At 67.3% G+C, this 95046-nt stretch carries 84 protein-coding genes, 3 tRNA genes and 1 pseudogene; 35 read left to right on the forward strand and 53 right to left on the reverse strand.

Annotated elements, in window-relative coordinates:
* Together GOAMR_RS11315 and GOAMR_RS11320 are read right to left on the reverse strand one after the other, a co-directional pair.
* Positions 1–684: FAD-dependent oxidoreductase (locus GOAMR_RS11315; protein WP_005187329.1), on the reverse strand; the 684-nt coding region annotated here is incomplete at its 3' end.
* 41 nt (positions 685–725) lie between these two features.
* Entirely contained in the window at positions 726–4715 is a 3990-nt protein-coding gene (locus tag GOAMR_RS11320; RefSeq protein WP_138943684.1) for an nSTAND1 domain-containing NTPase, read from the reverse strand.
* A 405-nt stretch (positions 4716–5120) separates the two neighbouring features.
* Here GOAMR_RS11320 and GOAMR_RS11325 point away from each other — a divergent pair, with 405 nt between their 5' ends.
* A complete protein-coding gene (locus tag GOAMR_RS11325; RefSeq protein ID WP_040515036.1) occupies positions 5121–5870 on the forward strand; it encodes an ABC transporter permease subunit in 750 nt (249 codons plus the stop codon).
* Complete coding sequence (locus GOAMR_RS11330; protein ID WP_005187339.1) at positions 5867–8254, forward strand: ABC transporter ATP-binding protein; 2388 nt, start codon at positions 5867–5869, stop codon at positions 8252–8254. Before GOAMR_RS11325 ends, GOAMR_RS11330 begins: the two co-directional genes overlap by 4 nt.
* On the opposite strand, the gene GOAMR_RS11335 is transcribed toward GOAMR_RS11330, so the two are convergent.
* The 8 genes from GOAMR_RS11335 to GOAMR_RS11370 form a co-directional block, all read right to left on the reverse strand.
* Positions 8251–8547, reverse strand: a complete 297-nt coding sequence (locus tag GOAMR_RS11335) for a hypothetical protein (RefSeq protein ID WP_005187340.1) — start codon at positions 8545–8547, stop codon at positions 8251–8253. The two genes, GOAMR_RS11330 and GOAMR_RS11335, sit on opposite strands and share 4 nt — an antisense overlap.
* 36 nt (positions 8548–8583) lie before the next feature.
* The gene (locus GOAMR_RS11340) at positions 8584–9264 is read right to left on the reverse strand and encodes a lysophospholipid acyltransferase family protein (RefSeq protein ID WP_005187341.1); all 681 of its coding nucleotides are present in this window, start codon (positions 9262–9264) and stop codon (positions 8584–8586) included.
* An 80-nt stretch (positions 9265–9344) separates the two neighbouring features.
* A complete protein-coding gene (locus GOAMR_RS24770; RefSeq protein WP_170319149.1) occupies positions 9345–10595 on the reverse strand; it encodes a hypothetical protein in 1251 nt (416 codons plus the stop codon).
* 137 nt (positions 10596–10732) lie between these two features.
* Positions 10733–11173, reverse strand: a complete 441-nt coding sequence (locus tag GOAMR_RS11350) for a MarR family winged helix-turn-helix transcriptional regulator (protein WP_005187343.1) — start codon at positions 11171–11173, stop codon at positions 10733–10735.
* Positions 11173–12327 (reverse strand): CE1758 family FMN-dependent luciferase-like monooxygenase, encoded by a 1155-nt coding sequence (locus GOAMR_RS11355; RefSeq protein ID WP_005187344.1) that lies wholly within the window; start codon positions 12325–12327, stop codon positions 11173–11175. The genes GOAMR_RS11350 and GOAMR_RS11355 overlap by 1 nt, the downstream gene beginning before the upstream one ends.
* A 168-nt stretch (positions 12328–12495) precedes the next feature.
* Positions 12496–13539, reverse strand: a complete 1044-nt coding sequence (locus tag GOAMR_RS11360; RefSeq protein WP_005187345.1) for a pirin family protein — start codon at positions 13537–13539, stop codon at positions 12496–12498.
* A 30-nt stretch (positions 13540–13569) separates the two neighbouring features.
* Positions 13570–13890, reverse strand: coding sequence for a GNAT family N-acetyltransferase (locus GOAMR_RS11365; RefSeq protein ID WP_005187346.1), 321 nt, complete (start codon positions 13888–13890; stop codon positions 13570–13572).
* Between the two features lie 15 nt (positions 13891–13905).
* A complete protein-coding gene (locus tag GOAMR_RS11370; RefSeq protein ID WP_005187349.1) occupies positions 13906–14406 on the reverse strand; it encodes a carboxymuconolactone decarboxylase family protein in 501 nt (166 codons plus the stop codon).
* A gap of 108 nt (positions 14407–14514) precedes the next feature.
* Between GOAMR_RS11370 and GOAMR_RS11375 the strand changes: the two genes are divergently transcribed.
* Positions 14515–15747, forward strand: coding sequence for an NADH:flavin oxidoreductase (locus GOAMR_RS11375; RefSeq protein ID WP_005187352.1), 1233 nt, complete (start codon positions 14515–14517; stop codon positions 15745–15747).
* A gap of 109 nt (positions 15748–15856) precedes the next feature.
* Positions 15857–16480, forward strand: a complete 624-nt coding sequence (locus GOAMR_RS11380) for a class I SAM-dependent methyltransferase (RefSeq protein ID WP_170319150.1) — start codon at positions 15857–15859, stop codon at positions 16478–16480.
* Here the strand turns inward: GOAMR_RS11380 and GOAMR_RS11385 are convergent.
* Positions 16450–17646, reverse strand: coding sequence for a hypothetical protein (locus tag GOAMR_RS11385; RefSeq protein ID WP_138943687.1), 1197 nt, complete (start codon positions 17644–17646; stop codon positions 16450–16452). The genes GOAMR_RS11380 and GOAMR_RS11385 overlap by 31 nt on opposite strands.
* A gap of 53 nt (positions 17647–17699) precedes the next feature.
* Between GOAMR_RS11385 and GOAMR_RS25350 the strand changes: the two genes are divergently transcribed.
* On the forward strand, positions 17700–17987 hold the full coding sequence (locus GOAMR_RS25350) for an SDR family NAD(P)-dependent oxidoreductase (RefSeq protein WP_005187360.1): 288 nt from the start codon (positions 17700–17702) through the stop codon (positions 17985–17987).
* An 88-nt stretch (positions 17988–18075) separates the two neighbouring features.
* Here the strand turns inward: GOAMR_RS25350 and GOAMR_RS11395 are convergent, their stop codons facing one another.
* The 4 genes from GOAMR_RS11395 to GOAMR_RS11410 form a co-directional block, all read right to left on the reverse strand.
* Positions 18076–19188 carry a DUF3320 domain-containing protein gene (locus tag GOAMR_RS11395; protein WP_005187365.1) on the reverse strand — a complete coding sequence of 371 codons (1113 nt, stop codon included), beginning with the start codon at positions 19186–19188 and terminating at the stop codon, positions 18076–18078.
* Positions 19189–19299: 111 nt separating this feature from the next.
* Positions 19300–20175, reverse strand: coding sequence for a zeta toxin family protein (locus GOAMR_RS23630; RefSeq protein ID WP_005187375.1), 876 nt, complete (start codon positions 20173–20175; stop codon positions 19300–19302).
* The gene (locus GOAMR_RS25135) at positions 20172–20438 is read right to left on the reverse strand and encodes a hypothetical protein (protein ID WP_005187378.1); all 267 of its coding nucleotides are present in this window, start codon (positions 20436–20438) and stop codon (positions 20172–20174) included. The genes GOAMR_RS23630 and GOAMR_RS25135 overlap by 4 nt, the downstream gene beginning before the upstream one ends.
* Before the next feature lie 87 nt (positions 20439–20525).
* Positions 20526–20608 (reverse strand) — tRNA-Leu (locus GOAMR_RS11410).
* A 595-nt stretch (positions 20609–21203) separates the two neighbouring features.
* On the opposite strand from GOAMR_RS11410, the gene GOAMR_RS11415 reads away from it, so the two are divergent.
* The 11 genes from GOAMR_RS11415 (at position 21204) to GOAMR_RS11465 (ending at position 34390) form a co-directional block, all read left to right on the forward strand.
* Entirely contained in the window at positions 21204–22331 is a 1128-nt protein-coding gene (locus GOAMR_RS11415; RefSeq protein ID WP_005187381.1) for an FHA domain-containing protein, read from the forward strand.
* A 268-nt stretch (positions 22332–22599) separates the two neighbouring features.
* Positions 22600–23052 (forward strand): FHA domain-containing protein FhaB/FipA, encoded by a 453-nt coding sequence (locus GOAMR_RS11420; RefSeq protein WP_005187384.1) that lies wholly within the window; start codon positions 22600–22602, stop codon positions 23050–23052.
* Positions 23049–24569: a PP2C family serine/threonine-protein phosphatase gene (locus tag GOAMR_RS11425; protein ID WP_005187386.1), complete on the forward strand. Its 1521-nt coding sequence runs from the start codon at positions 23049–23051 to the stop codon at positions 24567–24569. The genes GOAMR_RS11420 and GOAMR_RS11425 overlap by 4 nt, the downstream gene beginning before the upstream one ends.
* Entirely contained in the window at positions 24569–26011 is a 1443-nt protein-coding gene (locus tag GOAMR_RS11430) for an FtsW/RodA/SpoVE family cell cycle protein (protein WP_005187389.1), read from the forward strand. Before GOAMR_RS11425 ends, GOAMR_RS11430 begins: the two co-directional genes overlap by 1 nt.
* A complete protein-coding gene (locus GOAMR_RS11435) occupies positions 26008–27510 on the forward strand; it encodes a peptidoglycan D,D-transpeptidase FtsI family protein (protein WP_005187392.1) in 1503 nt (500 codons plus the stop codon). Before GOAMR_RS11430 ends, GOAMR_RS11435 begins: the two co-directional genes overlap by 4 nt.
* Positions 27507–28952 carry a serine/threonine-protein kinase gene (locus tag GOAMR_RS11440; protein ID WP_005187395.1) on the forward strand — a complete coding sequence of 482 codons (1446 nt, stop codon included), beginning with the start codon at positions 27507–27509 and terminating at the stop codon, positions 28950–28952. The genes GOAMR_RS11435 and GOAMR_RS11440 overlap by 4 nt, the downstream gene beginning before the upstream one ends.
* Positions 28953–29028: 76 nt before the next feature.
* The gene (gene pknB, locus GOAMR_RS11445) at positions 29029–30945 is read left to right on the forward strand and encodes a Stk1 family PASTA domain-containing Ser/Thr kinase (RefSeq protein WP_005187398.1); all 1917 of its coding nucleotides are present in this window, start codon (positions 29029–29031) and stop codon (positions 30943–30945) included.
* Between the two features lie 18 nt (positions 30946–30963).
* On the forward strand, positions 30964–31626 hold the full coding sequence (locus GOAMR_RS11450; RefSeq protein ID WP_005187401.1) for an aminodeoxychorismate/anthranilate synthase component II: 663 nt from the start codon (positions 30964–30966) through the stop codon (positions 31624–31626).
* A 197-nt stretch (positions 31627–31823) separates the two neighbouring features.
* The gene (crgA, locus tag GOAMR_RS11455) at positions 31824–32114 is read left to right on the forward strand and encodes a cell division protein CrgA (protein ID WP_005187403.1); all 291 of its coding nucleotides are present in this window, start codon (positions 31824–31826) and stop codon (positions 32112–32114) included.
* Between the two features lie 179 nt (positions 32115–32293).
* A complete protein-coding gene (locus GOAMR_RS11460) occupies positions 32294–32788 on the forward strand; it encodes a PH domain-containing protein (RefSeq protein ID WP_005187406.1) in 495 nt (164 codons plus the stop codon).
* Between the two features lie 375 nt (positions 32789–33163).
* On the forward strand, positions 33164–34390 hold the full coding sequence (locus tag GOAMR_RS11465; protein WP_005187409.1) for a ricin-type beta-trefoil lectin domain protein: 1227 nt from the start codon (positions 33164–33166) through the stop codon (positions 34388–34390).
* Positions 34391–34473: 83 nt separating this feature from the next.
* On the opposite strand, the gene GOAMR_RS11470 is transcribed toward GOAMR_RS11465, so the two are convergent.
* Together GOAMR_RS11470 and GOAMR_RS11475 are read right to left on the reverse strand one after the other, a co-directional pair.
* On the reverse strand, positions 34474–35373 hold the full coding sequence (locus GOAMR_RS11470) for a rhomboid family intramembrane serine protease (RefSeq protein WP_005187412.1): 900 nt from the start codon (positions 35371–35373) through the stop codon (positions 34474–34476).
* A 26-nt stretch (positions 35374–35399) separates the two neighbouring features.
* Positions 35400–35930 (reverse strand): peptidylprolyl isomerase, encoded by a 531-nt coding sequence (locus GOAMR_RS11475; RefSeq protein WP_005187414.1) that lies wholly within the window; start codon positions 35928–35930, stop codon positions 35400–35402.
* A 105-nt stretch (positions 35931–36035) separates the two neighbouring features.
* On the opposite strand from GOAMR_RS11475, the gene GOAMR_RS25140 reads away from it, so the two are divergent.
* A complete protein-coding gene (locus GOAMR_RS25140) occupies positions 36036–36188 on the forward strand; it encodes a hypothetical protein (RefSeq protein ID WP_005187416.1) in 153 nt (50 codons plus the stop codon).
* Positions 36189–36357: 169 nt separating this feature from the next.
* Entirely contained in the window at positions 36358–37353 is a 996-nt protein-coding gene (locus GOAMR_RS25560; protein WP_005187418.1) for a DUF4190 domain-containing protein, read from the forward strand.
* 129 nt (positions 37354–37482) lie between these two features.
* Here GOAMR_RS25560 and GOAMR_RS11485 read toward each other — a convergent pair whose 3' ends face one another.
* The 13 genes from GOAMR_RS11485 to GOAMR_RS11545 all read right to left on the reverse strand — a co-directional run bounded on the left by GOAMR_RS11485 (position 37483) and on the right by GOAMR_RS11545 (position 53928).
* Entirely contained in the window at positions 37483–38691 is a 1209-nt protein-coding gene (locus GOAMR_RS11485; protein WP_005187420.1) for a VWA domain-containing protein, read from the reverse strand.
* Positions 38688–41213, reverse strand: coding sequence for a DUF5682 family protein (locus GOAMR_RS25565; RefSeq protein ID WP_005187422.1), 2526 nt, complete (start codon positions 41211–41213; stop codon positions 38688–38690). The genes GOAMR_RS11485 and GOAMR_RS25565 overlap by 4 nt, the downstream gene beginning before the upstream one ends.
* Positions 41214–41430: 217 nt before the next feature.
* The gene (locus tag GOAMR_RS11495; RefSeq protein ID WP_005187423.1) at positions 41431–42534 is read right to left on the reverse strand and encodes an ATP-binding protein; all 1104 of its coding nucleotides are present in this window, start codon (positions 42532–42534) and stop codon (positions 41431–41433) included.
* Positions 42531–44042: a DUF5691 domain-containing protein gene (locus GOAMR_RS11500; RefSeq protein WP_005187426.1), complete on the reverse strand. Its 1512-nt coding sequence runs from the start codon at positions 44040–44042 to the stop codon at positions 42531–42533. Before GOAMR_RS11500 ends, GOAMR_RS11495 begins: the two co-directional genes overlap by 4 nt.
* Positions 44039–45427: an SWIM zinc finger family protein gene (locus tag GOAMR_RS11505; protein ID WP_040515055.1), complete on the reverse strand. Its 1389-nt coding sequence runs from the start codon at positions 45425–45427 to the stop codon at positions 44039–44041. Before GOAMR_RS11505 ends, GOAMR_RS11500 begins: the two co-directional genes overlap by 4 nt.
* A gap of 105 nt (positions 45428–45532) precedes the next feature.
* On the reverse strand, positions 45533–46102 hold the full coding sequence (locus tag GOAMR_RS11510; protein ID WP_005187432.1) for a hypothetical protein: 570 nt from the start codon (positions 46100–46102) through the stop codon (positions 45533–45535).
* A 127-nt stretch (positions 46103–46229) separates the two neighbouring features.
* Positions 46230–46730, reverse strand: coding sequence for a hypothetical protein (locus GOAMR_RS11515; RefSeq protein ID WP_005187434.1), 501 nt, complete (start codon positions 46728–46730; stop codon positions 46230–46232).
* 92 nt (positions 46731–46822) lie between these two features.
* Positions 46823–48214 (reverse strand): MFS transporter, encoded by a 1392-nt coding sequence (locus GOAMR_RS11520; protein ID WP_005187437.1) that lies wholly within the window; start codon positions 48212–48214, stop codon positions 46823–46825.
* Between the two features lie 80 nt (positions 48215–48294).
* Positions 48295–48996: a hypothetical protein gene (locus GOAMR_RS11525; protein WP_005187439.1), complete on the reverse strand. Its 702-nt coding sequence runs from the start codon at positions 48994–48996 to the stop codon at positions 48295–48297.
* A gap of 95 nt (positions 48997–49091) precedes the next feature.
* The gene (locus GOAMR_RS11530; protein WP_005187442.1) at positions 49092–50300 is read right to left on the reverse strand and encodes an MFS transporter; all 1209 of its coding nucleotides are present in this window, start codon (positions 50298–50300) and stop codon (positions 49092–49094) included.
* Between the two features lie 130 nt (positions 50301–50430).
* Positions 50431–51771 carry a lipase family protein gene (locus GOAMR_RS11535; RefSeq protein WP_005187456.1) on the reverse strand — a complete coding sequence of 447 codons (1341 nt, stop codon included), beginning with the start codon at positions 51769–51771 and terminating at the stop codon, positions 50431–50433.
* A complete protein-coding gene (locus GOAMR_RS11540) occupies positions 51768–53009 on the reverse strand; it encodes a hypothetical protein (RefSeq protein WP_005187461.1) in 1242 nt (413 codons plus the stop codon). The genes GOAMR_RS11535 and GOAMR_RS11540 overlap by 4 nt, the downstream gene beginning before the upstream one ends.
* Before the next feature lie 73 nt (positions 53010–53082).
* Entirely contained in the window at positions 53083–53928 is an 846-nt protein-coding gene (locus GOAMR_RS11545) for a nucleotidyltransferase domain-containing protein (RefSeq protein ID WP_005187463.1), read from the reverse strand.
* A gap of 256 nt (positions 53929–54184) precedes the next feature.
* On the opposite strand from GOAMR_RS11545, the gene GOAMR_RS11550 reads away from it, so the two are divergent.
* Complete coding sequence (locus tag GOAMR_RS11550; protein ID WP_005187465.1) at positions 54185–54940, forward strand: helix-turn-helix domain-containing protein; 756 nt, start codon at positions 54185–54187, stop codon at positions 54938–54940.
* A gap of 1 nt (position 54941) precedes the next feature.
* Here GOAMR_RS11550 and GOAMR_RS24775 read toward each other — a convergent pair whose 3' ends face one another.
* The 5 genes from GOAMR_RS24775 to GOAMR_RS11570 all read right to left on the reverse strand — a co-directional run bounded on the left by GOAMR_RS24775 (position 54942) and on the right by GOAMR_RS11570 (position 59791).
* Complete coding sequence (locus GOAMR_RS24775) at positions 54942–55133, reverse strand: hypothetical protein (protein ID WP_138943689.1); 192 nt, start codon at positions 55131–55133, stop codon at positions 54942–54944.
* A 369-nt stretch (positions 55134–55502) separates the two neighbouring features.
* A complete protein-coding gene (locus GOAMR_RS11555) occupies positions 55503–56009 on the reverse strand; it encodes a hypothetical protein (protein ID WP_244427390.1) in 507 nt (168 codons plus the stop codon).
* Positions 56010–56264: 255 nt separating this feature from the next.
* Positions 56265–56417: a hypothetical protein gene (locus GOAMR_RS25145; RefSeq protein ID WP_005187469.1), complete on the reverse strand. Its 153-nt coding sequence runs from the start codon at positions 56415–56417 to the stop codon at positions 56265–56267.
* Positions 56398–57498: a carotenoid 1,2-hydratase family protein gene (locus GOAMR_RS11560; protein ID WP_005187472.1), complete on the reverse strand. Its 1101-nt coding sequence runs from the start codon at positions 57496–57498 to the stop codon at positions 56398–56400. Before GOAMR_RS11560 ends, GOAMR_RS25145 begins: the two co-directional genes overlap by 20 nt.
* 361 nt (positions 57499–57859) lie before the next feature.
* Entirely contained in the window at positions 57860–59791 is a 1932-nt protein-coding gene (locus GOAMR_RS11570) for a heavy metal translocating P-type ATPase (RefSeq protein ID WP_040515063.1), read from the reverse strand.
* A gap of 48 nt (positions 59792–59839) precedes the next feature.
* On the opposite strand from GOAMR_RS11570, the gene GOAMR_RS25570 reads away from it, so the two are divergent.
* Positions 59840–60187 (forward strand): hypothetical protein, encoded by a 348-nt coding sequence (locus GOAMR_RS25570; RefSeq protein WP_244427391.1) that lies wholly within the window; start codon positions 59840–59842, stop codon positions 60185–60187.
* 306 nt (positions 60188–60493) lie between these two features.
* Here the strand turns inward: GOAMR_RS25570 and GOAMR_RS11585 are convergent, their stop codons facing one another.
* Complete coding sequence (locus tag GOAMR_RS11585) at positions 60494–61204, reverse strand: HEAT repeat domain-containing protein (RefSeq protein WP_342354399.1); 711 nt, start codon at positions 61202–61204, stop codon at positions 60494–60496.
* 385 nt (positions 61205–61589) lie between these two features.
* Between GOAMR_RS11585 and GOAMR_RS11590 the strand changes: the two genes are divergently transcribed.
* Positions 61590–62135, forward strand: coding sequence for an NADPH-dependent FMN reductase (locus tag GOAMR_RS11590; protein ID WP_005187494.1), 546 nt, complete (start codon positions 61590–61592; stop codon positions 62133–62135).
* An 80-nt stretch (positions 62136–62215) separates the two neighbouring features.
* On the opposite strand, the gene GOAMR_RS11595 is transcribed toward GOAMR_RS11590, so the two are convergent.
* The gene (locus GOAMR_RS11595) at positions 62216–63073 is read right to left on the reverse strand and encodes an aldo/keto reductase (protein WP_005187497.1); all 858 of its coding nucleotides are present in this window, start codon (positions 63071–63073) and stop codon (positions 62216–62218) included.
* Positions 63074–63161: 88 nt separating this feature from the next.
* On the opposite strand from GOAMR_RS11595, the gene GOAMR_RS23640 reads away from it, so the two are divergent.
* Positions 63162–63569 (forward strand): hypothetical protein, encoded by a 408-nt coding sequence (locus tag GOAMR_RS23640; RefSeq protein WP_050942688.1) that lies wholly within the window; start codon positions 63162–63164, stop codon positions 63567–63569.
* A 172-nt stretch (positions 63570–63741) separates the two neighbouring features.
* Positions 63742–64893, forward strand: a complete 1152-nt coding sequence (locus tag GOAMR_RS11605; RefSeq protein ID WP_005187502.1) for a DUF222 domain-containing protein — start codon at positions 63742–63744, stop codon at positions 64891–64893.
* Positions 64894–65023: 130 nt separating this feature from the next.
* Here GOAMR_RS11605 and GOAMR_RS11610 read toward each other — a convergent pair whose 3' ends face one another.
* The 4 genes from GOAMR_RS11610 to GOAMR_RS25155 all read right to left on the reverse strand — a co-directional run bounded on the left by GOAMR_RS11610 (position 65024) and on the right by GOAMR_RS25155 (position 66753).
* On the reverse strand, positions 65024–65833 hold the full coding sequence (locus tag GOAMR_RS11610; protein ID WP_005187504.1) for an alpha/beta hydrolase: 810 nt from the start codon (positions 65831–65833) through the stop codon (positions 65024–65026).
* 290 nt (positions 65834–66123) lie between these two features.
* Positions 66124–66288 (reverse strand): hypothetical protein, encoded by a 165-nt coding sequence (locus GOAMR_RS25150; RefSeq protein WP_170319151.1) that lies wholly within the window; start codon positions 66286–66288, stop codon positions 66124–66126.
* A gap of 40 nt (positions 66289–66328) precedes the next feature.
* Entirely contained in the window at positions 66329–66529 is a 201-nt protein-coding gene (locus tag GOAMR_RS11615; RefSeq protein WP_005187508.1) for a CsbD family protein, read from the reverse strand.
* A 68-nt stretch (positions 66530–66597) separates the two neighbouring features.
* The gene (locus GOAMR_RS25155) at positions 66598–66753 is read right to left on the reverse strand and encodes a DUF6131 family protein (RefSeq protein ID WP_005187512.1); all 156 of its coding nucleotides are present in this window, start codon (positions 66751–66753) and stop codon (positions 66598–66600) included.
* 271 nt (positions 66754–67024) lie between these two features.
* Here GOAMR_RS25155 and GOAMR_RS11620 point away from each other — a divergent pair, with 271 nt between their 5' ends.
* Entirely contained in the window at positions 67025–67672 is a 648-nt protein-coding gene (locus tag GOAMR_RS11620; protein WP_040515044.1) for a response regulator transcription factor, read from the forward strand.
* A 108-nt stretch (positions 67673–67780) separates the two neighbouring features.
* Positions 67781–68333, forward strand: a pseudogene (locus tag GOAMR_RS25575) (erythromycin esterase family protein); the annotation flags it as partial.
* 262 nt (positions 68334–68595) lie between these two features.
* On the opposite strand, the gene GOAMR_RS11630 reads toward GOAMR_RS25575, so the two are convergent.
* The 9 genes from GOAMR_RS11630 to dnaA all read right to left on the reverse strand — a co-directional run bounded on the left by GOAMR_RS11630 (position 68596) and on the right by dnaA (position 80890).
* Positions 68596–68668, reverse strand: a tRNA-Ala gene (locus GOAMR_RS11630).
* 75 nt (positions 68669–68743) lie between these two features.
* A tRNA-Ile gene (locus GOAMR_RS11635) sits at positions 68744–68817 on the reverse strand.
* 88 nt (positions 68818–68905) lie between these two features.
* Complete coding sequence (locus GOAMR_RS11640) at positions 68906–70315, reverse strand: DUF3566 domain-containing protein (protein WP_005187520.1); 1410 nt, start codon at positions 70313–70315, stop codon at positions 68906–68908.
* A 185-nt stretch (positions 70316–70500) separates the two neighbouring features.
* Positions 70501–72978: a DNA gyrase subunit A gene (gyrA, locus tag GOAMR_RS11645; protein WP_005187521.1), complete on the reverse strand. Its 2478-nt coding sequence runs from the start codon at positions 72976–72978 to the stop codon at positions 70501–70503.
* 158 nt (positions 72979–73136) lie between these two features.
* The gene (gene gyrB, locus GOAMR_RS11650; RefSeq protein WP_005187526.1) at positions 73137–75212 is read right to left on the reverse strand and encodes a DNA topoisomerase (ATP-hydrolyzing) subunit B; all 2076 of its coding nucleotides are present in this window, start codon (positions 75210–75212) and stop codon (positions 73137–73139) included.
* A gap of 414 nt (positions 75213–75626) precedes the next feature.
* Positions 75627–76190 (reverse strand): DUF721 family protein, encoded by a 564-nt coding sequence (locus GOAMR_RS11655; RefSeq protein ID WP_005187528.1) that lies wholly within the window; start codon positions 76188–76190, stop codon positions 75627–75629.
* A 32-nt stretch (positions 76191–76222) separates the two neighbouring features.
* The gene (gene recF / locus GOAMR_RS11660) at positions 76223–77401 is read right to left on the reverse strand and encodes a DNA replication/repair protein RecF (RefSeq protein ID WP_005187530.1); all 1179 of its coding nucleotides are present in this window, start codon (positions 77399–77401) and stop codon (positions 76223–76225) included.
* A gap of 49 nt (positions 77402–77450) precedes the next feature.
* Positions 77451–78629, reverse strand: a complete 1179-nt coding sequence (dnaN, locus tag GOAMR_RS11665; protein WP_005187534.1) for a DNA polymerase III subunit beta — start codon at positions 78627–78629, stop codon at positions 77451–77453.
* A gap of 632 nt (positions 78630–79261) precedes the next feature.
* On the reverse strand, positions 79262–80890 hold the full coding sequence (gene dnaA, locus GOAMR_RS11670; RefSeq protein ID WP_005187541.1) for a chromosomal replication initiator protein DnaA: 1629 nt from the start codon (positions 80888–80890) through the stop codon (positions 79262–79264).
* Positions 80891–81217: 327 nt separating this feature from the next.
* Here dnaA and rpmH point away from each other — a divergent pair, with 327 nt between their 5' ends.
* The 7 genes from rpmH to GOAMR_RS24165 all read left to right on the forward strand — a co-directional run bounded on the left by rpmH (position 81218) and on the right by GOAMR_RS24165 (position 86674).
* Positions 81218–81361 carry a 50S ribosomal protein L34 gene (gene rpmH, locus GOAMR_RS11675; protein WP_005187546.1) on the forward strand — a complete coding sequence of 48 codons (144 nt, stop codon included), beginning with the start codon at positions 81218–81220 and terminating at the stop codon, positions 81359–81361.
* A gap of 186 nt (positions 81362–81547) precedes the next feature.
* On the forward strand, positions 81548–82006 hold the full coding sequence (gene rnpA / locus GOAMR_RS11680) for a ribonuclease P protein component (RefSeq protein WP_005187550.1): 459 nt from the start codon (positions 81548–81550) through the stop codon (positions 82004–82006).
* The gene (gene yidD, locus GOAMR_RS11685) at positions 82003–82344 is read left to right on the forward strand and encodes a membrane protein insertion efficiency factor YidD (RefSeq protein ID WP_005187554.1); all 342 of its coding nucleotides are present in this window, start codon (positions 82003–82005) and stop codon (positions 82342–82344) included. Before rnpA ends, yidD begins: the two co-directional genes overlap by 4 nt.
* Before the next feature lie 13 nt (positions 82345–82357).
* Positions 82358–83542 (forward strand): membrane protein insertase YidC, encoded by a 1185-nt coding sequence (yidC, locus tag GOAMR_RS11690; RefSeq protein WP_005187558.1) that lies wholly within the window; start codon positions 82358–82360, stop codon positions 83540–83542.
* A gap of 51 nt (positions 83543–83593) precedes the next feature.
* The gene (locus GOAMR_RS11695; RefSeq protein WP_005187561.1) at positions 83594–84253 is read left to right on the forward strand and encodes a Jag family protein; all 660 of its coding nucleotides are present in this window, start codon (positions 83594–83596) and stop codon (positions 84251–84253) included.
* A 219-nt stretch (positions 84254–84472) separates the two neighbouring features.
* Positions 84473–85201 carry a 16S rRNA (guanine(527)-N(7))-methyltransferase RsmG gene (gene rsmG / locus GOAMR_RS11700; RefSeq protein ID WP_040515046.1) on the forward strand — a complete coding sequence of 243 codons (729 nt, stop codon included), beginning with the start codon at positions 84473–84475 and terminating at the stop codon, positions 85199–85201.
* A 192-nt stretch (positions 85202–85393) separates the two neighbouring features.
* Complete coding sequence (locus GOAMR_RS24165; RefSeq protein ID WP_083836939.1) at positions 85394–86674, forward strand: serine aminopeptidase domain-containing protein; 1281 nt, start codon at positions 85394–85396, stop codon at positions 86672–86674.
* Between the two features lie 427 nt (positions 86675–87101).
* Here the strand turns inward: GOAMR_RS24165 and GOAMR_RS11710 are convergent, their stop codons facing one another.
* From GOAMR_RS11710 to GOAMR_RS24505, 3 genes are all read right to left on the reverse strand, one after another.
* Positions 87102–87635, reverse strand: a complete 534-nt coding sequence (locus GOAMR_RS11710) for a P-loop NTPase family protein (protein WP_005187568.1) — start codon at positions 87633–87635, stop codon at positions 87102–87104.
* Between the two features lie 305 nt (positions 87636–87940).
* The gene (locus GOAMR_RS25885; RefSeq protein ID WP_170319152.1) at positions 87941–88063 is read right to left on the reverse strand and encodes a transposase; all 123 of its coding nucleotides are present in this window, start codon (positions 88061–88063) and stop codon (positions 87941–87943) included.
* Positions 88023–88178 carry a transposase gene (locus GOAMR_RS24505; RefSeq protein WP_085949053.1) on the reverse strand — a complete coding sequence of 52 codons (156 nt, stop codon included), beginning with the start codon at positions 88176–88178 and terminating at the stop codon, positions 88023–88025. Before GOAMR_RS24505 ends, GOAMR_RS25885 begins: the two co-directional genes overlap by 41 nt.
* Before the next feature lie 3138 nt (positions 88179–91316).
* Here GOAMR_RS24505 and GOAMR_RS11720 point away from each other — a divergent pair.
* The 3 genes from GOAMR_RS11720 (at position 91317) to GOAMR_RS11730 (ending at position 94944) form a co-directional block, all read left to right on the forward strand.
* Entirely contained in the window at positions 91317–92264 is a 948-nt protein-coding gene (locus GOAMR_RS11720; RefSeq protein WP_005187570.1) for a ParA family protein, read from the forward strand.
* 234 nt (positions 92265–92498) lie between these two features.
* Positions 92499–93716 carry a ParB/RepB/Spo0J family partition protein gene (locus GOAMR_RS11725; protein WP_005187572.1) on the forward strand — a complete coding sequence of 406 codons (1218 nt, stop codon included), beginning with the start codon at positions 92499–92501 and terminating at the stop codon, positions 93714–93716.
* Between the two features lie 229 nt (positions 93717–93945).
* Positions 93946–94944, forward strand: coding sequence for a hypothetical protein (locus GOAMR_RS11730; RefSeq protein WP_005187576.1), 999 nt, complete (start codon positions 93946–93948; stop codon positions 94942–94944).
* The last annotated feature ends 102 nt before the right edge of the window (positions 94945–95046 follow it).

Raw genomic sequence — 95046 nt, forward strand, 5'->3', positions numbered from 1 at the left:
GCGGGCGTACACGTCGAAACCTTCACCGGTGAGGGTGTCGACAAGCCGCGCACCGTAATCGGTGACGTTCTCGGCGCGGGTACAGGTACACACCGACGCGCCGAACGCAGCCGCCGTGCGGGCCAGCCCCACCACGAGGCGGGCGTCGTCGACGAGCTGGCCGTCGACAGAACTCCGCGCTCCGCGCAGCCCCTCACGGCGCACCTCGGGGAAGAGCCGGATGGTGTCGAGGGCATCGATCCGGGCCGGCGGCGGCATCAGCTCGTACGGGGTGCCCGACGCCTTGCGCAGCCCCTTGGCCAGCGAGGTCCCGAGCCGCACCCGCATCGCCCGCGGCTCCGGACCGTACAGGGGGTAGACGTGCCGCAGCGGCGACACGAGGTGCGGGGCGATCGCCGTCATCAGGATGCGCCGTTCCCGCGCGCACTCCAGCACCATCGGCAGGTGCCCGGTGGTGAGGTAGCTCAGCCCGCTGTGCAGCAGCTTGTTGCTCCATCGCGATGTACCGAAGGCCAGGTCGTTGGCCTCCACCAGCGCCACCCGCAGCCCGCGCGAGGCCGCGTCGAGCGCGACCCCGGCGCCGGTGACCCCGCCACCGATCACGAGCAGGTCCAACGGCGACTCCCGGTCGGCGAGAGCGGCCAGGTCGGCGCGGCGGCGGGCGGCGTTGAGGCTGGTGGTCACGAGCCGAGACTAACCGCTCACCGGCGGGATGAAACAGAGCCTCAGCATGTGTCGGTGTCCGCATCGTGCGGCAGCAGGTCCGCTGCCTGCTGCTTTGTCAGCGGCGGGGTGGTGGCGCAGATCCATCGCTTGGCATCGTGCACGTCGATGACCTGCCGGTACAGCGATCCCGAACTGTCCCCGGAGGTGAGGATCGCCGCGTCGGAGGTGACCGACGGCGCGAGCTGCCAGGCCGGCACCGGGTCGGCCTGCGGCATCAGCGGCACCACCGCGGCCGCCGGCCGCCAGCCCTTGTCACCGAGGGTGAACGTGCGCAACTGATGGGTACTGGTGCCCACCACCACCCGCGTCGGGGTGATCGACAGTGTCGCCGCGTACAGCTCCGACAGCCGGGCCCGTTCGGTGGCCTTGCCGGCCGCCTTGTCGATGCGCCAGGCGCTCAGGTCGCGGGAGGCGAGCACGATGGTGTCGTCCTTGGTGAACGCGACCTGTGACGCCGAATTCGAATCCTCGATCACCACAACGGGTTCGGTGGGCTGGGTGGGCCGCACCGCGGTCAGGTCGTAGATGTAGGTGTTGCCGTCGTCGGCGCTCACCGCGAGCATGGTGCCGTCGGTGTTGAACGCGATACTGCGGATCAGGTCTTCCGGACCGACGAGGTGTCCGGAGATCGCCTGCGGTGCACCGGCATTGCTCACGCTCCACAAGCGGACCGCAGTGTCGTTGATCCCGGCAGCGAGCACATCCGACCGCGGCGAGAACGCCAGCGCGGAGGTGTATCTGGTCTGCGTGGTGATCGAACCCGCCGCCCGCGGCCGGCTCGGGTCGGCGATGTCCCACAGCTGCACCGTGCCGCCGTTGTTGTTGGCGGTCGCCACCCGCGTGCCGTCGTGGTTGACGCTCAGACGCGGTTTGTCGTTGACCTTGCGCTGCATGGCGATCCGGCCCTGGAGTTCGATGTCGGCGCCCTTGGCGGTCCACACCGACAGCATCGCGTCGGTGCCGGTGCTCGCGATCACCTTGCCGTCGCCGGAGGTGTCCAGGCTGCTGATCGCGCCGCCCTGACCGGTGAGGACTCCGGACGGGAAACGCCACAGGTCGATCAGACCGTCGTCGCGGCCCACCACCATCGACGACCCGTCGGGGCTGACCGCGCCGGCGAACGTGCGCAGCGTGCCCTCAGCGGGCGCGTTCTGCATCGACCACAGCGTGCTCGGCGCCCGCGCGTCCACCGTGTTCCACACCTGCACACTGCCGTCGAGTCGCGGCGACATCACCCGCAGGCCGTCGGGACTGAAACCGATCCACCACGATCCGCCGGGGGCATGCGGCAGCGCCGAACTCAGCGGCCGTGGCCGTTGCGGGTCGGCGACATCCCAGATCTGGGCGTTGGAACTGTCACCGGTGACGGCGAGTTCGCGTCCGCTCGGGCTGAACGCCACCGAATGGGTGATCGACGGAAAACCGGTCAGCACCGGTCCCGCCTCGACGGGCAGCGCCGGGTCGGCCACGTTCCACAGGTGCACCACCTGGTCGTCGCCACCGCTGGCCAGGATCGCGCCGTCACCCCGGTACGACAGGGTCCGCGCCGGACCCGAATGCGCGCGAAGCACATTCGCCGGCCGGTCGGCCACCCGCGACCCGGTCACCCGGAACAGCGCAATCGTCCCGTCGTCCGACGACGTCGCGAGCTGGTCGCCCCTGGGCGAGAACCTGGCCATGTACACCGTCGATCCGTTGCCCGGTTTCAGCGTCGACACCAGATCCGGTTTGCGCACATCGGAGATGTCCCACACCCGGACCAGCCCGTCACCGCTGGACGCGGCGAGCAGCGGCCGCGTCGGATGAATGGTCACCGCGGTCACGAAGTTCTTGAAACCACGCAGTGTCGCAACGGATGTGAGTGGCGATTCGGCGTCGCCCCCGGTGGCCCACAGCCGCACGGTCCGGTCCCCGCTCGCCGAGGCGACCAGATCACCCTGGCGCGAGTACGCCAGATCGTAGACCGCGGACGTGTGCCCCGGCACCGAGGTGGCCAGCGGCGACGACATCGCACCGAGGATCCGCTCGGAGATGGTCTCGTCGTTCGGGTACAGCTTGTTCCCGGACAGCAAAATCCGCGCCGCCACAGAAGGATTCGCCGACTGCAGGCTCAGCACATTGGACGTCAGCGCCGTGTGCTCGGCGGCGTTGCGCTGCTTCTCCAGGTCCCGGGCCTGCCGGATCGAGATACCCGCCGCGATCATCGACACGACGGCCAGCACGGCCACCGCCCCGATGGCGATGGACCGCAATCGCCTGGTGTGCTTGCGGTCGTCGATGGCGTCGTCGAGGAAGCGATCGTTGTCGGCGGACAGCAGATTCCGGTAGTTCTTGTTCACCTGGTCCCGCTGCAGGAGCGAAAGTTCCAGCCGCGCACCGGTATACAGGAAGGACTTGTGCCGATCGGCCTCCACCCAGGCATCGGTGTCGACGTCGAGCTGCTGGCGCCACACCAGCGAGTCCTTGCCCGCGATGATCCAGCCGCGCAGCCGGGGCCAGGCCGTGAGCACCACGTCGTGGATCAGCATGATGACCTCGTCGGACACCGTGATCAGCCGCGCCTGCGCGAAGATGTCGACGATCTCGGAGACGTCCTCGCCGAACCGGGTGCCGACGGTCGCCAGATCGAGCGGGGCACGCAGCGCGGCGCCGTCGGCGCGCACATGCACCAGCGCCATCAGCAGGGTGCGGGCCAGATCGCGGTCGTCCTCACCGATCGATGACCACGCGGCCTCGGCGGTGTCGGCGACGGCGCGGGCGATACCGCCGGCCGCCCGGTAGCCGGAGATCGTCATCCGGTTCCCGGTGCGCCGCGACCAGGTCACCGCGAGCACGTGCGCCAGCAGCGGCAGCCGGCCCGCCCGGTCACCGGCGTCGGCGGCGGCATGCAGATCGTTGAGGAGCACATCGGCCAGTCCGGACTCGATGCGGCCACCGGCCAGCTTCACCGGCGCGGTGATCGCGGTCCGCAGCTGGGTGTCGGACATCTCGGTGACGATCACGCAGTGCCGTTGCCAGGCGCGGGCGAGCGTCGGGAACTCGACGCAGTGGCCGAAGAAGTCGGCGCGCACACCGATAACGACGACGCCGGTGTCGGTGGCGTACTCCTCCAGGGCTCCGACGATGCCGCGGACCGCATCGTCGGACAGGGTGAACACGCTTTCGAACTGGTCGATGACGAGGATGCGTTCGAGCCGGGCGGCGACGGCCCCGGCGGGTTCCGAGGCCGCCGGTCCGCCGGTGTCCTCCGGCGACTCCTCGTCCGCGTCGCTCTCGGCGGTCGCATCGTCGGGGACCGAGTCCTCGTCCGGGTCGATAGCCGGGTCCGGGGCCACGGAGGCTTCGGGATCCTCGGCGGCCGGGTCTGCGAGGCTGATGACCGCGCCCTCACCGTCCGGGCCGGTGCTCCGCAGACCGTCGTCGTCGATGGTCGCGGTGCGCGGCGAGGGGATGCCCTCGGCCCGGGCCAGGCCGGCGCCGAGCAACGACGACTTACCTGAACCGGACACCCCGGCGACGATCACCACGCGCGGCCCGTCACCGACGGCGGCCGCCTCCCGGATGGTGGTGGCGAGTTCGGCGATGAGGTCGTCGCGGCCGAAGTACACCTCGGCGTCGTCCTCGGTGAGCGACGACAGACCGGCGAACGGCCGCAGATCCGACGATGCCTTCACCGGTGCCGCGTCGTCGTCGGCATCGTCGGCGGGGGTCCACAGGTGCTTCCAGTCGGGGATCGCCAGCACCCCGGTCTCGCCGGCGCGGAGCGCGCGGGTGGTGAGCCACACCAGCAGCGGTTCGACGGTGGAGAACTCACGCGGCAGATGCCTGCCGTTGCGCCAATCGCTGATGCGCTGGGGCGAAACCGACACCCCGTTCCGCGAACAGCCCGACGACGCCGCGCGCAAAGTCGGATTGCCCGCACGGACAAACAGCCGGGCAAGTGCCTCACCGAACGCCGCCTCCCGGCGACCCACTCCCTTACCTGCCACCAGGCCAGCGTAGTGATGCACCCCACCGGTGCGCGCACCCGATGCCGGTGACGACAGTCATATCCGGCGGTCCGGGGTCCGGTCCGGATTTTCCAAAATCGCCGGCACCTGCGGTTTTGCCGCCGTTTCGGGTGTGGGGGTTGGCTGTCGCCCGAACGGCTGGTCAACTTGTTCCCAAGCAACGAACGGCCGCCGGGACCGCGCAGCACGCGGTGTCGTCGGGGCACCGAAGTCGGGGGTGCGTGACCGGCGGCCGACGTTGCATCAACTTCCCGGGGGGTCGGGACTGGTTTCTCCACCACCTGTCAAGCGTTGGATTCGCCCCTGTCAAGCGTTGGATTCTCGGCTGTCGGCAACGCGCTCATAGCTCGGTCACGGGCACCCCCGCTCGGTAGCGTCGGCCCGATGACTGCTCACCTTCGTCACCTGCTGACGACCGTCTCGGTGCCGGCCGTCGGGTCGCTGCTCGCGATCGTCGTGGCCGGCGCGCTCGCCCCGGCTCCCGGGGCCGATGCCTCCGCGCGACCGGGAGACGGCATCGGGTCCGCGACCGTCCACACGCTGACGCTGTTCCTCCTCGCCGCCGCCGTGGCGGCACTGACCGCGGTCGTGGTCGCCGTGACGGCGCCGGCAGTACCCGTCGTCGGCGCCCTCGTCTCGGTGGCCGCCCGGGGGCTGCCGGTGGTGATCGTGGCGTCCGCCGCGATCGTGGTCGCCGTGACGCGCGAGGGGCCGGTGCACCCGCTGCCGCTCGGCGTGGTGCTCGCCGCACCCGCGGGTGTGGCGATGGCCGCCCGGCTCACCGATGCGCTCACCGACGAACAGCGGCAGACGTCGGTGACGATGGCCCGCACCCTCGGCGTCGCCCCGCGGCGGCTGGTGTTCGGGCGCGCCCTGCCCGCCGCCGCACTAAGACTCGTGCCCGCGTTCGCGGCGACCCTCGCCTGGCTCGCGGTGGCGGTCCTGGCCGCCGAAACGCTCACCGGACGATCCGGGCTGGGTCCGCTCACCGTCGACGCGATCGCCGCCGATGACACCGCACGGCTGCAGGTACTCGCGGCGGTGGCGGTCGCCCTCGTCGTGGCCGCGTGGCTGCTGGGTTCGATGGCGCGGACCGTGGCCGATCCCCGCGTCCGTCCGGCGGAACGGCCGTGAGCGCTCCGGCGGTGCTGGCCGCCGCGGGTCACGACGTCCTGACCGCGGTGGCCGGTGTGGCCGTCGGAGCCGTGCTGGGCGGTGCGGGCGGATTCGCCGCCGCCCTGTACGGCAGGGCGCGGCCGGGACGTCGCATCGTCGACGGCGCGGCCGTTCCGGTGGCGGTGGCGGTCGCGCTCGCCGTGGTTCTGATCGCCGGTCCGGGTCTGGGGACGATCCTGACGCTGGTGGCTGTGGTGACCGTCGTGTCGTTCGGGTCCCGGACGCGGCGGCGCGCGGCCGAGGTGCTGTCGCGGCCGTCGGTGGAGGTCTTGTTCGTCTCCGGTGCCCCGACAACGGCGATCGTCGGCAGGCAGGTGGCGCCGATCCTCGCCGCTCCCCTGCTCCGCGATCTGCTCACCGCGCTGTCGGCCGGGGTGTTCGTGGCCGCCGTCGCCGGCTATGCGGGCCTGGGTGGTTCCGGTCTGGGTGACCTGTTCGCCAGGCGGATCGCCGGCGACGACGGTCTGCTCGACGTGCTCGCCCCGCTGCTGGTGGCCGGGGTGCTCGCCCAGCTCGCCCGTTCCGCGACCGGCGCCGTGCCCGTGCCGGCATCGTCTCAGCCCGCGCTCGCCCTCACCGGACCGGACGGGGGGACACCGGACGGGGGAACACCGGACGGGGGGACAAAGGTGCGGCGTTCGGCGCAACCGGTGGACTCCTTCGGCGACGACGACGGTTTCACCCTCAGGCTGTACTCCCACCCGGCCCTCGACATCGACCATCTGGCAATCGATTTCGCCGGCACCCGACCCGCGGTGAAGAATATCTCGCTGCGGGTGGATCGCGGACAGATCCTCGCGCTCGTCGGTGAGACCGGTTCCGGGAAGACCATGACCGCGCACGCCGTCATGGGTCTGCTGCCGGCGGCCGCGACAGCGACCGGATCGATCCGGGTCGACGGTATCGAGGTCCTCAATTCGCAGGCACCCGAACGGTGTTCACCGACCGATGCGGCGTCGGCGCTGCTGCTGCGCGATCCACGGGCCACCCTCGACCCGAGGCTCACCATCGGCGCGCAACTCGGCGAGGTGCTGCGTACCCTCCGCGATGTGTCGCGGCGCGACCGCCGTGCCCGGACGCTGGATCTTCTTGATCTGGTGGACTTTCCGGACCCGCAGCGGTACGTCGATGCCTACCCGGGGCAACTGACCGCCGGCGACCGGCAACGGGCGGCCATCGCGCTCGCGATGGCGACCGATCCGGCGCTGCTGGTGGCCGACGAACCGACGTCGACCCTCGACACCGGTGAGCAGGCGGCGATCCTGGCGCTGCTGCGCCGCCTGCGCGATCGCACCGACGTCGGAATCCTGTTGATCACACACGATCTGGGTGTGGTGGCCGATATCGCCGACCGGGCCGTCGTGGTGCGGCGCGGCGAGGTGGTGGAACGGGCGGGCGTCTTCGAATGGTTCGCCCGGCCCAGTGCCGACTACGCCAGGCGGTTGCATGCGATCACCCCCAAACTGCCGGCCGCCACGTACGGCGACGACGGCCTGCCCGAGTTGCGGACGCCGATCCTGGAGGTGAACCACCTACACGTCGGCCCGACCCCATTGCGCGCCTGCGACCTTCAGGGACGCAACGTGATCCCCGCACTACGGGACGTCTCGTTCCGTATCGGACCGGGGTCAGCCCTCGGGGTGGTCGGCGAATCCGGCTCCGGGAAAACAGCTCTCGGCCGGGTCGTCGCCGGGCTGACACCGATCGGGTTCGGCCGCATCGCCGTCGACGGAACGGACCTGGCCGCGATCGACAGGCGCGGGTTGCGGGAGCTGCGCCGGCGGGTGGCGCTGCTGCCGCAGGATCCGGCCACGACGCTCGACCCGCGGCTGACCGTCGCCGAGTCCGTCGCCGAACCGCTGCTCCTGCGCGGCGAGGATGCCGGGGCCGCCAGGTCGCGTGCCGCCGAGCTGCTCGACGCCGTCGGGGCGGGTGGGCGGTGGGCTGACGCCCGGCCCGGCGAACTCACCGACGGACTGCGCCAACGGGTGTCTCTCGCAAGAGCATTGGCGCTGCGCCCCGACCTGATCGTCACCGACGATCCCACTCGCGGCCTCGACGTGTCGGTGCAGGCGTCGTTCCTGCGGCTGTTCACCGACCTGCGCAAGCGCTTCGGGTTCGCGGCACTCTACAGCGGACACGACATCGCCGTCGTCGCCCAGGTCAGCGACGACGTGCTCATCCTGCGGCGCGGGCGCGTCGTCGAATCCGGGCCCGCGCGGCGGGTGCTGACCGTGCCGGTGGAGGACTACACGCAGCGGCTCGTCGACACCGTCCCGTACCCCGATCCGGTGGTGCAGCGGGACCGGCATGCGGCCGAATCCGGAAGTCCGTGGGTCTAGGCGCGAGAGGTGGCGGCGTAGGTGGCGCCCGCCGACACAGCGGTGACCGCGAACACCGCGGGCCAGGCGCCGATCTTCTTGGCGAGCGGATGCGAGGCCCCGAACGCGCCCAGGTAGGTGCCCAGCAGACCAGCCGCGACGGCCGGTGACTGGCGCGCCCATTCCCGTGTGGCGTACGCGCCGGCCGCGCCGAGGACGACACCGCCGAGGGGACGATTGCCGCTGAACCGGGCGGTGGCGTAACCGCCGATCAGACCGGCCGCGACAACGGGAACCGTGGGACTGAAAGCCATGGACCTGAGGATAGCGGCCCGAGGATAGCGGTCGGCTCAGCCGAGGGAGTAGATGCTCCAGCGCAGATCCCGCAGCAGGTCACCCGGTGTCGGGTAGTTCTCCGGGTCGAGGGGCGTGCCGAAGTAGAGGGTGACCTTCTTGCTGCGGTCAAAACTCTTGCCTTTACGGAACTTCTTGAGCGGCAACAACTCATTGGATCCGACAATCCGGACCGGGATGATCGGGGTGCGGGTACGGAACGCCAGCACCGCCACCCCCGGCTTGAACCGCACCGACTCCGCCGGCGGCACCACCCGGCCCTCGGGATAGATGATCACCGCACCGTTGTGCCGCAGCGCGTTCTCCATCCGGGCCAGGGCGTCGTTGCCCGAATCGGCGTCACCGCGCCGCACGGGGATGAAATCGCCCTTGGTGACCAGGAATCCGACGATCGGCCACTTCCACAGCTCGGCCATCGCGATGGCCTGCGCCCGGCGGCGCAACGCTCCCCACAGGAACACCCCGTCGAGCATCGAGATGTGGTTGGAGGCGAGGATGACCGGCCCCGACGACGGCACGACACCGCGGTTCACCACCCGGACCCGGACGATCTTGAGGCCGGCGATGATCCGCAGGATGCGCCGGATGAAGCGGGTCCACAGACCCGCCCGGAAACTCAGGCCGGCGGGACGGGTACCCCGAACGGGAGCGTCGAGCTGGGGCTGGTCGTCGTTCACCGTCCCGACACTATCGTGGCACGCCCCGCTCGGGCGGCGGCCATACCCGGCCGGCATTCACCCGAACGACGACCGTGCCCTCACCGCCGTTTGATGATGCCCGCGAGGCCGAGGATCGCCATGACGATGCCGAAACCGAGGGTGAGCCACAGTCCGTACCCGACCTTGTGCTCGGTGAACGCCGACGACGCGTCGTTGATCTCGCCGATATCGGCGAATGCGATCAGGGCGAGGGCCAGACCACCGAGCAGGGCCAGGATCCCGGACACCGGATGCATCGCCGACACCTTGCGGATAGCGACGCTCACCAGTGCGAACACGGCCACGACGATCGCGATGATCAGGGTGAGCACGCCGTCCTTGAGTTCCTCGTTGTCGGGTGTGATGTCCTGGATGTCCAGGCTGCTGTCGACCGAGACCTTGCCCATGCCCGAGACCGTCACCTTGATGCCTTCGGCCTCGGACACACCCCACGGCAGGAACGCGGCGGCCGCGACGATCAGCGCCGCCAGCAGCGTGAGCGCGGCGATCAGCGACACTGCACCCGACATCCGGGTGCCGCCGGGTGCGCCGGGGCCCTGCGGCGAGCCGAACCCAGCGGTGCCCATTGCCGGGCGGGCGTCGGGCGCGTACGCGGTCTGCTGAGGCGGATAGGCGGCGCCGGGCTGATCCCCGTACGCCGTCTGGGCGTACCCGGACGGGTGGGGCTGGGCGACCGGGGGTGCGGACGGCTGACCGTATCCCGCTGCCCCCGAAGCCGGCTGACCGTACGGAGACTGGCCCGAGGACGGTTGACCGTACGGGGACTGACCATAGGGGGCCTGGCCGTAGGGCGACTGCCCCGACGGGGATTGGCCGTACGGAGACTGGCCGTATGCGGGTTGTCCGGATGGGGGTTGCCCGGTGGGTGGCTGCCCCGGCTGAGGCCGGCCGTACTGCGACGATGTCGGGCCGATCTGCGTGTGCCCGTACGACGGATCCGCCGGGGACCCTCCCGGTGGAGACCCGGCCGGCCCGATCTGCGTCTGGTCGTACGGCGACGGACCGGGTTGGGCCGCACCCGGGTGGGGCGGGCCGTAGGGCGACGGCCCGGGCTGGGACGGACCGGGTTGTGGGTGGCCGTACGGCGACTGACCCTGGCCGAACGGCGACGGGCTCATCTGAGTCGGGCCGTATGGTGTGTGGCCCTGCGGCGACGGTGGCTGCCCGCCACCCGAGTGCCGGCCATCGGATGCCGACGGCCCCGACCCCTGGTCAGGACGCTCAGGTGCGGGTGGATTGTCCTGCCCCTGCCCGGACGGTGGCCGGTGGTACGGGTCCGGATGGTTCATGTCCAACGTCCTGTTCCGGCTGTCTGTCAGCCAAGATGCCGATTGGCCTGACGATAGACGAGAACCGGTCGGTACGCCCCCGTTGTGCCCGCATCGATTCGGTAGTCCTGCGGGCCGTTTTCCTCGGGGGTGCTGACCTAGTGGGCGAGTTTGCGGCAGAGGGTCTCCAGGAGCCGCAGCTCCTCGGCGGACAGCCGGGATCCGATGAGCCTGGCGACGTCGACGGCGTGTCTGCCGCCGACGCGGCGCTGCGTCGCCCGGCCGTCGTCGGTGAGCGAGACCAGCACGCCGCGCCCGTCCGCCGGATCGGGTTCGCGGTGGATCATGCCGCGCTCGGCGAGCCTGTCGAGGAGCCGGGACAGCGCGGGCTGGCTCAGCAGCACCTGCTTGTTGAGTTCGCGGGCGCGGATCGGTCCGTCCCGCTTCGACAGCGTGTACAGCACGTCGTACTCGCGCATCGATACCTCCGACCATCTGTCAGCGGCCGAAACCCCTTTCAGCACAGCGGCATGTGCGGTCAGCAGCGACTCCCAGGCGTCGTTGGCGAGTCTGCTCGTCGACCTCGGGTCCGGGGCCATCAGGCGTCCAGATAGGGTGAGCCGCCGGTGACGTTGTCGCCGCGGTTGGCGGCCGGGCGGGCCTGGCGGACCGGACCGTCGCCGTAGCGGGCACGCACCAGCGACTCGTGCGTCGGGGCGTCGGCCGAGGCCGGGTCGCGACGGGCGTCGAGCTCCTTGCGCAACACCGGAATCACTTCCCCACCAAGCAGTTCCAACTGGTTCAGGACAGTCTGCAAGGGCAGTCCGGCGTGGTCGATGAGGAACAGCTGACGCTGGTAGTCGCCGAACGCATCATGGAAGGTGAGGGTCTTGTCGATGACCTCCTGCGGACTGCCCACCGACAGCGGCGTCGACGACGCGAATTCCTCCAGCGACGGCCCGTGCCCGTACACCGGCGCTTCGTTGAAATAGGGCCGGAACTCGCGGTAGGCGTCCTGGGAGCGCTTGGCGATATAGGCCTGACCACCGAGTCCGACGACGGCCTGCTTGGCGGTGCCGTGTCCGTGGTGCTCGAACCGTTCCCGGTAGAACTCGATGAGCTGCCGGGAATGCTCTGTGGGCCAGAAGATGTGGTTGGCGAAGTAGCCGTTGCCGTAGAACGCGGCCTGCTCGGCGATCTGCGGGGTGCGGATCGAACCGTGCCACACGAACGGCGGTACACCGTCGAGCGGACGCGGTACCGACGTGAAACCGTTGAGCGGGGTACGGAATTCGCCCTCCCAATCGACGACGTCCTCCCGCCAGAGCCGGTGCAGCAGGTCGTAGTTCTGCAGCGCGAGAGGCAATCCCTGGCGGATGTCCTGCCCGAACCACGGATACACCGGCGCGGTGTTCCCGCGGCCGATCATCAGATCCATCCGGCCTTTCGAGATGTGTTGGAGCATCGCGTATTCCTCGGCGACACGGACCGGGTCGTTGGTGGTGATCAGGGTCGTCGACGTGGTCACCACGAGGTCCTTGGTGGTGGCGGCGATGGCGGCGAGCAGGGTGGTCGGTGAGGAGGAGAAGAACGGCGGGTTGTGGTGTTCACCGATCGCGAAGACGTCCAGACCGACCTCCTCGGTCTTGCGGGCGATCTGCCCGATCGCGTCGATGCGCTCGGCCTCGCTCGGCGTCTCGCCGCTGACCGGGTCGCGGGTGATGTCGCTGACCGAGAAGACTCCGAACTGCATGATGACTCCCTGGGTTCCAGTGCGTTGGTTTCGATGCGTTTGCATACATCTCCAACGCTGCGGGGCGCGGAGTATTCCCGGCACCTGCCCGAAACCCCACCGATACGGGTCGGCATCGACATAGTTGCGATGCCGACCCGTATCGGTGGGGTTTGGGACGATCTTCGGTCAGGGCCGGGCGTGTGGGGGCGGGTTTCGTCGGGGGCGCAGGGGTGTCGCCGGCAGTTCGGGTGCCGGTAGCCACGACATGCCCTGGGCGTTGCGGTTCGGCCCGCCGAGGCCGACGTAGTCCTCGACCCGCCCGAACCGGTCTCCTCCGGCCTGCCACTCGTCCCGGAACTGCCGGATTTCGTCGGTCGAGCGGCCGAGGAAGTTCCAGAACATCACCAGTTCCTCGGTGAACGGGGTGCCGCCGAGCAGTACCAGCCGGGCAGCGTCGTCGCCGGTGTTGGCGAGGTGCAGTGCCGTGGCGCCGATACCGGTGTAGCCGATGGTGTCCTTGGGTACGTGCACACCTTCGAGCAGAACCGCGTCGCCGGTGTCGACGAGCAACCCGTGCTCGAAGTCGGGGTCGACGTCGAGGGTGACCGAGGTGTGCGGGTCGAGCCGCACTTCGGCGCCGAGCAGCGGGGTGTGCGTGGTCACCGGAGACGTGCTACCCAGCAGCGATCCGATGAACACCAGCGCCGACCCACCGTCGAAACGGGTGAGCGGCGGTTTGTGGTTCTCGAAAGCCCGTGGACTGTTCCGTGATTCGGATGGCAGCGCGATCCACAGTTGCACGCCGTGCAGGACGGTGGTGCCGGCCGTGGATGTCTCCGAATGGCAGATCCCGGCACCGGATGTCATCAGGTTGATCTCGCCGGGCAGCACATCAGCCGCCACTCCACCCGAATCGCGGTGCGCGATGGTGCCTTCGAACAGCCAACTGGCCGTTTGCAGTCCGGTGTGCGGATGTGGAGCCACATCCATTCCGCCGGACGCGGTGACGTCGTCGGGACCGTAGTGGTCGGCGAAACACCACGCTCCGATGGTGGATCGTTGACGCTGCGGCAGGGTACGCCGCACATTCATCGCGCGCGGGCCGCCGAGCGGAACGTCGCGGGCGGTGATGATCTCGACGGGAACCCCTCCGTCACAGACCGATTCGGGTCCGGGTGCGCCGCCGTCGGCGCAGACGAACGCGGCCGGGTCCATCTCCGTATTGCTCATGGGCTGTATCCTGCTGGGCTGGTGCCGGATTCAGCGCACGAGCGCGAGATGCTCGGGTGTCGCGTTCGTCGTCGACGACTGGTAATCAGGGTGCTTCTGCACCCATCCTTTGACGTAAGGACACACCGGCACAATCGTTTTCCCGGCTGCGATGGACTCGTCGAGGGCCTGTTTCACCAGCTTCGACGCGAGTCCCTGTCCGCCGAACTCGTCGCCGATCTCGGTGTGGTAGAAAATGCGCTCGGCGGCGCCGGGAACGTCGCGGTAGGCCGTCAGACCGGCCCTCGTGCCGTCGACGTCGATGGTGAACGCGCCCTCGTCCGGGGTGTCGGTGACAGTTACTTCACTCATGGTGTGGTCCTCTCCTCATCCTTTGTTCTTCGGTGTGCTGCGTCGTTTCACGGGATGCTCGGACATGATCGAGACCCGGTTGAAGGCGTTCATCAGGATCGCCGACCATTCGACGGCGGCCAGCTGGTCGACGGTGAGGTGCCGCCGGCCTGCCCGGATCGCACGACGGCGCCTGCGCGGACTCGGCAGCGACGTGATCGTCAGGCCCAGATCCAGAATGGCGCGCTGCCGGTCGGTGAACAGCGCCGACTCTCCCCACACCGGCAGGGCGTCGAGAAGCTGCTGGTCGGCGCCCGCCTTCCGCGCCCGGCGGGTGTGCAGGTCGGTGCAGTAGGCGCAGCCGTTGCGCTGGGAAATGGCCACATTGAGCAGTTCGATGTCGACGCGGTCGAGTCCGGCGGCCTCGCAGGCATCGCTCACCTGCCCGGCGACATCGCCGAGGGCGGCGAACACGTCCGGGTTCGTCTTGTCCAGGAAGGGTGGCCGATCGGCCTGCGGCCGCGTTGGTGTGGTCATCTGTACCTCCTGGCCACCGTAACCTCACCCGGACACGAACTGTTCCCGTTCGGAGCTTCCCGAAGCCGGTGATGGTGCCGGATCGCCCCAATATGAGAACGTGTTCTCATGCACAGCCCTGCAGCCCCCGCCGACCCGTTCGCCTCGGCGACCCTCGGCCCCCTGACCCTGCGCAACCGGCTGATCAAGTGCGCCACCTTCGAGGGCATGACCCCCGACGCGCTGGTCACCGACGAGCTCATCGACTTCCACCGCACCCACGCCGCCGGCGGCGTCGCGATCAGCACCGTCGCGTACTGTGCGATCTCCCCGGAAGGCCGCACCGACCGGCACCAGATCTGGATGCGTCCCGAGGCGGTGCCGGGTCTGCGCCGGCTGACCGACGCCATCCACGCCGAAGGCGCGCTGGCCGCCGCACAACTCGGCCACGCCGGCGCCGTCGCCAACTCGGTGTCGAATCGGGCAAAAGCACTGGGGCCGAGCCGGATTCCAGCGCCCATGGGAATGTCGTTGACCCACAAAGTGGGTATCGACGAAATACCTTTGCTACGAGCGAAATGCGCCGACGCAGCCAAGATCGCCGTCGACTCCGGTTTCGATGCCCTCGAAATACACTGCGGCCACAACTATCTAATCAGTTCGTTCCTGTCCCCGCTGCTCAACCGCCGCCGCGACGCCTACGGTGGCTCGCTGGTCAATCGGGCACGGCTGGCGCGCGAGGTCCTGGAGACGGTGCGCGAGGCCGTCGGGCCCGACGTCGCGGTCTGGGCCAAACTCAATATGTTCGACGGCGTCGGCACCCCCGGCCCCGGCCGTTCGTCCACGCTGGGCGGCTTCAATATCGACGAGGCGTGCCAGGTGGCGCGGTGGATGGAATCCGACGGCTTCATCGACGCCATCGAACCGACCGCCGGGTCGTCGCTGCTGAACCCGATGTACCTGTTCCACGGCCAGGCGCCGAGAAAGGCGTTCGCGCAAGCCTTTCACGGGGTGATGAAGCTGGGTCTGCAAGCCGGTGGTCCGCTGTTCCTCAAGCAGTACCAGTACACCGACGCCTACCTGCTGCCACTGGCCCGCGAGCTGCGCAAGGCCGTCGACCTGCCGCTCATCCTGCTCGGCGGTATCACCGGTGTCGACTCGATGACACTGGCTCTCGCCGAAGGGTTCCAGTTCATGGCGATGGGACGCGCCCTGCTCCGCGAACCCGACCTGCCGCTCATCCTGCAGAACGACCCCACCGCCCACTCGCAGTGCACCCACTGCAACCTGTGCATGCCCACCATCTACTCCACCACCCGCTGTCCGATACGCACCGGCGAGGTCACCGGATCGGGGTGGTGACGTGTGGTCTCCTCGTGGAAAGATCTCGGGGGCCATCGGTGTGTGATGCTGGGCCTGATCCTCGCCGCTTACGGATGGAGGTTTGGTGGAGCAGCCGGGGTATGACGCGATGGCCGACATCTATGCCGGGACATTCTCCGAGGCGTTTGGCACTCCTCTCGAACAGCGGGTTGTCGATGTGTTCGTCGATCTGCTCCGGGACGGCGATGATCGGCCGATGGTGTGCGATATCGGTTGCGGAACAGGTCATATCGCCGGATATCTTTCGGTCAGCGGGATCGGTGTCGTCGGGATCGACCCCAGCCCGGCGATGCTTGCGCACGCACGGCGCGGCTATCCCGGCCTCTCATTTGTCGACGCTGATGCATGGGCGTCGGAGGTCGCGTTGGAGGACTGTTCCGGGGTCATTGCCCGGTTCAGTCTCATTCATGTTGAACCCCAACAGGTTCGGCAGATTCTGGCCTCGTGGTTTCGGCGACTGACTGAAGGAAGCCTCGTCCTGATCGCCTGCCAGGGCTCCGACAACCCTGGTGTTCACGAGTTCGATCACGCCGTGGCCCGCGCCTGGCGCTGGCATCCCGACACCCTCGCCGACGCACTCACCTCCGCCGGCTTCACCGAGGTTTTCCGGACGGTCAGTCGTCCGGGCGAAGGTTTCCACCGGTTTCCCGAAGTGCATATTGTTGCGAAAAGGTCAGTGGCTCAGGGCAATGGAGATGACGTTCGGTCGTAGACCATGACATAGCGGGTGGCGTACAGACCATCGTGGACCATGTTCTGGACGCGGGTCAGGGTATCGCCGTCGAGGTGGAGTTCCTCGACGATCTCCGGATCCAAGTCGTAGCGTGCCTCGTTCCGGGCGCCACCACGCTCGAGTTCATGCGCGAACACATACGTGCGGCCGTCGACGATGTCGAGGTAGCCATGGAACGGACTGCCGATGTGGCCGTCGGCGACGTCGAGGATCTCGATACCGGTGTCGGGGGTGAGGAGCTCGAAGAAGGTGGCGTCGGGGCGGATCGTCAGAATCACCTCTCCCGGAACCGATACCGGCGCAGCATCCGATGATGGCCGCAACCGGCCGTCGACATTCCGGCCGTCGAGCCAGTCGTCACCGCCGTCTCCCGATTCGAGTTCGATCTCGGAATACTGCCAGGTGCGCATCCGCCAGCTGCCGACGAATTCGTCGCCACACGTGCCGGTTTCGTGTTCGATGGGATAGATCCCGGCGACCTCAAGTTCCGAGACCTCCACCCACTGCGGCTCATCGCCGGGAGTCGCCTCGGCGACCACCCGCAGACCACCGCGCGGGTCGGGCACTTCGTCGACGACAATGAGTCGCTCCGGTGATCCATGACGTCGCGCGATTCTGCCTGCGAGGCCCTGGTGTTCGATGTCCAACTGCAACCAATCATCGCGTTCGGCCGGCTGCACATCGTCACCGAACAGCGTGCCGAGAACGAACTCCGGGTCGTCGTCGACGAGCGACCACCAGTTCCACTTGTGCCCCGCCGGGCCGGTGAACGCAAAGTGCCGGACCGTCCGCGTCGCGCGATCGGCGGCGAGGACCAGGTTCACCGGATACGCATCGGCCGCCAGTCCCCGGGTGAACTCCTCGCCATAGTTTTCGAGTTTCTCCGGAAGGTCATGACCACCACTGCGCCAACGATTCTCGACGAAGTACCGCTGACGCCACGACGTGGTTCCGATCGACGGCCGGTAGGTGATCAGTACCGCACGTTCCCAACCCGCCGTTTCCGCCACCGCCTCCTCGAACCGTTCCCGCTCCTGCGCGACCCGCCGCTCCGACGACAAGGGATGCGGAACGAACTCCGGCGTCGCGAACACGGCGTCAACGATCTCCTGGGACAGTGGCTCGGTGGCGAACTCGTCAATCACGTACGCCACCCTAACGGAATCACTGTCCGTGATGCCGACGTAGGACATCCATCGTGACTGATCTGCTTGCGGACAAGGTCGCCGTCGTCACCGGCGGAGGCAGCGGCATCGGCCTGGTCACCGTCGAACGATTCCTCGCCGAGGGTGCGAAGGTCGTCATCGCCGACATCCGCGACGATTCCGGCACCGCACTGGCACCATCGAATCAGCCACTGCCATCAGCCCACGACACCGTCGCCTCACATCTACACGCAGCCGACGATGTCGAGGCGGTGATCGCTACTCGGCCTGACTCGCGAAAAAGCCGATATGCCCGAAGGTTACGCAGCGCAGGCCGTTGATCCTGTATCGCCGGCGTCCCAGCCTGCGGGCTCCGAACACGCCCACCTTCAACGGCCCCACCGCCCATCGCACATGGCCACCGGAAGATCACAGCAGCGCACGGGCTTTGGCGAGATGAGCGGCGAACTGCTTGGTGCGGCGCTTGCGGCCGAACGTCTGCAGGGTGGCGGCATCGAGCTCGCCGTCGCCGAATCCCGGATTGAGGCTGTGCAGCAGCCGCATCGCGTTGGCGATCTCGACCGGACTGATCTCAGTGAACGGCCGATCGACGGTACTGTCGTTGGGCCGGAACTCATTCCATGACTTCGGGTCGAGGCCGGAAGGCCAGACGAACTTGTCGCCGTCGACGAACAGGTCCGTCTGCTTGATCTGATAGACCAGTTTCTGCTCCCGTTTCGCCCGGAGGCGTTTCATCCCGAAGGAGGCCGCGGTGAGCTGCGCGAGGCGATCGAGGTGGATCGGGCCCTCGACGTCGGCGATCTCCGTGGCGACGGCCCGAACCTTTTCCTTCGCAGCCTTTTTCGGTAGATCATCGAGCACATCCACGTCACCGACCAGCACGACCGCCCAGGGCTGGAACTCGGCCCGGCCCGAACCGATGGTCGGGGTGTCGGCGTCGTCGGGTCGGGTCAGCACCGAGGGGTCCGGCCGGACGATCTCGGTGTCCGGCGCCGGGCCACCGATCGGGACCGTGGGTTCGGCCGGCGGTGTGACGGGTGCGGAGAAATAGCCGGCGTCGACCTTGTCCGCGACGAGAGCGAAGAACGCCTCGTCACGAAGCCCACGGGCCGCCGCCGCACCCTCGTCGTCGCCGAGACGTTCCAGCAGCCGGACAGCGAAATCGTTTGTCCGCCAGGCGTCCAGAGTCGTCAGATCGTCGTGATGCGCCCACCTGTTGCGGACGATCCGCAGTTCGTTGCCCAAGGTGCTGACCAGTCGCGAATGATCGTCGAACGGAAAGCCGAGCTGGCCCAGTCGTTCGGTGAGCATCCGCAACTGCGACTGAAGATCGTTGGATGTGTACGTCTTCGGTGGCTTGTTGGACATCTTGTCGAGCTGGGTGAGGATCGCCGGCCACGGCAGACCACCGAGGCTCGGCTCGAGTACGCGGCCGATGATCGGGTCGAGCCGGGTCGCGAGATGAGTCAAACCCTCGTCGATGCAATGGCGCGGCTTGAACGCCTGTGATGTGGTTGCCATAGTTCTCCTCTCGCCGCTGGTTGTCGAGAAACCCGCATGCCGGACTCTCTGCTTCGGGCAGGACTCTATCGGGGACCAGTGACAATGGGCGGCGAACAGTTGCCCGAGGATTCAGGCTCTTGCGTCGAACATCTCCGACCGGAGGACTCGAAGATCGGCGACGATCGCGGTCTTGTCGCAGCGCAGGAAGGTTGCCTCGAACCGGTCGAGGAGTCCGAGAAGGTCGCCGGTTTCCTCGGGTGAGGGCGTCGACTGCTGTGCGTTTGCAACGGCATCGACGATCCCGGACAGATCCCTGTCTGCCGCCTCGGCCACGACCTGCCCCGTCACCGAGTAGGCGGTGGCACCCGCGAACACACCGGACCGCACGATCTCCGCGACGGAGGCCGGCAGGGTGCCGTACGACGCGTCGTGGGCGGCGGGCAGGGTGTAGCGGCCTTGGCCGTTGCTGCGGAGCTGGTCGTGGTAGCGGCCGAAGATCCTTGTGCGGCTGATGAAATGGTGGACAGCCTGGACGTGCAAGTGGGCAGCGAAACCTGCCGCGGTGAATCGTCGGGCGGTCTCGACGGTCAGCTCGGGGCGACGGAAGGTGCCTTCGAGGATGACGTGCGGCCTCATGCGGACCGCCCAGGCGATGGCCTGCTCCACCCAGCGGCCGGAGTCCAGGTCCGTATAGAAGGCGGCGGCCTCGTCGTCGATGGTGAGAAGCCGATGGAACGCCGGGTGGTGAGGGCGGAAGTCGTCGCCGATGATCGCTGCCACCGCCCCAATGCCCTCTGCGCCGATATCCTCTGCGGCGATGATCGCGGACATGACCGAGGCCTGAACGACGGACTTGCCCGCGCCCGGCTGGCCGCCGAAGAAATGGACGACCGGGTGATCGACACCCGCGACGCCGGCGAACTCGGTGGGGACGATGCGTTCGTCGAAGATCCGGCGGCTGTCGGCGTCGCTCAGCAGGTACTGCTCGCGGTCGCGGGTACTCATGCCGTCCCGCCCGCCTGCCGCGCGGCGCGGCCGTGGTCCAGCAGCAGGCCCGTGATCGTGACGGCCGCGGGGTTGTCGGGGGTGAGGAGGCGGCGAACGGTGGCCAGCCTGGCGACCGCCTCGAGGTGTGCCCGGCCCTCGGGTGAATCCTGGCCGACCGTATCCATCGCCTCGGTGTGATGGGCGATCTCGATGTTGATCGACTCGCGCAGGCCCTCGAACCCGATGCCGCGCATCAGTATCTCTGCGAACGCCTCCGGCATACAGGTCCCCCAACCTCATTGCGCCTACGTACGACTGCCCCCATACGACGAGAGCCGGATTGCTGTTGCAATCCGGCTCTGCCAGTGTGGGCGAAGGGGGACTTGAACCCCCACGTCCCGAAGGACACTGGCACCTGAAGCCAGCGCGTCTGCCATTCCGCCACTCGCCCGTGGCTGCCCGGTCAACTGGGATGTCGTTCGGACTGGACGACGATAGCAGGGTGTTCGGGAGGATCGCAAAACGGCTGGTCAGGGCGGGGTGCGGGGCGTCGTGCACCGGGTGTGGCAAGAGGTGGGGGCGTCATGGCTGTCGGGTCACCTGACCCTTCGAGACCCTCGCTCGTTCCTCGCTTCGGCCTCAGGGATCAAGAATTGTGGTCGCGTCGGGGCCGGGTCAAGAAGTGTGGTCGCGTCAGGGCCGGGTCAAGAAGGGTCGTCGCGTCCGGCGCTGGAGCGAGATGGTTGGTGGGGTGGTCGGGTGGATGACGGGGATTGCACTCGGGAATCAAGCACGCCAGCATGTTTGTTCATGGCGGGGAGCAGGGATGAATGTGCGCGGATTTGCTGTGCATTGCGAATTTGTGATCGCGAATCGTACCAATATGCCCTGGTGAAGTGGGGCTGAAGTTGCATATGGTGCAGATGTTGACTTGACGGGGTGATTTTGGCAGGGAATCGTTATCATTTGACGAGGCGTTGTGCACTCATGACACGCCAACCGTTGATAACGACTCGACATACGACTCGACGCAGGAAAGGAGCGGGATGGGTTTCTTGGACCGGATCGAGCGCAAGCTCGAAGGCGGCGTCGAAGACGGCTTCGCCCGCGTCTTCCCGGGCCGGGTCGCACCGCAGGAGATCGAGACCGGCCTCCAGCGGGAGGCCGAGGAGTCGCGAGAGAACCTCGGAGACGGGACCGTCCTGGTCGCCAACCGGTACAACCTGCAGCTCAGCTCGGCCGACTATGCGGAGATCGCCGCGGAGTACGAACTGAACCGAAAGATGTTTTCCAAGCATCTGGACACGTACATCCGCGACAATGGCTGGCAGACGTACGGACAAGTCGTGGTCGAGTTCGCAGAGACCCCGGCGCTACACATCGGTATCTTTCGTGTTCAGGGGGCAGTGGACCCCGATGCCCGACCCCGGCCGATACGGCCACCGACCCAACCCGCGCCTGCACAACCGGCATCCCAACCGGGACCGGGGAGCGAGCCACAACCACCCGCAGCACCACAACCCCATGGTGCGAACCGACAAGTAGGAGCTCCACAGATGTCTCAGGAATCCGGCTACGACCAGCGCCGCAGCGCCGCCGAACCCGGCTACGGGCAGGGCCAGGAGGGCTACTACGGCCAGCAGGGCTATGACCAGGCCGGCTACCAGCAGGGCGGGTACGACCAAGGCTACGGCCAGCAGGGCGGCTACCAGGGTTACGACCAGGGCGGCTACCAGCAGGGCGGCTACGACCAGCAGGGCTACGACCAGGGCTACCAGCAGGGCGGCTACGACCAGGGCTATGGCCAGCAGGGCGGCTACCAGCAGGGCTACGCACCGCAGGGCGGCTACGACCCCGCCTACGGGCGCCAGGCGGCCGGCTACGCCCCCGCGGCCATCACCCTGTACCTGGAGGACGGCAGCAACCGCACCTTCCAGCTGCGTGAGGGCTCCAACGTCATCGGCCGCGGCCAGGACGCCCAGTTCCGTCTCCCCGACACCGGTGTCTCGCGCCGGCACGTGGAGATCCGCTGGGACGGCAGCGTCGCGATGCTGACCGACCTGAACTCCACCAACGGCACCACGGTCAACGACCTGCAGGTGTCGAGCTGGGAACTCGCCGACGGCGACCGGATCCGCGTCGGCCACTCCGACATCTCGGTCCGCTTCCAGTAGCTCCCCGCGCGGCCTCCCGCACCCGCGGTGCCCGGCCGCCGTCATCCGGCCGCTGTACCGTCGGGGGGCACCCACGCAGGTCGCCGTCAACGCGCGACCTGCGCAGATCCGATGTTGAGACCGAACTGTCACTCCACGATGAGTGCCTTCAAAGGATCTGCCCATATGATGCAGTCGGGCCCGTCATGGACGGCGGGGCCCGATTGGGCTGTCGGTGGCCGGGCCGCGCCCGGCTATCAGCGACGCGAGTTCAGGAGGTGACGACGGCATGCAGGGCTTGGTACTTCAGCTCACCCGCTTCGGGTTTCTCCTGTTGCTCTGGCTCTTCGTCTACGCGGTGATCCGGACGATCCGTGCCGACATCGCCACCGCGGGCGGCTCACGCATCATCCGGCGCGACCGCCGGGCGCGCGGCGACCACGCCAAGGGTTCCGCCCGCTACCTCGTCGTCACCCACGGTGCCCTCGCCAACACCCGAATCACCCTCGGCGCGCAGCCCGTGCTGATGGGCCGCGCCGCCGACTCGACGCTCGTCCTCACCGACGACTACGCCTCCGAACGGCACGCGCGATTGTCCCGGCGCGGCGACGACTGGTACGTCGAGGATCTCGGCTCCACCAACGGCACCTACCTCGACCGCGCGAAGGTCACCACCGCGGTCCGCGTCCCCATCAACACACCGATCCGCATCGGTAAGACCGTGATCGAGCTCCGCCCGTGACCCTTGTCTTGCGCTACATCGCGCGCAGCGACCGTGGCCTTGTGCGCGCCAATAACGAAGACTCCGTGTACGCGGGCGCCCGGCTGCTCGCGCTCGCCGACGGCATGGGCGGGCACGCGGCGGGCGAGGTGGCCAGCCAGCTGGTCATCGGCGCGATGCGCGAACTCGACGACGACGAACCCGGCGGCGACCTCCTCGACAAACTCGAACAGGCCACCCGCCGCGGCAACGACGCCATCGCCGCACAGGTGAGCCGCTCCCCCGAACTCGACGGCATGGGCACCACCCTGACCGCGATCCTGTTCGCGGGCAGCCGGATCGGTCTGTGCCATGTCGGTGACTCCCGCGCCTACCTGTACCGCGACGGCCAGCTCACCCAGATCACCCGCGACGACACGTTCGTGCAGACCCTCGTCGACGAGGGACAGATCACCGCCGAGCAGGCGCACGTGCACCCGCAGCGATCGCTCATCATGCGGGCGCTGACCGGTCAGCCCGTCGAACCCACCCTCACCGTGCGCGAGGCCCGGCCCGGCGACCGCTACCTGCTGTGCAGCGACGGACTGTCCGACGTGGTCACCTCCGAGACCCTCGCCGACACCCTCGGCTCCGTCGAGGACCACCGCGCCTGCGCCGACCGGCTCATCGAGCTGGCGCTGCGCGGCGGCGGACCCGACAACGTGACCGTCGTGGTCGCCGACGTCGTCGACACCCAGTACGGCGATTCGCGGCCCATCGTCGGCGGCGCCGCCGGCAGCGAGGACGAGAGCTACACCCCCGACCCGGCCACCGCCGCCGGGCGTGCCGCCGCGCTCCGGCCGCCGCCCACCGAGCCCCGCAGGCCCTCGATCATCGACGACGAACCGCCGGCGGCGAAGAAGAACCCGCTGTGGAAGTGGCTGGCCGTCGCGCTCGCCGTGCTCATCGTCGCCGGAATCGTCGCCGGCTTCTTCGTGATCCGGGCGATGTTCAGCAACAGCCACTACGCCGGTGTCGAGGACGGCAAGGTGGTGATCTTCCAGGGCTCGCCCGACAAGATCGTGTTCCTGACGTTCAGCGACGGCGCGAAACGGGCCTGCGTGCGCAACCCGAACCAGGACAAGCCCGAGGTGTACTTCGTCGAGTACTCCGCCGACTCGGACTGCGCCGCGCTCGACCTGTCCGATCTGCAGGAGATCGACCGGAATACATTGCGCAGCAATGCTATTCGTAACAAGTCTCTCGACGAGGCCGAGGACGCGGTCAGCGACCTGAGCTTCCTGCCGATGTGCGCACCGGCGCCCGCTCCCCAGCCGGCACCCGCACCGCGCGACCCCCGCTCCCCCACACCGCGCACACCCGAACCGTCCCGGCCCGGAACCCAGTCGCACACCACACCGGCCCCGGCGGGCAAGACCACGGCACCATCAACCGGTACGCCGAGCCCCGGCCTGCCCGAGGGCACCACCGCGGCGTCGGCATCGGTCCCCGAACAACGCGACGACAACGGCAACAAGGTCTGCCGGGGGACCGTCTGATGTCCGCTCCCGCACCCCAGCACGCCCCGCCCGGGAACCCGGCCAAACAACGCACCGGCCGCAACACCGAACTGGTCCTGCTCGGCTTCGGACTCGGACTGGTCACCGTGGCGCTGGTGATCGTGCAGACCGCCCAGGAACAGACCGTCACCCTCGATCTGGCCAAATACGTGGCCGCCTACGCGGCGCTGTTCGCCGCCGCGCACATGGTGGTGCGCCGGCTGGCGCCGTACGCCGACCCGCTGATCCTGCCGATCGTCGCCGTCCTCAACGGCCTGGGCCTGGTCATGATCCACCGTCTCGACCTGGGGTCGGGGCACACCGGTGAGACCGTCAACGCCACCGAGGCCACCCACAACGCCGACCAGCAGCTGCTGTGGGCGGTGCTGGGCCTGATCGCGTTCACGGCGATCCTGTTCTTCGTGCGCGATCACCGCACCCTCTCGCGGTACGCCTACATCCTGGGCCTGTGCAGTCTCGTGCTGCTCGCGGCGCCCGCGATGCTGGCGTTCCTGCCCGGCATCAACACCTCGGTCAACGGCTCCAAGAACTGGATCGTCACCCCGGTGTTCAGCATCCAGCCGAGCGAGTTCGCCAAGATCCTGATGATCATCTTCACGGCGTCGTTCCTGGTGTCCAAGCGCGACCTGTTCACCACCGCCGGCAAGCACGTGCTCGGCATGGACTTCCCGCGGCCGCGCGACCTCGGTCCGCTGTTGGTCGCCTGGGGCCTGTCGCTCGGCGTGCTCGTCTATTCCACCGACCTCGGCTCGTCGCTGCTGATCTTCGCGACGATGCTCGCGATGCTCTACATCGCCACCGAGCGCGTGAGCTGGGTGGTCCTGGGCGTCACCCTGTTCATCCTGGGCGCGTTACTCGCCTACCAGCTGTTCGCCCACCTGCGGCTGCGCGTCTCGATCTGGCAGGACCCGTTCGCCGACTTCGCCGGCAACGGCTACCAGCTCGCCCAGTCCTTGTTCGGGCTGGCCACCGGCGGTCTGTTCGGCACCGGCCTGGGCTCGGGCCGCCCCAACATCGTGCCGTTCGCCAACACCGACTTCATCGTCGCCTCGTTCGGTGAGGAACTCGGCCTGGTGGGTCTGGCCGCCATCCTGATGCTGTTCATGATCCTCGTCGCGCGTGGCCTGCTCACCGGCATCGCCGTCCGCGACAGCTTCGGCAAGCTGCTCGCCGCCGGGTTGTCGTTCACCATCGCGGTGCAGATCTTCGTGGTCGTCGGCGGTGTCACCAAGCTGATCCCGCTGACCGGTCTGACCATGCCGTTCATGTCGTACGGCGGATCGTCGCTGCTGGCCAACTACATCCTGGTGGCGATCCTGCTGCGCATCTCCAACGCCGCACGCGAACCCGACACGGCCAAGCCGAAACCGGCGCCCAAGGCCGTCGAATCGCTGCAGACGCAGGTGGTCCGCAAGGCATGAACACACCGATCCGGCGCGTATCGATGGCTGTGATCATCATGATCGTCGCCCTGCTCGCCAACGCCACCTACGTTCAGGTCTTCAAGGCCGACTCGTTGCGCGCCGACCCGCGCAACAACCGCGTGCTGCTCGACGAGTACGCCCGCCAGCGCGGCGCGATCACCGCCGGTGGCACCGTCATCGCCGCGTCGACCCCCATCGACGGGCGGCTGAAGTTCCTGCGCAGCTACCCGAACGGCGGGGCCGCGGCGTTCGCACCGGTCACCGGCTTCTACTCGTTCCAGTACGGCAGCACCGGCATCGAGCAGTACGAGAACTCGATCCTCAACGGCAACGACGACCGGCTGTTCGGTCAGCGGTTCCTCGACATGTTCTCCGGCCGCGACCCCCGCGGCGGCAACATCGTCACCACCATCGACCCCAAGATGCAGAAGGTCGCCTACAACGCCATGCGCGAGGGCTGCTCCGGCGGCTGCCGCGGCGCGGTGGTGGCGCTCGAACCCAACACCGGCAAGATCCTCGCGCTGGTGTCGACACCGAGCTACGACCCCAACAAACTCGCCAGCCACGACCAGAAGGTGCGCGAGGACGCCTGGACCCGGTGGAACGCGGCCGACACGGTGACCAGCCCCATGCTGAACCGGGCCGTGAACCAGCTGTACCCGCCGGGATCGACGTTCAAGGTGATCACCACGGCTGCCGCACTGCGCCAGGGCATCACCCCCGACCAGCGGCTGACCTCGTCGTCGGGGATCACGCTGCCCGACACCAACACCACGCTGACCAACTACGGCGGCCAGAGCTGCCCCGACAGTTCCGGCGGCACGGTGTCGCTGACGCAGGCCTTCCAGTACTCGTGCAACACAGCGTTCGTGCAGCTCACCACGGAAAAGATGAAGGACCCGACCTCGTCGTTCGTCGACACCGCCACCCGCTTCGGCCTCAACGAACGGGCCGCCGACATCCCGCTGCCGGTGGCCACGTCGACCTCCGGTGACATCCCCGACCTGGCCGCGCTCGGCCAGTCGTCGATCGGGCAGCGCGATGTGCGCGTGACCCCGCTGGAGAACGCGATGGTGGCGGCGACCGTCGCCAACGGCGGCGTGCGGATGCAGCCGTACCTCGTCGACAAGTTGCAGTCCGCCGACCTGCGGACACTGCACACGACGCAGCCGTCGACCATCAACTCGCCCATCGACGCCGACCAGGCGGAAACACTGACGCAGCTGATGATCCAGTCCGAACGGCACACGTCCGGCGCGGGCGGGGCGGTGTCGATCGCGTCGAAGACCGGAACCGCCGAACACTCCGACGAATCGGGGACCGGCGAAACACCGTATAGCTGGTACATCGCGTTCGGGCCATCGTCGAACGCGAAGGTGGCCGTCGCGGTGATCGTGGAAAATGGCGACCTGGGGGAGGCGTCAACCGGTGGCGCCGTCGCGGCGCCTATCGGGCGCGCCGTGATCAACGCACGGCTGGGAGGTGCAGGCGGATGACCCTTTCGAATGGAACGACCATCGCCGACCGCTATCGGCTGATGCGGCTGATCGCCACCGGCGGCATGGGCCAGGTGTGGGAGGCCCTCGACACCCGGCTCAACAGGCGGGTCGCGGTCAAGGTGCTCAAATCCGAGTACACCAACGACCCCGAGTTCACCGCCCGGTTCCGCACCGAGGCCCAGACCACCGCCAAACTCAACAACCCGGGCATCGCGAACGTCTTCGACTACGGCGAGACACCCGACCGGGGCACCGGCGAACCGCTGGCCTACCTGGTGATGGAACTGGTCGACGGCGAACCGCTGAACTCGGTCATCTCACGGATGGGCCGGCTGTCGCTGGCCAACTCCCTCGACATGCTCGAACAGACGGGCCGGGCACTGCAGGCCGCCCACGACCAGGGCCTGGTGCACCGCGACGTCAAACCCGGCAACATCCTGATCACGCCCACCGGGCAGGTCAAGATCACCGACTTCGGCATCGCCAAGGCTGTCGACGCCGCGCCCGTCACCCAGACGGGCATGGTGATGGGCACCGCCCAGTACATCTCGCCCGAGCAGGCCACGGGCGACGAGGCGACCTCGGCGTCGGACGTGTACGCGCTCGGCGTGGTCGGCTACGAGGCGCTGACCGGGCGCAGGCCGTTCCTCGGGGACGGCGCGATCACCGTCGCGATGAAGCACATCCGCGAGACACCGCCGCCGCTGCCCAGCAACCTGCCGTCGGGGGTCCGCGAACTCATCGAGATCACGATGGCCAAGGATCCGCGGCAGCGGTACGCCAACGGCGGCGAGTTCGCCGACGCCGTCGCCGCCGTGCGGGCCGGCCGCAGGCCACCGCGGCCCGGTGGATTCACCGCCACCAGCTCGATCAACCCGGCGCCGCGTCCGACGTCGGCGACACGGGTCATCGGCACCGGACCGGCCACATCGGCCCGGTATTCGCCGTCGACGTCGACCTACAGCGGCCCGAACTACAATTCGCCACCGCCGCCGCGACAGCAACGTCCCACCACCCCCGACAGCAACTGGACGACAGGTCAGAAGGTGCTGGCCGCGCTGGCCGGGATCCTGCTGCTCGTCGCCCTCGGTGTGGTCGCGTACTGGCTGGTGAACGCCGACTCCGACAACGGCGATCCGAAGACACCCGCCACCACGGTCACCAAGACCACCCAGAACCCCTCCGACGACGACACCGAGGCGGAGACCACCACCGAGGTCACCGAGGAGGAGCCCCGGCCCACGCGCACGACCACCAGGGAGACGACCACCGAGGACACCACCACGGAGGAGACGACCACCGACGACACCGGCACCGAGGACACCGGCACCGAGGACACGGGCGGCGAGGACACCGGCACCGGAGAGACCGAACCCGAAGAACAGGACACCGGTGGTGGCATCACCATCTCCATCCCCGGCCTGCCGCAATTCCCATGAGCCCCCACGCGCCCGCGCTACCCATGACCCCGCCGAGTAAGCTGACCGAGAAGAAAAGGACGGTGAGAAGCCACCCATGACGCCGACGCCTCACCATCTGTCCGATCGGTACGAACTCGGCGAAACGCTCGGCTTCGGCGGTATGTCCGAAGTGCATTTCGCCCGCGACACCCTGCTCAACCGGGACGTGGCCGTCAAGGTCCTGCGCGCCGACCTCGCCCGCGATCCGTCGTTCTACCTGCGGTTTCGCCGCGAGGCGCAGAACGCCGCCAAGCTGAACCACCCGACGATCGTCCAGGTCTTCGACACCGGCGAATCCCAGACCGAAGGCGGCCCGCTGCCGTTCATCGTCATGGAATACGTCGACGGCAAGACGCTGCGCGACATCCTGCGCAGCGACGGCCCGCTGTCGCCGCGGCAGGTGATGACGTGGATGGCCGACGTGGCCGCCGCGATGGACTTCTCGCACCGCAACGGCATCGTGCACCGCGACATGAAACCCGCCAACGTGATGATCGACATCACCGGCGCGGTCAAGGTCATGGACTTCGGCATCGCCCGCGCCATGAACGACTCGACGTCGACGATGACGCAGACGTCGGCGGTCATGGGCACCGCCCAGTACCTGTCGCCCGAGCAGGCCCGCGGCATCAAGGTCGACCCGCGCAGCGACATCTACTCGATGGGCTGCGTGCTGTTCGAGCTGCTCACCGGCCAGCCGCCGTTCACCGGCGACTCACCGGTCGCCGTCGCCCACCAGCACGTCCACGAGGAACCGCCGCTGCCGTCGTCGATCCGGGAGGACCTGCCACCCGAACTGGACTCGGTGGTGCTCAAGGCGATGAGCAAGAACCCCGCCAACCGCTACCAGTCGGCGGCCGACCTGCGTGCCGACCTCATCAAGGTGCTCGCCGGCGGCAAACCGTCGGCGCCGATGGTGCTCAGCGCGGAAGAACGCGACCTCCTCGACACCGGGCCGCGCCGCAGTCTGCGGACCAACGGCCGGGGCGGCGGTGGAGAGCGCGGCGGCACCGACGAGGTGGAGACCGACGAGCCGGGCAACCGCCGGCGACCGCTGCTGATCCTCGGCGCGATCGCCGCGGTGCTGGTGCTGGTCGCGGGGATCCTCGTGTTCTGGGCGCCGTGGGACTCCGACGAGGCCCCGCAGGTCGCCGTGCCCGCGGTCGACGGCAAATCCGCCGCCGACGCCCGCACCATCCTCGAAACCGCCGGCTTCAAGGTCAAACGCCTCGGCGAGGCCAGCCTCGACGTCGACGCCGGCAAGGTCACCCGGACCGCACCCGGCCCCGGCGTCAAGGCCGACGACGGCTCCGAGGTGACCCTGTACGTGTCGACGGGCCCGCAGCGGCAGCCGATCCCCGACGTGCACGGAAAGACGCAGGACGAAGCACAGAAGGCGCTCGACGTGCTCGGCTTCACCAACGTCAAACTCGACACCGTCGACTCCACCGAGGACCTGCGCGACCGGGTCGTCAAGACCACCCCGCCCACGGGCACCGAAACCCCGGTCAACAGCGCCGTCGTGATCTTCATCGGCACCGGCCCCAAGATGGTCACCATCCCCGAGATCAACGGGCTCAGCGAGTCACAGGCCCGGGCCGTGCTCGAACAGAACGGCCTGCAGATGTCCAGCACCGAGGCTGACAGCGACTTCGCCAAGGGCAACGTGATCAGCAGCTCGCCGGGCGCCGGGACCACGGTGGTCATCGGTACCACCGTCGAGGTGACCGTCTCCCGCGGCAATCAGTACACCGTCCCCGATGTCACCGGGAACACGCCCGCACAGGCACGCAGCATGCTGTCCGACGCCGGATACGAGGGCGGCCGCCTCGAGGTCACCTACCGCAACGTGCCGCTCGGCAGCCGCGACGACGGCAAGATCCTCAGCCAGTCGCCGGCCGCGGGCACCCGCACCGACAAGAGCGAACAGGTGGCAGTGGTCGTAGGGCGCGCAAGTTTATTGCCGAACTGAAGCCGGTAGCCTGATCGCGTGAGTTCCGGACGCATCCTGGTCATCGACAACTACGACAGCTTTGTGTACAACCTGGTCCAGTATCTGGGCCAGTTGTCGGTGGAGACGGTGGTCTGGCGCAACGACGAGGACGCGCTCGGCACCGATGACGCCGCGTACGAGGCCGCGGTCGCCGGGTTCGACGGGGTGCTGCTGAGCCCCGGCCCCGGCACCCCGCAGCGGGCGGGTGCGACGATGCCGCTGGTGGGGGTGGCCGCGCGGACCGGGAAACCGCTGCTCGGCGTCTGCCTGGGCCATCAGGCCATCGGCGCGTACTTCGGCGGAACCGTCGACCGCGCGCCCGAACTCCTGCACGGCAAGACCTCGCTGGTCTACCACGAGAACACCGGCGTGCTCGCGGGTCTGCCCAGCCCGTTCACCGCCACCCGCTACCACTCGCTGACCGTGGTACCGGAGACGATCCCCGACGAACTGATGGTCACCGGCCGCACCGACACCGGCATCGTGATGGCGATGATGCACCGCGACCTGCCGATCCACGGCGTCCAGTTCCACCCGGAAAGTGTGCTCACGCAGGGCGGACACCGGATGCTCGCGAACTGGCTGACCCTGTGCGGCATCGACGTCCCCGAGGCGACGGTCGCCGAGCTCGAGGCGCAGATGGCCTCCGCCATCGGCTGAGTTGGCCGTACCCGCACGCCCGGTGTAGCCGCCTGGTCTTCGCGATGAGCCGACCAGGTGGGATACCGTAGTGAGCAACCGATCCGCTATACCAGGATCACAACCGGGTGGGGAGAGTCCCCACACAGGCCCCAGCGCTCGCCGGCAACGCGCGCGCCGTGTGTGACACGCGCCGGGGCACGAGCAACGAGGAAGTCATGCCGAAGTCAAAAGTCAGGAAGAAGACCGACTACACCATCAACCCGGCGAGCCGTACGCCGGTGAAGGTGAAGACCGGACCCTCCAGTTCCCTCTACGTCGCCCTGATGCTCGGCCTGATGCTGTTCGGGCTGATCTGGCTGATCGTCTTCTACCTGGTCGCCACCCCCAGCGCGCTCGGCGGCGACGGCAAGATCCTCAACTGGATGTACGAACTCGGCCCGTGGAACTTCCTGATCGGCTTCGCGTTCATGGTCGTCGGCCTGCTGATGACCATGCGCTGGCGGTGACGCGGTTCGCCCGACAATCCCGAGCCACGCGAACTCTGGTCACACGAACCACCTCCGCATCACGTTATCCACAGAATTGCATCGAATCATGCACCGGTTATCCCCAGTTGTGGAATCACATGTGTGTAACTCATCCCCACCTGTGAGTGTTTTCTGTGGATAACCCTGGTGATGGATCTGTGTATGAGTGGTCGACGCCCACCCTGGCGGGTGCGGCGATGGCGATCGGCGGCCTGATCCTGCTCGGCGGATCGGTCGTGCTGTCGTCCGACCCGGTCGGCCTGGTCCTCATGGCCTTCGCGGGCCTGCTGCTGCTCGGTTTCGCGTCGTACGCGCTGCTGCTGCGACCCCGACTGCGCCTGGCGACGCGGCCCGCACCCGAACTGACGCTGCGCACCATCGGCGGCCCCCGCACCTACACGCCCGCCGACATCGACCGGATCCGCGTCCGGCAGCTGCGGCGCATCGGCCGGCACAGCCACCAGCTCGAGCTGGACATCCTGCGCGAGGGTGCCGACGACCCGAACCCAGACGCCCAGACCCCAGACGCCCAGTACCCGGCCGGGACGCTTCCGGACACCACGCTCGTCGTGCTCAATCGCTGGGACCTCGGTGCCGATCCGCACGAGGTCGCCGACGTGCTGTCGGAAGCCGGATTCGTCATCGAACGCTAGTTCCGCCGCGGAACCCCGTGATGCCGCGTACTGCGCATCGCTATGCGCAACCTCATGTTTCCCAACCGTGAAGCTATTCACATACCCAAAGTTCCGGTTTGGTAACAGCGGCACCCACTCTGCCACATCGTCGAGATCTGCCTCACATCATCAACACCAGCCCCACAAGACATGGGGCATCTCTTGCGCAACACCCGTTCGCGGCACTGCTGTGCCGCCAATCGATGAGTGAGGTGTTTTATGCGTTCTTCCGGCAGTTCAGATCCGCGCTCCGCAGGCCCCGTCACCGAGAGATCCGAGGGGCCACCGCCCCCATCCGGATCGACAGTCACGACCGGGCGCCGCAGCAGCAGGTCGCTCACCCGGCCCCGCCCTATGTCCGCCCTCACCATCGCTGTCACGGCGACCACGGTCATGCTCACCCCGGTTGTCCCCCTCGCCCCGGCGAACGCCGTCGATGCCACGGTGTACCTGCGCAACCCGAACGGCCGCTGCATCGAGGCCCCCGGTTCCGCCGTCGGAACCGGGCTCGTCCTCGCCGACTGCACCCAGGCCCAGGCGCAACAGGTCACCATCGACCAGAACGGGACCGTTCGCATGCGGGGACGCTGCGTCGGACCCGCGGGCCGCAGCAGCGCCGGCGGCGCCCGCCTGACCCTGCAGACGTGCACCTCGTCCAACTACTACAAATGGGACAGCAACGGATCCGCCCGCTACATGAACCGGGGGTCCGGACGCTGCATCGACAACCAGTGGAACGTCAACATCCCCGGGAATCCGATCACCCAGTACGACTGCAACAACACCAACGCCCAGCACTGGGAGGCCGTCCCGGTCGGCACCAACCCACCGGGCAATCCGTCGGGTCAACCTGTGCCGCAAGGGAATCTGCCCGGCTGGCGACAGATCTTCTGGGACGATTTCACCAAGGCCGCCCCGGTGGGCAGTTGGGCCAACCCCTGCAGCCCCGACCAGATCGTCTACACCGGCGCACAGGGACAGCGCTGGCGGACCTACCCGCAATGCTGGGTCGACACGGTCCCACGGAACCCGTACCGGCCCGATCAGGTGCTGAGCGTCGCGGGCGGCGTCCTCAATTTCCACCTGCACAACGTCGACGGCCGCCCGGCCGGGGCCAATCCGTCACCCGTCATCGACGGGAACTCGCAGTATCAGACGTACGGCCGGTACAGCGCCCGGCTGAAGGTAGACACCCCGACGTTGTCGGAGTACAGCGTGGCGTGGTTGCTGTGGCCGGCCTCCGACAACTGGCCGTGGGACGGGGAGATCGACTTCCCCGAGGCACCGCTGTCCGGAACAGCCTGGGGATATCACCATTACGCCCGTGAGGGTGCCTGCGTGAACGGCTGCCAAGAGTCGGTGAACACCCAGGCCCGGTTCACCGACTGGCACACCTACACGATCGAGTGGATGCCCGGCCGGATCCGGCTCCTGCTCGACGGCACCGTGGTCCTCAACACCACCAGCTGGATCCCCGACACACCCATGCGGTGGCAGTTGCAGACCGAGACCAACAGCACTGGCAACCACAACGGCAACCTGCTGGTCGACTGGGTGTCGGTGTGGGCGTACAGCCCGTAGCCACCCGAGCCCGGACACCCGAGCCCGGACACCCGAGCCCGGACACCCGGCCGGGACCGTCGTCGCGACGTCCCGGCCGGTCGTCAGCGGATGATCGCCGACGTCGGCTCGTAGGCCAGGGCGGCGCCGACGGCGATCCCCATGCCCACGATCACCAGCGTCGCGATGACGGCCCAGCCGAGCAGGCTCGCACCGGCCGGAGTGCGCCCACGATCACCGGCGACCTGCGGCAGATAGATGAGGCCCGCGGTCGCGAGCGCACCGAACAGCAGACCGCCGAGATGGGCGGCCAGCGAGATGCCGGGCACGGTGATCGACAGCACGATGTTGAGGCCGATGATCGACAACACCGGCACCGGCGAGGCACGCATGCGCAGCACGATGACCAGCATCGCGCCCATCAGGCCGTAGATGGCGCCCGAGGCGCCGGCGTTGATCGTGAGGTCGCCGGCGAACAGCATCACCGCCGCGCTGCCGCCCACCAGCGACGCCAGGTACACGCCCGCGTACCGCGGATAACCGATGGCCAGCTCCAGGTCGCGGCCCAACAGGAACAGCGAGAGCATGTTGGCGGCGATGTGGGTGAGCGAGAAATGCAGGAAACCCGCGGTGAGCAGCCGCCAGTACTCGCCGTCGTGGACGAACGGCTTGAACAGCGCCCAGTCGGTGAACAGCGACGAGTTGAGCATGTCGGTGCCGCCGGCCTGACCCACGCAGATGACGAAAACGAGCACGTTGAACGCGATCAGCCCGTACGTGACGTACGGGTACCGGGTGGTCCGGGGCGCGGCGACGGCCTGCCCGGTGGAGCCGGTGAATCCGCGGCGGACCTGCCGAGGTTGCGCCGCGCCGTCGGAGCGCAGGCATTCGAGACAGTGCTGGCCCACCGAGGCGGGCCGCAGACATTCGGGGCAGGCGGGCCGCCCGCACCGGCTGCAGGCCAGGCCGGTGGGACGATCCGGATGCCGGTAGCAGGTCACCACCGGCCCGCCCTGCGGGAAAGCCGCGTTCAGCTGATCTCCACGCTTTCGATGACAACGGCGTCGACGGGACGGTCGCCCGGGCCGGTCGCGGTGGTGGCGATGGCGTCGACGACCTTCTGCGACGCCGGGTCGGTGACCTCACCGAAGATGGTGTGGCGGCGGTTCAGGTGCGGGGTGGGGCCGACGGTGATGAAGAACTGCGAGCCGTTGGTGCCCGGGCCGGCGTTGGCCATCGCGAGCAGGTACGGACGGTCGAACTGCAGCTCGGGGTGGAACTCGTCCTCGAAGCGGTAGCCCGGGCCGCCGCGGCCGGTGCCGGTCGGGTCGCCGCCCTGGATCATGAATCCGGCGATGACGCGGTGGAACACCGAACCGTCGTAGAACGGTCCCTCGGCGCTGCCGGCCGCGTTCGGCTGGCTGTAGTCCTGGCTGCCGTCGGCGAGGCCGGTGAAGTTGGCAACGGTCTTGGGAGCGTGGTTCCCGAACAGTTCGACGACGATGTCGCCGCGGTTGGTGTGCAGAGTCGCGGTCTGTGTCTTGATACTCACGCCCTCCATACAACCACTCGGGCATCCCGAACACGACCTCGGACATCGCGAACACCACAAGGCGGCTCACCTGGGCCGATCCCGGCCGATCAGGCACCCGTTACCCTTGACGGCGTGCCGAAACCGATTATCGCCGTCATCGTCGCCGCGCTTGCCGCCCTGCTCGGCGGGGTGGTCTTCGCCGTCCGCAAGACGCGCACCGAGCACCCGCCGGTGTCCGCGACCATTCCGCGCGTCCAGGAACTCGGCCCCGCCCCGGCCCCCTGAGTCATGGCGAGGCCTGCCTCTGAGTCATGGCGAGGCCTGCCTCTGAGTCATGGCGAGGCCTGCCTCTGAGTCATGGCGAGGCCTGCCTCGCGGCCCAACCCGCCCCGAACTCATCACAGACTCGCCGGTGATGTGCCCAATCGGGCCCGGCGTGGGTAATTTGTAGAACGTGACTGCCGACGAACCAGGACAATCCGACGTCCCGCACCCCGCGGACGTCGCGGATTCCGTGGGTTCCTTCACCGGTGACACCCGGTCCGCCGGCGAGCGAGCGCCCTGGGAACGGCAGCAGGCACCCGTCACCGGAGGCCTGCCCGCCGACGCCGCGCGCGGTCAGCGGGCGCGCTGGAACACCGGTACACACGGCTCGCCTACCGGTCAACAGGCCGGACCGCCGCCCGGCCAGACCGGTCCGCGGATGGGTCCCCCGCCCGGTTACCGGCCGCAGGGCGGACCCGTGTCGGGGCCTCCCACCAGCACTCGTTACCGAATGCCCGGCCAGCAGCGGCCGGGACAGGCTCCGACGGGCCAGCCGCCGAACAGGCCCGGTCCGCCTCCCCTCAACACCGGTCAGGGTCGCCCGGCGGGACCGCACGGCCCCGGAAACCGGCCACCTGCCGACCCGGGTGCCGCCCGCACGATGATCGGCCCGCGCCAGCCCGTCACCGACAGGGCCGACGAGGTGACGACGGTCCGGGACGACCTGGCGACCGAGGCCGCGCCGACGATCAGCCGTCCCGCTCCCGGTGTGTCGCCCGCGTCCGGCGAGCGCACTCACTACGGTGACAGTGACGCCGGCGTCGACCAGGACCACAGGGACCTGACGGCCGGCGACGGAATCCCAGACACCTCCTACGGGGACACCTCCCTCAGGGCCGGCTCGTTCCGGGGTTCCGGTGAGGCCGAGGAGACGAGTGTGGCCGGAGATCGCACAGGTGCCACGCACACCAATCTGTTGTCCGTGGTGGCGCTGGTCCTGTCGGTGCTCGGGGTGACGGCCCCGATCGGTGTGTATCTGGCCTACACCTCGCTGCGCACCATCCGCCGCACCGGCGAGCTCGGCGCACCGTTCGCGGAGGCCGCCAAGTGGCTCGGCTGGCTGTGGATAGCGTTCTTCGTGTTCGGTGCGATCGCCTACTTCTGGATCGGATCGCAGGGCAGCTGAGTCCGGCAGCACCCCTTCCGGGCTGGTGAGCGACCTCGAGTCAACAGACCGTTCGGTCGATTCGACAACTCATTCGATTTCTCCACAGCTGTGCACAACTCTGTGGATAACTTGTTCACGACACGTGGATCACGCGTCCCGCGCCGCCTCCACCAGGTTGGGCATCCCCCGGCGCGCGAGCTCGTTGGCATCGGCACAGCCGACGATGTCGCCACGGTTCACCGCCAGCGCCAACAGCTCGGGGAACGCGTCGGGCGTGCACGCGAACGCCGGGATACCCATCGTGGCCAGCGCGCCGGCGATGTCGTGATCGAACGACGGCGCCCCCTCGTCGGACAGGGCGAGCAGCACGATCACCTGTACCCCGGCGCCCTGCATCGTGGCGACCCGGCGCAGCAGTTCCTCCCGCACCCCGCCCTCGTACAGGTCGGAGATCAGCACAAAGATGCTGTCGGTGGGCCGGGTGATCAGGCCCTGGCAGTAGGCAACCGCCCGGTTGATGTCGGTGCCGCCGCCCAGCGCCGTCCCGAACAGCACGTCGACCGGATCGTCGAGTTTGTCGGTGAGGTCGACGACCTCGGTGTCGAACACGACCATCGACGTGCGCACCGACCGCATCGTCGCCAACACGGCACCGAAGATCGACGAGTACACGATCGACTGCGCCATCGACCCCGACTGGTCGATCGCCAGCACGATGTCCTTGCTCACCACCTGGGACCGGCGGCCGTAGCCGACGATCCGCTCCGGCACGATCGTGCGCTGTTCGGGCAGATAGTTGCGCAGATTCCGGGCGATGGTGGTGTTCCAGTCGATGTCCGCCGGTCGCGGCCGGTGCGTGCGGGCCGCCCGGTCGAGGGCGGCGCCCACCGCGCTCCTGGTCTTCTCCGCGATGCGCCGCTCGATCTCGTCGACGACCTTGCGCACCAGTGCCCGCGCCGACGCCTTCGACGACTGCGGGATCGCCTTGCCCAGCCCGATCAGGGTGGTGACCATCTCGACGTTCGGTTCGACGGTCTCGAGGAGTTCGGGTTCGGCGAGCAGCGCGGCGATGTTGAGCCGGTGCACCGCGTCGTGCTGCATCACCTGCACCACGGTCGACGGGAAATACTTGCGGATGTCGCCGAGCCAGCGCGCCACCGACGGCGCCGACTTGCCGAGGCCGCCGCGCCGGTCACCCGACACCCCGTACAGGGCTGACAGCGCGCGATCCATCCCGAGGTCGGCGCCGCCGAGGCTGCCGAGGGCGTCGTCGGCCTCCGCGCCGAGGACCAGTCGCCAGCGGCGGTCCCGCTCACCCGGCGCGTCCTGATCTGGTGTGTGGTCCCGTTCCGTCATCGTGTGCTCCCCACCGGTGTGTCTCCGAGGATCCGGGCCAGTGCGGCGACCGCCGGGCCGGCCAGTTCCGGATCGAACAGCGAGTGCGCCGCGGCCACCCCGACCGGTTGCTCGCCGGGTCCGGACCGCGCGAGTTGTTCGGCGATACCCCGCCGCACCGGTGCGTCGAAGGGGCCGAAGGTGCGGCGCAGCAGCGGCAGCGCGTCGACGAACGCGGTTTCGTCCAGACCGGCCAGCCACGAGTCGATCATCGGCAACAGCACCGGGTCGTGGATCAGCAGCAGCCCCGAGTCGCCGAGGAAACCTTCGATCCAGCGCGCCTTCTCGACGGGTGTCGCGCCGCGGGACAGCGCCAGCCCGAGCCGGCGCGCGGCCTCGGCCGAGTCGAAGACGTCGGCGTCGGTGAGCAGCCGGGTGATGCGGCCGACGAGCACCCCGTTGACGTCGGTGCGGTCGGCGATGGAACGCAGCACGTCGTACCAGCGTTGCCGGTCAGTGCTCCCCTGCCCCGCTGTGTTGTCCCCCGCTGTGTTGTCCCCCGCTGTGTTGTTCACCGCTGTGTTGTTCACCGCTGCGAGCAACGCGACCGTCTCGTGGACCGCGCCGATCCTCTCGGTAATGCTCTGGGCCGCTTCGTCATTGAGTCCGGTGACGGCGGCGGGCAGGCCGGTGCACACCCGCAGCAGCAGCGAACGGGCGACAGCGCCGAGCGCGGTGACGTCGGTGCCGCGCACATCGCCGTAGCGCTGGGTGCGGCCGATCGCCGGCAGCGCCGCCATCAGCTGGTCGACGTCGTGGTCGACGGCCGCCCGGGCGTGCAGCGCCGCCAGCACCGGACCGAGCGCGTCGGCGGCGTCGGCGAGCAGGGTCTGTTCGAGCAGCTCGGTGATCTGCGAGAGCTGGGTGGCCGCCGCGGCGCGGTCGCCGATCTTCGCATTTGCCGCAGCGGAAACCGTTGTGCCCCACACCGATGCGAGGACCACCTCGATGACTAGTTCTGGTCGCCAGGTGAGCAGCCAGCCCTCCTTGAACGTGCCCGTCCCCGTGATCTCCAGGGGTTGGCCCCAGTCGATCCCGAGTACCGACAACCGGTGCAGCAGGATGGATTTGGCGAGGTCATTCGGTTTGCGCAGATCGAGCACGACCTCCTTGGCCGCCGGACTCTGCTTGAGCCGCAACGACTTCACCGTCGACGTCAGATCCGCCTGCAACGGTACGACGGGTGAATCCTCCGGCACCGAGCCGAGCCGCTCCCCCATCACCACCTCGCGGTGCACCAGGTCGGCCAGGGTCCGGTCCCCTTCGCACAGCACCGCCAGCGTGGCCTCATCGAGTTCGGCCAGACCGGCCAGCTGTCTGCCCCGCATCGTCGCGAGAGTCTGTGCGAGCCTGACCGATTCGATGATGTGCGCCGACGACACCGGAAGGTCCTGGGCGCGGAGGCGCTGCGCCGCACCGGTGAACCAGCCGGCCACCACCGTGTCGGGGTCGGCCGTGAACAGATGGTGATACCAACCGGGCGAGACCACACCCGCCGCGTACCCCGACGCGAACGACAACCGCGAATGCGTCCACGGCACCCACGCCAGTCTGGTGCGGGTCTTTTTCATGCCCTTGAGGATCCGGCTGTCGGCGGTGGCGGGCGGCAGTTTGCCGCGCAGTGCCGGGACGTGCCAGGCGCCGCAGATCACCGCCACCTTGTGCACGCCGGTGCGTTTGAGGGTCTTGCGCAGCACCTGCCGCATGTACGCCTCGCGGCGCTCATCGCGGGCGGCGTCGGGGCTGTGGTCACCCACCTCGTCGCGGAGTACCGTCATCGCCTCGGCGATGGCCTCGAAAATACCTTGTTCGCTACGGGTTTCGACGACGTCGTCCCACCAGCGTTCGGGGTCGTCGTAGCCGGCGGCCTCGGCGAGGAGGGCGATGGGGTCGGTGCGGGCGAGGTGTTCGGCGGTGGTTTCGTCTTCGGTGGTGGCGTCAGGATTCTCGTCTCGCCGGACCCCTCGTGACCCTCGCTCCTTCGTCGCTTCGGCCTCGGGGATCAAGGGGGTACCTGCGTCCCCACCGGCTTCGGCCTCAGGGATCAAGGGGGTACCCGCGTCCCCACCCGCTTCGGCCACGGGGATCAAGACGTCGTCCCCGACTCCAGTGGCACCGGCGTCTTCGTCCCTGGCAGCCAGGGTGACGGCGGCGGGGAGGTCGCAGAACTCGACGGGGACGTGGTTGCGGACGGCCCAGGTCATCGCCTGCCATTCGGGCGAGAACACCGCGAACGGCCAGAAGGCGGCCGACGACGGGTCGTCGGCGGCGTACCCGAGGAGTGCCACCGGCGGCGACATTCCTTCCGCCACAACCGAGCCGATCAGGTCGGAGGCATCGGCCGGGCCCTCGATGAGAATCGCGTCGGGTGCGATGCGGTCGAGCTCGGCGGCCACGGCGCGGGCCGATCCCGGACCGTGGTGCCGGATGCCCAGCACGTAGGTACCCGGCCCCGGGGCGCTGATCGGCCCTGCGTCAGTCAACCCATCCGGACAGCCGTCGGGAACGGGGGCGCTGGTCGGCCCTGCGTTAAGCAATCCATCCGGACGGCCGCCGTCGGGAACGGGGGCGCTGGTCGGCCCTGCGTTAAGCAATCCATCCGGACGGCCGCCGTCGGGAACGGGGGCGCTGGTCGGCCCTGCGTCAGTCAATCCATCCGGACGGCCGCCGTCGGGAACGGGGGCGCTGGTCGGCCCTGCGTCAGTTGAGTCCACGGCGTGCTGCCCGGTAGAAGTCGGACCAGTCCTTGCGTTCGCGGACAATGCCTTCGAGGTATTCGGTCCAGATCACGGTGTCAGAGCCGGGATCCTTGACCACGGCGCCCTGGATGCCGGCTGCCACGTCGGAGGGGCGCAGAACACCGTCGCCGAAGTGGGCGGACATGGCGATGCCGTGGGTGATCACCGAGATCGCCTCGGCGGTGGACAGGGTGCCGCTGGGTTGTTTGACCTTGTTGCGGCCGTCCTCGGTGACACCCGCGCGTAGTTCACGGAACACGGTGACGACGCGCCGGATCTCGTCGGCGGCCGACGGCACCTCGGGCAGTTCCAGTGCGCGGCCGAGGGATTCGACGCGCTGGGTGACGATGCGGACCTCGTCGTCGGCGGTGGCGGGCAGGGGCAGCACCACCGTGTTGAACCGGCGGCGCAGCGCCGACGACAATTCGTTGACGCCGCGGTCGCGGTCGTTGGCGGTGGCGATGAGGCTGAAACCCTTCGCCGCCTGCACCTCGATACCGAGTTCCGGTACGGGCAGGGTCTTTTCGCTGAGGACCGTGATGAGGGCGTCCTGGACGTCGGAGGGAATGCGGGTGAGTTCCTCGAGTCGGGCGATCTTGCCCTCGGCCATCGCCGTCATGATCGGCGAGGCCACGAGCGCTTCGCGGCTGGGGCCTTCGGCGATGAGCCGAGCATAGTTCCAGCCGTACCTGATGGCCTCCTCCGGGGTACCCGCCGTCCCCTGCACGAGGAGCGTTGAGGTTCCGCTGATGGCCGCCGAGAGATGTTCCGAAACCCACGTTTTCGCGGTTCCCGGCACACCCAGCAGGAGCAGGGCGCGGTCGGTGGCGAGGGTGGCGACCGCGACCTCCATGATGCGGCGCGGACCGATGTACTTGGGGGTGATGACGGTGCCGTCACCGGCGGTACCGCCGACCAGGTAGGTGACCACCGCCGACGGCGACAGCCGCCAGTTGGGTGGGCGCGCACCGGTATCGGTGCGGGCGAGGGCCTCGAGTTCGGCTGCGTGCAGCTGTTCGGCGTGCGGGCGCAACAGGTTGGTGGCCTGCTGATTGTCGTCGGTCACGTCAGTTCCCTCTCCAGAGCGGTGCGGATACGTAAAGCTTCGTCGAATACGGCGAGTTGGTCGGTCCACAGGTTCGCGGTGGCGGCCTCGCGCAGCGCCATCCGGTGCCGGCTCCAGTCGAACTCGAGCGGAAGGCCGATCGGCAGGTAGGTCAGCATGGTGCGGGCGGCGGTCTCGAGGGTGCCGTACCGGACGCTTGCTTTGCAGGCGGCGTCGAACACCGCCGCGGCGACAGCGGGCGGCCACGGCGTCGGCAGGTAGGAAAGGCCGACGACGTTGCCGTTACGGAGACCTGCGATCACCGCGTCGGCGATGCGGGTGGGATCGGCGACACCGAACAGCTCGGGCGGTGCGAGCGGATGGTTCAGCAGCGCCGTCGCCCATCGGGTATCCCTCTGGGCCACAGCTGCTTCCGACAGCGCGGGAATCACCTGACCGGCGTCGTCGCGGGATACGGCGCCGACGATCTTCTCCGGTGCCGCGCCGAGCCGGGCCTCCCAGAACGTCAGTGTGATGCGACGCAGGAGTTGCGCCGTGACCCACCCCGCCGGATTGGTACCGCCGCCGAGCGCTGTTGAGGAGATGCCGTCGCGTGCGGCGTCCGCGGCGACGAGCTCCTCACCGCTCGGGGTGGTGAGCTGCAAGCTGGCGCGCAGCAGGCTGCGACCGAGTCGCACATGGGGTGCCGTGAGCACTTGGAGTCGTTGCTGCAGAGCCGATTCGGGGATCTGGGCGAGTAGATTCTGCGCCACGGTCCGTACCTTCTTGCGACGATCGGCCAGGCACTGTTCGAGGAACGGCTCGTCGGCCACGGACACTCCGGTAGCCAGTACGGGCAGCAGTTTCTCCCGGTCGGGACCGGTCTCCGACGACCAGCTGTCGACCAGGAGCCGCAGTGCCTCGTCCGGCTCCCGGTGGCGCAGTTCGGTCAGGTAGGTCACCCGCTGGTCGACGGTGCCGTGCGTCCAGAGCCGCTCATCCGGCGCGGACTCGTCGCCCGCGGCACCGCCCAGCTGTCCGAGAAGAACACCACCCCAGCCGATATCGGGTGTATGCACGGCGAGCCACGCACCGCGCGGCCCGACGATCCGGGTGACGTCGTCGCGCAGTGCGGTGTCCCGCAAGGCCGCCCGCAGCAGAGGCACGAGCAGCCCGGCGGGTGCTCTGCGGCCGGACCCGGCAACCCGGTGCAGCGCCCAGGAACGCAGTGGTGCGGCGGCCTCGAGGGCGTAGTGCACGGCGCGTGCGGCGGTGTCGGACAGTTCCGGACGATGGTCGGCGGGGGCCTCGCCGATCGGGGTCGCCTCCACCGCCGGCGGCCCGGATGCGTTGCGGGCCACCGCAGTCAGTGCCGCAGTCCGCAACACCGAGGTGGGCAGCGGTTCGTCCGGCGGCAGGTGATCGGCGATCACCTGATCGGCATCGAGCCGCGTCGGTTGCCGGTTGTTGACGCCGACGAGTGCCGCCGACACGGTGGCGTCCCAGTGCGTGGTCTCGCGGGGTATCACAGCGCGTTCACCCGCCCGTCCGCGACGATGGCCAACGGCAACAGTCCGTCGGCGTCGAGTTCGCCGACGACGTCGACGACACCGCCGAGGGTGCCGGCCACCAGCGACGGCCACAGCTCGGCACCCACCCGCAGCGGCACCGATTCGCCGTTGTTGTCGGTGAGTGCGTAACCGGTTGGGCCGGAACCATTCACGATCGCGAGCCGACCACGCACCGTGGCCGGTGAGGAACGCAGCCAGGGGTCGGCGGCGACGTCCCGGGCGCGGGCGGCCCGGGCCACGGAGACTGTCGTCGCCGGCGGCAGTGCGGACGGGCGGCCGTCCGTGCCCGACGGTGGTCCGTCCTGGTCGGCGATCAGCGCCCGCTGAGCGGGCGCACCCGGATAGTAGTGCAGCGGCGCCCGGAATGCCGCCCCCACCGGGGGCCGCGGCGGGAAGGTGCCGCCGGTGGGCACATACTCCAGGATCAGCGCGTACCGTCCGGCGGCGCCCCCGTACAGCCATAACCGGCGGGCGGTGACACGATCGAGTTCCTCAGTGCGCCAACCGAGTACCAGCCAGTCGTCGACGACGGCCGGCTGCGCCAGGACGTCGGCCTTGGCGACGGTGTAACCGACATGCCTGCGGACCGCGGCGGCGGTGTCGTCGTCGAGTTCGGCGAGTCGTTGGTGCGCGGTCCCGAGCGCCCACAGCGCACCGAACTCCATCAGTAGCCGGTGCGGCCACGTGCCCGGCTCACCGCCGGTGAGGACGGCGGGCAGCTCCCGCACCTGCGAGGCCAGACCGGGAGCCTGGGCGTCGACGAGGCGGGCGGCAAGTGGGTCGAAACGCCCGTACGGGTCGTTGTCGATTCCCGAGAACCCGTGCGCGACCTGATCTTCGAGCCACATCGTGAGCTCGGCGATACCTCCGGCGACCCGGTCGGCCCGCTGGGCGGCGGTGGCCGCCGCGCGCTCGGCCTTCACACGTTCGGCCCCGCCCGGCTTGGCCACGGCATCAGCATCGGTAGCGGCCTTGGCACCGGCGCGGGCATCGCGGCTGTCGAGCCAGGCGCCCGCGAAGTCGGACGGTTCGGCCGCGTCGGCTACCTGACCGGCCGACCACAGCAGCAACAGACCCAGCGCGTGCTTGCATGGGAACTTGCGTGACGGACACGAACACTTGTACGCCGGGCCCCGCAGATCGACGATGGTCTGATACGGCTTCTTGCCGCTGCCCGCGCACAGGCCCCACAGCGCCGCGCTCGTGGCACCGGTTTCCGACCAGACACCCGGCGTGGCGAGTTTGCGGCCCGCGTTCACCGACGAGGTGTCGGGCGCCGCCGACTCCACCTGCTCGGTGCTCCACCTGGTGCCCGCGACCGCACCCCCGCCCGAGAATCTCACGCCCACCAACTAACCACATGACTGCGACATCGCGCCCGAACGCAGTCATTCGACGGACGGCGTGGACTCAGGCGTGGGGCCGTCCCCAGCGAGGATCGAGGCAGGTCAGGACGGACAGTGGACCGTGTAGCTCCAGTGCGTGCCCTGCTCGGGGCCGGTCACCTTCACGGTCACGAAATTCTGGCCACCGGCCGGCACGCGGATGCGTTTGCTGCCGTTGCCCTCGTTGATGCGGTCACCGATCATGCCGGTGTTGTACAGCTGCCGCCCCTGGTAGAACACCTGGATGCGGTCGGGCTGCGTCTCGGTGTCGTAGACGATGGTGAAGCTGAACGGACCGCGCCGGCCCATGATGTGCTTGGTGGTGGTGACACCCTGCCCGCCGGACCGGGTCTGCTGGTTGCAGCGCTGCACCTTCGGGGAACCACCTCCGGGTGACCCCGTCGGGCCGCTCGATCCCCACGATTCGAGGCTGCCGGTCACCGTGTCGCCGAGTCCGGGTACGAATTCGTTGAGGACCGCGCCGCCGATGTCCTCGGCGCTGCCCGAGTCGACGCTGCCGACGCTGACACTGCCATCGGCCGACGCGACGCCCGGTGCCCCGAACATCAGGGCACCGGCGCCGAGCAATGCGACACCTGCCGTCCGCCGAGATCTCTGTGTTGTGTTGCCCATGCGCCACCGCCAGGTTCAGAATCCGATATGTCGGATCAACCATATCGACCGATGACACCCGCCACCGCCCGATTCTTGTCGCCCAAAAGGGTGGAATCGGTTGTGCGGTAGGCGTTGACGTCCAGAGTTAGGCAGGGCAGCCGACGGTGTAGTTCCAGGAGCCGCCGACAGGACCGCTGACCTTGACCGTCACGTAGTTGTTGGTTCCGGCCGGCACCGAGACCTTCTTGCTGCCGGCGCCCTTGACGTAACCGGTGGAGGCCCGGATCTTGCCGTGGTAGAACACCTCGATCTTGTCGGCCTGCGTGCCGGTGTTGTAGGTGAGGGTGAAGGTCATCGGTCCGGTGCGGCCCATCAGGTGCCTGGTGTTGGTGGCCGACAGGCCGGGCGACACGGCGCGCTGACCACAGCGGAGCTCCCGGAGCGAGCCGTCGACACCCTCCGGCGAGCCGTCCCGGGTTGCCGACCCTGCGGTATTGGCACTGCCGGAGAAGATACCGCCGGCGCTGCCCGTATCGAGGCTGCCGGTGGCGGCGCCGGCCAGGCCCGGCACTGCGCATACGAGGGCGGCGGCACCGGCCACCGCGGCGATCGTTGTCCGGCGAGGGTTGCCCACTCCGTTGTTCACGACTTCTCCATCCACGTCAATTCTCGAACGACGTATCCACTGTACGGCGCCCCGCAGCACTCCCCGTGGCGTCAATAGTACGAAAGTCACCTTTACTGACGTGAAGGAATGCGCTGCTCGGTGGCCCGTCGCGCGGAAAGGCCGGCGGAGATCCCGAACAGCGCGAGGCCGCAGGCGGCGACGATGATCCACACCGGCAGGCTCGCGGAAGTGAAATCGGTGGCGCCGGCGGCGAGACTGCCGGCGAGGGCGATGCCGATCGAGATGCCGACCTGACGGGCCGTGGAGGTGGTGGCCCCGGCCACGCCGGAACGGGACGTGGGCAGGCTGCTCACCGCGGTGTTGGTGACCGGGGCGCTGGCGCACCCCACACCCGCCCCGACCAGCAGGTACGCACCCACCAGCAGCGGGACGCTGTCCGACGGCGCCAGCCCGATCAGCAGCAGACCGCCGCAGGTGAGCGCGACACCGGAGATCGTCAGCGGCACCCGGGCCCCGACCCGGCTCACCAGATACCCCGACAGCGGCGCGCAACAGATGACGGCCGCGGCCATCGGCAGGACTGCGGTTCCGGTCGCCAGCGCCGTCCAGCCGCGTACGTCCTGCAGGTACATCGTGGTGGTCAGCAGCGTCATGCTGAACGCCACGAACACGACGAACGCGCCCGCGATGGCGCCGGTGAACGCCGGCACCCGGAACAGCGCCGGTTCGATGACGGGTTCGGCGCGGCGCGACTCCACGGCCACGAACACCGGCACCAGGACGACGAGGGCGGCGAACCCGGCCAGGCTCAGCGGGTCCGTCCAGCCGAGCTCGGGCACCTCGATGATCAGCGCCACCGTGACGGCAAGGATCAGCACCAGCAGCAGCTGGCCGGGGATGTCGAGCCGACGGACCTTCCCGCCGTGCGATTCGGGCACCAGCGCCACGATCAGCACCACCGCCACCACCACACACGGCACGTTGATCCAAAACAGGGCGCGCCAGTCGAAGGCGTCGATCAGCGCGCCACCGACCACCGGTCCGGCGGCCAGGCTCACCCCGAACATCGACCCCCACACCCCGATCGCGCGGGCGCGTTCACCCGGGTCGGTCATCGTGGTGACGATGATCGACAACGCCGTCGGCGTCAGCATTGACGCACCCACGCCCTGGCCGACGCGGGCGAGCAGCAGCACCCCGAACGACGGTGCGAGCGCACACAGCAACGATGCGACACCGACGATCGCCATGCCCGTCAGCAGCATCCTTCTGCGTCCGAACCGGTCGGCGAGGGCACCGGAGGTGATCAGGAACGACGCGAACACCACCGTGTACGAGTCGACGACCCACGAGTACCGGTCCGGCTCGGCGTGTAGTCCCGCACCGATCTGAGACAGCCCGACGGTCACGATGGAGGTGTCGAGGCCGACCATGAACATCCCCGACGCACAGACCGCGAGAATCGTCCAGCGGCGAGCCGCGCTCAGGGGTGCACTCTCCACACTGTTCGCCTTTTGAGTGGTCATCGCTTTTCGGGTGGTCATCGCTTTCGGGTGGTCATCAGTCAGGCGTTCATCATGGCTCACTCGTCATGCCGCCCCGATCCCATGCCGCCCACACCCACTCCCATCCCCATTCCGCCGCCCATGCCGCCACCACCCATACCGCCGCCTCTGCCGTCGCGGTCCCCGCCCTGTCCACCGGAGCGGCCACCACGCGCACCCGACGACGACGGCCGCGCCGGCCCCTGCCGCGGGATCCGCAGGTCACCGGGCACCGGATCGAGATCGAGTGCGCTGCGGATGAAGTCACGCAGCGAGGCGACGAGTTCGGCGGTGTACACCGGCCTGCCCGCCACCAGATCGCGGGCCGCCTGTTCGGCCAGGCGCACATGCTCCTCGGTGCCGAGCAGGAACACATCCGACAGCGCCGCCTCCACGGTGTCGCGGGTCCGGCGCGCCCGGTCCGACCCCGCACCCGTTCGCATGTCGGCGTCCTGATCCACACTGGTCTGATCGGCATCGGCGTCACGAGACGCGGCCTTGATGTCGCGCAGGTGCCGCGGGTCGACGGCCAGATCGCCGGTGAACGATCCGCCGAGCACCTTGTACGCCGCGATCAGCGTCTTGAGCCGCTCATTGATCTGCCTGTTCATCCGCTGCTGCCGCTGCTGCACGGTGAACATGATCAGCAACCGCGCCCCCACACCGATCACCATCACCATCGTCAAGGTGAGCAGCGACGTGAGTACCCCGTTCCACGAGGTGAAATCGAATCCACGCATACGCACTCCTCCCGGTCGGCAACCTTCACACAACGACGAGAGGTCACTCCGCATTCCCGTCACCGGCCCGGTGCCGCCAGCGCGGTTCGGCGCATTCAGCCGGTAGGACCGACAGTCGTGCGTTCGATGGTGGCGCAGATCGTGGCCCAGATGGCGAGGGCGGCCGCGGCGATGACGGCACCGATGGCGCAGACCAGGAGCCAGCCGCCGGCGTCGTAGGCGAGGGATGCGAGGACCGAACCGGCGACACCGCCGAAGAAGAACGTGACCATGTAGGCGGTGGTGAGGCGGCTGCGTTCGTCGGGATTGAGGCCGTAGATGCGGTTCTGGTTGGTGACGTGCGCGGCCTGCACCCCGAAGTCGAACACCAGGATGCCGACGATGAACGCGAACACGTTGTGCATTCCCAGCGCGAGCAGACCCCAGCCGATCAGCACCATCGACCAGGTCAGGGTGGTGCTCAGGCGGGCATGTCCGGCGTCGGCGAGACGGCCCATCACGGGTGCTCCGGCCGCGCCGGCGGCACCGGCAAGGCCGAACAGGCCGATAACACCGTCGGAGTAGCCGTACTCCTCGGCGAGCAGGAACGTCGAGGCCGTCCACATCATGGCGAATCCGCACATCGCCAGGAAGCCGAGCGCCATCCGGCCGCGTAGCACCGATTCGCGGCCGATGATCGTGAAGATCGACCGCATCAGTTTCGGATAGGTCAGGGAGGCCGTGGGCGCGATCGGCGGCAGGATCCGCAGGAGCAGGACCGCCAGCACCGCCAGGGCCACGGCGGCGACGACGTAGACCGTACGCCAGCCGCCCACCTCGGCGATCAGACCGCTGACCGTGCGTGCCAGCAGGATCCCGAGCAGCAGACCACCCATCACGGTGCCGGTGACCCGGCCACGTTCGGACGGGTCCGCGAGCCCGACGGCCATCGGCACCACCACCATCGCGGTCGCCGAGGCGATGCCGCCGAGCACCAGCAGCACACACAGCGTGGCGAAGTTCGGCGACGCCGCGGCCCCCGCCGACGTCACGACCGCCACCGCCAGCATCCCGAGAATCAGCCGCCTTCGATCCATCACGTCGCCGAGCGGCACCAGGAACATCAAGCCGATCGTGTAGCCGATCTGCGAGGCCGTCACCAGGAACCCCGCCGTCGACGACGAGACGTTCAGATGGTCGGCGATGGTGACTAGCAGCGGCTGCGCGTAGTACAGGCCGGCCACCGACGTCCCGCACGTCACCGCCAGCAGCAGAGTGATGGCCCGCGTCAGCGTGAACGACTGGTGGTGGTCGGAATCGGTCATGCTCGTCCTGCCTCGCGCTGGTTCATCCCCGGCCTCCCCCGCTGGTTGAGGTGCCGGGCGACCTCGCACCTCAACCGGCTGTGGGGTCACAGACGTGCAACAACGACCGGAATCGGGCTGTTATTCCCGACTACCTGGTGAACTGGGCGTCGACCCAGGCGAGGGTCTGCGCGCCGATCAGATCGGTACCCCAGTGGTAGAGGTTGGTGATCATCTCCACCCAGCTGCAGTTGGTGGGTGCGTAGGTGACCGGGGTGCCGCCGCGACGGTACTTGGCGGCCAGGTTCCGGGCATCCTTGGCGGGCACGATCGACATGACCGAGTCGTCCTTGGCGCACGAGGTGATCAGCACCTTCGACTTCGGTGCCCGCTTACCGAGCACGTTGTCGCGGTAGGCACGCTGGAACGACGGGATGTCGGCCGGGTTCTTGTTGCCCTTGAACAGGGTCTGCAACGGCACGAACGGCATCGTGAAATAGGCCGGGGTCTGGCACTGGGTGCGGTACCAGTCGGCGATCTTCTTGCCCGTCGGATTCAGGTGCGCGTCGATGTTCATGTCCGGGTACTTCGGCTCGAGACCGAGCAGGTTGGCGAACGCGAAACCCGAACCGACAGAGCCATTGGCGACGCGCATGAAGTTGCGCTGATCGATCACCATGCCCTCGAGCACGGTGCCCTTCACGTTCAGCTCCGGCGCGTACACGTCCTCGTCCTCGGCGGCGCGCGCCGCCCCGACACCACCGCCGGCGATACCGAACAGCACCACCTCGGCGTCCTTGCGCGGCGCTTCCTTCGGCAGCTCCTGCGCGGCGCGCACGGCGTCGAGCTGGGCGTGTCCGGCGTAGGTGCCGGCGAACACGCCGTGCGGTGACTTGTCACCGTTGTTACCGACGTCGGAGATGGTGACGGTGTAGCCCTTGTTGAACATGATCGCCAGCGGGCCGAGTGCCGACCACGACGCGCCGTCCATCGGGTTCTGGCCGGTCCATTGTCCCGACGGGTGGCAGTTGCCACCGACCGAATCGTTGGCCTCCTGATAGCTGACGACCTTGCGGTCGACGCCGGGCCGGCCCTGCGGCACCATCACGATGCCGGTGCTGATCTCCGTCGTCTTGGCGTCCAGACCCGTTGTCACGTACATGATCTTGTACGCGTTGAGGTTGGCCGGCTTGACGCCGGAATACATGACGTCGACCTTCTTGGATTTCAGCAGCTGGCCGGGCTTCTCCTTGCCGGTCAGTTTCGGTTCCTTGTAGAAGGGGTCGTCGGCGGTGAGGGCGTGGAAGATCTCCTGCGGGCTGCCCATCTTGGCGCCGGCGAAGGCGCCGACGACGAAGCCGTTGAAGATCTCGGGCAGCGTCGGCGTCTTATGCGTGGGCGCGGCGTTCGCCGCACCGGATCCGGCGCCGAGCAGCGCCAGGATCGTCACCGCCGTCGCGGCGACTAGACGAATAATGTGGTGCTGCTTCATTTTACGACCTCCACACGAATCTGCTCGGCCATCGAGTACAGGATCTGCGGGATGTTCATGATCGGCCGGTGCGACTCGAATTGCCGCTCATACGGTACCTGGAGGGCGGCCCGCAGCTGGGGCCACCGGTGATTGACCATGAACTTGTACTTGGGCAGCAGTTGACCGCTGATGTACTTCCAGCGCTCCGGGTACACCGACCAGTCCCAGTCCGGAAGCGGGGTGGTGAGCTTGAGGCGCTTACCGTCGGGGGTCGAGGAGTACAGCACCACCGGGTCCAGCGCCCGCGGCGGCTTCACCCCGGCCACCGACGGGGAACCGGCCACCGTCGACAGGTAGGTGACGGCGGCGCCGACCTTGCCGCGGTAGTTGCGGACCTGATCCCACTGCTCCTTGATCACCTCGCCCTGCTCGCGGCGCAGCAGCCGGGCGTTGCCGGCGGCGATGCGGTCGGGGTTCTTGGACGCGACGTTCTCCCAGGCGCGGTAGATCTCGTCGTCGAACAGTCCGGCATCACGCATCTCGGCGAGCGCGGGCAGCCCCTTGTCCACATACGCGGCGTGCATCGGCATCAGGTCGGAGAAGATGTTCCTCTGCATCACCATGATCATGCCGAGGATGTAGTGCAGGTCGTCGCCGTTGATCTTGGCGCCACCGTCGGCGAGGGCGAGCAGGCCTTTGGGGAGGAAGTTGCGCAGCGCCGGGCCGCCCGCATCCATGACCGCTTTGACGACGGCGTTGGCCGCCAGCCCGATCTCCTTGACGTCGAACGGCATGCTGAACAGCTCGAAGTCCACCAGGCCGCCACCGAAGTCGGCGCCCACCTGGCCGCCCATGCCCGCCCACTGCAGTTCGCGGTGCGAGAGCTGGAAGTCCTCGTAGTAGCGGTACGACTTGATGAGGATGCTGCGATTGGCCTGCGCACCCTTGCGTGGGTTCCACGACTTGAGGTCGATCCCGGCTTCGGTGGTGGCCGTGGCCAGCCAGTACTGCGCCAGCAGCGCCTTGTACGACGTGGGCGCCACCCCGGCCTTGCGGGCCTGCCCGAGCAGCCGGCCCAGCGTCGGCACATCCGTCGGCAGATCGGGGTGCAGGCCGCCCGTGCCGTGCGCGGCGTCGCGGTTGATCAGCGGCAGGTTCAGATACCGGTCGTACTCGGCGGCGCGCGCCGGGGCCGGCGCCAGCATCGACGCGGCGGCGAGCATCGTCGCCACCAGGAGCAGGACCGCCCGGCCCATCCTCGTCATACGCCCTCCTGAGAATGTGGTTTGAATCACCCAAACATGGCATGAGAGCAGGACAAAATCAAAGTTATGTGCCATTCCCAGGCGGATGGTCACCGACGGTCTCGCGCACCTCGCAGATGAGTTGCCGGGCGGTGTCGACCGAACGGCGGAGCGCCGCGGGGGCCGGATCGAGCAGTCCGACGCAGCCGTGGGCACGAGATGCGAACTCGTCGGGGGTCGCCGGCAGCTCCGCGGCCGTGGAAATGATGCCCTTTTCGGTGGTCACCCAGCTGTGGGCGTGGGCGTGCAGGGCGTGCGCGGTAAGCGTCAGGGCGTGTGCGAGGACTCCGGCGACGTAGACGGCGTCACCGCCGGCGGCACCCTTGCCGGCGATGAGCACGTCGAAGTCGGCCTCCCACAGGCACTTCGACGCCAGCTCCCGGGCCAGGGCCGGCGGATAGTCGCGGCATCGGGAGCGCCGCGACTCGAGGTGCCCGTCCGGGTCGGCGATGATCTGCGAGGTGGCGAGCTCGCCGAGGTAGGCGACGTCGAGAAAGCCGAGCGGGTGCCCCACCTGACGGTGAAAGGCGAACTGCCCCAGCTCCGCCCGGTCCGCGATGGCGTCGACCCTGTCGAGATCGCGGTAGAGCCAGTCGACGGCCACCCCGTCCATCGTGAGCCACCCACCGCCGTCGACCCACGGCCCCCACCCACCGCGCGGTGTCAGCGTCACCCGCTCGTCGACGGCGGCGTCGGCGATCCGCTGCAACGCCGCGACGTCGAGGTCACCGGAGTGATAGATGCCGAAGTCCCAGTCCGAATCCGGCCTCGCTGTGCCCCGCGCCCGGGAACCGCCGAGCGTCACTCCTTGTACGCCGGGTACGTCGATGATCCGCTCGGACAACGCCGTCATCCGGTCAGCGATACCCATGCCGCGGACCTCCTACCTCCCTCGGCGCCGGGACCTGCCTGATGAACACCAGGATGGTGCCACCGAGGGTCCGGCACCCCCCTGGTGAAGTTCGACGTTACCGGCGGCCTCATCGGATTCGCCCCGATTCATCGGTTCCCATGGCCGGCGCCCGCCGGAGTCCTGCGCGACCACCACGGATCGGACGCGCGGTTGCGGTGTTCATTACCTTACGGGTCATGTCGCGCATGACCCTCGCGCGCTACCGTCGGAAGGCATGACGACCGCAGGGCCCCTCATCCGCTCCTGGCGGCAGCGGCGCAACCTGTCGCAGCTCGACCTGGCCACGCGTGCCGACGTGTCGACCCGGCACCTGAGCTACATCGAGAACGGCCGGTCCCGACCCACCAGCGGCATGCTGATGAAACTGTGCACACACCTGGATATGCCTCTGCGGGAACAGAACCAGGTGCTCCTGGCCGGCGGGTACGCACCTGCCTATCCCGAGCACTCGCTGTCCGCTCCACCGATGGCCGAGGCCAATGCCGCGGTCGAGGCGATACTCGCCGGGCATCTGCCGTATCCGGCGCTGGCCGTCGACAGGTATTGGGATCTGGTGGCCGCCAATGACGCGGTATGGACTCTGCTGGAAGGGGTTTCGGCCGAGGACCTGGAGCCGCCGGTCAATGTGCTGCGGTTGTCGGTGGATCCGGGTGGGCTGGCGCCGTTCATCGAGAACCTGCCCGAGTGGCGCGGCTCGCTGCTGCTGCGACTGGCCCGCGAATTCGACGCCGCGCCCGACGACCGTCTCGCCGCCCTGATCGACGACATCCGGGCGAGCGGCCCCGCATCGGCGACCGATTCGTCGGCGATCGTCGTGCCATTGCGGTTACGCAGAGGCGATACCGTGCTGTCCTTCATTTCCGCCACAACGGTTTTCGGTACCGCCCGCGAGGTGACACTCTCCGAACTCGCCATCGAGGCGTTCTATCCGGCCGACGCGGCGACCCGAACAGCCCTGGCCGGCACCTGATTCAGAGGCGGTTCCCCGTTCGCGTCGCCAGGACCGCGGCGGCGCACGCCAGAATCAGGAGAGCCGTGCACACCAGGGCGAACACCCCCAGTCCGGAGTCTCCGGTGCCGGCGACGTCGACCACCCGCGCGGCAAGTGGTTTGCCGAGGCTCGCACCGCCCGGCGGCCCGGTATGCGGACGAGCCCACGACACCGAATCACAGAGTGCCCTATGACTTCTCGGTTCATGGTCGGCCACCCGCGCCACCGCCGGCGCGGAACGATGCGAGAACACTCGGCCTTGACGGTTGCGGCAGATCGTCGAACTGTCCGACCACGACAATCTCAATGGCGCAAGGATTCTCGGGACTGTCAATCGATAGAACCTGTCTCGACAATATGATTCGCTTACCCGCCCAGCAACCCCACTGGGCGGGTAAGCAACGTGGCCGCGCCGCGACAGGCATCATCCATACCCTGATGCATGGTGAGATAAGGATAGACCGCATTGCCGCGAGATGGGCGTATCAGCGCGTTCCGCGTTTCGCCTTGGGACGGGCAGGGCCGTTCTCGGGCTGCAGACCTAGGGGCCCGTCCATTCGACGATATCGACCGATCCCCGGCACACCGCGCGCTGAGTGTTCAGCCACCAGAATGCGCCGCCCGTCTCGATCGTCGCGGTGAAATTGACACGTCCCTTTCCGGTGAACGCCCTGTTCACCGGGATGGACGGCTTCTGCACCAGAGCATTGGTGTCGCTTACCGCACGGCCGGACTTCTTGGTGGTCGTGTTGTTCCAGTCGATGACCACCCGGGTGCCGTACCAGTTGGGTCCGATGGAGGGGAGCAGGCCGGCAGGAGGGTTCGGGAGAGAGTTGTCACCGCTCAACAAGAGCGCCGGCACCAGCTTGCTCCCGCCCGGCGGCAGTGCTTCGCCGCTGCCCGCGTTGATGCGCCAGGTGAACCTCGGCGCCCAGGCCAGCGGGTTGGCGCTGCCGCAGCTGAGTCCGACGTCCGTTTTCGGCGCCGCAGACGCCTCGCCGCCGGCAACGACCGACACTCCGGTGGCGATCACTGATGCCCCGGCCACAACGGCCGCACCCGCCCTTATCCGGGTCAATACGGTATGTCCCATCGCCGATCACCCATTCCCTCTGTTGCGGTGGAGTTCTCAGTTCGCTCGCGATCCACACGCGAATAGCACACTACGCCAACGAGATTCAATACAGAGCAGGTCGACGCGACGTCCTGCGATGTGCGTTCGCGATGTCTTTCCACTACACCACAAATCGGACGCCGGCGGAACCCGTTCGCAAACCTAACGTCAGCTCGACCCCTCGCGGAGCTACCTTCCGCTGTAGACGGGGAAGACCGTGGCATCGCCGTAGTCCACGGCGCTCAGGGCTCGCAGGGTGGTCATGTCATCGGCGGAGATCTCGAAGTTCGTAGCCCCAGGAACCACGGGCTCCTGCCGGGTGCTACCCGGAGTGCTGGTCATGGTCGTCCTTGCCGAAATACATGAGTTCCCAGATCGCCGGTTCCGTCCGCTCGTCCACGATCTCGCCGTTCTCGCGGTGCGTGAGGGTGACCGTGCCCGAGAATCGCAGGTAGCAACCGTCGAACCCGGCGAGTTTGGCCAGCAGTTTCTTGAATCCGTGCACGCTGTCGATGAACATCGTGCGCAGGATGGTTTCCTCACGGTGGTAGGCGAGCGTGTACTCGGTGGTGCCGTCGCGGTAGGTGTAGACGTGGTCGTCGGCGACCGGTTTGCCGGTCTGCTCGTCGTCGTGGATGCCGGACTTCTCGAAGGTGACCTTGGTGTGGTCGTCGGCGATGACCTTGCCGTCTTCGGCGAGCATGAACACCGGCAGCGGGGTGTAGCCGAACTTCTTCTCCGCCACCATGTATGCGGTGATGAAGGTGTACGGGCCGGCCTTGCCACGGCCCCAGTACCAGTTGTTGAGCACCGACATCATCGGTGCGTTGCCCCAGTTGTGGTCGTGGTAGCCATGCCCGGTGGTGGTCGTGGAGGTGCCGTCGACCGAGTAGGTGACCTCGACGTTCCCGTACGGTACCGACGGCAGCCAGGCGAAGTATGCCTTCTCGTCGTCGCCGTAATAGGTGTAGCCGGTGCCGGGGCGCCACGGCTCCGTCTGCCCGGTGAGCGTGACCTCGGCCGTCACCTCCTCGAGGGACACCGAGATGGTGTACGTGTGCAGGTCGCCCGCGAAGCGATTCTCCCCGATCCGCACGTCGCAGGAGCCGGCCGACGCGGAGAAGGTCTCCGGGTCGAAATGGATCGATTTGTTGATGGTGCGCCCGTCGGGCAGATCGAGATCGAGCGCGATCTGCGGCGCCAGACCACGTGACGGTGCGGCCGCGTCCTTGGTGAAAAATGTGATCACCAGCTTGCTGCCGTCGGCGAGATGAGCGTCGAAATACCACCACTCGTACGTACCGCTCACCGCCGGATCAGTGCGTCTGCCGTCCTCGAAGAGGTCTACACCGGGGGTGATGCCCAGCTGCTCGTAGAATCTGGAATCGGTTGCGTGAAATGCCTTTTGGGGTGTGTGGGACATGGAGTTCAGCTCCTGTTTCGGATGGGGACGCGTACCGCTGCGATCACCGCACCGATATCAGTGTGCCCGGACACGCTGGCCATCGGGTCGGTGTAGGTGGCGCCGGGTGTCGAGCCGGATGCCCGCAGCGGCCGCGTTTTCCGCGGCGCGGGCGGGGCTGCGGGTGCCCGGGATCGGGACCACTGGTTCGAGTCTCCTCTCTCGCGGTCGACCGACCGGCCGATCGCCGACATCGGCACGCCACCGGCAGGTGCGCAACCGATCTCGGTCGAGTAGTGGTGCTGAACAGGGAATGCCGCACTGCTCGCGGGAGCCGGTGCGTTTCCTGCGCCGCGTGAGTGCGTTCCGGAGTCCGCTGCGGTCATTGTCCGGTCTCGCTACCGGGCGGGGTGAGGTCGAGGCGGCGAAGCAGCTGGGCGTTGAGGGAGACGACGACGGTGGAGGCGGACATGAGGATGGCTCCGACGCTCATCGGCAGGACGAATCCGGCGGGTGCCAGGACACCTGCGGCCAGTGGTACGGCAATCAGGTTGTAGCCGGCGGCCCACCAGAGGTTCTGTTGCATCTTGCGGTAGGTCGCGCGGGACAGGTCGATGACCGACAGCACCGCACGTGGGTCGGAGGAGGCGAGGATGACGCCGGCCGAACCGATGGCCACGTCGGTGCCCGCGCCGATCGCGATGCCGACATCAGCCCGGGCGAGAGCGGGGGCGTCGTTGACGCCGTCGCCGACCATCGCCACCGTCCGGCCGTCCGCCTGGAGCCCGGCCACCGTGGCGGCTTTGTCCTCAGGCCGTACCCCGGCGAAGACACGATCGATTCCCAGGTCCCCGGCGACGGTGTCGGCAACGGCCTGGGCGTCGCCCGTGACCATCACGACCAGTGTTCCGGTGGCGCGCAGTGCCTCGACCGTCTCGCGGGATTCGGGCCGGATCTGATCGGTCAGGCGCAGCGCGCCGATGACCCGGCCGTCGGCGATGACGTGCAGGATGATCGCGCCTTCTTCCCGCCAGGTTTCGGCGACGGCGAGTTCACCGAGGCCGTTGTGGTCGAGGAGGTAGGGGCCACCGACCTCGACGACGGTGTCGCCGACGGTGGCGGTGACCCCTTCTGCGGGCGCGGAGGAAAAGTCGTGCGCCTTCGGCACGGCGAGGCCGCGGGCGCCGGCGGCACCGGCTATCGCCCGGGCGAGTGGATGCTCGCTGTCGGCCTCGGCGGCCGCGGCCAGCGCCAGAACCTCGTCCTCGCCGTGCCCGTCGGCGGGCCGGACCGCGGTGACCGTCGGCTCGCCCCTGGTCAGGGTGCCGGTCTTGTCGAACAGGATGGTGTCGACGGTGCGCATCGATTCCAGCGCGAGGCGGTCCTTGATGAGGATTCCCGCGCCGGCGGCTCGTTCGACGGCGATGGAGACCACCAGCGGAATGGCCAGGCCCAGTGCGTGCGGGCACGCGATCACCAGCACCGTGATGGTCCGGACCACCGCCTCGTCCGGATCGCCGGCGATCGACCAGACGACGGCGGTGATCACGGCCGCACCGAGCGCGAACCAGAACAGCCACGCCGCGGCCGTGTCCGCGATCCGCTGAGCACGCGACGACGACGCCTGGGCGTCGGCGACGAGCCGCCGGATACCGGCCAGCGCGGTATCGTCGCCGGTGGCGGTCACCGTGATCCGCAGTCCCGAGTCGGTGGCGACGGTACCGGCGATCACCGGGTCACCGGTGCCGCGGCGAACGGTCGACGATTCGCCGGTGACCATCGACTCGTCCATGGCCGCCGACCCGTCCACGATTCGCCCGTCCGCCGGCACCGCCGAGCCCGGCCGGACCACCACGACGTCGCCGACGGCGAGGTCGCCCGGGGCGACCTTCACCACGTCGTCGCCGTCGACCTTCTCCGCTTCGTCGGGCAGCAACGCTGCCAGCGAGTCCAGGGCGGAACTCGTCTGAGCCAGTGCGCGCATCTCGATCCAGTGGCCCAGCAGCATGATGACCACCAGAAGCGCCAGTTCCCACCAGAAATCCAGCTCGTGGTCGAGCAGGTGCAGGCTCGCTCCCCAGGAGGCGACGAACGCCACCGTGATCGCCAGGCCGATCAGCAGCATCATGCCGGGCTTGCGTGAACGGATCTCGGAAACCGCGCCGTCCAGGAACGGCCGGCCACCCCAGAGATACATGACGGTGCCGAGCACCGGTGAAACCCACCGCACCCATTCGGTGTCCGGCAGGTCGTAGCCGAGGAGGTCGGCGAACATCTCGCTGAACACGATCACCGGGACGGCCAGCACGAGCATGATCCAGAACAGCCGCCGGAACACGGCCACATGACCACCATGGCCGCCATGACCTGTGTGTTCGCCGTGCTCTGTGTGTTCGCCGTGACCACCGTGGCCGTCATGATCGCTGTGACCCGGGTGTTCCTCGTGGCCGGTGTGTTCGCCGTGTTCGGTATGTTCGCCGTGACCGGCGTGGTTCATCGCACCGTGGTCGTCGTGCCCCGTCGGGTGCTCGGTGTGATGCGGATGCTCGGTGTGATGGGTGGTGTGGTCGTCCATGCCGTCCTCGTTCCCCGGCCATCGCACCCTCGTCGCAGACTCGGCGGCATGCAGAAGGCGCTCAGCGACTACTCGCGCGCGCCGATCAGTTCCTCGGGTGCGGTCAACAGCCGGTGGCCGGGTTTCCTATCCTGAGTGCTGGTCGTGTTCGTCCTTGCCGAAGTACATGAGTTCCCCAGATCGCCGATTCAGTGGTTCGATCGTGTGCGTGATCCCGAGCTGCTCGTAAAAGCGCTCATCCGTTGCGTGAAATGCCTTCTGCGGCCTGTGCGCCATGAAGTCGACTCCTTTGCCGGTGCGGATCGTGCTCGTGTGTTGGACTGTGGTCCGGCCCTGTTGTGTCAACGACAGAACCCGGTACACATCCAGTCAATCAAAACTCGCCGTGGTGTGCTCACGGTCCGGCCGCGTTGCTCATACACGAAACCCGAGAGCCCTCGGTCAGTGCCGCACGTGCGTGCCATCATCGTCGGTGACAAGCGCTTGATCGCGAGTGTCATACGTCTGCTTTGTTTTCCGTACGTCCACGGCCCCAGCGAGAGCTGTTGTCGCCGAAGGTGAGTCGATCTTGGCGAGTACTTCCACCGCGCGCCGCCGACTGCGCTCCGACGGCCCGGTCAATGCCTGCGCGAGCACCGGTACCGCCTGGTCGCCGATCCGGGCCAGCGCCCACCCGAGCGCACCCGCCACGTGAGGATCCGGTTCGCTCAACGCGGCCTCGGCAAGCATCACGGTGTGCTGATCGCCGGAACCGGCCGACAGCACCGAATACTGTCGGGTGGAAGGATTCTCGTCGTCGAGCCCCCGGATCAGTGCGATGGTGCTCAGTACGTCACCCCAGTCGCCGGGATCGGTGGATCGCACGTCATCGAGCCTGCGCAGCAGCTCCTGCCGCCGCGCGATGGTGTCCCGGGTGCGGGCCATCAGCCGGTCGATCATCTCCTTGGGCGCGAACGCATCTCCGTCGAGGGCGTCGGCGATCTCCTGGAGGGTGAGCCCGAGCATCCGGAGCCCTTCGACGTGGAAGAGACACTGTATGTCGTGTTCGGAGTACTGGCGATACCCGCAGCCCTGTGTCGAGGTCAAGCCTGTGTCGAGGTCAAACCAAGAAGGCGACCAGCGGATCGTCGTTCCCGGTGAGCCCGTCGTCACGCCGCGCCTGTTCGGCGATCGCCGCCTCGTATCCGGTGTGAGCCCACCACTGACTCGGTGGTTCGCCCGGCGCCGGAATCATCCCGGCGATCAGGACCAGCGCCTTCGCACCCAGGCGGTCCGCGACGAGCGGTGCTGTGCAGGGCTCTCAGGGTTGCCATGTCGTCGAGGATCGCTCCGTGGGCGATCGGTTCATTCCTCGGCGCCGTACTCGCCGGCATCACCCAGGCACGGCGGACTCCCCGAATAGCCGGGCCACCCGCATTGCCGGGCGACTGTGGCCGGTTATCGCCGCATAACGCAACATCTCAGAAAGGTTCAGGTTTTACTTGGAGGTGCACCAGATGACAACAAAGAGGACAAAGAGGACAAAGAGGACTAAGTCATGAAGATCGGGATCGTCATCGGATCCATTCGCGAAGGACGCGCCGGAGACAAGGTCGGGCACTGGGTCGACGGCATCGCCCGCGACCACGGTGTCGACGTCGAGGTACTCGACCTCAAGGCGTTCGACGTTCCCCTGCTCACCTCGCCGACACCCCCGGCAGCCGCGGGAGGCCACTACGACTCGCCCGAGGTCCGACGATGGAGCGAGGCGGTCGCCGCGTGCGACGGATTCGTGTTCGTCACACCCGAGTACAACCACGGAGTGCCCGGCGCGTTCAAGAACGCCGTGGACACCCTCGCTCCGGAATGGGCGCAGAAGGCGGTCGGATTCGTTTCCTACGGTGCGGACAGCGGGGTTCGGGCAGTCGAGCAGTGGCGTCAGATCGCCGCCAACCTGCAACTGTTCGACGTGCGCGCCCAGGTCGCAATCTCACTCTTCACCGAGTTCGACAAGGATGGAGCGTTCGTTCCCGCCGATCGGCGTGACGGCGAGCTGAGAACGCTGCTCGACCAGGTCACGTCGCTGACCGCACGCCTACGCTGACCGCACGCCGACGGTGAGCGGCCGACCGGGCCGAGATCGGTCCGATCGGCCTCCCTGTCGAGGCGGCACCGGGCACCTGGCTACTTGCCGCTGTAAACGGGGAATGCGGTCGCCTCACCGTAGTCGGTGCCATGCAGGGCTCTCAGGGTCGCAATGTCGTCGTCGGAGATCTCGAAGTCGACGTCGGCGTTGGTGTGCATGTGTTCGGGGTTGGCCGTCTTCGGCAACGACACCGTGCCCAGTTGCAGGGTGTAACGGATGCACAGCTGTGGCACCGAGACGCCGTACTTCGCGGCGAGTGCCGTCAGGTCCGCATTGTCGAGGATCGCTCCATGGGCGATCGGTGAATATGCCTGAACGACAATATCTTTGGTAGTGCAGTAGTCCAGCAGATCCGACGGGGTGTTGCCGGCGTGGACCAGGAGCTGGTTGACGTGCGGCGCGGTCGTCGCAGTCTCCAAGAGTCCGTCGATGTCTCGTTCCAGAAAGTTGGAGACGCCGATGGAGCGGAGCTTACCGGCCCCGAGGGCTTCTTCGAGAGCCCGCCAGGCCAGCCGGTTGCCGTCGGTGTAATCACCGCCGCGGAAGTCGTCCCATGGTTGCGGACTGTGGATCAGCATGAGGTCGATGGAGTCCAGACCGAGCCGTTCCAGCGACTTGTCGATCCCCGCCACGGCACCGTCGTAATCCTTGATCTCCGCGGCCGGCTTCGTCGAGATGAACAACTCATCCCGACCGACACCGCATTGCCGGATTCCGTCACCGACGCCGCGTTCATTGCCGTAGGCCTGTGCGGTGTCGATGTGTCGGTAGCCGATCCGGACGGCCGCCTGTACGGCGTCGGCGACCTTGTCGTTGTCGATGAACCAGGTACCCAGGCCGAGTTTGGGGATGTCGAGGCCGTTGCTCAGGCGGTAGGTCTCGTTCAGGATTCCCATGCGTACTCTCCGTTCGTCCGATCGGTGGCGTCTATCCCTTCCACGCTACGTCGCCCCCGGAACCCTCCGCGCCGAATACGCTCGGCGCATGATCAGGTGGAAAGTCGGGTGGGCCGCACTCGTGGGGTGTGCGCTGGGCGCGGCCGTCGTCACAGCGCGGCTGCCTGCCCGCTCGTTCTCGCTGAGCTGCTCGAAGACCCAGGAACTCCATGCCCCGGATCTCGCGCACGCCGACGCGACGTGTGCGAGTTCGACCCTGTACGCATTCGGTTTATGGCCGCCGATTCAGATCTTTCTGGTGCTCGCGGTGCCGGCGATCGTTGCCGGGGTGGTGGCACGTCGGTGGGTATCGGCCCTCGCCGCCGTCGCCTACGTGGTGTCCATCGGATGTGGAGTCATCCATTGGGATTCCTGGTTGATTGTCCTGCTCCCCGCAGGTGCGCTGCTCGCCGTACTCGCGCTGGTCCTGACACTGCTGCAACCAACTCGCGCCTGATCCGTTCTCGGTGTCGTGCCCACATCGATACCCGAACGGGGGCGACGCGTATCTCGTTGCAGGACCGGTAGTTCAGCCCTGGATCTGAGCCTTGCATTCTTCCGAACCACACGGTACTGTCGAATGTATATTCGATCTGATTATTAGTTGATTGTAGTTCGGGGGGTGCGGGATGAGTAGTCAGACAACGATTCCGGCGGATCTGTCCGTCACCGGTTCGTCCGTCACCGATGCGTACGCACAGATCCATGCGCTGCTCGACCACATCGCCGCCAGGCCACTGGCTGCCTGTTCGGACACCGAGATCCTCACCGCCGCAGAAGAACACGAACGTGCCGCCCGGCGGATGGCCTCGGCCGGTCACCGGCAGATCGTCGAACTGTCCGACCGTGACATCCCCAAACGTCTCGGCTACCGATCGCTGCCCAACTTCCTGTCCCACCACCTGCGCATCACCGAACCGGTCCGCCGGCAACGGCAGATGGAGAAGCTCGCCCAATTCCACTCGGCCACCGGAGAACTCCTGCCACCGCGCTGCCCCACCCTGGCCACGGCAGCCGCGGAAGGACTCATCGGACCGGGACACATCCACGCTGTCCTGGAGATCTTCGAGAAGATCCCCACCACCATCGACCACGACATCAAACTCGCCGCCGAGGCCACATTGGGTGAACTCGCCTGCGACCACACGCCCGCCGAGATCACCACCCTCGGCATGCGGCTGCTGGCGCATCTGGACCCCGACGGTGATCTCACCGACGACACCGACCGCGCCCGACAACGCAACCTGTGGATCAACCGGCAGAACGTTCAGAAGATGTCGAAACTGACCGGGCACCTCGACCCGGTCACCCGCGCCATGCTCGACACTCTCCTGTCCTCCTGGGCGGCACCCGGTATGAACATCCCCGGCGATCCCGAATCCTCGCACTGTTCGCCATGGACGGCGGCCACCGCTGCTCCGCACCCGGATGCGACCAGCCCGCCACCCACAACGAAATCCATCACGCCGCCCTCGACTTCGCCGCAGGTGGACGCACCGACATCACCACACTCACCGGCACCTGCCCCATCCACAATCGGATGGTCGGCCCCCGACCCGGCCAATACACCACCACGATCGCCACCCACGGCCGGCAGCGCGGACGCGTCATCTGGACCCGTAACCCCGACAACCTGCCCAGCACCCCGGGAAAAGTCAACGCGATCCCCGATATCGAAACCCTCTTCCGGCACCGACTGCACAATATCCGCCACCAGATTCACGAGCGGCCGCCCTACACCTGGCCACCACAGCCATACCAGCGCAACAACTCTCATCTAAGGGAACCTGCGTAGCTGTGTCTCGCCAAGGACGGCGTACCGCCCCGCACCTGCTGCTGGGCGGGTACAGCCATGCCCGGGATCGCCCGTGATGGAACGAACCCGGAGACCGATCCCCGCCCGCACCCGAATCAGTCCAGGAATGGTTCGGACGACACCCGCAACGGATGGACCGGGGTGCCGTCGCTCCACCTGCCGGTGTAGCGGTGCTCCGGCGTATTGCCGAGAGCGATCTCGCGGTGCTTGCCGGTCAGAGCCGCATCTCGTAGTGCATCGAAATTCCGCCACACCACGAAGAAGTCGTAGGCGTTCGGCCTGCCTTCGATCGACGGCCGCACATGCTCGGCGGTCAGCGCCGGACGTCCGTGATCATCCGGGTACGACCGGGTAATGTTCCGGTTCTGCCGTGGGATATGCCCGAGTCGCGGAAAGATCGCATTGCAGCTGGATCGCTTCTTTCCCTTCTCGCTTGTCACACCCTGGCCGCCGTTATGGCATACGAGCAGGGTGTTCGCCGGGATCCCCGACAGCGATTTATCAAGTCCCGGATCACTATTCCCCCTGAGACCGCCATCGTGTGGCTCGTCGAGGAAGACAGCGCGCGGCTTCGGCAGCCGGTACGCGCGCCACCGGTTCACCAGGTTGGTGGTGAGGATGCCGCCGAACGAGTATCCGAAGTACGAGACCCGATTCAGATCCGGCGACACCGGGTCTTCCGAGCGCTGAGTCTGCGCGATTCCGCCACGTATCCCGGCCAGTGCCGAGGACACACATTTTTCGATGTGGAGCGGTCCGAAACACGGGGTGACCATGCTGTTCTGCCAGCGCGGGTACACCACAATGCTCCCTTGCCGGACAAGGTGTTCGATGTGATGCTTGTGCATCCGGTACCCGGAATACTCGAAATACCCGTGAGTCACCACCACGACCGGCGCCCGCATGGATGTCGTCGACCTCGGAGTGACGGTGTACGCGGATGAGCCCGCGCCGCCGGAGCGTCGCGTGAATCCGTTGAACTCATAGTCCGATCCACCCGGGCCACTCGCCGGCTGCGGAGGCTGACTCGGCCGCGGGGCTGCTCCGGCCACCCCCGGTGACACGGATCCCGGTGCGGCAAGTGCGAACACACACAGGGCGACCGCGGCCAGTTGGCCGGCGCGTCGCCAAGCGCGTTCACCGCAACCGCCGAACCATATTCCCCAGCGCCACTCGCGGATGCTGACACCATTCCTCAGGCGGCCAGAGTGCAACCGATCGCCATCCATCTCTTCCACGGTACCCACGGCGCGGCACCGACGGACACGTTCACCGCGGGCCCGTCGATGATCTCGTCGGCGTGCGGAATGATCGACGTGCGGTCCGCAGGAGGGACCGAACACACAGCTGCGGCGGGCATGCTCGTCGTCATACCCGCCGCAGATGGCCGTGCGTGCTGATCAGTCGTCGCCGGTGACCTTCTCGGCCAGCTCGTTGGCCTTGTCCTTGACCTTCTCGCCGGCCTTCTTCACCGCCGACGAGGCCTGATCGGCCTTACCCTCGTCGCGCAGGTCGTCGTCACCGACGGCCGCTCCCGCGGCTTCCTTCGCACGTCCCTTGAGTTCTTCTGCCTTGTTCCCGAATTTGTCTTCAACTGCCATTTCTCAATACTCCTTCGTGAGATGAAACGTTGAACCTGGATGGGGTTGAACTTCGATGGGATGGACTGTCAGTACCAGTGGGCTCTGCCGCCGACCGCGTGTCCGAGCGCACCTGCCGCAAACAGAACCAGCCCGATGACGAGAGCAATGATTCCGATCGTCCACAAGATAGGGATCTTGACGATAAATCCGATAATCAAGAGGATCAAACCAAGCGCTATCATGGGAGTGTCCTTTCATACCATGTCTATGGAATTCGGATCTTCTTCACGGGCGGTGGCACAATCTGACCATTAGCGGTGCCGCTCCAGTCAACAGCCACACCATGCGTCGCCATCTCCTCGTGTCGTGGGGATGCCGCACGAAGGCACCATGAGAGCTTCACGCTCACGGCCCCCGAACACCTTCGCCGCTCGCCCGGTCAGAACGCTACTGCGCATTCGGTTGAGCGTCTTCACCCCTGAGGGTGAAGAAGTACGCGCTACACTCACGACCGTGTCGCCTTTGACAGTTGCTCTCATCAACGACTACGAAGTGGTGGTTCAAGGCCTCGCGGCCATGCTCCGGAACTATCGCGATCGCGTCGAGATCGTCGAGCTCGACGCCAACACCTCGGTCAACTGTCCCGTCGACATCGCACTGTACGACTCGTTCGCCAACCCGCAGGGCGACAGTTTCCGAGTGCATGAACTCGCCGCGAATCCGTTGGTCACCGACGCCGTGATCTATACGTGGAATTTTGACGAGCAAAGCATGGCGCGGGCCTTCGAGAACGGTGTCCATGGGTACGTCGCGAAAAGTCTTACCGCGGGCGAGCTCGTTGATGCGCTGGAGTCCATTCATCGACGCGAACAACTGGTCCATCCGGCGAGGAAGGCCTCCTCGAAGATCATCGGCGGTGACTGGCCCGGCCGGGAAGAAGGGCTGACCCAACGTGAAGCCGAAATTCTCGCGTTGATCACCCAGGGGCTCAGCAATGCGGAGATCACCGAACATGTCGGGCTGTCGATAAACTCGGTCAAAACATATATCCGGAGTTGCTACCGCCGCATCAACGTCACCAGCCGAACCCAGGCAGTCCTCTGGGGCGTCAATCACGGCTTCGTTCCCGACCGCTCACGCCAGTACGGTGACGACGCGTGATCTGTACCGGTTGAGGACGTCGCGTCCGACCCGGTCGGCGGCGGTCGGGAGAGCTTCGACGTCGCACGATGGCATCTCGAGGCGGCACGATCGGGGGACCATCACCTCCGAGCGATCGCCGGGGCGTACGACGGCACGGCGCTGCCGGCCGCGGCCACCGCGCGCGAGAGTTTCATGGCCGAATCGGTCCGGTGGTGGCTCGACCGGCTGGATCCGGGCACCAAGATCGTGCTGCTCTCCCACAACGCACATATCCAGCGCACGCCGGTCGTGTACGAGGGCGAACTGCAGGTCTACCCTATGGGGCTATCGTCTCGCCCGCATGCTCGGTGACGAGTATGTCGCGATCGGTGTGACCAGCGGGGCGGGCACCACAGCGACCCTGGAGCCGGACGGTACGAGCGAACCGTACGGGTTCGCCGTGCACAATGTCCCGCTCGGACCGCCCGAAGCCGAAAGCATCGAAGCAGCATTCGCTGAGACCCGAGCCGGACTGTCGCCGGCGGATCTGCGCCGGTTCCGCAACGAGGTGCCGACCGATGTCGCGCAGCCCGACCGGATCCGGATGGACTCCGCATACATCCACACCCCGGTGGCCGAGGCCTTCGACCTCATGGTGCACGTCCCGGCGTCCAGCATGGCCGAGGGACTTGACCTGTGAACACCGCACACTCACCCGCTCACCGCCGACCTGTGAGGCAGATCCTCGAGCTGTTGCGCTTCGGGCTGACGAGTTGGCTGCGCGTGCGGACGAGCGGTTCCGCCGCTCTCGTTCCCGGCATCGGGTCCGCCCCGGCTACCGATCCGATCCGATACGCGGAGCGGAGCTGTTAATGCCGGCGAGACCGAAACCAGTAACGGCACGGTCCCTGTACCGGGATCGTGCCGTTCAACTGGTTTCAATTGTGGAGTGGCTTCAGTTGTGGAGCCTAGGAGATTCGAACTCCTGACATCTGCCTTGCAAAGGCAGCGCTCTACCAACTGAGCTAAGGCCCCGTCGAATCCTGCCTGTGTGATCACCTGCGGTGGATTCTTGGGTGTGCGAATCGGGTGAGATCTCACCTCTCGCAGTGGGCCTAGGAGGACTTGAACCTCCGACCTCTTCGTTATCAGCGAAGCGCTCTAACCGCCTGAGCTATAGGCCCTTGAACCGAGAAGTGAGATTACCCGACCGATGCCGTCTTAACCAAAACGGCTGGTCAGAGCACCTATTTCCCGGCTTGTCAGCGGTGGCTAATCCAGGTCGGCGATGGTGATCTCGACACCACCGACGAGGTCGGCACAGATGTTGTAGATGTACGAGCCGACCGTCGCGAGCGCGGTGATCAGCACGGCGCTGATGGCGCCGATGAGTCCGGACCAGAAGAACACCGAACCCGTTCCGATCACGTCTGAATCACCGCCGGAACCGTCGGTGGTCAGGGTGTTGAACGAGCTGTTGAGCTGATCCCACACGCCCATACCGCCGAGGACCAGGTACAGCACGGCCACCGCGATCATCCAGATGAAGAATCCGACGACGGCCAGCACCGCGGACACCTTGAACGTGGCCCACGGATCGATCCGGCGCACCTGCACCGCTGCCCGGACACCCCCGGCGCCACCGACCTGGACGGGCGCCGAACGGTGGCCGGCGGCCAGGGCGGCACGCTCGGCGTCGTCGTCGACGTGGTGGATCTTGTCGAGGTTCGGCAGTTCCTCGCCGGGCAGGTCCCGGCGCTCGATGTGCGTGGTGGGTGACTCGGCGAACCGCTTCGGCGGTGCCGGCGGGACCGGCGGTGCGGGCCGCTGTGCTCCCGGACCCTGTGCTCCCTGACCGTGGGGGCCGGGTCCCGGCGAACCGGGCGCCTGCCCGGCCGGCCCCGGCTGGGCCAGGACCGGCTGCGGACCCGTACCCGGGCCCTGCGGCCGGATCGCCGGCTGCGGACCGGTGCCGGGCCCCTGGGGACGGATGGCGGGCTGCGGGCCGGTGGTCGGGTTCTGTCCCGGACGCTGCGGACCGGCACCCGCCTGCGGAGGCGGCGGCACCGGACGCCCCTGCGGACCGTGCGGCGGCTGCGCGGGCGCAGGGCCTGCCTGTGTGCCGACCGGCTTGTCGGGACCAGCGGCCGCGGTGACCTGCTGCGGACCCGGCGCACCCTGTTGCGCCGGTCCGCTGGACCCCTTAGGTGCCTCACCGGGTGCCGGGGCATCGGTGTTCGGGGCAACAGCCGCTGCGGGAATCTGGCCGCTTGTCGGATTGTCGAGTTTGGTGACCGGGGCGGGCGGTTCGATTCGGGTCGTCGGGATGTCCCGGGACTCGTGCACCTCGGTGTCCACATCGTCGGCGGACACGACGCCGCGCGGCGGCGGGCCGGCCGGACGCTGCGACGGGTCCCGTCGCAGCTCGTTGGTGGGCTGGTCACCGTTGATGTCGGTGTTGTACGGCTGAGTCGGTCCCTCGGAGATCAGTCCTTCTCCGTTCACGTCGGCTGCCTTGTCCCTACCCGAATTGTCACTGCCTGCCCCGTTGACCGGGGCCGTCTGTGTGCGGGAGTTGCCCGACTCACCCTGACCCCGCTGCCACGGAGGCACGACGGCGCCGCGCGCGGGTCCCGACGCGCCTGCTTTCTGCGTGTTGTCCGGCTCGTTGGGTGTGCTCACTAGGTCCTCACTCGGAGATCGTCGGGCTGCATCCTCGCGTCACATGACTGCTCGCGGTCCACACTAGCGGGTAGGTCGGCGCTCACCCGCCTGATGCCGCCCGCCTCGTCGGGCATCGGGCGGTGAGGCCGGACAAACCCGACCGGCTGTGGGCCGGCCTCGCGGCCGGCTCCACAGCCGTGTGACTACCGTTCTTCTTCGGGCTCGTCGGCGTTACGCGCTATCGCGATGACTGTCGTGTCGTCGTCGATATTCATCAGCCGCACGCCCTTGGTCTGCCGGCCCGCCTTGCGCACCTGCTTGGCGTCGGTGCGGATCACACCCCCGCCGGAGGTGATGGCGTACAACTCGGTGGTCTCGTCGACGATGAGCGCGCCGATCAGGGTGCCCCGGCGCCGGTCGTGGGCGATGGTCAGCACACCCTTGCCGCCCCGGCCCTGCACCGGATAGTCGTCCATCGCGGTGCGCTTGGCGTACCCGCCCGAGGTGGCCACCAGCAGGAAGGTGCCCTCCTCCACCACGTTCAGCGACAGCAGCGAGTCGTCGTCGTTGAACCGCATGCCCTGCACGCCGGAGGTCTGCCGGCCCATCGGGCGCAGCGTCTCGTCGTCGGCGTTGAACCGGATCGACTGACCCTTCGACGACACCAGCAGCAGATCGTCGGTGGCACTGCACAATTGGGCGCCCACCAGCTCGTCCTCACCGCGCAGGTTGATCGCGGCGATACCGCCGGAGCGGTTGGAATCGAAGTCGGTGAGCTTGGACTTCTTCACCAGACCGTTGCGGGTGGCGAGCACCAGGTACGGCGCGTCCTCGTACCCCTTGATCTGGATGACCTGGGCAATCCGCTCCTCCGGCTGGAAGGCCAGCAGGTTGGCCACATGCTGGCCGCGCGCGGTGCGGTTGGCCTCGGGCAGCTCGTAGGCCTTGGCCCGGTACACCCGGCCCTTGGTGGTGAAGAACAGGATCCAGTCGTGCGTGGAGCACACGAAGAAGTGCGCGACGATGTCGTCCTGCTTGAGGCCCGCGCCCTGCACCCCCTTGCCGCCGCGCTTCTGGCTGCGGTAGAGGTCGGTCTTGGTGCGTTTGGCGTACCCGGTTTCGGTGATGGTGACCACCACGTCCTCGCGGGCGATCAGATCCTCGTCGGTGACGTCGCCGTCGGCCGGGATGATCTGGGTGCGGCGCTCATCGCCGAACTTCTCGACGACGGCCTTCAGCTCGTCGCGCACGATGGCGCGCTGACGTTCGGGCTTGGCCAGGATGTCCTGCAGGTCGGCGATCTCGCGCTCGATCTCGGCGAGTTCGTCGATGATCTTCTGGCGCTCGAGAGCCGACAGGCGTCGCAACTGCATCGCCAGGATGGCGTCGGCCTGGATCTCGTCGATGTCGAGCAGATCCATCAGGCCGCGGCGGGCCTCGTCGGTGTTTGCCGATGCCCGGATCAGCGCGATCACATCGTCCAGTGCGTCAAGGGCTTTCACCAGACCGCGCAGGATGTGGGCGCGTTCCTCGGCCTTGCGCAACCGGTACCGGGTGCGGCGCACGATGACGTCGATCTGATGGGCCACGTAGTAGCGGATCATCTGATCCAGGCGCAGGGTGCGCGGCACACCGTCGACGATGGACAGCATGTTGGCGCCGAAGCTGGTCTGCAGCTGCGAATGCTTGTACAGGTTGTTGAGCACAACCTTGGCGACGGCGTCGCGGCGCAGCGTGATCACGATGCGCATGCCCACACGATCGGAGGACTGGTCCTCGATCTTGCTGATGCCCTTGAGCTTTCCCTCACGGACCTGCTCGGCGATCGACAGGATCAGGTTGTCCGGGTTGACCTGATACGGCAGCTCGGTGACCACCAGCGTGGTAGCGCCCTTGTTCTCCTCGATCGACACCACACTGCGCATCCGGATCGAGCCGCGGCCGGTGGTGTAGGCATCCTTGATGCCCTGGCTGCCGACGATCAGGCCCGACGTCGGGAAGTCCGGTCCCTTCACGCATTCCATGCATGCGGCGAGAGTGGTCTCGTCGTCCTCGTCGGGATGCTCGAGAGCCCAGAACACCGCGTCCGCAACCTCATTCAGGTTGTGCGGCGGGATATTGGTGGCCATACCGACGGCGATACCGCCCGAACCGTTGATCAGTAGATTGGGAACGCGCGACGGCAGCACCGTCGGTTCCTGGGTCTTGCCGTCGTAGTTGGGGATGAAATCGACTGTCTCCTCGTCGATGTCGCGCAACATCTCCATCGCCAGCGGGGTGAGGCGGGCCTCGGTGTAACGCATGGCGGCGGCGCCGTCGTTGCCGGGCGAACCGAAGTTGCCCTGGCCGTCGATCAGCGGGTAGCGCATCGACCACGGCTGCGCCAGACGCACCAGGGCGTCGTAGATGGCCGAGTCGCCGTGCGGATGGTAGTTACCCATCGTCTCGGCAACAGGCTTGGCGCACTTGACATATCCGCGATCGGGGCGGAAACCGGCATCGTAGGAGGCGTACAGCAGGCGGCGGTGCACCGGCTTGAGGCCGTCGCGGACCTCGGGCAGGGCACGGCCGACGATGACGCTCATCGCGTAATCGATGTAGCTGTTCTGCATCTCCTGGCCGAGGTCGACCGGTTCGATGCGGTCGCCTCCGCCGGTGGGTGGGAGGGTGGTGTCTGTCATGTGGGATTCCTTTGTAGGAAAGGTGTTTCGCTGTGCTGGGTGTGGTTGTGAGCGTGGTGGTTGCGTCAGGTACCGAAAGGTCGCCGGACCCTTCGTGACCCTCGCTCCTTCGTCGCTTCGGCCTCAGGGATCAAGATGACCGCTTGCGACCTGCTGCATCACACGTCCAGGAAGCGAACGTCTTTCGCGTTGCGGGCGATGAAGCTGCGGCGGGCGGCGACGTCCTCACCCATCAGGATGGAGAACAGTTCGTCGGCCGCGGCGGCGTCATCGAGGGTCACTTGGCGCAGCACCCGGACCGCCGGGTCCATGGTGGTCTCCCACAGTTCCTTGGCGTTCATCTCGCCGAGGCCCTTGTAGCGCTGGATGCCGTCGTCAGAGTTGATCTTCTTGCCCGCGGCCCGGCCAGCCTCGAGCAGGCCGTCGCGTTCACGATCGGAGTAAGCGAACTCGGGTTCGGCGTTCTTGCCCTGCCACTTGAGCTTGTACAGCGGCGGCTGCGCCAGGTACACGTGGCCGTGCTCGATGAGCGGGCGCATGAACCGGAACAGCAGCGTGAGCAGCAGGGTGGAGATGTGCTGGCCGTCGACATCGGCGTCGGCCATCAGCACGATCTTGTGGTAGCGCAGCTTGGCGATGTCGAACTCGTCGTGGATGCCGGTGCCGAACGCGGTGATGATCGACTGGACCTCGGTGTTCTTCAACACCCGGTCGATGCGGGCCTTCTCGACGTTGATGATCTTGCCGCGGATCGGCAGGATCGCCTGGTACATCGAGTCACGGCCCGACTTGGCGCTGCCGCCGGCCGAGTCACCCTCCACGATGTACACCTCGCACAGCGCCGGATCGTTGCTGCGGCAGTCGGCCAGCTTGCCGGGCAGACCGCCGATGTCGGTGGCTGTCTTGCGGCGCACCATATCTCGGGCGCGGCGGGCCGCGGCACGGGCCTGTGCCGAATCGACGGCCTTCTTGATGATGTTCTTGGCTTCGGCAGGGTTGGACTCGAACCAGTGCGCCAGATGCTCGTTACAGATCTTCTGCACAAAGCCCTTGACCTCGGTGTTGCCGAGTTTGGTCTTGGTCTGCCCCTCGAACTGCGGATCGGACACCTTCACCGAGATCACCGCCGCGAGCCCTTCGCGGATGTCGTCGCCGGTGAGTTTGGTGTCCTTCTCCTTGATCAGCTTCTTGTCTGCGGCGTACTTGTTGACCGTCGAGGTCAGAGCGGCGCGGAAACCCTCTTCGTGAGTACCACCCTCGTGGGTGTTGATGGTGTTGGCGAAGGTGTGAATCGACTCGGAGTAGCCGTCGTTCCACTGCATGGCGATCTCGACCTCGTGGCCGGTTCCCTTGCCGCTGAACCCGATCACCGATTGGTGGATGGGATTCTTGGACCGCTTGTTGATGTGCTTGATGTAGTCGATCAGGCCGTCGGCGTAGTGATAGGTGCGGGTCTTGGACTTGGCCGTGGCCTTCTGCGCCGGCGACTGCACAACCTCGGCGAGTTCAGTGCCACCGGGTGTGTCCCCGTCCCCGTTGGGGTCGCCCGGTGCCTCGACGGCCTGCGGCCGGTTGTCGGTGAGGGTGATGGTCAGACCCTTGTTGAGGAAGGCCATCTCCTGTAGCCGCCGAGCGACGGTTTCGGCGTTGAACCTGGTGGTTTCGGTGAAGATCGCCGGGTCCGGCCAGAATCGCGTGGTGGTGCCCGTCTTACGGGACGCGGCACCCTGATGCAGGGTTTGCGGTTCGGAGTTGAGGTAGGTCTGGCTCCACTGGAAACCGTCGCGCTTGATCTCCAGCTCCACCTTGGTGGACAGGGCGTTGACCACGGAGATGCCGACGCCGTGCAGACCGCCGGACACCGCGTACGAGTCGGAGTCGAACTTGCCGCCGGCGTGCAGCTGGGTCATGACGACCTCGACGGTGGGCACACCGGTGGCGTGGGTGGCGACGGGGATGCCGCGACCGTCGTCGATGACCTCGACGCCGCCGTCGGCGAGGAGGGTGACGTCGACGCGGCTGGCGTAACCGGCCATCGCCTCGTCGACCGAGTTGTCGACGACCTCCCAGATCAGGTGGTGCAGGCCGCGTTCACCGGTGGAACCGATGTACATGCCCGGCCGTTTGCGGACAGCCTCGAGCCCCTCGAGAATGTTGATGGAGTCCGCGCCGTACTCCCCCGGCTTCTTGTTCGGCTTGCGGTTGTTACTGGATGCGTCGTTGGTCTCGGCCACGAGTTGCGTCCACTCCTTTTCGTCTCGTCCCACGTCGACACGGGCGGAGCCGGGCAGATAGTCTCATGCGCGCAGGTCACGGCATTCTCCGACAGGCGAAGACCCGATGCCCCCTCAGCGCACGGACGTGCCCGATCCTCTCCCGATCGGCACAACGCCTCCATACTACTGCCTTATGCGCGCTAGAACGACCATCCGGACCCGCTGATTTGCACACAGACCGATTTTTTTACGTCTACCCGTGTCGGATCGTGGCCGCGGAGCACCGAACGCTCACAGGCCCATCCCGCCGGTTGAGGTGTGACGAACGCAAGCGAGGAGCCTCGAAACCTGGTGAGCGGACAATGTTGTCTCACCGGGTTTCGAGGCTCCTCGCCTGGCGGCTCGTCACGCCTCAACCAGCAATGGGGTGGCTCAGCCGTAGGTGTCGCGGGGGCCGCGGCCGGGGACGCTGCGCGGACCCTTCTTCCACGAGGGCGCCTTGGGGCCGGTGATGCGCAGACTGGTGACCACCCCGTGGCCGACGCCCTCGGCGATCTTGGCGAGCACCTGCGACTGGATATAGCGCAGTTGGGTGGCCCAGGCCGTCGACTCGGCCTGCACATGTAATACCTTGTCGCGCAACAGGGTCGGCTGCGCATGGGCGGCGATGTCGGGACCGACGATGGTGTCCCACATGCCGAAGACCATGCCCTTGCCCAGGTCGGCCTGCCAGCCACGGCTACCGGCGATCTGCGCGGCCAGCCTGCCGAACGGCTGCGGATCGCGGGCATCGGGGCCGGCGCCCGACCAGCTACGGCGGGTACCGGTGGTGCGGCGGCGGCGCACCGGGGAGGCGCGGCCCTGGCCGACCGACTTGCCGGCGGCGCGGGCGGCGGCACGGGCCTCCTCGAGGGCCTTGCTGGCCAGCTCGTAACCGCCTCTGTCCTTGGGGATCCCGCCGTTGGGCGGGGTGTGCGCGCTGGTGTCGTCGGCCATGGGCTGCGGTGACCTCCGTCAGTTTGTGACCGTCAGGGCTGGAGCGTGGTGATCCGGGAGTACCGGCCGGTGTCGTCGGTGACGGTATCGATGTCCAGGGTACGTCCGCCAAGGCCGTCGGGGATGTCCTCGGCGACGGCCGCGGTGATCAGCAGTTGCTGCGCCGACGCGGTGAACTCGACGAGTTGCCGACGACGGGCGGCGTCGAGTTCGGCGAACACGTCGTCGAGCATGATGACCGGCTCGATGCCGTCGGCCCGCAGCAGCTCCACCGAACCGAGCCGCAAAGACAGTGCCAGAGACCAGGATTCACCGTGGCTGGCGAAACCCTTGGCCACCTGGTCACCGAGGACCACGTCGACGTCGTCGCGGTGCGGGCCGACCAGGCACACCCCGCGTTCGATCTCCTTGTTCCGCAGCTCGGCCAGGCCGGCGAGCAGGTGTGCGCGGATCTCCTCCGGTGCGGCGGATTCGCCGGGCCCGGGCAGCAGGTGCGGGCCGGCGGCGGGGCGATAGCGCAGGTCGGCGGGCCGCGAATGCGGCGCGATCGACGCGTACGCGGTGACCACATGCGGGCGCAGCGCGGCGAGGACGTCGATACGGGCGGCGGTGATCTGGGCGCCGAGGTCGGCGAGCTGACCGTCCCACACGTCGAGGGTCGAGATCACCGACGCCGCCTCGCCGCCACCGCGGCGCATCGCCGCCCCGGCCGTCTTGAGCAGGGCAGTCCGCTGGCGCAGCACCTTGTCGTAGTCGGCGCGGGCCGCCACCCAGCGCGGACCCTGGCCGGCCACAAGCTCATCGACGAAGCGCCGGCGGTCGGCCGGGTCGCCGCGCACCAGCAGCAGATCCTCGGGGGCGAACATCACTGAGCGCAGGATCCCGATCAGTTCCCGCGGCCGCCGCGCCGGGGAGCCGTTGATGCGGGCCTTGTTGGCGCCGGCGGCGTTGACCGTGAGTTCGGCGGTCAGCTCGCGGCCGTTGTGCTCGACGGTCGCGGCGATCACCGCCGACGCCGCCCCGTGCTGGACCAGCGGGGCGTCCGTCGAGACCCGGTGCGAGCGCAGATTGGTCAGGTAGTACAGCGCCTCGAGGATGTTGGTCTTCCCGAAACCGTTGCGGCCCACGAAGATCGTGGTCTCCGGCTGCAGATCGAGCTCAAGGGACCGCCAGGACCGGAAATCCCGCACAGACAGATGACGGACGTACACGCATTCACCTCACACCGCGGGCGTGTGCCTTTCTCGCCCCAGGCGGTTCTCAGCCCGGCAGACGAACCGGCATCAACAGGTAGGTGAACACGCTGTCGGGTGCGACGAAAGCACCGGACTCGTCGGCGACCGGCTCCTCCCCCGACGACGGCCGCAGCACCGCGGGCCGGCTCGGCGTGGTGAAACCGAAATCGACGCTGGAGGCACCCATCGCGCTGAGGCCGTCGAGCAGGTAGCCCGGGTTGAACGCGATGGTCAGCGGTTCGCCGTGGAAGTTGACCTCGAGGGACTCCTCGGCCTTTCCGGCCTCGTCGCCGCCGGCGGTGAGCAACACCGATCCGGCGCCGAACTCGAGCCGCACCTGCGCACCACGCTCGGCGACGAGGGCGACACGCTTGATCGCCTCGATCAGCGGTGCGGCCTCGATGGTGGCGATCGCGGTGTGGCTGGCAGGCAGCAGCTGACGGAACTTGGGGAACTCCGCGTCGAGCAGGCGGGTGGTGGTGCGCTTGTTCTGGCCGAGGATGCCGAGGATGCCCTCGGAACCGACGTTGCCGCCGGAACCGAACGCGAGCTCGACGTTGCCCTCCGAACCGGCGGTCTTCGCACTGTCGGACAAGGTCTTGGCCGGCACCAGCACGGCGCCGGAGACCTCGGCGGTGGTCGGCTGCCACTCGAGCTCACGCACGGCGAGGCGGAAGCGGTCGGTGGCGGCCAGGACGACGGTGTTGCCCTCGATCTCCAGACGCACACCGGTGAGCATCGGCAGGGTGTCGTCGCGACCGGCGGCGACGGCGACCTGGGTGATGGCCTCGGCGAAGATGCCGGCGGGCAGCGAGCCGGTGACGTCGGGAACCTTCGGCATCTCCGGGTAGTCCTCGACCGGCATCGTGGGCAGGGAGAACTTGGCGCTGCCGCAGGAGATGGCGACCCTCGAGCCGTCGAGGCTCACGTCGACCGGCTTGTGCGGCAGGGCCTTGGTGATGTCGGCGAGCAGACGCCCGGAGACCAGGACGCGGCCGGGCTCGGCGACCTCGGCGGAGATGGTCTCCTCGGCCGACACCTCGTAGTCGAAGCCGGAGACGGTGAGGCCGTCGCGGCCGGGTTCGGTGTCACCGGCGGTGAGCACGACACAGCCGAGTACGGGGACGGGCGGCCTGCTGGGCAGGCTGCGCGCGACCCACGTCACGGACTCTGCGAACTCGTCACGTGCGACACGGAACTTCATGCTGCGCTGCTGCCCTTCTGTCCGGCGCCGCCCGGGTGCGGTGTGGCCGCGGAGCGTGCGTGGACATCTTGTTGCGTGCGGTCGGGAGATCACCATGCCGTGGACATGGGGAGTTCCGACACGGGGAGTTCCACTGTAGAACGCCGGCGACGTTCTTGGGGCCGGTGGGGCCGATGCACGGGCCGGCGCCGGCCGGCCCGTGAGGCCCGGTTGTGCACACAGGCTGCTTTTAAGAGTTTTTCTCGAGAGAGAGATTCATAGTGGTAGTAGGCCCTGTGGATTCTGTGGATAACCCGGTATCCGGCGTCGTCAGCGCCGTTCGGGCGTTGTGAATCCTTAGTGCACTACGTGCGGATGATCGGCGCTGGGGCTGTGCACTACGCGTTCTGTTAGTGCGCTGTCCACCTTTGGTGCACACGGGACACTAAGTTATCCCAGGGTTTGTCCACAGCTGGGAATGGTTCGTAACGCGGCCGAAACGTGTGGGTCGCGGGCGTGTCGACACGCCAGAACCGGCGTCGGGAAGTCTCAGGCCCGGGTTGAGGCGTGGCGCCCGGGCACCGACCGACCGAGAACCCACCGCCGAAACCCTCGAAGGGCACCCGGGCCGGTGGTTCTGCCTGGTCAGGAGGTCAGACGGCGCGCTGTTTGATCCGCGCCGTCAGCTCCTGGACGTGGTCGTAGACCTTGCGGTTCTCGTTCATCTGCTTGCGGATCTTCTTCTCCGCATACATGACGGTGGTGTGGTCGCGGTCGAAGGTCTCACCGATCTTGGGCAGCGACAGATCGGTCAGCTCGCGGCACAGATACATCGAGATCTGCCGCGCGTTGGCGATCGACCGGGTCTTCTGCGGGCCGCGCAGCTCGTCGACCGAGATGTCGAAGTACTCGGCGGTGATCGCCAGGATGCTCGCCGCGCTGATCTCGAGGGACTCCGAGTTGGGCAGCAGCGCCTCGAGCACCACCTCGGCCAGCGACTTGTTGAGTTCGGTGTTGTTGAGCGAGGCGAACGCGGTGACGCGGATCAGCGCACCCTCGAGTTCGCGGATATTGCGCTCGATCTTCGACGCGATCAGCTCGAGCACGTCGTCGGGCACCGCGATGGTGTCCATCTGCGCCTTCTTCCGCAGAATCGCGATCCGGGTCTCCAGATCCGGCGGCTGGACGTCGGTGATCAGGCCCCACTCGAACCGGGTGCGCAGCCGGTCCTCGAGGGTGGCGAGCTGCTTGGGCGGGCGGTCCGACGAGATGACGATCTGCTTGCTGTTGTTGTGCAGCGTGTTGAAGGTGTGGAAGAACTCCTCCTGGATACCTTCGCGGCCCACGAGGAACTGGATGTCGTCGACGAGCAGCACGTCGATGGCGCGATAGCGGTCTTTGAACTGGACCCGGCGGTCATCGCGCAGCGAGTTGATGAAGTCGTTGGTGAACTCCTCGGTGGACACGTACTTCACCCGCATCCCCGGGAACAGCCGCTGCGCGTAGTGGCCGGCCGCGTGCAGCAGATGGGTCTTGCCCAGACCGGACTCACCCCAGATGAACAGCGGGTTGTAGGCGCGGGCCGGTGCCTCGGCGACGGCGACGGCCGACGCGTGCGCGAACCGGTTGGATGCGCCGATCACGAACGTGTCGAACGTGTATTTGGGATTGAGATTGGCGCTCGTGGGCTGTGGCTGTGGCGCGTTGCGGCCGGTGAAGTAGCTCGACCAGTCCGAATCGGAGTCGGTGCCCGGCGGCCGCGGGATGGGCCGGCGTTCGTCGGCCGAGTAGTGCGCGGGCTCCTGCGAGTAGTGCTGGGCGTCGGAGTAGTGCGGTGTGTCCGGGCGGTAGCCGTTGCCCGGCGTGTGGTCCTGGCTCGGGAAATCACCGCCCGGAAAATCGCCGTTGCCCGGTCGGCCTGTGGATGAATCGGTGACGACTGTCTCAGTCTCGGGCGCCGCGGCCCCGCTGACCGGTGCCGGCTCAGTGGGCGCCGCGATGCGTACGCCGAGGTCGACGGGATGCCCGAGATGACGGCTCAGCACGGTGGTGATGGTGTCGCGGAGATTGCGCTCGATCTGCTCCTGCACGAGCGGTGTCGGGACCGCCAGTAGTGCGAAGCCCTCGACCAGGGTGAGCGGCTGCACCAGCGACAACCAGGCCTTTTGCTGGCGGGTGAGGGGGTCGTGACCGATCGCCGAGTCGCTGTTGAGTTCGGCGACGACCCGCTGCCACACCTCGGTGAACGAATCCCGGCTGAACGAATCCCGGTCCGACGTCACGTGTACCTGTCCTCCTGCCGGATGAGACAAGCCGGCGTCATTAGGGTGAGACTGTCACCATGCCCGAGATCGGGCCGCGTTGTCCACATGGTTATCCACAGCTGTGGACAGAAGTCGCCGGTAGGTGGGGTTATCGAGGCCGGATGCGCGCGTTTGATTTGGGCATCGCAAGTCAGTAGTCTCGACTGGTCATCCAGGTAACGGATTTGCGCGGCAGAATCGGACCTCGGCGGGACTTTACCCGTCGAATCCGGCGCTGTCAGCAACCCGGCACGAGTCCGGCACCGCGCCCTGGAAACCAGACCACCTCGAAACAAGGAGTCAGCTGTGACCAAGGGAAAGCGGACATTCCAGCCCAACAACCGTCGTCGTTCGCGCGTGCACGGATTCCGTCTGCGGATGCGGACCCGCGCCGGTCGTGCGATCGTCAACAGCCGTCGCAGCAAGGGCCGCGCAAAGCTCACCGCCTGATCGACGGCGTGACCGATCTCCGGCACTCCCCAGCGTGACGCGGTCCCGGGTCTTGTACCCGGGACCTGCTCGAGCAAGAGGGTTCGCCTGGCAGGTTTTGTGAGTCACGGGCCACCGGACACCGTCAGGTGTCCGGCGCCCCGGCTCACCTCCCACGAGCCACGTGCCGGATCGGCATGATCCTCGATGGTCGCAGCACAGCATCGGATCTCGTCGGGATCCGACTTCACACGCGCACTCAAACACGGTGCGCGTGTCACTACACGTGACCTCATCGTCCACGTCGCGAGACCTGGCACCTTCCCGGTGGATCTCACCTCGATGGATCTCTCCGGCGGACCAGGGCCGCGAGATGACGTCGCCACCTCCGGCGGCCCCAGGCTCGGCCTCATCGTCAGCAAGGCCGTCGGTAACGCCGTCACCCGCCACCGCGTCGCCCGACGGCTCCGTGCCGCGTTTCGCGAGGTCACAGTACTGATCCCAGCAGAAACCCTCGTCGTGGTCCGCGCCAGACCGTCAGCCGACGGTCCGAACAGCGTCACCCTGGCCGGCCAACTGCGCAGCGCCCTCGAGCATCGCCGGGTGCGCGCACTCCTCACCGAATCGCAGCCCGTCGCCCGGCCCGCCGAGACGGTGGTCCCATGACCCAGCCTTCCGCTGCCCGGACATCCCTGCGTGACCGGGTCCGCCTGTTTCCCCGCCAGGTGGTGATCTTCCTGATCGAGCTGTACCGATCGTGGATCTCACCGATGCGCATGCCGACCTGCCGCTTCGAGCCCACCTGCTCGGCGTATGCCGTCGACGCGCTGAACATCCACGGTCTGGTGCACGGCGGAACATTGACTGTCGTGCGTCTGCTCAAATGCGGGCCGTGGCACAAACCGGGATACGACCCGGTACCCGAACGTGGTCTTCGCTTCTACCTCCCCGGAGGCCGGCGCGAGGCCGAACAGGTCATCCGTCCGACACATTCTCGAGGTTAGGGGTAACCGACCCGTGCTCAACTTCATCTACTATCCGGTCTCCTGGATCATGTGGGTCTGGCATTGGTTGTTCGACCATCTGACCCCCGACACACCCGGCGGCGACGGTATCGCCTGGGCGCTGTCGGTGGTCTTCCTGGTGTTCACCCTGCGCGCGATCCTGTATAAGCCGTTCGTCAAGCAGGTCCGCACGACCAAGAAGATGCAGGAGATCAACCCGCAGCTTCAGGCGATCCGGAAGAAGTACGCCAAAGACCGGGTCAAGATGACCGAGGAAATGCAGAAGCTGCAGAAGGAGCACGGCTTCAACCCGCTGCTCGGCTGCCTGCCGATGTTCATGCAGATCCCGGTGTTCATCGGCCTGTTCCACGTGCTGCGCTCGTTCAACAGGATGGGCACCGGCATGGGGCAGCTCAGCATGAGCGCTTCGGAAACCCGCAGCTACGGCAACTATGTCTTCAGCGAAGCACAGGTACAGAACTTCCTCGACGCCCGCTTGTTCGGGGTGCCGCTGTCGTCGTACGTGACCCAGCCGAAGACCGAATGGGTGGCGTTCGTGTCGTCGCTCAAGGTCGAGGACATCGACTTCACGCGCGGCCACATCGCGATCCTCGTCGTCCCGATGATGATCATCGCGTCGGTCTCCACGCACATGAACTCCCGCGCGTCGGTGGCCCGGCAGCCCGCGGCGGCGCTGGAGAACCCTCAGACGCGGATCATGAACAACCTCGCGCTGTACATCTTCCCGCTCGGCATCCTCGTGACCGGCGTGTTCTTCCCCGTCGCGATCCTCCTCTACTGGATGAGCAACAACATCTGGACCTACGGCCAGCAGCACATCGTGTTCGGCCAGATCGCCAAGGAGGAAGAGGCCGCCCGCATCGCCAAGCAGGAGAAGCTCAAGGCCAACGCCCCCAAGCCGGGTGCCCGGCCCAACCGCACCAAACGCAGTGTTGCGGCCACATCGGCCACGACCGACGGTGATGCTACCGAGTCCACGGACGAGACCGCCTCGTCGGCGGTGGACATGTCCAAGCCCAAGCCGGGCCAGAAGCCGACCGCCGGCAAGCCGGGAGCCAAACCCACACCGGGCGCCAAACCCAACGCCGGCGGGAACCGCAAGCCCGGCACCGGTGGCAAGCCGAAGGGCGGATCCGGCGGCAAGGGCGGCGCGGGTAAGAAGCGCGGCGGCAGGTAGCCGGCCGAGATCCAGAGACTTTTTCTATTCACCACGATTGAGGCGGTTGATATGACAACTGAGACCACAGCGACAACCGGGACCACAGCGCAGGGCGACCTCGACGACGAGCAGGTCGTCGACGAGCAGACTGCGGAAGAACGTACCGCGGACAAGCCTTCCGGCGCCGACGAGGCTGCGGACTCTGAGGGCAGCGATTCTGAGGGCACCGACTCCGAGAGCGCCGATGACGATGAGCTCGACGAGGATGAGCGGCTGATCGAGGAAGGCGAGATCGCCGGCGACTACCTCGAGCAACTGCTCGACGTGCTCGACTTCGACGGCGACATCGACCTCGACGTCGACGGCGATCGCGCGGTCGTCAGCATCGACGGAGGCGATGACCTGACCAAGCTCGTGGGCCGCAAGGGTGAGGTCCTCGACGCCCTGCAGGAACTGACCCGTCTGGCCGTGCAGCAGGCCACCGGCGACCGCAGCCGGCTGATGCTAGACATCGCGCGGTGGCGTGCGGACCGTCGGGACCGTCTGGCCCGCCTCGGCCGCGAGGTCGCCGAGCGGGTGCTCGCCAGCGGAGAGAAGGAATCTCTCGACCCGATGACCCCGTTCGAGCGCAAGATCGTCCACGATGCCGTGGCCGGTGTCGACGGTGTCGTGTCCGAGAGCGAGGGTGCCGAACCCAAGCGCCGGGTGGTCGTGCTGCGTTCGGCGTAGCGGCGATTCGTCACGTGGAAAGTCCCGGCTGCGGCCGGGACTTTTCCGTTTCGGGGTACGGCGATTTCCGGGTTCGGGCTTGTCGGTACGACAATGACGGGAGCGTTCCACGATGGTTGTTTCACGTGAAACACGTGGGCGTCGAACAGGGAGGCACTGATGGGCACAGCTGACGACGACCGGGACTGTACCGGGGATTCTGGTGCTGCGGGATCCGTTATGGAGGAGGGTTCCTCCTCCCCTGCCCCTCCGACCGCTTCAGCGGTCTTCGGCGACCGGCTGACCCTCGCCCAGGAGTACCGTGACATCCTCGCCACCGACGGCATCATTCAGGGGCTGATCGGCCCTCGAGAGGTCGACCGGCTGTGGACGCGGCACGTACTCAACTGCGCGGTGATCGGTGAGGTGATCGCGCCAGGCTCCACCGTGATCGACATCGGCAGCGGTGCCGGGCTGCCCGGAATCCCGCTCGCCATTGCGCGGCCCGATCTGACCATCACGCTCGTCGAGCCGCTGTTGCGGCGGGCCACCTTCCTCGACGCGGTGATCACCCGGCTCGGCCTCAGCGGTGTGCGCGTCGTTCGCGGCCGCGCCGAGGAGAAGGCGGTGCGCTCCGACGTCGGTACCGCCGACGTTGTCACGTCGCGGGCCGTCGCCCCGCTCGAGCGGCTCGCCGGCTGGTCCGCTCCCCTCGTCTCGCCCGGCGGTGTGATGGTTGCGATCAAGGGGTCGTCGGCGGCCGAGGAGATCGAACGGGACAAGGCCGTCGTCACCAAGCGCGGACTGACCGGGCTGCGGGTCGCCACCTGCGGTGCCAGATTCCTCGATGACCCGACGACCGTCGTCATCGGTGACAAGAGCACGGATGACAAGACGTTGAATGACAAGAAGGCGGGCGGTAAGAAGCGGGCCGCCGGTAGGACCGGACCGAAGCACCCGCGGTACTGATGGGCTGACCGGGGTTCCCGGCGGGCGTGAAAATCCGCGGCGTTCACCGATCAATTGGGTGAACCCGTGCATCTGGATGCGACGCATCGTTTCACGTGAAACACCTCCGCCTGGCGGCAGCCGGCAAGAGGGGGCGTCGCCTCCCCTCCCCCTGCCGACCCCGGCCCCGGGGCTGGTGGCAGCACCCGGCGCGTGATCGTCGGCGGTGCGATGTGCATGTCGTGCCACACTGGTTCCAGCGCTTCAATCATTGCCCGTGCCGACGTTCTGGATGGGCGCCCGTTCATCCCGGAACAGACCAGCCCCTGCAACGGAGGCCCATTTGATCGTCCCGAGGATCTGGCCATTGCTATGAGACCGAGCATTCGATTGCCAGTCGTCCGGATCGTTGCACTCGTCATCGCAGTTAGCGCGTCATTGGGCCCCGGTGTCATTCCGGCTGCCGCAGCACCGCGCGCCACGATTCTGAGTACGTCAGACCTTCCGGCCGGACAGCGATTACTCGAGGCAGCTCGATCGCTGAAGGTCGCGTACCGGACTTCCGATGGTCGAGGCCGGCCACGACTCAGCTCGGCGGCCGTCTACCTTCCCCGGCATGGCGGCACGACAGCGATCTCCTGGGCGCACGGATCGAACGGATTGGGTGATCACTGCGCACCGACGAGGATGGGCAGACCGCTCCGGGAATTGGATTACTTCCGGACGTTGCTGCGGAACGGCTACACGGTGGTGGCGACCGACTACATCGGGCTCGGTACCGACGGTGAGCCCGGCTACCTGGATTCCGGTGGCGAAGCGAACGCGATGGCGGATCTGGTGACCGCGGTCGCCGAGCGTTGGCCTGGCAAAGCGATCCGGTGGTTCGCCGACGGCCACTCCCAGGGCGCGCACGCCGCACTCAACGCGGCCGCCGCCCGGTCGGGTGATGGCTCAGGCAGCGTTCTGGCCGGCCTGATGGCGACGAGTGTTCCGCCACCATTCGATCGGATCATCGGAGTCGCGGGTCCGTCGACGCCAGAGATTCCCGGCATCACCGGCCTGTATGCGATGGCGTTGCATGGGTTTTCAGTGACCTACCCGGAGCTGAGGATCGAGAGGCACTTGTCGGCGCGAGGTGTCGATGTCATCCGGCGCATCGTGACGATGTGCTCTCCGGCGATCGAGACGCTGACCGCCGAGCTCTCGATCGGTGATCTCCTGGCCACGTCATTGACCTCGCGGGAGGCGGGCCTGTTCGAGCGATACCTGCGGATACCGACCAGTGGCTACCGCGTGCCGGTATTCCTCGGTCACGGACTGCGTGACGCCACACTGCCTTTCCCGACGGTCGTCCCTCTCGTCGCGATGCTGCGGGCCTCGGGGACTCAGCTGGAGTTCAAGACCTACGACGCGACGCACGACGGCATCATCGAGCAGTCCGTGCCGGATCGTATCGCGTTCGTGAGTAGGCATGCCGGCCAGACGACTGGCTAGTTTCTGGCCGGGTCATCGGATGCCGTGTGGTCATCGGATGCCGTGTGGTCGGTGGGTACCGCGATGTCATGACCGGCACCGCGATCGGTCGGTTTCACGTGAAACATGACCAGAGATCGATGCCGCTCCCCTCCCCCACTGCTTGGGTAGCGGTCCCAGGACATGGCGATCGTGTCACCTCGCGGCCGTGGTGTCCTCCGGCGAAGTGATCCGTCACCGGGGTGTCGGCGCCGGTTGAAAGGCGAGCAGGTCTGATGTCGTTCGTTTCACGTGAAACACTTATCTTCGAAAGGCGAAGAGATAGTCGGTCGTGATCCTGGGTTCAGCGCTGTTCGTCGATCCGAGAAGGATGTTTGGCGCATCGCGGTCACCGGGGGTGTTGTCGATTATCAGCGGTGGATGGGTTGTTCGAGTCTGGCCGTGAGGCTCATTCGACGATCGCGGTGAGGATCTCCCGCGCGACGTTTTTGACGGGCTTGTCGGTCGTGTCGATCCGTAGATCGTTGATGAAGCCTGCTCGATCGAGGATGTCCGCCAATTCGGGGTGACGCTGTGCGTGCCAGCGCAGCGCCGTCTCATCGTCGTCGTGCCGTCTCGTCAGCCGCGAAAGCACCGCGTCTGGTGATGCGGCCAGGCGAACATGCAGCATGCTCCTCGCAGCCAGTGCGACGGCAGTCCGTTCGAGCTCGTCGATGGTTTCGACGACGTTTGCGACCACGATCAGCCGTGCGCCGGCGCGGCGAAAATTCGCGGTGATCGCCTGCATGTTCTCGATTGCCAGCGCGGCCCGGAACGGGTCACCGGCCGGTGATGGCCACGATCGGCGTAACCAGTCAACGTCGATCACCGCTCCTGGGATGCCACGTCGCCTGACCATGTCGCCGAGCACCTCGGCAGTGGTCGTCTTGCCCGTGCCTACGCTGCCGTTGATCAGTACGGTATCGAACGTCGCTATGGCCATCACCCCACGATATCGAGCGTCAGCCTATGCCTTTGGAGACCCGAGCCCAGGCGAGTACTGCCCGAGATGACGGTCTTGATCCCCCGGCGGCGAAGTTCGGTACGGATCACCCCCCGCTCGCGTACGCACGATCGGTAAGCACCGCATCGCTTCTGGTGCAAATTCCTGTGATTCGATCCAGCGCCCGTGTTCTGCTCCGGGCAGGTCCTGTTCGTCGCGTGCTGATGCCTACGAGCGGGTCGTCGCGTCCACCGACACCGCCCAGTTCATCTTCCCGACCGCGTCGGCCTCCGTGAGGATCTGGGTCAGAACGCGATGCCGTCGCCGGCGTAACGGCGGTGCCGCTTCCATATTGTCTGCCACGGCCCGAACTGCTCACGCGGAAGATCACGCCACGGGATCCCGGTGCGCGATGCCCTCGACCACACGGCGGTTGTCGCCGAATGGGTGCCCGCGCCGCACCTCGTTCGAGGGCAACAGCGGCGCGATCCGCTCCCACTGCTCGTCCGTGAACACCCGATACCGCGAACCCGTCGTTCTCACCCAACCAGACTGCCGCGAGCCCCAGCATGAATATGGGAGTCACGAGCTAGACCGCCGGCCGGTTGCCGGGGCGGGGGTAATCGGATGCCACGCAGTCGGTGGGTACTGCGGCGTCGTGACCGGCATCGCTATCGGTCGGGTTTCACGTGAAACATGACCAGAGTCGATGGCACTCCCCTCCCCCACCGCCGGGTGACGGTTCTAGTGCATCGCGATAACCGTCGCCTTGCGGTCGTGGCGTCTTCCGGCGACGTCGATCCGCCAGCGGGTGTTGGTGCCGGTAGAAGAGTGAGCAGGTCCTCTTGTCTTGTTCGTTTCACGTGAAACTCTCGTCATCGAAAGGCGAAGAAATCGTCGGTCGTGATCGCGGATTCGGCGTTACCCGTCGATCCGAGAAGGAGCTTCGGGGCATCACAAGCGTCCTGGGGTGTCGAGGATCATCAGGCGGGCCTGGTGCCAAGCCGCGGCGTTCTCTTTCTCACCGTCTAGGTGCTCGGTTGCTTACTGCTACGCGTCGAATGCCCGGCCGGTTCGTCTTTCGGTGTGCGGCGGTGCGGCGCATAATCTGGGAGCTCGTCGGCGACGAGGAGGCCGACTTCGTGGTCTCGGATACGCCGTTTAATGGACGACCGGGGGTGTTGTTTCACGTGAAACCTGCAAGTATTGACCCCATTGAAGATTAGTCACGTGACGCTAGTCCTTGGTGGCGGCTAATCAACATCAGTCGACGCGATGCGAAAGACAAGTCGGAAGCTGGATGATCCGTATTCCACCACTCGGGGGGGCCGCCGCGATGCCGTCTATCCGCGTTTCACGTGAAACCCCGACCTGATGAGGTGGCGGCAGATGTCGGTCCGGAGACTCATACGATCCGCTGTCATCGACGCTGGTGCCCAACACTTCCTGGGTTCCTTCCATCGACACCCCGATCGCCAACCACCATCACCTGCGACACCGTATGCGCTCCGACGCGGACTCTTGAACGTGGCGTCAAGGACCACATACGGATAGCTGGTGCGGTTCAACGAGCGTTCCCGGAATCGGCTCACCGCTCGAGCACACCACCGGGTGTCGGCGCCGGTCGAAAAGTGAGAAGGCCCGATACTCTTCGTTTCACGTGAAACACTTGTCATCGAAAGGCTGATCGCGGACTCGGGCATTGCCTCGTGATCCGAGGAGGGTCGGCTCCTCGACACCCTCACGGCAGCTGAGGGCGCCGACGTTGCGGATCACCCCGTGGGCGGTTCTTCTGCTGAGCACGCCACCTTCTGTCCAGGTGGTGATCGCCGGTGCGGAGTCGATGGCGATACGCCGATGCCGACTGACGCTAGGTGGCATATCGTCGACGGACTCGGTTAGCGACTGATCTGTTGGGACTCCACGCGGGACGGGCTTCAGTTCGGCAACGGTGATGCGTTCGGGATCTTGGGATGGACGCCGTGGGTTGAACCGAGAGGGCGATCCAGCTGCGGACGCGCTCGTTGCGCTCGATGGTCCGCATTCGGGAACTGGTTGACAGGCAAGCGGAGCTTGTCTCGCGGTCCCTACTCCCCTCCCCCAGCGGGCATGCCGGCTGGCGTCATCGTTCCCTGCGGCCACGTCGTCGGGAGAGCCCCCGCCAGATTCTGAAGAACGGCCATCCCGGTCAGTCGTGACGATCTCCGTCGTATCGCAACCGATTGCTGCGGAATGGTCAGCACCGTCGAACGGCCGTCTCTCGGCGATCGAGTGATCGAGCCTGGCCCCGCTGCCCGTCCATCGGGTTTCACGTGAAACCCGATCCGGGCGCACTGTCCCAGAGGTCATGGGGGTCATGTGCCAGCCTGATCCGGGTGACGCTCCAGAAGGACCCCTGGTGTCGATGAAGGACAACGTCGTCGGTGAGGGTCGAACGGGTCCGGATCGACTGTGCCGATCTTGACGGCGAGTATCCGGACTGGCTGTTCCGATCGCGACAATGGCGCGAAAGTCGGCGGCCGCGATGCGGGTGTCGGGGTCGACGTGGTTGAGACCCCGTGAGCCGGCTGGTGTTCGGCACGCGCCGTGGGCGTCTTCGGTGATCGTCGGGCGTGTGCCTTGTATCCCGATATTCCATCCGTGCCACCCCCGACGACACGAAGTACTGACCAGGCCCTTCCGTTGTTGCGGGTGCGCTGTGGCGTGACGTCGGTCAGATCCCGCGGCAGGCACCGGTGGTGGGGATCATGAATCGCTGGGTTGCCGAGGTCCCGAATTGCGGGAGCTGAGCGACGCTGAATTGACCGTCAGTCTCGGGCCGCGGGGCATGAGGGGCGCAGGTTTACGCTCGACATCCGCCGCAACGGGTACCGCCGACCCGAGGTCCGTGGTGTGCCGCTTCTGACTATCGGTTTGCGGTCCACGACTTCGCCTCGATCACGTTTCACGTGAAACAACAACTGGGCAGACAGACGATACGCCGAATCGTTCCTCAGTGTTGCAAACGATGACCGCGAACCCACACCGTCAATTGGGGGCCAGCCGACGCTGACACCGATCGGGATGTCAGGCGCTCTTGAGAACGATCGATACCGGAGGGCCCCTCTATGCTCGGTGTGGCGACTCGGTGGTGTCGAGTGCGATCGAACCGGTGTTTCACGTGAAACGGGGACGCCGGCGAGGTGAATCACGGTGTGTTGATCTCGGCGTGGCCTGAGGGCTGTGCCTCTTCGGATTCCGAGCCGCAGATGGAGCGACCGAATCTCTACGCCCCAGCGATCCACGGCGACGGTTGTTCGGCGGTGGGTGCCGCATTTCGCGTGAAACACGGCATTGCCGACGGGTATGGGGTGTGAGGCGCCGGCCCCTCCCCTCCCCCACCAATCCGGCTCGGGGCCCACAGCCGGACCGTTTCACGTGAAACGATCCGGCCCCATCCCCCACGACAGGCTCTCACTCGTGCGTGTCTCGAAGGCTGGTGTTCCTCCGGACTGCTCAGAGTCCTGGCAATGGATTCGGGGGTCGACTGACGGGATGTACCTGCATCTCGTGGGGAGACACGCCGAATCATGCACACAACGCCGCGGGGATTGGTAAGTCGGCGATGGAGAGCGCAAAATAGAAGGAGTGTGTGTGTCGTGGGTTCGGCACAGATCCCCCATCGGGTTAAGGAGTCCAAGCGTGGTCGGTCAAGACCCGGTTGTTTCACGTGAAACCGCGACGCACCAAGGCGTGGCAAAATCCCTCGACGACACGCCGATCGCCAAGGCGGCGGAACGTGCGACCCGGGTGCTGACCCCAGGTGCCGCGGGCACGCTGCCGAGGCCGCCGCACCGGCGGATCATCACGGTCGCGAACCAGAAGGGCGGGGTCGGCAAGACGACGACGACGGTCAACCTGGCCGCCGGTCTCGCGCTGCACGGTCTCCGGGTACTCGTGGTCGATCTCGACCCGCAGGGCAACGCGAGCACGGCACTCGGCATCGACCACCGGGCCGCCGATATCGAGTCGGTGTACGAACTCCTGCTCGGTGAGGCGACGCTGTCCGAGGCCGCTCAGAAGTGCCCTTCGCAGGAGAACCTCTACTGCATTCCGGCGACTCTCGATCTGGCCGGCGCCGAGATTGAGCTCGTGTCGCTGGTGGCTCGTGAGAACCGTCTGCGCAACGCCCTCGATTCGGCTCAGCTCGACGCTCTCGGCATCGACTACGTACTCATCGACTGCCCGCCCTCGCTGGGCCTGCTGACCGTCAACGCGATGGTCGCTGCCGACGACGTCCTGATCCCGATCCAGTGCGAGTACTACGCCCTCGAGGGTGTGGGTCAGTTGCTGCGCAATATTGAGCTCGTGCAGGCGCACCTCAACCCCCGGCTGCACGTGTCCACCATCCTGCTCACCATGTACGACGGTCGCACGAAACTGGCCGATCAGGTCGCCGAGGAGGTCCGCCGGCATTTCGGGGCCAAGGTCCTCAACACGATCATTCCGCGCAGCGTAAAGGTGTCTGAGGCACCCGGCTATGGGATGACGATCATCGAATACGACCCGGGTTCGCGTGGCGCGATGAGCTACCTCGACGCCGCTCGCGAGTTCGCCGAGCGCGCCGTCGCCGGCACCGGAACCCGCTGATCACGACGGTCACATGGCGGTCCCGAGCGCGTATCTGACGGCGCCGACCTCGCCGTGGACTATCGGTACTCGGCGTGAGCAGTCCCGTCATATTCGTGGTTGTCGAACCGCGGATGCAGCATCATGGAATAGGTCGAACGTCAGGTCGCGAGAACCCCGCGACCTCATCAGTTCGCCCGGTCATAAACGACACCACACCACACAGCGCCATAATCAGAAAGCGGAGGACCACCGATGAGCCGTGACACATCGACCCGGCGGGGCGGGCTCGGCCGAGGGCTCGCGGCTCTGATTCCGACAGGACCTCCCGAGGATGACAGCGCGTCGAAGGGTCCGAGCCTCGGCAACGCGGCCGCCGACGTGATCATCGGCCGTGGCCCGGAGCCGACGACACCTGACGCGCCGGTGTCGTTGGACAGCAACACCAAGAGCGACCATGCCCCCGACGCCAAAGACATGTCCTCCTCCCCTACCCCGTCCCCGAATGGGAAGCCGGAGAGCAAGGGTGACGGCGGCAAGGGTGACGGCGGCAAGGGAAAGGCCGATAAGGGCAAGGACAAGCACGACAAGAAGGGCGAACATCCGGCCGACCCGGACACCGCGGAAGACAGTGCGGCCACGGCACCGGCCGACGACTTCGCCGCCACCTATCGTGAACTCCGCCCGTCGGAGATCCAGCCCAATCCCCATCAGCCGCGGTCGGTGTTCGACGAGGACGCGATGGCCGAGCTGGTGCACTCCATCAGGGAGTTCGGGCTCATGCAGCCGATCGTGGTGCGCAAGCTCTCCGAACCGACCGCCGAAGGCGTCAAGTTCCAGCTGGTGATGGGTGAGCGCCGGTGGCGGGCGAGTAAGGTCGCGGGTCTCGAACTGATCCCGGCGATCGTCCGCGAAACCGCCGACGGCGACATGCTGCGTGATGCGCTGCTGGAGAACATCCACCGCGCCCAGCTCAATCCCCTTGAGGAAGCTGCCGCGTACCAGCAGCTCCTCGAGGAGTTCGAGGTGACGCACGAGGAACTGGCCCGCCGGATCGGCCGCTCGCGGCCGGTGATCACCAACATGATCCGGCTCCTGAAGCTGCCCATTCCCGTGCAGCGTCGGGTGGCGGCAGGTGTGTTGTCGGCCGGTCACGCACGTGCGCTGCTGTCGCTGGAGGCCGGCGCCGACGCCCAGGAGGCGCTCGCGGCGCGTATCGTCGCCGAGGGACTGTCGGTGCGGGCCACCGAAGAAGCGGTCATGCTCGCCAACCGGGACGGCACCCCCGCCCCGCCGACCGCACGCCGCAAACCGATGCAGATGCCAGGTCTGCAGGATCTCGCCGAGCGGCTGTCCGACCGGCTCGACACCCGCGTGACGGTCAGCCTGGGCAAGAAGAAGGGCCGGATCGTCGTCGAGTTCGGTTCGGTGGACGACCTCGAGAGGATCATGGGTGTGATCGATCAGGGATGACGCCGTGTGTCGCTGCCTGGATTCCCGAGATGCGCCGGGGTGGTGCCGCGGCGACAATGGAGGTCATCGGTGACTGTCTGACGATCGACAATCAGCGTGCAGGAGTCACGGCTAGAAACGTCACTGTGACGAAGAAGGGTAGAGGCGGACCGATGGTGAAGCCAAAGATGGTGGGACTCACCAGGATTCGTCGTATCCGGCAAGGTTTCCCGGGCAAAGGCGCCGTTCGATGGCAGTGACGGTGTCGAGTCTGGACCTCGAGGCGTTCGAACGCCTGCCCAAGCATGCTCGGCAGTGCATTTTCTGGGAGGTCGAGCCCGTCACACCCGCCGGCCCCGACGTTTCTGACACCTCGCAGATCGTCCTCGAACTCGACATCGAGATCGGCACCGACTCCTCGGTGGCCTTCGACGCGCTGGCGTTCGACCAGCTCTTCGACACCGGCCCGATCGACGGATTCCGCAGTGAGTTCGACAAGGAGGCGTGGATCTCGGGCCTGCTCCTGGAATGGGGTACGTGCGGGCAACTGGCCATCGAATCGACCACCGGTCACGTCGTGGGCACCGCCTTCTACGCCCCGCCCGGACGTGTGCCGCGCTCACACTACTTCCCCACCTCCCCGGTGAGCGCCGACGCCGTCCTGCTCACCGCGATCCGTACCGAACCGGGATTCGAGGACAGCGCACCGGGCCTGCTGGATGCGGTGATCACCGATCTGATCAGGCGTGGTGTGCGGGCGATCGAGGCGTTCGGCATCATCGGCTCCGACGACGACCCCGCCGCCTTCGCGGCGGATCTGGCCGGTCCGCCGCGGGGATCGTCGCATCTCGGCCGCCGACCGGCGTCGACGACGATCATTCCCTCCGACATCACCGAATGGACCGACGAGACGATCGCCGAGGTGGCCAGGGAGATCCTGGATACCCCCGTCCCGCAACCTGATCCACGGATGCACCGGAATGATCCCGCGCTGCCGGGCGACGGCGACTACTGCCCCGAATGCATCATCGATGCAAGTTTCTTGAAGGACAACGGATTTGACGTCATCGCGTCACATCCGCGGTTCCCGCGGCTGCGACTAGAGCTCGACGAGGGTCTGGGCTGGAAGGCCGAGGTCGAGAGCGCACTGGAGAAGCTGGTGATGAAGGCGGCGATTGACCTGTCGATGCGTCAGGGTGCCGGCGTGGGCGCCGGGATGGGCTGCTTCCGAGCCAATCGCTCTCGCTGATCGCGGAAACGGTTGCCGGTCACGGTATCGCATCTCCGAACGCAGCAGTACCGGTGAAAAGCGCACCGGTACAGTAAATCCCGGTAAGGTCAGTAGTTGGTA

The organism is Gordonia amarae NBRC 15530 (genome assembly GCF_000241345.1).
Lineage (GTDB): Bacteria > Actinomycetota > Actinomycetes > Mycobacteriales > Mycobacteriaceae > Gordonia > Gordonia amarae.

Bases quoted from the DNA above. Each gene is read 5' to 3' on its own strand.
- GOAMR_RS11325 (WP_040515036.1), top strand. From the start codon at position 5,121: ATGACTGCTCACCTTCGTCACCTGCTGACGACCGTCTCGGTGCCGGCC.
- GOAMR_RS11335 (WP_005187340.1), bottom strand. From the start codon at position 8,547: ATGGCTTTCAGTCCCACGGTTCCCGTTGTCGCGGCCGGTCTGATCGGC.
- GOAMR_RS24770 (WP_170319149.1), bottom strand. From the start codon at position 10,595: ATGAACCATCCGGACCCGTACCACCGGCCACCGTCCGGGCAGGGGCAG.
- GOAMR_RS11350 (WP_005187343.1), bottom strand. From the start codon at position 11,173: ATGGCCCCGGACCCGAGGTCGACGAGCAGACTCGCCAACGACGCCTGG.
- GOAMR_RS11355 (WP_005187344.1), bottom strand. From the start codon at position 12,327: ATGCAGTTCGGAGTCTTCTCGGTCAGCGACATCACCCGCGACCCGGTC.
- GOAMR_RS11360 (WP_005187345.1), bottom strand. From the start codon at position 13,539: ATGAGCAATACGGAGATGGACCCGGCCGCGTTCGTCTGCGCCGACGGC.
- GOAMR_RS11365 (WP_005187346.1), bottom strand. From the start codon at position 13,890: ATGAGTGAAGTAACTGTCACCGACACCCCGGACGAGGGCGCGTTCACC.
- GOAMR_RS11370 (WP_005187349.1), bottom strand. From the start codon at position 14,406: ATGACCACACCAACGCGGCCGCAGGCCGATCGGCCACCCTTCCTGGAC.
- GOAMR_RS11375 (WP_005187352.1), top strand. From the start codon at position 14,515: ATGCACAGCCCTGCAGCCCCCGCCGACCCGTTCGCCTCGGCGACCCTC.
- GOAMR_RS11380 (WP_170319150.1), top strand. From the start codon at position 15,857: ATGGCCGACATCTATGCCGGGACATTCTCCGAGGCGTTTGGCACTCCT.
- GOAMR_RS11395 (WP_005187365.1), bottom strand. From the start codon at position 19,188: ATGGCAACCACATCACAGGCGTTCAAGCCGCGCCATTGCATCGACGAG.
- GOAMR_RS23630 (WP_005187375.1), bottom strand. From the start codon at position 20,175: ATGAGTACCCGCGACCGCGAGCAGTACCTGCTGAGCGACGCCGACAGC.
- GOAMR_RS25135 (WP_005187378.1), bottom strand. From the start codon at position 20,438: ATGCCGGAGGCGTTCGCAGAGATACTGATGCGCGGCATCGGGTTCGAG.
- GOAMR_RS11415 (WP_005187381.1), top strand. From the start codon at position 21,204: ATGGGTTTCTTGGACCGGATCGAGCGCAAGCTCGAAGGCGGCGTCGAA.
- GOAMR_RS11420 (WP_005187384.1), top strand. From the start codon at position 22,600: ATGCAGGGCTTGGTACTTCAGCTCACCCGCTTCGGGTTTCTCCTGTTG.
- GOAMR_RS11430 (WP_005187389.1), top strand. From the start codon at position 24,569: ATGTCCGCTCCCGCACCCCAGCACGCCCCGCCCGGGAACCCGGCCAAA.
- GOAMR_RS11435 (WP_005187392.1), top strand. From the start codon at position 26,008: ATGAACACACCGATCCGGCGCGTATCGATGGCTGTGATCATCATGATC.
- GOAMR_RS11440 (WP_005187395.1), top strand. From the start codon at position 27,507: ATGACCCTTTCGAATGGAACGACCATCGCCGACCGCTATCGGCTGATG.
- pknB (WP_005187398.1), top strand. From the start codon at position 29,029: ATGACGCCGACGCCTCACCATCTGTCCGATCGGTACGAACTCGGCGAA.
- crgA (WP_005187403.1), top strand. From the start codon at position 31,824: ATGCCGAAGTCAAAAGTCAGGAAGAAGACCGACTACACCATCAACCCG.
- GOAMR_RS11465 (WP_005187409.1), top strand. From the start codon at position 33,164: ATGTCCGCCCTCACCATCGCTGTCACGGCGACCACGGTCATGCTCACC.
- GOAMR_RS11475 (WP_005187414.1), bottom strand. From the start codon at position 35,930: ATGGAGGGCGTGAGTATCAAGACACAGACCGCGACTCTGCACACCAAC.
- GOAMR_RS11485 (WP_005187420.1), bottom strand. From the start codon at position 38,691: ATGACGGAACGGGACCACACACCAGATCAGGACGCGCCGGGTGAGCGG.
- GOAMR_RS11510 (WP_005187432.1), bottom strand. From the start codon at position 46,102: ATGGGCAACACAACACAGAGATCTCGGCGGACGGCAGGTGTCGCATTG.
- GOAMR_RS11525 (WP_005187439.1), bottom strand. From the start codon at position 48,996: ATGCGTGGATTCGATTTCACCTCGTGGAACGGGGTACTCACGTCGCTG.
- GOAMR_RS11530 (WP_005187442.1), bottom strand. From the start codon at position 50,300: ATGACCGATTCCGACCACCACCAGTCGTTCACGCTGACGCGGGCCATC.
- GOAMR_RS11535 (WP_005187456.1), bottom strand. From the start codon at position 51,771: ATGAAGCAGCACCACATTATTCGTCTAGTCGCCGCGACGGCGGTGACG.
- GOAMR_RS11540 (WP_005187461.1), bottom strand. From the start codon at position 53,009: ATGGGCCGGGCGGTCCTGCTCCTGGTGGCGACGATGCTCGCCGCCGCG.
- GOAMR_RS11545 (WP_005187463.1), bottom strand. From the start codon at position 53,928: ATGGGTATCGCTGACCGGATGACGGCGTTGTCCGAGCGGATCATCGAC.
- GOAMR_RS11550 (WP_005187465.1), top strand. From the start codon at position 54,185: ATGACGACCGCAGGGCCCCTCATCCGCTCCTGGCGGCAGCGGCGCAAC.
- GOAMR_RS25145 (WP_005187469.1), bottom strand. From the start codon at position 56,417: ATGACCAGCACTCCGGGTAGCACCCGGCAGGAGCCCGTGGTTCCTGGG.
- GOAMR_RS11560 (WP_005187472.1), bottom strand. From the start codon at position 57,498: ATGTCCCACACACCCCAAAAGGCATTTCACGCAACCGATTCCAGATTC.
- GOAMR_RS11570 (WP_040515063.1), bottom strand. From the start codon at position 59,791: ATGCTCGTGCTGGCCGTCCCGGTGATCGTGTTCAGCGAGATGTTCGCC.
- GOAMR_RS25570 (WP_244427391.1), top strand. From the start codon at position 59,840: ATGACCTGTGTGTTCGCCGTGCTCTGTGTGTTCGCCGTGACCACCGTG.
- GOAMR_RS11590 (WP_005187494.1), top strand. From the start codon at position 61,590: ATGAAGATCGGGATCGTCATCGGATCCATTCGCGAAGGACGCGCCGGA.
- GOAMR_RS11595 (WP_005187497.1), bottom strand. From the start codon at position 63,073: ATGGGAATCCTGAACGAGACCTACCGCCTGAGCAACGGCCTCGACATC.
- GOAMR_RS23640 (WP_050942688.1), top strand. From the start codon at position 63,162: ATGATCAGGTGGAAAGTCGGGTGGGCCGCACTCGTGGGGTGTGCGCTG.
- GOAMR_RS11605 (WP_005187502.1), top strand. From the start codon at position 63,742: ATGAGTAGTCAGACAACGATTCCGGCGGATCTGTCCGTCACCGGTTCG.
- GOAMR_RS11610 (WP_005187504.1), bottom strand. From the start codon at position 65,833: ATGCGGGCGCCGGTCGTGGTGGTGACTCACGGGTATTTCGAGTATTCC.
- GOAMR_RS25150 (WP_170319151.1), bottom strand. From the start codon at position 66,288: ATGCCCGCCGCAGCTGTGTGTTCGGTCCCTCCTGCGGACCGCACGTCG.
- GOAMR_RS11615 (WP_005187508.1), bottom strand. From the start codon at position 66,529: ATGGCAGTTGAAGACAAATTCGGGAACAAGGCAGAAGAACTCAAGGGA.
- GOAMR_RS25155 (WP_005187512.1), bottom strand. From the start codon at position 66,753: ATGATAGCGCTTGGTTTGATCCTCTTGATTATCGGATTTATCGTCAAG.
- gyrA (WP_005187521.1), bottom strand. From the start codon at position 72,978: ATGACAGACACCACCCTCCCACCCACCGGCGGAGGCGACCGCATCGAA.
- GOAMR_RS11655 (WP_005187528.1), bottom strand. From the start codon at position 76,190: ATGGCCGACGACACCAGCGCGCACACCCCGCCCAACGGCGGGATCCCC.
- dnaN (WP_005187534.1), bottom strand. From the start codon at position 78,629: ATGAAGTTCCGTGTCGCACGTGACGAGTTCGCAGAGTCCGTGACGTGG.
- rnpA (WP_005187550.1), top strand. From the start codon at position 81,548: ATGGTCGCAGCACAGCATCGGATCTCGTCGGGATCCGACTTCACACGC.
- yidD (WP_005187554.1), top strand. From the start codon at position 82,003: ATGACCCAGCCTTCCGCTGCCCGGACATCCCTGCGTGACCGGGTCCGC.
- GOAMR_RS11695 (WP_005187561.1), top strand. From the start codon at position 83,594: ATGACAACTGAGACCACAGCGACAACCGGGACCACAGCGCAGGGCGAC.
- rsmG (WP_040515046.1), top strand. From the start codon at position 84,473: ATGGAGGAGGGTTCCTCCTCCCCTGCCCCTCCGACCGCTTCAGCGGTC.
- GOAMR_RS11710 (WP_005187568.1), bottom strand. From the start codon at position 87,635: ATGGCCATAGCGACGTTCGATACCGTACTGATCAACGGCAGCGTAGGC.
- GOAMR_RS11725 (WP_005187572.1), top strand. From the start codon at position 92,499: ATGAGCCGTGACACATCGACCCGGCGGGGCGGGCTCGGCCGAGGGCTC.
- GOAMR_RS11730 (WP_005187576.1), top strand. From the start codon at position 93,946: ATGGCAGTGACGGTGTCGAGTCTGGACCTCGAGGCGTTCGAACGCCTG.